Genomic DNA, 115,343 nt, shown 5'->3' on the forward strand with positions numbered 1-115,343 from the left:
GCGTGAGTCAGCGTGATCGCAACATCTCCAGCGCCTGCGCATGCAGTTCCGGGCTGCCGGCGGCGATGATCTCGCCGCCCATTTCCGCCGGCCCGCCCTGCCAGTCGGTGATGACGCCGCCCGCCTGCTCGATCAGCGGAATGAGCCCGCCGACATCATAGGGCTTCAGGCCGCATTCGATGACGAGGTCGACATGGCCGGCCGCCAGCAGCGCGAAAGCGTAGCAATCGCACCCGTAGCGGAAGAGCCGCACCTTCGCCTGCAGCGCCTCGAAGCGCTCCTTGAGTTCGCCCGTGTAGAGATGCGGCGAGGTGGTGAACAGAACAGCGTCCGAGAGCGCACCGCAGGGACGCGTTGACAGCACCTTCTCGCCGCCGGGGCCGCGATAGGTCGCTTTCTGGCCGTCGGCGAAATAGCGCTCGCCGGTGAAGGGCTGGTCCATCAGTCCCATGATCGCCCTGCCGTTGCGGTAGAGCCCGATCAGAGTTCCCCAGACCGGCAGGCCGGAGATGAAGGCACGGGTCCCGTCGATCGGATCGATGACCCAGACATGTTCGCGATCGAGGCCGATATTGCCGTGCTCCTCGCCGAGGATGCCGTGCTCGGGAAACGCGCCTTCGATCAACAGCCGGATCGCCGCTTCCGCCGACTGGTCGGCTTCCGTGACGGGGTCGAAACCGCCCTCGAGCTTGTTGACGACGCTCGTGCCTGTGCGGAAGCGCGGCAGGGTTTCCGCCTTGGCGGCATCGGCGAGGCGGTCGAAGAAGGAACGATCGGGCAGCATGTCACTCTCTTGAGCGGAGGAACGAAGTTCCTTCTGAATAGAGGAAATTTGTCGAAAGGCAACGACGGCACCGGTCGGCGCCGGTTCGGGAACAGCTGCGTCCACGTCCGGATCGCTGCATTGGTTTTGCCGCGACGCAAAAGACTGCCCCCTTGAAACTTGACAATTGTGCAGTGCAATATTAAAGTTTCCAGGCAGTCACGCGTGGCTGCAAATACCCTCCTTGGGTGTTTCCTCCCTAGACTTGACCGCGCCGCTGGCGCGGTTCTTTTTGAGCGCGAGGGGGATCTTACTCCGCAGCAAGCGGCAGATAGGCGCCGTACTCCTCCACATGGCGCGCCAGCGCCGCGACGAAGGTCGCAAGATCGGTCGCCAGGGCGGCAAAGCCCGGCTTTCTGACCAGTGTCGCCTCGTCGATATAGAGGCTGCGGTTGATCTCGATCTGAAGCGCGTGAAGACCGCGCGTCGGCCGACCGTAGTGCTCGGTGATGAAGCCGCCGGCATAGGGCTTGTTGCGGGTCACTGCATAGCCGAGCTGCTCCAGGAGTTCGACCGCAACGCGTGACAGTTCCGCGGCGGCACTCGTTCCATAACGGTCGCCGATGATGAAATCCGGGCGCTGGCCGCTACCTGCCAGGTGAACGTTTCCGGGCATCGAATGGCAGTCGATGAGCACCGCCATCCCGAACTGGACATGGGTGCGGGCAATCAGCTTCCTGAGTGTCGCATGGTAGGGTTTGTATATCGCCTCGATGCGCGCCAGCGCCTCCTCGACCGGGAAACGGCTGCGATAAATCTCCATGTTCTCGGCCACCAGCCGCGGCACCGTCCCCAGCCCGCCGGCAACCCGCATCGAGCTGATATTGGCGTGGGCCGGCAGCGGCCCCTCGAACATGCGCGGATCGAGCTCGTAGGGTTCTCGGTTGACGTCGAGAAAAGCGCGCGGGAAATGGGCCCGCAGCAGCGGCGCTCCGAGAAGTGTCGCGCTTTGGAAGAGCTCGTCGACGAAGTGATCCTCGGACCGGCGGATCGAATGCGAATCAAGCCGCGACTGATCCAGAAAAGACTGGGGATAAGTGCGCCCGCTATGCGGGGAGTTGAACACGAAGGGGATCCGCTGGCTCGCGGGTTCCAGAACCTCGAACACGTCCCACTCGGCCACTTCCCCCATCGGAACCCTTTTACTATATGCGCATCTTGGTGTTTGGATCATGTTGCCAGCTGGCCGCCTCTGTGTCCATAGTGGCCTCCCGCCGGTTCAGGGGGTTGACGCCTTCCGTTCACCGGATATTTACGCTGTTGCGGTTTGCTAGGCTGCCGCATCCCAGAAGCATTGAAAAGAAATAGCCACGGCCGATTCATGACTGCGAAAATCCTCCTTGCCGAAGACGACAACGACATGCGCCGCTTCCTCGTGAAGGCGTTGGAAAAGGCTGGCTACAAGGTCCTGTCCTACGACAATGGCGCCAGCGCCTACGACCGGCTTCGCGAAGAGCCCTTTTCGCTCCTCCTGACCGACATCGTCATGCCAGAGATGGACGGCATCGAGCTTGCCCGCCGGGCAACCGAGCTCGATCCGGACCTGAAGGTGATGTTCATCACCGGGTTTGCCGCCGTCGCGCTGAACCCGGACTCGAAGGCTCCGAAGGACGCCAAGGTGCTCTCCAAGCCCTTCCACCTTCGCGACCTCGTCAACGAGGTCAACAAGATGCTGGCCGCCTGAAACAGCCCCGCCGGCGCCCGGCGCTGTGACAACCGTCGATCGCTCGATCTGAACGAATAAATTGCCCTCGATTCCCGTACGCAAGGGCGCGGGGTCGTTCTGCCGCTGCACGTTCATCCGGCAGCGGCTTTTTGTTATTTCAATCATTTAGTCTGCTCAATGCGCCTGCAGCGAGCAAAAGACGGAACGCGAGCCATAGCAATTCCGCCGCGCCGACGCCTTCGAATTTTCTGTCAAAAAACCTTCGAAAAGCCTATTGACGCCGACGCCGGTTTTATGGTCTATGCGCCGCATCGGATGGGCGTGTAGCTCAGCGGGAGAGCACTACGTTGACATCGTAGGGGTCACAAGTTCGATCCTTGTCACGCCCACCATCCAAGTTTCTGATTTAGAAGGCCTTTCGAGAGATCGAAGGGCCTTTTGCGTAGTTTCCCTCGGGTTCACTGAACCCGGTAGGAAGGGATTCGGCATGAGCCGGGCCGCTTTCCGCCAAAGCCGATCTCGAGCGTATCTCGCGCGCCGCGCGCCGGACCGGTGCGACAGTTCAAGTCGACCTGCGGAGCCTCGTCGCCGCGGTCATGCCGGCCGCTTCTTCCGAAGACGTTGGGACACTGCGATCGACGGTTTGGGAAAGAGAATTGAGACGACGACTAATCGTCACGCAATCGACACGATCGGCGGTTACACAGATCCATCTCGTCATTGACCACGGATGTACTGGCAATGGCTGCAGGAAGGTCGGGTTCACCCCGGCTTTTTTGTTGCCAGCTGCTCGTGAGATGAGAGCCAGGAAGGTCGTGGCAACTGCAAAGGGCGTGATTGAATTTCAGATGAGCATCGAGGCGATCGATCGAGCCATAGACGACGAAAAAAGGCTACACCGGGCTTCAGAAGCGCCACTGGGCGCCCCTCCGGTTTAACGCTTCCCCAGCCTCCGCAGGTGCCTTTTGTAGCTTCCCGGGAACCGCTTTAGCTTCCCTGCACCGGGTCTGTTCGCCTGTTCTACCAGGTGAGAAAATTCCGGATACTCCGCTTTCAGCCGCCTTATCTGGCGACCCTGATGGAGGATGGGCACGAGTTCGACAATCGACCGGTACTTGATGAGGAAAGGCAGAAGATCGCCTCCATCCACCGGTATTTGCCCCACGGCAGAGGCCATCGTCGGCGAAGATTCTTTTCGGGGAACACCGAGCTCTGCCCATGTCTTCACGATGGGCATCCACATCGCGAAGCTTGTGGGGATTTCTTCACTGGGGTAGCTGGCACCCTCCTTAACTTCCCCATGCCTCAGAAGCCATTTTAAAGGTGTGCCGGGCTGCAGAGTGACGGAAAGACGCCACCCCGAGATAAGCCCGGGATTTTGTTTCGCGAGTTCCTGCATACTCGACATGGTCCACCCCCGGCGTAAAAAATGCTTCGCGATGCGGGACCTGTCTAGTTACACATTTGGGTAGGTAAGCCATCGAAAAACAATCCTGAAGCGAGTTTGGGAACCCGCCATCAACCGCACCTCGGCTACGGCCGAGCGGAGCTCTGCTAGGACCTTGGTCCAACAATAAATGGGCCAGAGGTCTTAGCCCAACTTGTTATTATCCCATTGATATTGCTTGTAATCCTTGACTCACACGTGGCCTGTGCGACCCTCGGACTCCTGGTTGTACCCCGGGGAGGCAGGCAATGAGACTCATGAAAGTGAAGAAGAAGTATCTCCGAAAGACCCACGAGCCGGGTGTAACCGAACGCCTTGTTGATGGAAGCATCGGCATTCGGGGTGCAGCCCCTGGTTTCTCGTACCGCGCGGAATGGACTCACAATGGGCGTCCGGGCACTTTCGAGGCGTGGCTGATAAGCAAGGGCGTCATGCCCAAGCAGTAGACTCACAGCGGCCGATCGCTCCTGCTGATCTGCTTCCTGGGCGAGACGCATGTAGCGGTGCGCAGCTTCGCTAAGAGAAATCAGGTTCGCGCTTCAGCCATCCCTGAATTCGCCATGCGGATGAGCGGCCTTTCCTCGAGGGTCGATCCGGGCTTTCCTCGCGAAGGTCAAGGCATGCGCTGACCGGCTTTCATCCGGCCCTGCGGAATTCGTCCGCCATGGCTTGGCGCGACTTCACCCTCTATTTCGTTGATATTTTCGACGTTCTTGGGCCGGTAGAGGTATTTCCCATAGGCCGATCGCAGCTGGCCCAGCCGCTTTTTCGGCTGCGGGTCACGCGATTGTCACGATCGGCGGCTAGGAAAGACCCACTTCGCCTTTGACCACGGATGGACTGGCAAAGGGGAAGATGATGAGGAAGGTCGGATCAGCCCGGCCTTTTTTGTTGGGCGAGGTTTCGCGACTGAAGCTCGAGTGGGAGACCTTGGATTGCGTAGCGCGCCAGGCATGTTCCTGACGGTTGCCTGTGCTTGCCGGCAGTGCCCAATTGATACTCGAGCTTCGCTGCAAGGCCCATTCGGGACGTCTCACCCGCCAGGAACAGCTTGGTCACAAGCAATGCGGCCGTGTTGAAAAGCCGCTGATCCGCGACAAGGAGGCTGGCGTCATAGCCGGCCTCGTCCAAGACGGACCGGATCATGTCCAAATCGGAATTCGAGAAATTGTCTACGGTGGAAGACATGACGTCCTCCTTTCGTTGGGGGCCAGGGTAGTCAGCCCTCAAGCAGTAGCGCCCGTAATATTGCTACTGAAGGTTGGACACTGCGCCTTTGCGATCGCAATGGCAACCGCCCCAAGGTTTTATTTAGATCGCCGCTCGGACATGGCCGACTCTAGAGCCTGACGATATCGCCGACCCAATATTCCACCCGATACCGAACCGAGTTGGCTTGTTCTTTCGCTTCGCGCCAAGTCGCGCGGCTATACCGGCCGTCGCAGGCGATCTGATCGATCGCCATAAGGCCAGCCAATGCAACAATGAAGAGTAGCGAGCCGCGCATATCGACATCTTGTCGATGAATTATTTAGAAAGATCTAACGCGCGACCTCGCCGGTCTTTCGATTTCTGCCGGTCGATACTTGCGACGCTCTCGGAGAGGCCCGCATATTCACCGCCGATGCAATCGATCCGTGCTTCTTCGATTGCTTGTCATCCGGTTGTCATGATCGGCGGCTAGGAAAGACCCATCTCGCCTTTGACCACGGATGGACTGGCAAAGGGGAAGGTGATGAGGAAGGTCGGGTCTACCCCGGCCTTTTTTGTTTGTCCGCAGTGATCGCGAAAATGCGAGCCGGGCACAGTCTGCCGACGCGCCGGAGGAAGGCGCCCCTGGCCGCCAGCTTTCAGTGAGCGACCTGCGACGCTGCCGACATCACTTCGTCCGGAGAAGGCGCACGAAACATGTTGCGGCCGTCCGGCGCAGCTTCGGTAAAGGACCACCGCACAACACCGTCCCGGTCGAGCAGGAACTCACCGACGAGTTGCGCCATCGCCGCGGCCTCCATCCGACGGTCGTCGTCCGTCATCTCGTAGGCGTCGGCCTTCTGGAGATAATTCGACGCGGCGACCGGATCCATCGGTTCCGGCAATACGCCAGGCATGTCGATGCGCATCGACATCACCGTCTGCATGCCCATCTTGCGCGGCCAATCGTCCTCGTCTTCGGTGAATTCGAGATTCGGCAAGCCGAAGGCTCGATGCGAAATCCGGTCGGGATCCGCCGCGGCGAGCAAATTCGGCAAGGGATGGTAGCGGAAATAGAGGCGCGCTCGCTCGATCGGCGTGTTCACGACGGTCAGGGTCTCGACGCCCTTTTCGCTCAGAGCAGCCTTGAGCTGCGCCATCGTGGCGATCTGCCGGCGGCAGAATGGGCATTGCAGCCCCCTGAACAGACCCACCAAAACAGGTTTGTATCCCCGAAAATCATCGAGGGCGATCTTGCCCTCCTGGGTGATCGCGTCGAGCACCACGTTCGGCGCCCGGTCGCCCGGCTGCAATGGCCCGGAGCTGCGATTTTCCGCCATGGCTGTTCTCCTCCCTCGTGCAGCCCCGGGGCCTCGTTTAGGCGTGCGAGGCTGCTTCTCTCCGCGCCTTTGCCTGGTATGAAGGACCGTTCAGTCGAGGAACGGCAGTATCACCAAGGCTTCCGGGTCGAGATCGTGGCTTTCGCAGATGTCGTGAGCCAAACGGAACTGGCGTTCGGCCTCGGCGAGTTCGCCTTCATCGAGGCAAAGTGTCGCCAAGCCATCATAGCACGGAAACAGCACCTGCGCCTCGCCGGTTTCGCCGGCAAGGTCGAGCGCTTCGCCGTAGAGCTGGCGCGCATCAGCTGGCCTGCCGTGGCACTGGTAGATCTGCCCCAGCACGAGCAGCGATACCGGCAAATGGTCGCGCTGATCGAGCGCCCGGTCGATTTCGATCGCCCTTTGCGCCGCCGGCACGCCTTCGGTCGCGCAGCGGTCGGTGAAAGTGCAACAGGCGACCGCGAGATTGGCGAGCAGCCGAGCCTGAAAGCCGAGATCGCCGATGCGGTGGGCCATGTCGAGGCCGCGCCGGCAGATGTCGATCGCAAGCTTCGGGTCGACGATCGTATAGAGCACGCCGAGATTCGTGTAGCCGCGGCAGGCCGCGTGCATCAGGGCAGCTGCTTCGGCGACGGCAACGCTCGTCTCCACAGCCTCGATCGCCTCTCGCGTGCGGCCGCTTCGCGCGAGAGCCACCCCCTTGGTATTCAATGCCTCGGCGGTGACAAGGGCCACCTCCCGCCGGGTCTCGTCGCTCACGTCTGGACCAAGCGCCTTGACCCGCTCCAAAGCTTCCTCCGCCCATTGGGAGGCAGCAAGATAGTCGCCCATGCGGAAGGCGAGATGCCCCCGCTCCTGCAACAGCGACGCGCTTTCGACCGGTGCCTCGGCGCGTTCGAGGAGGCCCGACGCTTCCGTGAATCTCGCCTGCGCTTGATCGCGCTTGCCGGCCTCCCAGAGAAGATGGCCGAGCTTGCGGAGGATTCGTGCAGAAGCAACTGGGTCTGCCGATACGCGATGAGAGCCAAGCAGGGCGCGGTAGTGCTCCTCGGCTTGCGCGCGCTCGCCGAACGGCACCAGGAGATCGGCAATCCGCTCGCGAGCGACGAACCAGTCCGGCCGCTCTTCGCCAAGCGTGGCAAGGGCGGCCATCGCCTGCCGATAGAAGCGGATGGCGTCCTCGTTGGCGTAGAGCTGGCTTGCCCGGTCTCCTGCGGCCATCAGGTAGTGTGCGCCCCTGGCCCGATCGGCGGACTGACTGTAGTGATGCCCGAGGACAGCCAGATCCTCGAAGCGCTCCGGATTCTCCCCATGGCGGCGCTCCAGAGCGTTCGCGATGGCCGCATGAATCTCCGTGCGCCGCTTGACGAGGAGATTGTTGTAGACCACCTCGTGCAGCAGGGACTGCACGAAGCGATAGCCTTGCGGTGCCTGCGTACCGCCCCTGGCACTCTCTTCGATGATCTCGGCGTCGCAAAGCAACTCCAGACCCGATGCGACATCGCTGGGCTGGATGACGGCGAGCAACTCGGCGTCGAAGCGCGGGCCGATGACGGCCGCACCATGGACGAGACGGCGCACCTCCTGCGGCAACCGATCGATCCGCGCCAGCAGCATCGCCTCGATACCCGCGGGAATGTCGACTCGCGCTTCGCCGTCGGCGACGTGCCATTCGGAGCCATCGCGCCGCAGCGTTTCGAGCTCGATGAGGCCCCGGACGATTTCCTCGATGAACAGTGGGTTGCCGCCGGCACGCGCGAGGATTTGCTGGCGCAGGCTTCCAGGGAGGCAAGCCTCTCCGAAGAAACCGGCAAGAAGCCGCTGTCCGTCGGCGGGAGAGAGCGGCCCGAGGCGCAGTGCGGTGACGCCCGTGCGACCGGGGGCCAGACGCTCCGGGCCGGCGTCGGGTCGCTGCGTGGTGATCAGCATCAAAGGACGACGATCCAGCCGGTCGAGCACGAAGCGCAAGGCCTCCAGCGAAGCGGAATCCGCCCAGTGCAGATCTTCAAGGACGATGAGCAACGGCGTCCGTTCGAGCCGCCGCTCGAACAGGGTGCGGATGACGGAGAGGAGTTGGCGCCGGATCTGGTCGGGAGCAACGTGCTGCAGGGCACCTTCGCGATCTCCTATCCCCAGGATATGGAAGAGAAGCGGCATCAACTCGCCGAGCTCGTCGGCGCTAAAGCCGATTTCGGCAAGACCGGACGCCAGCCGCTCCTGCGTTTCCTCCGCCGTCCCGCCGGGCGGTATGCCATATGCACTGCTCAGCACGGTGGCGAGCGTCCCGTAGGACGGCTCGCCGAGCGGAGAACAGGCCGCACGCCTGACGGCCACATGCGCAAAGCGCGGATCCTCGCCGAGGGTCGCCAGAAACTCGCTCACCAGACGCGACTTGCCGATGCCGGCTTCCCCGGTCAGCCGCACGACCTGCGCGGTGCCGGCGCAGGCGAGCACCAGGCAATCGCGCATGCGGGCGACCTCGGCGTCGCGTCCGATGAGCGGCGCACTGAGACCGAGGGCGTCCAGGCCCCTTGCCGGGCGCGGCGCCTCGAGCGCGCCGCCCACGCGATGGACCTGAAGGCTGCCGGTCTTGCCGCGCAGGGCAACGGCGCCGAGCGTTTCATAGGCGAAGGCATGCCGGGTGAGCTTGTAAGTAACCGGCCCCGCAAGGATTTCATCCGGGCCCGCCAGCGCCTGCAGGCGCTGCGCCGTGTTTACAGTGTCGCCGGTGACCGAATAGGACTTCGTGTCGCCCGCCCCGAAGCCGCCGGTGACGACCGGGCCGGTGTTGACGCCGATATGGAGGCTGAGCGGCAGGCCGATGCGCCTGTGCCAGCGGTCACTCACCTGCGCGGCCCGATCGCGCATCTCCAATGCGGCCCGAAGAGCCCTCTCCGGATCGTCCTCATGGGCCACCGGGGCGCCGAAGAGCGCAAGCAGCGCATCGCCGATGAACTTGTCGACGAAGCCGCCGAACGTCTCGACGGCGCTCGTCAATTCCTCGAAGAGCTCGTTCTGCAGCGCCTGGAGAATTTCCGGATCGATCTGCTCGCTAAGGCCGGTGAAGCCGCAAAGATCGGCAAACAGGACCGTAACTGTGCGCCGGTCGGCCCCGATATCCTGTGCCGACGGTGCTGCAGGCGCCTGTGGCACAGGCGCCATCGTGATCGGCTTCGGAGCCGGTCGGGCTTCCGCGGGCGCTCCGAGCCGGGCGCCGCAACTGGGGCAGAAGGCGAAATGCGGCGCGCAGCGGTAGCCGCAAGCTGGGCACGAACTCTGCTGTTTGGCGCCGCATTTCGGGCAAAACGCGAAGCCGCTCTCTATCTCGCTACCGCATTCATGGCAGTTCATCGCGGACGAACCTCAATACGCACCCGGCGGCGAAGAGTCCGCGGCACAGGCGTGAATGCTGCAAAAGAATGGACTTGTTGATCCGGCTTGGCAAGCAAGGCGCCATTCAGGCGGACATCGAGGAATAGGTCGGCACATAGCCCAACCGCTCCGGATCGAATGCCGTGCAAGGCAACTGCGACCGGCCAGACTTCGCTCTCAAGGCCTGCGCGCCTGTCCGCCCCGGCAGGCGGAAATAATCTGACGCGAAAGATGACGCGCGCGCAATTTTGCGCTAGTACCCCTGCACCGGCGCTCAAGGATCGCCATATTCGCGTATCGACATTCGTCCGTGAAGGAAACCGTTCATGCCTGCCTATCGCTCCCGCACCACCACTCACGGCCGCAACATGGCCGGCGCCCGCGGCCTCTGGCGCGCGACGGGCATGAAGGACAGCGACTTCGGCAAGCCGATCATTGCGGTGGTGAACTCCTTCACCCAATTCGTGCCCGGTCACGTGCATCTCAAGGACCTCGGCCAGCTCGTCGCCCGCGAGATCGAGGCGGCGGGCGGCGTCGCCAAGGAATTCAACACCATCGCAGTCGACGACGGCATTGCCATGGGCCATGACGGCATGCTTTATTCGCTGCCGTCGCGCGAAATCATCGCCGACAGCGTCGAATACATGGTCAACGCCCATTGCGCCGACGCCATGGTCTGCATCTCCAACTGCGACAAGATCACCCCCGGCATGCTGATGGCGGCCTTGCGCCTCAACATCCCCGCCGTCTTCGTCTCCGGCGGGCCGATGGAGGCGGGCAAGGTCGTGCTGCACGGCAAGACGCACGCGCTCGACCTCGTCGACGCCATGGTCGCGGCCGCCGACGACAGTGTTTCCGACGAGGACGTCAAGGTCATCGAGCGGTCCGCCTGTCCGACCTGCGGCTCCTGCTCCGGCATGTTCACGGCCAACTCGATGAACTGTCTGACCGAGGCGCTCGGCCTGTCGCTGCCCGGCAACGGCTCGACGCTCGCCACCCATGCGGACCGCAAGCGCCTCTTCGTCGAGGCCGGCCATCTCGTCGTCGACCTGGCGCGGCGCTATTACGAGCAGGACGACGACCGTATCCTGCCGCGCTCGGTCGCGAGCAAGAAGGCCTTCGAGAACGCCATGGCGCTCGACATCGCCATGGGCGGCTCGACCAACACCGTCCTGCACATCCTCGCCGCCGCCTATGAAGGCGAGGTCGACTTCACCATGGACGACATCGACCGGCTGTCGCGCAAGGTTCCCTGCCTGTCGAAGGTAGCACCGGCAAAAGCCGACGTGCACATGGAAGACGTGCATCGCGCCGGCGGCATCATGTCGATCCTCGGTGAACTGGAAAAAGGCGGCCTCATCAACCGCGAGTGCCCGACCGTGCACAGCGAGACGATCGGCGACGCCATCGATCGCTGGGACATCACCCGCACGTCGAGCGAAACGGTCCGCAACTTCTTCCGCGCCGCCCCCGGCGGCATCCCGACCCAGGTCGCCTTCAGCCAGGCGGCGCGCTGGGACGAACTCGACACCGACCGCGAGAAGGGCGTCATCCGCTCGGTCGAACATCCCTTCTCCAAGGACGGCGGCCTCGCCGTCCTGAAGGGCAATATCGCGCTCGACGGCTGCATCGTGAAGACGGCCGGCGTCGACGAGAGCATCTTGAAGTTCTCCGGTCCGGCCCGGGTCTTCGAGAGCCAGGACGCCTCCGTCAAGGCGATCCTCGGCAACGAGATCAAGGCCGGCGACGTGGTCGTCATCCGCTATGAAGGTCCGAAGGGCGGACCCGGCATGCAGGAAATGCTCTATCCGACGAGCTACCTGAAGTCGAAGGGCCTCGGCAAGGCCTGCGCGCTGATCACCGACGGCCGCTTCTCCGGCGGTACCTCCGGTCTCTCGATCGGCCACGTCTCGCCCGAGGCGGCGAATGGCGGCACGATCGGGCTCGTCCGCGAAGGCGACATCATCGATATCGATATCCCCAACCGCACCATCAGCCTGCGCGTCGAGGAAGCCGAGCTTGCCAGCCGCCGCGCGGAGCAGGACGCCAAGGGATGGAAGCCGGCCGAACAGCGCAAGCGTCGGGTGACGACGGCGCTCAAGGCCTATGCCGCCTTCGCGACCTCCGCCGACCGCGGGGCTGTCCGGGACCTGGGCGACCGCTAAGCCATCGGATCGCCGCGGCTGCAAAAGGTTATGTCAGACCGGATGAGCTTCATCTCCTCATCCGGCTCCAGTTTGTCGAGAACGCAAGTCCGATCCAACCACATCGTCGGGCGGGACTGGGAACTTATGGCGAAGAAAGTCTACCTGGCCGGACCCGAGGTCTTCCTGCCCAATGCGCGCGAAATGCTCGATCAAAAGGCGTCGCTGACGCGTGCCGCCGGATTGATCCCCCTGTCGCCGGGCGACCTGAAAATTCCGCCAACCAATTCGAAGCGGGATCGTGCGGCAGCGATCAGCGCCGTGGACGAACAGATGATGCTCGAGGCGGACGCGATCATCGCAAACCTGACGCCCTTTCGCGGCATCGCCGCCGACACCGGGACCACGTTCGAGCTCGGCTTCATGTGCGCGCTCGGCAAGCCGGTCTTTGCCTATACCAATGTGGCGCGCGACCACACCGACCGCGTTGTCGAACACTTCAAGGGCGCCGTCGCGCCTGATGCGGAAGGCCGGTTGCGCGACCCCGACGGGTTGTCGGTCGAGGATTTCGGCCTGATCGACAACCTCATGCTGCATTCCGGCATCGAACGCCGCGGCGGCATCATCATAGTCGGCGATGCAGCGAGGGACGCGGTCTACACCGACCTCGCGGCGTTCGAGAAATGCCTGGCCGCCGCGGCCCGCAAGCTCAGCGAAACGTGATCCCTCACATGTATTTCGTCTCGGCCGGCGCATTCCACCAGTTGTTGTGCAGCCCGTCCATATACTGGATCGGCAGGGCCGCAAGCACCCCCGGATCGATATCGTCGAGGCACGAAATATTGATGGAGACGAAGGCGCCGCCGATCTCTTCGACATAGCCGTGGCCGTAGGGCGCGGCACCGCATGTCATGCAGAACCGGTGATGGCCGCTCATCGTGGCGAACTGATAGTCTCCGATACCGGTCTCTTCGCACAGGAGCCGAAAATTCTCCGGCTTCACGCTCGCGCCCCAATAGCGCAGTTTCGAGCAGTACGAACAATTGCATCGACTGGTCCCGGCGTTAAGGTCGACATCGACCTCGTACCGAATCCGTCCACAATGGCAGCTACCCTTGTAGGTCGTCTTCATCAGCGTTCCTCCCATTCAAAGCTTGTAAAGCCGACACGAATACGACAACATATTGTCAACATCCACTTTTGACAGCATGTTGTCAATATGAGCTTTCCCACGCGCACGCCCGCCGGCGATGCCTTTGCCGAATTGGCAATCTCCGTGCTTCGTCTCGCCGGTCACCTGAACTCGGAAGGAGATAGGCTTGCGGAGCCGTCCGGCCAGAGCAGTGCGCGATGGCAGGTGCTGGCGGCAGCCGGCCATGCGCCCATGTCCGTGGCGGAAACAGCCCGATTGCTGGGATTGGCCCGGCAAGGGGTGCAGCGCATCGCCGATCTTCTCGATGCCGAGGGATTGATCGCCTATCGGAGCAATCCGGTCCATCAGCGCGCCAAGTTGATGGCGCTAACCGAGAAAGGGGAGGCGGCGCTCGCCGACATCGCCGGCCGGCAGGCCATCTGGGCGAATGCGCTCGGAGCTGACTTAGGGGAAGAGAGGCTGCGGCAGGCAACGGCGCTGATCACGGAGATTGTCGCGCTTCTCGGCGAAAGGCGCACTCCATCCTGATCATGCGGCGCCTATGTAAGAGCGAGGAGGTCGGCCCGCAGCCGCTCGGGGCCGGCGTCGCCGAGTTGCGCATCGATCGCCTCATGCGTTCGCTTCCAGATTGGCACGGCTTCAGCCAGCAGCCGCTCGCCCGCTTCCGTCAGTCGCAGGCGCCGCAGTCGTCTGTCCTGCGGATCCACGAAGGTCTCCAGAAGACTGCGACGCTCCAGCGGCTTCAGCGCTGCAGTCAGCGTCGTTCGATCCATGGCCAGGAGCGACGCGACCGCGCTCATGCTCGGCGGCTCCGGCCTATTGAGCGACATCATCAGCGAGAACTGTCCATTGGTGATGTCGAGCGGCCTGAGCGCATCGTCGAAACGGCGGGCCAGCGCCCGGGCGGCGCGCTGGACATGCAGGCACAGGCAGGTATCCCTGACGAAGATCGTGGTCGAGAAAGGGATGAGCGGCGACTTTGACATGTCCGACTAATGTTGATATCAACCTAAATAGTCAAGCACAAATGGCAATGCCTCCACCGTTCGACGTGCTCACCGCAAGTCTCGAGCTGCGTTATAATCGGTGCTCCAACGAGAATTCGATCGAAGCCCTGTACTGGAGGAGGAACGGATATGGGACCGAACCACGCCGTCGTATCTCAGGAGGAATGGCTGCAGGCACGCAGATCGCTGCTGGCGCTGGAGAAGGAACATAGTCGGCTGCGGGACAAGATAAACACCCAACGTCAGGCATTGCCTTGGGTGCGGCTGGAGAAATCCTACACCTTCGATACACCGGAAGGCCCAAGAACGTTGGCGGAGCTCTTCGACGGACGTGGCCAGCTTCTCGTCTACCACTTTATGTTCGGCGAGAGCTGGGACGCCGGTTGCCCAAGCTGCTCCTTCCTTGTCGACCATTTCGATGGCGCCCTGCCGCATCTCAACCATCACGACGTCACGCTGGTTGCCGCATCTACCGCCCCGCTCGAGAAGATCGAGGCCTATCGACAGCGAATGGGCTGGGATTTCCCCTGGGTTTCCGCCTCGGGCGATTTCAACGGCGACTTCCACGTGTCCTTCACGCCCAGCGAAATGGCGAAGGACAAGGTCGTGTACAACTTCACCGAAATCGATCCTAAGGACGCCTTCGAGGAACTCCCTGGCCTCAGCGCCTTCTACAAAGACGAGGATGGGACCGTCTATCACACCTATTCGACCTATGCCCGTGGGCTGGAGGAAATGGCCGGCACCCTGATGCTTCTCGATCGCGCTCCCAGGGGGCGCAATGAACGCACGAATATGGATTTCGTCCGTCGTCATGATGAATACGAGGACACACCGAAGCGGCACGCCTGCTGCGACTGAATGGACTTAGCGGCCACTGGCCCTATGTCTCGCGGCATCGGGGGCACAAACTACGGCTATGCAATCGAAAGAGCCCGAAGTCGGGTAAACGACCATGCGCGAAACAAGGAGGAAAAAGTGAAAGCAGAGCCTCAGGAAGAACACCGTTGGCTGGAACAACTGCTCGGCGAATGGACGTCCGAACATTCGACCGGAAGCGCCGAGGCGAGTGGCCCATGGGTGGAGAATGTCCGCTCGATGCAAGGCCTCTGGGTGGTTTGTGAAGGGCAAGGCACTATGCCGGACGGGAATCCCGGCCAGACCCTGATGACGCTTGGGTTCAATCCGCTGACCGGTCGCTATGTCGGCACATGGGTCGGCTCCATGATGACCCATATGTGGGTCTATGACGGTGAGATCGAAGACGACGGCAAGACGCTTGCACTGAATTGCGAAGGCCCGGACTTTGAAAATCCCGGCAGATCGGCCAGATACCAGGACAGAATAACGCTGATCGATGCGAACCGCAGGACACTGACGGCCCGCGTCCAGGCCGAAGACGGAAGCTGGAAGGAAATGATGCAGGCGGAGTATCGCCGCCGATAGCTGATGCCACGGCGACCGTTGCGTCGCCCCACCCGGAGGATCGACAATGCATGGGAAATTCATCTGGTACGAACTGATGACGACGGACACGAAGGCTGCGGAGGCCTTCTACAAGAGCGTCGTCGGCTGGTCCGCCCGCAATGCGGACATGCCTGGCATGGACTACACGCTATTCTCCATGGGCGACCACCAGGTGGCCGGTCTGATGACCATGCCCGACGGGGCGCTCGAGATGAAGGTGCCGCCGGCCTGGCTCGGCTATGTCGCGGTCGATGACGTCGACGCGGCCGCCGACAAGCTCGCCGCCGCGGGCGGCACCGTCCACCGCGCGCCGGACGACATTCCCGGCGTCGGCCGCTTCGCGATCGTCACCGACCCCCATGGCGCGGCCTTTGCCCTCTTCAAGGGCGATGGCGAGCCGCCGCCCCCCATGGACCAGATGGCCGCCGGCAATGTGGGCTGGCATGAACTGATGGCCGGCGACCTCGACACGGCCTTCGACTTCTATTCGAAACTGTTCGGCTGGACCAAGGACCAGGCGATGGATATGGGCGAGATGGGCGTTTACCAGATCTTCGCCTTCAACGGCCAGCCGATCGGCGGCATGATGACCAAGCCGAAGGAAATCCCCGCGCCCCCCTACTGGCTCTATTACTTCAACGTCGAGGCGCTGGATGCAGCGATCGATCGGGCCAAGTCCGGCGGTGCGAAGATCATTCAGGAGCCAATGGAAGTGCCCGGCGGCGCCTGGATCGTCCAATGCACCGATCCGCAGGGTGCGCTTTTCGCGCTCGTCGCACCGAAGCGCTGACACGAACGTCGACAGAAGAGAGGGCTCGCGGTACCCGCGAGCCTTTGTCCCTATGCCGACGCCTGCGCTGCCTGACGGTTGAAGCCATTGGGCAACACCGGCGTGACGCGGGCATGGCTGGCAAGAAAGTCGAGAACCGCGCGCACGCGGGAAGGGAGAGCCCCGCCCTGCCCCAGAAAGACGGCGTGAATTTCCTCGAGATCGCCCGGATTCAACTCCTCGAGCACCGGCAGCAGCCGGCCGGCGCGAAGGTCCTCGCGCACGGCGAACTCGGCGAGGCGGGCCAGCCCGGCGCCGGCAAGGGCGAGCTGCCGCAGTCCCTCGCCATCGCTGACCTGCACGCCCCCCGAAGCGGCAAGTACGATCGTTTCGCCCGCATCCCTGAGAGGCCAGCCGTCGACCGCGCGGGCATAGCAGAAGCCAAGCCGGTCATGGGTCCGCAGTTCATCTAGGCTCCTGGGGATGCCTCTTCGTTCCACATAGGAAGGCGCCGCAACGATCATCATCCGCGTCGCGCCGAGCTTGCGGGCGATCAGTGTCGAGCTCTTGAGCGGTCCTGCCCGGACCGCCACATCGGCGCGCGCCTCCATCAGGTCGACGACCGCATCGGTCTGGACGATATCGAGCGTGACGGCCGGAAAGCGGACGCGGAATTCAGGGACCAGCGGCATCAGGATATGAGTGCCGAAGGACGCATTGACATTCAGCCGCACGCGGCCGGTCGGGCTTTCACCGGCCGAGGCGCAACGCTCCGCCTCGTCGATGTCGGCGAGGACCCGCGTCGTGCGTTCGTAGAAAGCATGCCCCTCCGGCGTAAGCTGCAGCTTACGCGTTGACCGGTTTACCAGCCGGACGCCGAGCCGCTCTTCGAGACGCAGCACGAGCTTGCTGACCGCCGAAGGCGTCATGCGAAAGTGGCGGGCCGCGGCGGAAAAGCCGCCGAGTTCCACTGCCTTGGCGAAGACTTCCATTTCGCCCGAGCGGTTGACCGAGGGTCGCGACATGTGAATTCAACTCACAGATAATGTTCCCGCCGGCAGTCTATATCCAAATCGCCGTCCGCTCCATCCTTCTCGTCGCAAGAATGGCATGAGCACGAAGGAGTTCAAGATGGAATACCGACGGCTTGGTTCGTCCGGATTGAAGGTGCCGGCGCTCAGCTTCGGCGCGGGCACATTCGGTGGCAAGGGTCCGCTTTTCAGCGCCTGGGGCACCACCGTCGAAGCGGAGGCCCGCCGCCTGATCGACATCTGCCTAGAGGCGGGCGTCAATCTTTTCGACACGGCCGACGTCTACTCCGACGGGGACTCCGAGGTCATCCTCGGAGCGGCGGTCAAGGGACGGCGCGACGAGGTGCTCCTGTCGACGAAGATGTCGCTGCCCGTCGGCAACGGACCGAACGATGCCGGCTCGTCCCGCGCGCGCCTCGTCAAAGGCGTCGACGCCGCCCTGAAGCGGCTCGGCATGGACTATATCGACCTGATGCAATTGCACGCCTTCGATGCCGGAACGCCGGTCGAGGAAGTGCTGACGACCCTCGACATGCTCGTGCGCTCCGGCAAGCTGCGCTATGTCGGCGTTTCCAATTTCTCCGGCTGGCAATTGATGAAATCGCTCGCCGCCGCCGACCGGCACGGCTATCCGCGTTACGTCGCCAATCAGGTCTACTACTCTCTCGTCGGTCGGGACTACGAATGGGAACTGATGCCGCTCGGCCTCGACCAGGGGGTCGGCGCGCTTGTCTGGAGCCCACTCGGCTGGGGTCGGCTGACCGGCAGGATACGCCGTGGCGAGCCGTGGCCGGAGGGAAGCCGACTGCACGACACCGCCGCTTTCGGCCCGCCCGTCGACGACGAAAGGCTCTACGACATCGTCGACGTGCTGGAAGGGATCTCGGAGGAAACCGGCAGGACTGTGCCGCAAATTGCCATCAACTGGCTCCTGCAGCGCCCGACCGTCTCGAGCGTCATTATCGGGGCGCGCAACGAGGAACAATTGCGCCAGAACCTCGGCGCCGTTGGCTGGTCGCTATCGGCCGACCAGGTCGCCCGCCTCGACGCCGCGAGCGCGACGACGGCGCCCTACCCCCACTTCCCCTACTACCGGCAGGAGGGCTTTGCCCGGCTCAATCCACCGCCGGTCTGAGACCAGGATCGCGCCGCTGCCGAAGGCGCAAGGCCCGCCGAAACCATCCCGGTTTCGGCTTGCTTTCTTTGTTCGCATTGCACAAAGTCCTTGCGAATGGCGGGCGAAGGACCCGCCATCGAGGGGAAAAACGCTGTATGTCGATCAAGGCCAGTATCTATCACCTGACCCATTACAAATATGACCGGCCGATAAGGCTCTCGCCGCAGATCATCAGGTTGAAACCGGCCGCTCATTCGAAGACGAAGGTCATCAGCCATTCGCTGAAAGTCTCGCCGGAAAACCATTTCGTCAATCTGCAGCAGGACCCCTACGGAAACTATCTCGCCCGTTACGTCTTTCCCGATCCGGTCACCGAACTGAAGGTCGAAGTCGATCTCGTTGCCGACATGACCGTCTATAATCCCTTCGACTTTTTCGTCGAGGAGGAATCCGAGCACTGGCCGTTCTGCTACCCTGAAGACCTCAGCGAGGATCTGAAGATCTACATGACGCCGGAGCCGATGGGCGAAAGGCTTTCGGCGTTCATGGCAGGCGTGGACCGCTCGCGCCAGCGCACCGTCGACATGGTGGTCGGCCTCAATGCGCGGCTGCAGAAGGAGATCGGCTATGTCATCCGCATGGAGCCGGGCGTGCAGTCGCCGGAGGAGACGCTCGGTGTGGCCAGGGGCTCCTGCCGCGACTCGAGCTGGCTGCTGGTGCAGATCCTGCGCAATCTCGGCTATGCCGCGCGCTTCGTCTCCGGCTATCTCATCCAGCTGACGCCCGACCTGAAGGCGCTCGATGGCCCCTCCGGCACCGAGCACGACTTCACCGACCTTCACGCCTGGGCCGAGGTCTACCTCCCCGGGGCCGGCTGGGTCGGGCTCGATCCGACCTCCGGCCTGCTTACCGGCGAGAGCCACATTCCGCTCGCCGCTACCCCGCACTTCCGGAACGCCGCGCCGATCTCCGGCGGCTTCTTCGGCGATCCGGACACGCAGTCGGATTTCGCCTTCGACATGAAGGTCGCGCGCGTCGCCGAACATCCGCGCATCACCAAGCCTTTTTCCGACGAAAGCTGGGAGGCGCTGAACGCCCTCGGCATCGAGGTCGACCGGGTGCTGGCCGACAACGACGTGCGCCTGACCATGGGCGGCGAGCCGACCTTCGTATCGATCGACGACTTCGAATCCGACGAATGGAACACGGCCGCCGTCGGCCCGACCAAGCGCGAAAAGGCCGACACGCTCATTCGCCGCCTGCGCGAGCGTTTCGCGCCGGGCGGCTTCCTGCACTACGGGCAGGGCAAGTGGTATCCCGGCGAAAGTCTGCCGCGCTGGACCTTCTCGCTCTATTGGCGCCGGGACGGCCTGCCGATCTGGCAGCGACCGGATCTGATTGCCGAGGAACGCGGCAAGCAAGATGTGAGTGAGCGCGACGCCGAGCGCCTGCTGGTCGCCATCGCCGGCGAGCTCGACCTCGCCGCCGACATGGTCGTACCTGCCTATGAGGATCCGGCCGAATGGATCATCAAGGAAGCGAACCTGCCGAACAATGTCGACCCGTCCAACTCGAAGCTGAAGGATCCGGAGGAGCGCAGCCGCCTCGCCCGCGTCTTCGAGCGCGGCCTGACGACGCCAACAGGCTACGCGCTGCCGGTACAGGCCTGGAATTCCCGGGCTACCGGCCGGAAATGGACGAGCGAGAAATGGAAGACCCGGCGCGGCCGTATCTTCCTTGTGCCCGGTGACAGCCCGGTCGGCTACCGCCTGCCGCTCGGTGCCCTGCCCTATATTTCCCCCTCCGCTTATCCCTATATCAATCCTGTCGACCCAACCGTTCCGCGCACGGACCTGCCGAACTTCACCGAAGAGAAGGGTCGCGCCCAACGGTCACGCTTCCAACCGGCCGAGGAGCCGCAAACGCCACTGCCCGCCGCACGCGACGAGATCGACGGCTCCGTGCGCACCGCGATCACCGTCGAACCGCGCGAAGGCCGGCTCAGTGTATTCATGCCGCCGACCACGGAAATCGAGGAGTATCTGGATCTCATCGCCTCGACCGAACGGGCCGCGGCGGCGCTCGGCCTGACCGTCCATATCGAAGGCTATCCGCCGCCGCAGGACGAGCGCATCAACGTCATCCGGGTCGCACCCGACCCGGGCGTGATCGAAGTCAATATCCACCCGGCTTCGACCTGGGGGGAATGCGTCGATATCACCACGGCGATCTACGAGGAGGCGCGCCAGAGCCGGCTCGGTGCCGATAAGTTCATGATCGACGGCCGCCATACGGGAACCGGCGGAGGCAACCACGTGGTGGTCGGCGGCCGCAGCCCCAATGACAGCCCCTTTTTGCGCCGGCCGGATCTTCTGAAGAGCATCGTGCTGCACTGGCAGCGGCATCCCTCTCTCTCCTATCTCTTTTCCGGCCTGTTCATCGGACCAACCAGCCAGGCGCCGCGCATCGACGAGGCACGCCATGACTCCCTTTACGAGCTGGAAATCGCCCTTGCCCAGGTGCCGGTGCCCGGCGCGGGCCGCGTGCCGCCGCTGCCATGGCTTGTCGATCGACTGTTCCGCAATCTGCTCGTCGACGTCACCGGCAATACGCACCGCTCGGAGATCTGCATCGACAAGCTCTTCTCGCCCGACGGTCCGACGGGGCGCCTCGGCCTCATCGAGTTCCGCGGCTTCGAGATGCCGCCGAACGCCCGCATGTCGCTCGCCCAGCAATTGCTGGTCCGCGCCCTCATCGCCCGTTTCTGGAAAAACCCGGTCGAAGGCGGTTTCGTGCGCTGGGGCACGGCGCTTCACGACCGCTTCATGCTGCCACACCATGTCTGGCAGGATTTCCTCGATGTTCTCGCTGACCTGAGGGCGCATGGCTTCGACTTCTGGCCGGAATGGTTCGAGGCGCAGCTCGAATTCCGCTTCCCCTTCTGTGGCGAGGTCGAATACGAGGAAGCGAAGCTCGAAATCCGCCAGGCGCTCGAACCTTGGCACGTGATGGGCGAGCAGGGCGCGATCGGCGGCACGGTGCGCTATGTCGATTCGTCAGTCGAGCGTCTCCAGGTGAAGCTCGCAACCGGCAATCCCGATCGCTACATCGTCACCTGCAACGGCCGGCCGGTGCCGCTGTCGAAAACCGGTACGAACGGCATCGCCGTCGCCGGCGTGCGCTACAAGGCCTGGCAGCCGGCAGCCGGCCTGCACCCCGTCTTGCCGGTGAACACTCCCCTTACATTCGACGTTTATGATACATGGTCGAATCGGGCGATCGGCGGCTGCGTCTATCACGTTGCGCATCCCGGCGGGCGTCACTATGAGACCTTTCCGGTCAACGGCAACGAGGCGGAGGCACGCCGGCTGGCGCGCTTCGAACCCTGGGGCCACACGACCGGCATGTATCGGCTGCGACCCGAGACCCCATCGGCGGAGTTTCCCCTGACGCTCGACTTGAGGCGTCCGGCAGGAGTGTAAATGGCGAAGAAACTGGCGGCAGAGGCAATAGGCAACGGGCGTCTCGATGGCGACCCGGCGTTCGGCTATCGCGCCCTGCCGGGCGTCGCCGACGAGATGCTCGACCCGCAGGGCAACGTCCGGCCGGTCTGGCAGCGGCTGCTTGCCGCGCTCGGCCGAATGGACGAAACGGAGCTCGCCAACCGCTTCGCGCGCGCCGACCGCTATCTGCGCGACGCCGGCGTGTTCTATCGCGCCTACGGCAAGGAAGGCACCGAACGAAGCTGGCCGCTGTCACACATTCCGGTGCTGATCGACGAAGCCGAATGGGCCGCCGTTTCCGAGGGGTTGATCCAGCGCGCCGAGCTCCTGGAGAAGGTGGTTGCGGATATCTATGGCGAGAACCGCCTTGTCCGCGAAGGCCTGCTGCCGCCGGCGCTCGTCGCCTCCAATCCGCAGTTCCTGCGCCCGCTTGTCGGCGTCGAGCCGGCTGGCGGACATTTCCTGCACTTCTGTACCTTCGAGATCGGGCGTGGCCCCGACGGTAACTGGTGGGTTCTTTCCGACCGGACCGAAGCGCCGTCCGGCGCAGGCTTTGCGCTTGAAAACCGCGTGGCGACGACGCGCGCCTTTTCCAACCTGTACGCCGAAACCCACGTCCACCGCCTGGCGAGCTTCTTCGGAGCGTTCCGCGATACCCTCCAAGCTCAAAAGCTGCATCCGGACGACCGCATTGCCGTTCTCTCGCCGGGCATCGCCAACGAAACCTATTTCGAGCACGCCTATATCGCCCGCTACCTCGGCTTTATGCTGCTCGAAGGCGAAGACCTGACCGTCGTCGGCAGTCGCGTGATGGTGCGCACCGTCGCCGGCCTGAAGCCGATCGGCGTCCTGTGGCGCCGCCTCGACGCCTCGTTCGCCGATCCGCTGGAACTCGATCAATCCTCCCATATCGGCACGCCCGGCCTCGTCGAAGCGCTCCGCGCCGGCTCCGTCTCGATCGTCAACGCAATCGGCTCCGGCATTCTCGAGACGCGTGCTTTCCTCGCCTTCATGCCGACGCTGTGTCGCCATCTGCTCGGAGAAGAGCAGAAGCTGCCGTCGATCGCCACCTGGTGGTGCGGGCAGCAGCCGGAACGCCAGCAGGTCGCGGGCAACATCGAGGGCATGGTCATCGGCCCGGCCTATTCGACGCGCCCCTTTTTCGACGACAACGGGCAATCGGTGCTCGGTGCCTCACTCCGCGACACCGCCAAGGCCTCGGTCGCCGAATGGCTGGCGACAGACGGCGGCAAGCTCGTCGGCCAGGAGGTGGTGACGCTGTCGACGACGCCGGCCTGGGTGCGCGGCAAACTGACACCGCGTCCGATGAGCCTAAGGGTCTTTGCTGCGCGCACCCGCGACGGTTGGCAGATCATGCCGGGCGGCTTCGCCCGCATCGGCTCGGGCGATGACGTGGCGGCAATCGCCATGCAGGCGGGCGGCACGGCCGCCGATGTCTGGATCGTCAGCGACAGGCCGGTCGAGCGCACGACGCTGCTCCCGGCCGAGGAGAGTTTTACCCGCAACCTGCCGGGCAGCCTGCCCAGCCGTGCGGCGGACAATCTCTTCTGGCTCGGCCGCTATATCGAGAGGGCCGAGGGGGCGCTGCGAATCCTGCGCGCCTGGCACAGCCGCTTTGCGGAAGCGGCAGATCCGAACATGCCGCTCCTGAAGGATGTCAGCAGCTATCTCGCCGCCCTCGACATCCGCACGCGCCAGCCGGTGCCCGACAGCCTGCTTGCCAATATCGAAAGCGCGCTCTTCAGCGCCGGCAACATCCGCGACCGGTTCTCTCCCGACGGCTGGCTTGCCCTGAACGACCTGTCGAAGACGGCACGCAAATTCCATGCGACCGTGACGGCCGGCGACGACGCGACCCATGCGATGACCATTCTGCTGCGCAAGCTTGCGGGTTTTGCCGGTCTCGTCCACGAAAACATGTACCGCTTTACTGGCTGGCGGTTCCTGTCGATCGGGCGCTATCTCGAACGCGGTCTGCACATGACGAGGCTGCTCGGGCACATGTCCGGACCGGAGGCTCCGGACGGCGCCTATGACATGCTGCTCGAGATCGGCGACAGCGTCATGACCCATCGCCGGCGCTACAACGTCAATACGGCCGCCTTGACCGTCACCGACCTTTTGGCGCTCGACCCGCTCAACCCACGCTCCGTCCTTTTTCAATTGAACGAGATCAAGACGGAGGTCGAACTGCTGCCGAACGCCTTCGCCAACGGCCAGATGTCGCCCTTCTACCGGGAGACGATGCGGCTTCACTCCGGCCTAGCGGTGATGACGCCGGAAGCCATGACCGCGCCGGTCTACAAGCGGCTCGAGCAGGATCTCGAAAGACTTTCGGACCTGCTCGCACAAACCTATCTCGGCTGACGGAGAGCGACTGCTCCGATGCTCTATGACATCAACCTGAAGATCACCTACGGTTACGAAGTTCCGGTGAGCGGCGGGCGCCATCTCGTGCGCGTCTTGCCCGCCTCGATCGCGGGCCGCCAGCGTCTGATCGCGGGCTCCCTCACGTTCCAGCCGACGCCCGGCGAGCGGTCCGAAAGCGTCGATTTCTTCGCCAACGCCACCACCTCCATCCTGTTCCGCTCCGTACACGAGAACCTCGTCATTCGCATGCAGGCGCGCGTGCAGGCCGAAGCGATCGCGCTCACCGCCGATTTCTCGCCGCCACTGGCCGGCCTGCCCTCGCAACTCGCCTCCTGCTGGTCGGCCGACGCCGACTCGCCGCACCATTTCATTGGCCCGAGTCCGCTGCTGCCCGAGACGCCGGACATCGCCGCCTATGCGCGCGAAATTGCCGGGGAGGACATGACTGTGCGTCAGATCGGCGTCGCCGTCTGCGAACGCATCCACCGCGATTTCGCCTACGATGCCGAAGCGACCACCGTGACCACGACGCCCGGCGAGGCCTTCAAGCTGAAGCGCGGCGTCTGTCAGGATTTCACGCATGTGATGATCGTGGCGCTGCGCAGCCTCGGCATTCCGGCCGGCTATGTCAGCGGCTTTCTGAGGACCCTGCCGCCGCCCGGCAAGGAGCGGCTCGAAGGCGCCGACGCGATGCATGCCTGGGTCCGCTTCTGGTGCGGCACAACCGGCGGCTGGATGGAACTCGACCCGACCAACAATATTCCGGCAGGCACCGACCATATCGTCGTCGGCCATGGACGCGACTATGGCGACGTGGCGCCGGTCATCGGCGTGCTGAAAAGCTACGGCAGCCACACAACGGAACAGGCCGTCGACGTCATTCCGGTAGGATGACTGGAACTGGCACAGTTCGCACCATTTTCCGGCAGACCCACCCCCGACGGCGCCCCGCAGAATACATGGGCTTTCTAGCGGTTCGTTAAGATTGCAGCGATTGCATGAACCGCACGGTAACGCATCATCCACTAGTGTCATAGGCGAGAGGGCACAACGTGTGGGGGTGCACACATATGGGAAGACGGTCCACTATAGGCCAATCCTTCATCCGAATGCTGAAGGATCGGAGCGGCAATTTCGGAATGATGACGGCGGTCGCTGCGCCGCTGCTTTTCGCAGCCGGCGGCGTGTCCATCGACATGGCCAACATGCTGATGACGAAGAACCAGCTCCAGGACGCGACCGACGCGGCCGCTCTGGCGGCGGCTTCAGCGCTTGTTTCCGACGACCAGCCGGATATCGCGGCGGCCAAGGAGCTTGCTCGCAAATTCCTGAAGACCCAGGCCGGCGGCACCACAACGCCCGATGCACCGGCCGACGGCGAAGATGGAGCCTCCTCCGGCGCTGCCTCGTCGACACCCACGTGGGACGACGTCAACACGGCTGAGGTGAACATCACCGAGACGCCGAACGGCGCGAAGGGAAAGATCTTCCAGGTCACCGTCGTCAACAAGCGCGTCATCGAGTTCAACGCCATGACGCGACTGCTCGGCACGGATTCGATCGAGCTTGAAGCCAGCTCCACGGCGGAAAGCGCCACCGAGACCAAAAACGCGCTGTCGATGTATCTCGTCCTCGACCGGTCCGGCTCGATGGCATGGAAGACGAACACGATCAACACGACAAAAAAGAGCTGCCCCAACTATACGGAGTCAAACTGGAGCAGGTACCCCAATCTGTGGGCGAGCAGCCCCTGCTACGTCACCAAGATCGACGCCCTGAAGACCGCCGTCCGCGACCTGCTGGCGCAATTGCTGGTCGCGGATCCGGATCAGATCTATGTCCGCACCGCGGCGGTCTCCTACAATGCTTCGCAGGATGCGGCGGGAACGCTCGCCTGGGGAACGAGTAACACGGCGAGCTATGTCAATGCGCTGGTTGCGATCGGTGGCACCGCCTCGGGCAGCGCCTTTAAGACGGCCTACCAGAAGGTCAGTGCGGACACGGAAAACACGGCCCATGCCGCCAAGAACGGCCAGGTGCCGACGAAATACATCGTCTTCATGACCGATGGCGAGAACAACTACGCCAATGACGACACGGTTACCAAGCAATGGTGCGACACGGCCAAGGCCAATAAGGTCGAGATCTACAGCGTCGCGTTCATGGCGCCGCAGCGCGGCCAGGAGCTGCTGAGGTATTGCGCCTCCTCGTCCTCGCATTATTACGAGGCCGAGGAAACCGCCGAGCTAGTCGCGGCCTTCAAGGCCATTGGCGAACGCGCCTCGGCCATGATTTCCCGCCTGACGAAATAACCTGAGTCGAAGGAGAGACGCTTATGGATCCTGGGTCGCTTCGGCCCGAAATCATCGCACTCCGGGTAATTTTGCCATGCCGTTCGGCCTTTGCCGGGCGGCATTTTTCTTGCTCCGAAGGTATTGAAATAGCAGCCTAAGTACGTCCTCGAGTCCCGTTGGCGTTTTCTAATCCATTTAAAACACCTGTTGCAAGCGCTTCGGATCGATGCATAAATGCCCTGTTCCCGGCCGGTTCGGTCTGCGGTTTTCTGAAATGCAACAAGGGTTTGACAGGTCTCATGATGAATCGGCTCTCCACCAACGAACTGCCGCAGCCGGCCCTGAGATCCTCCGAACCCGGCCAGCTTGCCGTCGAGATTCTTGAACGCCTCAAATACCGCATCGGCAAGGACCCGAAGGTCGCAAAACCGCACGACTGGCTGACTGCCGCCATTCTGGTCGCCCGCGACCGGATCACCGACAAGTGGATGGAGTCGACGCGCAAGACCTATGCGACCGGGGCGAAGCGGGTCTACTACCTTTCACTCGAATTCCTCATCGGCCGCATGATGCGCGACGCGATGACGAATATCGGCCTTATGGACGAGATGCGTGACGCGCTTGCCTCGCTCGGCGTCGATATCGACGTGGTCGGGCAGCTGGAGCCCGACGCCGCTCTCGGCAATGGCGGCCTCGGGCGCCTTGCCGCCTGTTTCATGGAGTCGATGGCAACCGTCGACGTTCCCGCCTATGGCTACGGCATCCGCTACATGCACGGCCTGTTCCGCCAGCAGATGGCCGATGGCTGGCAGGTCGAACTGCCGGAAACCTGGCTTGCCCATGGCAATCCGTGGGAATTCGAGCGGCGGGAGAGCTCCTACGAGATCGGTTTCGGCGGCGGTGTCGAAACGGTCAATATCGACGAGGAAGTCCAGCGCTACGTCTGGAAGCCGGCGGAGCGGGTAATCGCCACCGCCTTCGACACGCCGGCCGTCGGCTGGCGGGCAAAGCGGGTCAACACGCTGCGTCTCTGGGCTGCGCAGCCGATCGACCCGATCCTGCTCGACGCCTTCAATGCCGGCGACCATATCGGTGCGCTGCGCGAGAGCAACAAGGCGGAGAGCCTGACACGCGTGCTCTATCCGGCCGACGCCACGCCGGCCGGCCAAGAACTGCGCCTCCGGCAGGAATATTTCTTCTCCTCCGCTTCGCTGCAGGACATTCTGCGCCGGCATCTGCAGCAATATCCGGACTTCACCTCACTGCCGGATGCGGTTGCCATCCAGCTCAACGATACCCATCCGGCCGTGTCCGTCGCGGAGCTGGTGCGGCTGCTGACCGACGTCCACGGGCTCGGTTTCGAGGAAGCCTGGGACATCACCCGGCGGACCTTCGCCTACACCAACCACACGCTGCTGCCGGAAGCGCTCGAGAGCTGGCCGGTACCGCTTTTCGAGCGGTTGTTGCCGCGCCACATGCAGATCGTCTACGCGATCAATGCCAAGGTCCTCATCGAGGCGCGCAGGCAGAAGCATGCGACCGACGAGGAGATCCGCAGCATCTCGCTGATTGACGAGACTGGCGAGCGGCGGGTGCGCATGGGCAACCTCGCCTTTGTCGGCTCCCATTCGATCAACGGCGTCTCGGCGCTGCACACCGACCTGATGAAGGAAACGGTGTTTGCCAACCTGCACCGCCTTTACCCGGACCGCATCAACAACAAAACCAACGGCATCACGCCGCGCCGCTGGCTGATGCAGTGCAATCCCGGCCTTTTCGCGTTGATCCGTGACGCGATCGGCGACGAGTTCATCGACAATACCGAGGCGCTGCAGGCCCTCGACGCCTTTGCCGACAAGCCGGACTTCCAGGAACACTTCGCCGCCGTCAAGCGCGCCAACAAGGTGAGGCTGGCGAAGCTGGTCCAGGCGAGCCTCGGCATCAGGCTTGATCCCTCGGCGATGTTCGACATCCAGATCAAGCGCATCCACGAATACAAGCGGCAATTGCTCAACATCATCGAGGCGGTGGCGCTCTACGATCAGATTCGCTCGCATCCGGAACTCGACTGGGTGCCGCGCGTCAAGCTCTTCGCCGGCAAGGCGGCGCCGAGCTACCACCACGCCAAGCTGATCATCAAGCTTGCCAACGACGTCGCTCGCGTCATCAACAACGACCCGGCGGTGCGTGGTCTTTTGAAGATCATCTTCGTCCCCAACTACAACGTCTCGCTCGCCGAGGTGATGGTGCCTGCCGCCGATCTCTCGGAGCAGATCTCGACCGCCGGCATGGAGGCGTCCGGCACCGGCAACATGAAGTTCGGCCTCAACGGCGCCCTGACCATCGGCACGCTCGACGGCGCCAATGTGGAGATGCGCGACTGGGTCGGCGAGGAAAATATCCAGATCTTCGGCATGACCGCCGAGGAGGTGGCGAAGGCACGGGCCGAGGGGCACAACCCGCGTGCCGTCATCGAGAGCTCGCGCGAGCTGTCGCAGGCGCTCCAGGCAATCGCCTCCGGAGTCTTCTCGCCGGACGATCGCAACCGCTTCGCGGGCCTTGTCGACGGGCTCTACAACCATGACTGGTTCATGGTAGCCGCCGATTTCGAAGCCTACGCCAAGGCACAGCGCGAGGTTGACAAACTCTGGGCCACCCCATCCGACTGGTATTCGAAGACCATCCGGAACACGGCGCGCATGGGCTGGTTCTCCTCAGACCGCACGATCCGGCAATATGCCGGTGAAATCTGGAGAGCTGGATGACGTCACCGCCTGGCAAGGACGAAACGCCCGCTGCGTCAGGCTTTCTGCCGGCGCAGGAGATTGAGGCAATACTTTCCGGCACCCACAGCGACCCCTTTGCCGTTCTCGGCGTGCACGCCTCCGGCAAGACCTACGTCGCGCGCTGCTTCATTCCCGGCGCGGGAACTGTTGTCGCGGAGACCCTATCCGGCAACGACATCGGAGCACTCGAACGGCGCCACGACGCCGGCTTTTTCGAAGGCCCCGTCTTGCTCCGCAAGGGGCAGCCGATCCGCTACCGGGCCCGCAACGAGGGCGGCGAATGGATCGTGCTCGATTCATACAGTTTCGGTCCCGTCCTTGGCCCCATGGACGACTATTACATCCGCGAAGGCTCGCACCTGAGGCTCTTCGACAAGATGGGTGCCCACCCGATCTCGCACGAGGGTGCCGAAGGCTTTCACTTCGCCGTCTGGGCGCCGAACGCGCGGCGCGTTTCGGTCGTCGGCAACTTCAACGATTGGGATGGCCGTCGCCACGTCATGCGGCTGCGCGCCGACACGGGCATCTGGGAGATCTTCATCCCCGGCGTGCCGATCGGCGCCCCTTACAAATACGAGATTCTCGGCAAGGACGGCACGCTGCTGCCGCTGAAGGCCGATCCTTTCGCCCGGCGCTCGGAGCTCCGCCCCGACACCGCATCGGTAACCACGGGCGAAATCGCCCAGGTCTGGGACGACGAGGCGCACCGGCGGCACTGGGAAGAGATCGATCCGCGCCGGCAGCCGATTTCCATCTACGAGGTCCATGCCAGTTCGTGGCAGCGCCGCGACAACGGCGATATGCTGACCTGGGACGAACTGGCCGAGCGGCTGATCCCCTATTGCGTCGACATGGGCTTCACCCATATCGAGTTCCTGCCGATCTCCGAATTCCCCTACGATCCGTCATGGGGCTATCAGACCACCGGTCTTTATTCGCCGACCGCGCGCTTCGGCGAGCCGGAAGGTTTTGCCCGCTTCGTCAATGGCTGCCACAAGGTCGGCATCGGCGTCATTCTCGACTGGGTGCCGGCGCATTTTCCGACCGACGAGCATGGCTTGCGCTGGTTCGACGGTACGGCGCTCTACGAACACGAGGATCCGCGCCAGGGCTTCCATCCCGACTGGAACACGGCGATCTACAATTTCGGCCGCGAGGAGGTCGCCGCCTACCTCGTCAACAACGCCCTCTACTGGGCCGAGAAGTTCCATGTCGACGGCCTCCGCGTCGACGCGGTCGCGTCGATGCTATATCTCGACTATTCGCGCAAGCACGGCGAATGGGTGCCGAACGAGTACGGCGGCAATGAAAATCTCGAGGCGGTTCGTTTCCTGCAGACGATGAATACCCGCCTCTACGGCATTCATCAGGGCGTTCTGACGATCGCCGAGGAATCGACCTCCTGGCCGAAAGTGTCCCATCCGGTCCACACCGGCGGGCTCGGCTTCGGCTTCAAATGGAACATGGGCTTCATGCACGACACGCTGCAATATCTGTCGCGCGAGCCGGTGCACCGGAAGTTCCACCACAACGACATGACCTTCGGACTGCTCTACGCTTTCAGCGAGAATTTCGTCCTGCCGCTGTCGCATGACGAGGTCGTGCACGGCAAGGGATCGCTGATCGCCAAGATGGCCGGCGACGATTGGCAGAAGTTCGCCAATCTCAGGGCCTATTACGGCTTCATGTGGGGCTATCCGGGCAAGAAGCTCCTCTTCATGGGGCAGGAGTTCGCGCAATGGCGCGAATGGGCGGAAGAGCGCCAGCTCGACTGGAACCTGCTCGAATACAATCTCCACGAAGGCATGCGGCGGCTGGTCCGCGACTTGAACGGCACCTATCGCTCCAAACCGTCGCTGCACGCACGCGATTGCGAGGGCGATGGCTTCGAGTGGCTGATTGCCGACGACCGGGACAATTCGGTCTTCGCCTGGCTCAGAAAAGCACCGGGCGAGAAGCTGATCGCGGTCGTCACCAATTTCACTCCGGTCTATCGGGAGGGCTATGACGTACCGCTACCGGTCGCAGGACGCTGGAAGGAAATCCTCAACACCGATGCGGAGATCTATGGAGGCAGCGGCAAGGGCAACGGCGGCGCCGTGCATGCGGAAAGGAAATCGAACGGAATGACGATGGCCACAGTGACGCTGCCGCCGCTCGCGACGCTGATGCTCGAGCAGGAATGAGGAGTGGGCCCGGCCGGCACCGCCGGCGGACGGGCTGGAAGGAATCAGGGGCCCGCGAGGCGTCGCAGAAAGCCGCCGGGCGGTCCTCGAAGAACTGATCTTGGGGAGGACAAATGGTGGAAAAACGTACGCAACCTCTGGCTCGTGATGCCATGGCCTATGTTCTCGCCGGCGGTCGTGGCAGTCGGCTGAAGGAACTGACCGACCGGCGTGCCAAGCCGGCCGTCTATTTCGGCGGCAAGGCTCGCATCATCGATTTCGCGCTTTCCAATGCGTTGAATTCGGGTATCCGTCGCATCGGAGTGGCGACCCAGTACAAGGCCCATTCGCTGATCCGGCACCTGCAGCGCGGCTGGAACTTCTTCCGCCCCGAGCGCAACGAGAGCTTCGATATCCTGCCGGCGAGCCAGCGCGTCTCGGAAACGCAATGGTACGAAGGCACCGCCGACGCAGTCTTCCAGAATATCGACATCATCGAGGATCATGGCGTCGAGTACATGGTGATCCTCGCCGGCGATCACATCTACAAGATGGACTACGAGCTGATGCTGCAACAGCACGTCGATTCCGGCGCCGATGTGACGATCGGCTGCCTGGAAGTGCCGCGCATGGAGGCGACGGGCTTCGGTGTCATGCATGTCGACAACGAGGACCGGATCATCGCCTTCGTCGAAAAGCCGGCCGACCCGCCCGCCATCCCGGGCAACCCTGAGATGGCGCTGGCCTCCATGGGCATCTACGTCTTCCACACCAAGTTCCTGATGGACATGCTGCGCCGGGATGCGGCCGATCCGAAATCCAGTCGCGATTTCGGCAAGGACATCATTCCCTATATCGTCGAGCACGGTAAGGCGGTCGCCCACCGCTTCACCCACTCCTGCGTCCGTTCGGACTTCGAACGCGAGGCCTATTGGCGCGACGTCGGCACGATCGACGCCTATTGGCAGGCGAACATCGACCTCACGCATATCACGCCCGAGCTCGACATCTACGACAGCACTTGGCCGATCTGGACTTTTTCCGAAATCAAGCCGCCCGCCAAGTTCGTCCACGACGACGAGGACCGCCGCGGCTCGGCGACCTCCTCGCTCGTCTCGGGAGATTGCATCATCTCGGGCGCAGCGCTCAACAGGAGCCTCTTGTTTACCGGCGTTCGCGTCAATTCATACTCCCGACTCGAAAATGCCGTAGTTCTCCCCGACGTGACGGTCGGGCGGCACTCGATTCTGCGCAATGTCGTCATCGACAGCCGGGTAGTGATCCCGGAAGGGCTGGTCGTCGGCGATGATCCGGAGCTCGACGCCAAGCGCTTCCGCCGGTCCGAAAACGGCGTTTGCCTGATCACGCAAACGATGATCGACAAATTGGGAATGTAGGTCCGCGCGTATGAACATCCTGTCCGTTGCGTCCGAGGTCTACCCGCTGGTCAAGACCGGGGGGCTCGCCGATGTCGTCGGCGCGCTCCCGGCGGCGCTTCTCCCGCACGGCATCCGAACCCGCACGCTGGTGCCTGGCTATCCGGCCGTGCTCCACAAGCTCAAGAAGAAAAAGACCGTCGGCGGCATCGACAATCTGTTCGGTCACCCCGCGACCCTGCTTGCGGCCGAAATCGACGGACTGGATCTGCTCGTACTCGATCAACCGGCGCTCTACGACCGCGACGGCGGGCCCTATCTCGATCCGACCGGGCGCGACTATCCGGACAATTTCCGCCGTTTCGCCGCCCTGTCGCTCGCCGCCGCCGAGATCGCCGGCGACAATGTCGTTCCCGGTTGGAGGCCGGATATCGTCCATGTTCACGACTGGCAGGCGGCGCTGACGCCTGTCTATATGCGCTTCGGTTCGGCGCGGAACATGCCGACGGTGCTGACGATCCACAACATCGCCTTTCAGGGCCAGTTCGGCCCGTCCGTCTTCCCCGAACTCTCCCTGCCGCCCGAAGCGTTCACGACGCCGTTCCTCGAATATTATGGCGATGTCGGATTTCTCAAAGGCGGCCTGCAGACGGCGACGGCGATCACCACCGTCAGTCCCTCCTATGCGCATGAGATCCTGACGCCGGAATTCGGCATGGGGATGGAGGGACTTCTGGCAAGCCGCGTCTTGGACCTGACAGGGATCGTCAACGGCATCGATGTCGACACCTGGAATCCCGAGACGGATCCGAGCATTGCCCGAAACTACGGTCCGACCGCGATCAAGCAGCGGGCGGCCAACCGCAAGGCTCTGGAAGAGCGTTTTGGCCTGGACCAGAGCCGCGGTCCGATCTTTTGCGTCATCAGCCGGCTCACCTGGCAAAAAGGCATGGACCTCTTGGCCGAAGTGGCCGACGATATCGTCACGCTCGGCGGCAAGCTTATCGTGCTCGGCTCCGGCGACAGCGCGCTCGAGGGGGCGCTCCTGGCAGCCGCCTCGCGCCACCGCGGCCGCATCGGCATGATAACCGGCTATGACGAGCCGCTGTCGCACCTCATGCAGGCGGGTTCCGATGCGATCCTCATCCCGTCGCGCTTCGAGCCCTGCGGCCTGACGCAGCTCTACGGTCTGCGCTATGGCTGCATACCGATCGTTGCCCGCACCGGCGGACTGACCGACACGGTCATCGACGCCAACGAGGCAGCGCTGTCGGCCCGGGTCGCCACCGGCTTCCAGTTCCGCCCGGTCACCGCCGACGGCTTGCGTCTTGCGATCCGCCGCGCAATGCATGCATACAGCGAGCCGAAAGTGTGGGCGCGCCTGCAGAACCAGGGCATGAAGTCCGACGTTTCCTGGGGCAAGAGTGCGGAACGCTACGCTGCGCTCTACTCCGGTCTTCTCGCGAAAGGCTAAGACAGATGATAAAAACCGTCTCCACCAATCCCTATAGCGACCAGAAGCCTGGCACATCGGGCCTCAGGAAGAAGGTTCCGGTCTTCCAGCAGAAGAATTACGCCGAGAACTTCATCCAGTCGATTTTCGATTCGCTCGAAGGCTTTGCGGGAGAGACGCTGGTGATCGGCGGCGACGGCCGTTACTACAACCGCGAGGTCATTCAGAAGACGATTAAGATGGCGGCTGCGAACGGTTTCGGCCGCGTGCTCGTCGGCCGCGGCGGCATCCTGTCGACGCCGGCTGCCTCGAATGTCATCCGCAAATACAAGGCCTTCGGCGGCATCGTGCTGTCGGCAAGCCATAACCCCGGCGGCCCGACCGAGGATTTCGGCATCAAGTACAATGTCGGCAATGGCGGCCCCGCACCGGAAAAGGTCACGGATGCGATCTTCGCCCGCACCCAGGCGATCGACAGCTACCGGATTGTCGTCGTCGCCGACGTCAACCTGGACGTCGAGGGATCGCAGCAGGTCGAGGACATGACGGTAACCGTCATCGACCCGGTTGCCGACTATGCCGAGCTGATGGAAAGCCTGTTCGACTTTTCGGCGATCCGCAAGCTGATCTCCGGTGGCTTCCGCGTCGTCTTCGATGCAATGAGCGCCGTCACCGGACCCTATGCCAAGGAGATCATCGAGAAACGGCTCGGCGCGCCCAAGGGTTCGGTGATGAACTTCATACCCCTGCCGGACTTCGGCGGCCATCATCCGGACCCGAACCTCGTCCACGCCCGCGCCCTCTACGAGACGATGATGGCGCCCGACGCGCCAGATTTCGGCGCCGCCTCCGACGGCGACGGCGACCGCAACCTGATCGTCGGCAAAGGCATTTTCGTCACCCCCTCCGACAGCCTCGCGATACTTGCCGCAAATGCGCATCTGGCGCCCGGCTACGCCAAGGGACTTGCCGGCATAGCCCGCTCCATGCCGACGAGTGGTGCCGCCGACCGCGTCGCCGAAAAGCTCGGCATTGGCCTCTATGAGACGCCGACCGGTTGGAAATTCTTCGGCAACCTGCTCGACGAGGGCATGGCGACGATCTGCGGCGAGGAAAGCGCCGGCACCGGATCCAACCACGTGCGCGAGAAGGACGGGCTCTGGGCGGTATTGCTGTGGCTGAACATCCTGGCGGTCCGCAAGGAAAGCGCCCGTGATATCGTGCGCCAGCACTGGTCCGCCTATGGCCGCAACTATTATTCGCGCCATGACTATGAGGGTGTCGACTCCGACGCCGCGAACGGCCTTATCGCCGCGCTGCGGGACAAGCTCGCCGGCCTGCCAGGCAAGAGCTTCGGCGCGCTGACGGTCGAGACCGCCGATGATTTCTCCTACAACGATCCGGTCGACAAATCGGTGAGCAAGAACCAGGGCATCCGCATCCTCTTTGAGGGCGGGTCCCGCGTCGTCTTCCGTCTCTCGGGCACCGGCACGTCCGGCGCGACGCTGCGTGTTTATATCGAACGCTTCGAACCTGACCCGGCTCGCCACGACCTCGACACGCAGGAAGCACTCGCCGACCTGATCGCCGTTGCCGACGAACTCGCCGAGATCAAGGCACGCACCGGGCGCCAGGAGCCGAGCGTCATCACCTGAGGCGCAAGATCAATGGGGCCGCCGCCATGCGCGGCCTTCCTTCTTCCAAACTGGTGCCCCGGCACCCCCTTCTGGCCTGCCGGCCATCTCCCCCACAAGGGGGGAGAATATGTGCGGCTTCCCCTCGCTTCAACCGAAAGGCTTCCGCAAGCGGAGCGCCCCCGTGAGGCAGAAGAGAGCCGCGAGTCGTCTCCCCCTTGTGGGGGTGATGGCCGGCAGGCCAGAGGGGGTGCCGGCGGCACCGATCTCGGCTGCAAGATCACTACCAAGAAGGAACGCGTCCCTCATGCCGACGACCGGAATTCCACCCCTCGGCGTGACCCGCACGCCAGACGGAACGCGCTTTGCCGTCTGGTCCCACAATGCCGCGCGGATCGATCTTTGCCTGTTCGATAAGCAGGGCGAAAAAGAACTGCGCCGCCTGCCGATGAGGCGCGACGGTGATGTGCACAGCATCACCCTTGGGGACGCCCCCCTCGGCACCCGATACGGCTTGCGTGCCGAGGGCGTCTACTCGCCCGACCACGGACTGTGGTTCGATCCTTCCAAGCTGCTGGTCGACCCCTATGCAGTGGAACTCGACCGCCCGTTTCGCCACGATCCGCGGCTGACGGTCTTCGGACAAGAAACGGCCGATCTCGTGCCGAAGGCGATCGTGACGGACATAAAGGCTGTGGAGCCTAAGCCGCCGCTGTTCCAGCCGGGCGGGCTGATCTATGAGGTCGCCGTAAAGCCGTTCACCATCCTTCATCCGAACATTCCGGAAAAGAAGCGCGGCACTCTGGCCGCGCTCGCCGAGCCGATCGTCATCGAGCACCTGCACCGCCTCGGTGTCTCCGCCGTCGAACTGATGCCGATCGTCGCCTGGATCGACGAGCGGCACCTGCCGCCGCTCGGACTGCACAATGGTTGGGGCTACAACCCGATCGCACCGATGGCGCTCGATCCGCGCCTGGTTCCGGGCGGCGTCAAGGAATTGCGCAAGACGGTGGACGCCCTGCACAAGGCCGGCATCGGCGTCATCCTCGATCTCGTCTTCAACCATTCCGGCGAGAGCGACCGCTACGGCACGACGCTCTCGATGCGCGGTCTCGACAATCTCACCTATTATCGCCATGTGACCGACCAGCCCGGCGAACTCATCAATGACACCGGCTGCGGCAATACCATCGCTTGCGATCACCCGACGGTGCAAAGCCTCATCCTCGACAGCCTGCGGCATTTCGTGTTGGCCGCCGGCGTTGACGGATTTCGCTTCGACCTTGCCTCCATCCTCGGTCGCGACATGAGCGGCTTTCATCGCGACGCCGCGCTTTTTGCGGCAATCGCGGCCGATCCGGTGCTGTCGGACCGGGTGCTCATCGCCGAGCCCTGGGATACCGGCCCGGGCGGCTATCAGCTCGGCAATTTCCCTCGCGCCTTTCTTGAGTGGAACGATCGCGCCCGCGACGATATCCGCCGCTATTGGCGCGGCGATCGGCACGCCATCGGCGCGCTCGCCAGCGCGCTTGCCGGCTCCTCCGACATCTTCTCTCGCTGGGGCGAGACGACGACGCGCAGCGTCAACTTCGTCGCCGCCCATGACGGCTTCACGCTCGTCGATCTCGTCTCCTATGCACGCAAGCACAACGAGGCGAATGGCGAAGGCAATCGGGACGGGCACAACGAGAACTACTCGTGGAACAATGGCGCCGAGGGCCCGACCGAGGATCCGGAGGTGGTGACAGCACGGCGGAACGATGCCATGGCGATCGCCGGCAGCCTGTTCGCCTCGCGCGGAACGATCATGCTGGCGGCAGGGGACGAAGGCGGCCGCAGCCAGCACGGCAATAACAATGCCTATGCGCAGGACAATACGATCACCTGGCTCGACTGGGAGGCGCTCGACCAGCAACTGGTCGACCACACGGCTGCGCTCTCCTCCATGCGCCGTCGCTTTCGCGTCTTCGCCGAGAGGTCCTTTTTCACCGGCCGGGGCGACGTCGCCTGGCTGCGGCTTGACGGTCATCCGATGACGGTCGAAGATTGGGAACATCCGGCGACCGATAACCTGATCATGACGCTTGCGACCGAGGATCGGCAACAGCAGCGATCGACCCGGCTCGCCGTGGTCATCAACCGCAGCCATGCGCCGCATCCCTTCATGCCGCCGCCGAGCCTCGAGGGCGAATGGCGCGACGCCCTCTCGGACGCCACGCTGCCGGCCTTCGCACCCGCCCGCTCAGTCACGTTTCTTGTCGAGGTTTTCTAAAGTTTTACCGCCACTTGCTAGACGTTGCCCGGCCGGCCTATAGATCGGTCGAGAGGCCGCTGCTTCAGGACAAACCCATGCCGCACGATATTTCGCTTTCCGAGGTCAAGGCTCTGATCGGCAAAGAGATCGGCGTATCCGACTGGATCACCGTGTCGCAGAAGACCATCGACAATTTTGCCGAGGCGACAAGCGACTTCCAATTCATTCACACTGATCCCGAGCGCGCGGCGGCGGAAACGCCCTTCGGCGGCACGATTGCGCACGGGTTCCTGTCGCTCTCGCTACTCTCGGCAATGAACTACAATTGCCTGCCGAAGATCCGCGAGCAGACGATGGGCATCAATTACGGCTTCGACAAGGTGCGCTTCATGGCACCCGTCAAGAGCGGCGCCCGGGTACGAGGCCGCTTCACCATGGCCGACGCCCGCTTCCGCGGCGCCGGCATGCTGATGATCACCTATGACGCGACGGTGGAGATCGAGGGCGAACGGAAGCCGGCCCTGACAGCTGTATGGCAGACGATCATTCAGTTCGACCCGAAGGACCGGCCGGCCGATGCCTGACGCCGGGTCGGCCGACGAGACCATCCGTGCTGCATTCCGCGACCAGGCGAAATCCTGCGAAAAGCTCGGTTCGCCGTTCATGGCGCGCCTCTGCAAGCTGGCTGCGGAGCGCCTGAATGAGAAAAACACAGTGGGCCGCCGCGTTCTCCGTTGGCCAGGCGATCCATCCGCCAATGGCGACGCCCTCGCGCTGCGGCTGTTCGGTGCCCTTCACGCCCTTGTTCTCCTGCATCGCGACGACGAATTGGAAGGTTGCTACCCGCCCAACGATGCCGACGACGCCACACTATGGAACGCTTGCGAGGGGGCACTCGCGCGGCACGCGGATTTCATCCTTGAGCGGCTCCGATTTGCGCCGCAAACGAATGAGGTGCGCCGCTCCGGCGCATTGCTTCCCGGCTTCCTGACGATTGCCAATCTTTTCGGCAGGGGGCTCGTTCTCTCGGAGATCGGCGCCAGCGCCGGCTTGAACCTCCACTGGGACCGGTATCGTTACGTTCTCCCGAACGGTGATTGCGGCGATGAAGCTGCCGATGTTGTCATCACGCCCGAATGGCATGGTGACGCACCGAAACTCCGGTCCTTGGAAATTGTCTCACGCGCCGGTTGCGACCTCAACCCGCTGAACCCGGCGGACGAGGACGACCGGCTGCGGCTGCTCTCCTATATCTGGGCAGACCAGTTGGACCGGCTCGATCGGACAAGGAAAGCATTGGACATCGCCGCATCTGCAGGGAGGCTGGTCGAGCGCGCCGACGCGATCGACTGGCTGAAGGCCCGCCTGGCTCGCAGCTTCCCGGGCGCGGTGCACGTCATCTATCACTCGATCGCCTGGCAATACCTGCCGGCAGCCGCCCAGAGGCAAGGTGAGGCCCTGATTTCCGCCGCCGGCGCGGTTGCGACTCACGCGGCGCCGATTGCCCGGCTGCAGATGGAGGGCGACAGCCAAACGCCCGGCGCGGCACTGTCGCTTCAGATATGGCCGGGCGGTGAAAAGCACCTCATCGGCCGCGCCGATTTCCACGGCCGTTGGGTCAGTTGGCGAGGCTGGCCGGCAAGCGGCTGACCGCGACGACACGACAAGCCCCGCTCACAAAGAAAAAGCGGCAGATCGCTCTGCCGCTTCCAGTTCAAAGACGCGCCTCTTCAATGCGCCGCGTCTTCAGCGCCTTCCGAAAGCAGGCCGAAGACGAAGGGCGCGAACGATCGCCAGCACTCGAGGCGGAATGTATCCTCCGCCGTTCGGAGCAGAACAATCTCCGCCTTGCCGAAAATCGTGCGCGAGCAGGCGCCGACCGGAAAGAGTGCGAGCGACAGGTCCTGCGGGCAGCCGCTGTTGATCGCCACCTCCGCGCCCGGTCCACTGACGATAATCGCCGTGTTGCGGTGGGACACATCAACCGCCGAATGCAGGGCGCCACTCGATGCGGCGGCGGCCATCAGGTCAGCACCGTCCTCGTCGATTACCAGCCACTCGTCCGGCCCGAGCCAGAGTGCGTGGCGCTTGCCGCTCGAAGCCGAGGTCTTCGGCCGCAGCGGAAGCGTCACACCGAGCGCCGCCGAAAGAGCCGGAACCTCGTCCTTGCCGGCGCGCAGCGATATCCGCGATGCGGGTGCCGCCGGCGTGAGGATCGCCGCGTGCGAACCGCCCCTGAGGCCGGCGAGCGGAGCTTTGCGAATAGCCATTGCCTGGTCAGCCATGGAGGCGACCTCCTTCCTTGTCAAAGAACACCATGTCGCTCACTTCGACGGCGATCGTCCGGTCCGCCATCGGCACGTAGAGCGTCTCACCGAGGCGGGCCTGACCGCCGGCGACCACGGCCAGCGCGATCGAGCGACCGCAATTTGGCGACCAGTAGGACGAGGTCACATGGCCGAGCATGGTCATCGGTTTCGGCTGATTGGGGTCGGCGACGATCTGCGCGCCTTCCTCCAGCACCACCTTCGGATCCTTGGTGAGCAGGCCGACGAGTTGCTTGCGGCCGTCCTTGACGAGGTCGGGCCGCTTCAGGCCGCGAATGCCGACGAAGTCCCGCTTCTTCTTCGAAACCGCCCAGGAGAGGCCGGCATCGTGGGGCGTGAGGGTGCCGTCGGTATCCTGGCCGACGATGATGTAGCCCTTCTCGGCACGCAGCACGTGCATCGTTTCGGTACCGTAGGCGCAGGCGCCCATCGGCTCGGCCCGTGCCCAGATCGCCTCCCAGACCGCCTGACCGTAGTCCGCCGGCACATTGACCTCGAAGCCGAGCTCGCCGGTGAAGGACATGCGGAAGAGCCGGGTCGGAATGCCGCAGATTCGCCCTTCGGCGACGCTCATGTGCGGCAGGGCCTCGTTCGAGAGATCGATGCCTTCGACGAGCGGTGCGATGATTTCGCGTGCCTTCGGACCCTGGACGGCAATAACCGCCCATTGCTCCGTCGTCGAGGTTAGCCACACCTTGAGGTTTGGGAACTCCGTCTGGAGATAGTCTTCCATATGGTGCAGGACGCGCGGCGCGCCGCCGGTCGTCGTCGTCACATGGAAGCGATCCTCGGCCAGCCGGCCGACGACTCCGTCGTCATAGACGAAACCGTCGTCGCGCAGCATGATTCCGTAGCGGCAGCGGCCGGGCTTCAGATTGTCCCAGGCGTTCGTGTACATGAGATTGAGGAACTTGGCGGCATCGGGGCCGACCACCTCGATCTTGCCGAGCGTCGACGCATCGAAGACGCCGGCCACCTCGCGGACGGTCTTGCACTCGCGGGCGACCGCCTCATGCATGCTCTCGCCCGCCTTTGGATAGAACCAGGCGCGCTTCCAGTTGCCGACATCCTCGAACTCGGCGCCCTGCGCCTCCTCCCAGGCATGCATAGGCGTCTTGCGGGCCGGATCGAACAGGCCGCCGCGCGAGTGGCTGACGATCGCGCCGAAGGTTACCGGCGTATAGGGCTGGCGGAAGGTCGTCAGCCCCACCTCGGGAATCCCCTTGCCGAGCGCTTCCGCTGCGATCGCGAGCCCGTGCATGTTGGAGAGCTTGCCCTGGTCGGAGGCCATGCCGTTGGTGGTGAAGCGCTTGATATGCTCCACCGAGTGCATGCCCTCGCGCACGGCAAGGCGAATGTCCTTGGCGCAGACGTCATGCTGGAAGTCGATGAAGGCCTTGACGGTCGTGTCTGGTCCTGCCCCTTCGGCAGCCCCGGTCATGCCGCCAGTCCATTCAAAGGCGTTCTGACCGTTGAGCGCGACCTGCGCACCACCTTCTGCGCCGGCGGCCCGGGCCGCCAGTTCGCCGGCGGCAAGCGCCTCATCGATCGTCGCCTGGATATCGTCGGTGCCGTTGCAGGCGCCGATCGAGAGGCAGTCCTGCGCATAGGTGCCAGGCAGGAAGCGCTCTGTCGCCGCATCGAACTTCACCTTGCCGCGCGATTGCGAGAAGAGATGCACGGACGGCGTCCAGCCGGCCGAGACGAGCAGCGCATCTACGGTGATCTTTCGCGCTCCGCTGCCGCCGTTGCGGGCGACGGTGATCGAGGCGATCCGAAGCTTGCCCGTGGTGTTGACGACGGAGTGACCCGTCAGCACTTCGATGCCGAGGTGTCTCGCCTCCGCCAGCACTGCTTCGCTCGGCCGTTCGCGGCAATCGACGATCACCGGCACGCCAACGCCCGCCCTCTTGAGGTCGAAGGCGGCCTCGTAGGCGGAATCGTGCGCCGTGTAGATGGCGACCTTCTTGCCGACCGCGACGCCGAAGTGGTTGAGATAGGTGCGCCCCGCCGAAGCCAGCATGATGCCCGGCCGGTCGTTGTTTGCGAAGACCATGTGGCGCTCGATCGCGCCGTTGGCGAGGATGACCTTCTTGGCGCGTATCTGCCAGAGCCGCTCGCGCGGCAGCGCCTTGTCCGGCGCGGCGAGATGGTCGGTCACCCGCTCGACCAGTCCGACGAAGTTGTGGTTGTAATAGCCGAAGCCCGTCGTGCGCGTCAGCACGGTCACGTTGTCCATGCCGGCAAGCGCCTTGCCGGTCTCCTGCGCCCAGGCATAACCCGGCTTGCCGTCGACGACGGCACCGGAATCGTATCGGAGCGCCCCGCCGACTTCCGGCTGTTCGTCGCACAGGATGACCTTCGCGCCGGCCTTTGCCGCCGCGAGTGCGGCCGCGAGACCGGCTACGCCGGCGCCGACCACCAGCACGTCGCAATGGCCGTAGCGGCTGGCATAGTGATCCGGATCCGCTTCCGTCGGAGCAACGCCAAGACCGGCGGCGCGGCGGATGAACGGCTCGTAGAGGCTGTGCCACGCCGCCTTCGGCCACATGAAGGTCTTGTAGTAGAAGCCGGCGGCGAAGAAGGGCGACAGGAGATCGTTGAAGCCACCGATATCGAAGGCGAGCGACGGCCAGCGGTTCTGCGAGGAGACCTTCATGCCGTCGAAGACTTCCTGCACGGTGGCGCGGACGTTCGGCTGCCGCCGCGCTGCGTCACGAGAGACATCGAGAAGCGCGTTCGGCTCTTCCGCACCGGCGGAAAGAATGCCGCGCGGACGGTGATACTTGAACGACCGGCCGACGAGATGGATGTCGTTGGCGATCAGCGCCGAGGCGAGCGTATCGCCCTCGAGCGCCGTCAGCGTGCGGCCGTCGAAGGTGAACCGGGCGGTGCGCGCCGGCGTCAGGCGTCCCGCCCCCGAAATGCGATTGACCCCGCTCATTGGGCTGCTCCTTCCAGGGCCTCGTACGTTTCGACCGTCGCGCTCGTCTTCGGCTGCGCATCGAGGTCAGGCTTCGGCTCGCCCGCCTTGTAGGTCGTGAGGAATCGGTCGGCGACTGTGTCGCGCGCCGCGTTGAAGAAGCGGCCGCAGCCATGGATGTGCCGCCATCTCTCGAAAATCACGCCCTTGGGATTGTCGCGCAGGAAGAAATAGGCCTCGAATTCCTCGTCGCTGATCTCGGCGATATTGGTCGGACGAGCGATATGGGCATCGCCGGCATTGCGGAACTCGAGCTCGGAGCGCTCTTCCTCGCAGTAGGGGCAGTAAATCAGAAGCATCTGGAATGTCCTCGCATCAGAGCGCCGTGCCTTCCACGGAAGGCACAAAGGCCGCTCTATCCTTCAACTCTAGTGCGCAACGGCGGCAGCGGCGGCCTCGTCGATGAGCCGCCCGGTGCGGAAGCGCTCGAGCGTCAGCCCCGCAGCGAGCCTGTGCGGCTCCCCGCGTGCGATGAGATGGGCAAAGAGATTGGCCGAGCCCGGCGTCGCCTTGAAGCCGCCCGTTCCCCAGCCGGCATTGAGGTAAAGGCCCGGGACAGGTGTGACGCCCTGGATCGGCGAACGGTCCTGCGTCACGTCGACGATGCCGCCCCATTGCCGCATCATCTTGACGCGGCGGAACATCGGGAAGAGCTCGCAGATCGCGTCGAGCGTATGGGTGATGATCTGCAGGCCGCCGGTCTGCGAATAGGAATTGTACTGGTCGGTACCGGCGCCGATGACGAACTCGCCCTTGTCGGACTGCGAGATATAGGCGTGCACCGAGTTCGACATCACCACGCAGGGAAAAATCGGCTTCAGCGGCTCGGAAACCAGCGCCTGCAGCGGCTGGCTCTGCAGCGGCACGCGCACGTCCGCCATCTGCATCAGCACGGACGAGTGGCCGGCCGCGGAAATGCCGACCTTCTTCGCGCCGATGAAGCCGCGATTGGTATCGACGCCGGTGACTCGGCCGGTTTCGTCGCGACGGACGCCGGTCACTTCACAGTTCTGGATGATGTGCACGCCCCGGTCAGACGCCGCACGCGCATAGCCCCAGGCGACCGCGTCATGGCGCGCCGTGCCGCCGCGCCGCTGGAGTGCAGCGCCGTTGATCGGGTAGCGGGCGGTCTTGGCGATATCGAGCGGCGGGCAATAGGCCTTTGCCTGCTCCGGCGTCAGCCATTCGTTGTCGATGCCATAAAGCCGGTTGGCATTGATGTGCCGTTTGAAGGACTGCTGGTCATGGATGTTGTGCGACAGCATCATCACGCCGCGCGGCGAATACATCACGTTGTAGTTCAGATCCTGCGACAGGTTTTCCCAGAGCTTCAGCGAATGCTCGTAGATGTCCATGCTCTCTTCATAGAGATAGTTGGACCGGATGATCGTCGTGTTGCGGCCGGTATTGCCGCCGCCGATCCATCCTTTTTCAAGCACGGCGACATTGGTGATGCCGTGCTCCTTGGCCAGATAATAGGCAGCCCCAAGGCCATGCCCGCCGCCGCCGATGATGATCACATCATATTGCGGGCGTGGCTCCGGCGAGGCCCAGTGGGGGCCCCAGCCCTTGTGGCCGCGCAGTGCCTCGCGCGCCACGGCAAAAACAGAATATTTGCGCATCCGCCTGCTACTCCCTGAACCCCAAAAAACGTTCCGTCGGCGTTAGAAATCGCAAATCCGGTGGCGACGCAACGTTTCTTTTGCGACGCGATCCGGCGGACTTCGGCGGACTTGCGACATGGCGACAAACTGCGACGAGGCTTCGTACGCGCCCGACCTTCCTTCCGGCGGGCGCGCAATTTTCCCCTTGAGCGACGATCTCGCCGCTGGACTTTCGGACCGTCATCTGGTATCCGCTCCTCTTAATCGTAGAGCTTTCGGCTCGGCGAACGCAGACTTATTGCCTCCCAAACCTGATGGTGAGGCTTACAACTCGAACAAAGGAACGGGATTCACGTGCAGGTACTTGTCCGCGATAACAATGTCGATCAGGCGCTTCGCGCACTTAAGAAGAAGATGCAGCGCGAAGGCATTTTCCGCGAAATGAAGATGCGTGACTTCTACGAAAAGCCGTCCCAGAAGCGTGCGCGCGAAAAGGCCGAAGCCGTCCGCCGCGTTCGCAAGCTGGCCCGTAAGCGCGCGCAGCGTGAAGGCCTTCTGGCCCGCTGATTGGCCGTTATTTCGACGCTTTCTAATGTAAATCGTGGCGGGGGCGAGGCATCGCCGCCGCCATTTTGATATGGACACCCGGTCCGTCGGCAGTCTAGCGTGACTGCTGTATCAACTGGCGACGGTTAGCCGCCCGGAAACAGGCCGGACGGTTCACCCGAGGCGCTCTTATAGCCCCGGAGCCCCGCGCCTTCGCCGCTCTCCGTAAAGGAAAGCACTGGGACCCTGTCGCTTTTGAGGGATCGACTTTGACACTTGCTGCCATGACTGCGGACGTCTCCGGTTTCACCATCCACGAGGCGCACCGCCGCCACCAGCGCAATCCGAAGCTTGCCGCCATGCTGATACTCGGCTCGGCCCTGCTACTTGCCGGATGCCAGACCGACACCGCCTCCGAATCGATGATCCGCGTTGAACGGGCGCAGGGCTCGGAAGAAAACATCGCCTCGCTGTCGAGCGTCATCGCCTCCAATCCGAGCGACCCGGAAGCCTATAACGTGCGCGGCTCGGCTTACGGCCGCGCCGGCGAATTCCGCCGGGCACTTGCCGATTTCGACCAGGCGATCAAGCTCAACCCGAGTTTTTACCAGGCCTATGCCAACCGCGCGCTCGTCCACCGCAATATGGGCAACCAGCAGGCCGCTCTCTCCGATTACAACGCGGCACTGCAGCTCAACCCGAATTACGACGTTGCCTATATCGGCCGCGGCAATCTCTACCGCCAGGCTAACCAGCTCGACGCCGCTTTCAACGATTTCAACAAGGCGGTCCAACTCGACACCACCGACCCTCGCGCCTATCACAATCGCGGCCTGATCTATCAGGCCCGCAACGATCACGCGCAGGCGATCGAGGACTTTTCGACGGCGATCTCGCTGTCCCCGAGTTCGCCGGAGCCCTATAACGGCCGCGGCATTTCCTATGTAGCGCAGGGCGACGACGACAACGCCTTCTCGGATTTCAACACGGCCATCAACCTCAACGGCAAGCTGGCCGAATCCTGGGCCAACCAGGCGCTGGTCTACGAACGCCGCGGCGAAAAGGCCAGGGCGCAGAAGTCCTATTCGCACGCGCTGCAGCTCGATCCGAAATACGAGCCGGCCCGCGTCGGGCTTGACCGCGTCAAAGCCATGTCCTGACCCTAGGGCCTTTCCTTCCCAAGCGCCCGTGGCATTGCCGCGGGCGTTTTTGTTTGCCGGCAGCGGCGGCGTGCGCGTCCCCGGCATATCGGCGATTGCGGAACCATCACGAGCTCAATCTGTTTGACTGTGACCTCAACATGGAGATCACCCATGATCAAACAGACCTTCCTTGCGGCGGCGGCCCTTGCGGCCCTTTCGGGTGCGGCACCCGCCCAAAACTATGTAGCGCTCGGCCGCCTCACCTGCGGCTCCGAAGGCGGCACTGGGCTCATCATCACCTCCACGAAGAACCTGATGTGTACCTTCAAGCCTGCGGATGGTTCGCCCGGAGCCGTGTATGCCGGCAAGATCACGAAAATCGGCATCGATATCGGATCGACCGGCAAGACCGTGATGATCTGGGATGTGCTGGCGAAGACCGGCACACCATTCACCGAATATGCCCTGGCCGGTGAGTATGTCGGCGTTGGCGCCGATGCGAGCTTTGCAGTGGGGGGCGGAGCAAAGGTCATCGCCGGCGGCACGAACAAGGCCTTCATGCTGCAGCCGGTCAATGTCCAGGTCCAGGAGGGACTGAACGTCGCCCTCGGCATCGATCACCTGGTTCTGGCGCCGGCAGGTTGACCCCGTAGATAGCGGAGAGGCCCCGTGGGGCCTCCTCGCCCCTCCCCTGCCGCAACCCTCTCGTTCCTCGACATGAAAGCCTACTGGATGTTTCCTTAAATCGTGCTCGATTAGGGATAAAAACATGCAGCAATTCAAACTGCTACGGCGACCTTTGTGCGTCTCACAAGACGCACGGTGCTGTAGGCGACTTGCGCGTCGAAGCAAGGCGCGCCACTGTGCTATCAGTCGTTGGTGGAACCGGCGCGACAGCTTCGACGGGAACTGGGATGAAGGATCAGGTAATCCGCGACATCGTTCTGTGGATGTCGGACGAGGGAATTCGCGGCCTCAAGGAACAGGACCTCCTCGCAGGTTTCTGCGATCAGTGCCACGCAGCCGGTATCCACGTCGACCGCGCTCTCGGACTGATCGACACGCTCCACCCCGAATTCGAGGGCCGCGCCTTCCAGTGGAACAGCGAAAGCGATGAAGTGCCGGATGTCCTGCACTACGGCTCGACGAGCGGCGGCGAAGCCCAGGAAAATTGGCAGCGCTCGGTTTTCTTCCAGATGCTCCAGGAGAACGAAACCGAACACCGCGTCCGCCTTGCACAGGAGCCGCATATCCCCTTCACCATGCTCGACAAGCTGAAGGCCGAAGGGCACACCGACTGCGTCGGCTTCATCCATCACTTTACCGACCGTGGCCGCGTCGGACAGATGGATTGTTTCTACTCCTACTGGACGTCGAAAAGACGTGGAGGCTTCAGCGACGAAGACCTCCATGCGCTCCGAACGCTGTTGCCGACGCTCGCGCTCGCCGTCAAGGCGGCCTCCTGCGTCCGCATCATCGGCACGCTGGCAGACGTTTATCTCGGGCAGGACGCCGGCCGGCGCGTCGTCGAGGGCAGCATCGAACGGGGGGCGGCCGAGCGGATCGAGGCGGTCATGTGGTTCTCCGATCTGCGCAACTACACGCGCATCGCCGAGAGCGTCGCGCCGGAGGAGGTCATTCCCTTCCTCAATGACTATTCTGGCACGGTGATCACAGCGATCGAGGAGCATGGCGGCAGTGTGCTGAAGCTGATCGGTGACGGTGTCCTCGCGATCTTCAACGGCCGCAAGCCGGCTGACGCCTGCGGTGCGGCGATCGCCGCCGAGCGGCAACTGCGCATCATGCTCGCCGACTTGAACACGCGGCGGCTCGAGAAGGGAGAACCGACCACCGACGTCTATCTCGGGCTGCATATCGGCGAGGTTTTCTACGGAAACATCGGCAGCCGGAACCGACTCGATTTCACCGTCGTCGGCCCCGCCGTCAACGAGGTGAGCCGCATCGTCTCAATGTGTCGCTCGGTGGAACGGCACGTCATCATGTCTTCGGAATTCATCGAGGCTTCGCCGGCCGCCCATCGCGCCGATGCCGTTTCGCTCGGGCGCTTCGCGCTTCGCGGCGTTGCAAGGGCGAAGGAACTTTTTACCTGGGACCCGGACATCGAAGGCGGCTGAACGCGACGGAATTGGACCTGCACTGTTCGTTCGGCAAGAATGCCCGCCTCAAGAGGCGGGCATTCAGGTCGGCAGTAAGATCTGTCTTTAGTGGTTGATCGCCTTGACGATTTCCTCGGTGACCTTCTTGGCGTCGCCGAGCAGCATCATCGTGCCGTCCTTGTAGAACAGCGTGTTGTCGATGCCGGCATAGCCGGAGCCGAGCGAGCGCTTGACGAACAGGCAGGTCTTGGCCTTGTCGACGTCGAGGATCGGCATGCCGTAGATTGGCGAGGTCTTGTCGTCGCGCGCCGCCGGGTTGGTGACGTCGTTGGCGCCGATCACGTAGGCGACGTCGGCCTGGGCGAATTCCGAGTTGATGTCCTCGAGCTCGAACACCTCGTCGTAAGGGACATTCGCCTCGGCCAATAGCACGTTCATGTGGCCGGGCATGCGGCCGGCGACCGGATGGATGGCGTATTTGACCTCGACGCCGGCCGCCTTGAGCTTGTCGGCCAGTTCCCGCAGCGAGTGCTGGGCCTGAGCCACCGCCATGCCGTAGCCGGGCACGATGATCACCTTCGAGGAGTTCTGCATCAGGAAGGCGGCGTCGTCGGCCGAGCCCTGCTTGACGGTCTTCTGTACGCCGTCGTCGCCGCCGGCGATCGCCGTCTCGCCGCCGAAGCCGCCGAGGATCACCGAGACGAACGAGCGGTTCATGCCCTTGCACATGATGTAGGAGAGGATCGCACCCGACGAGCCGACCAGCGCCCCGGTGATGATCAGCGCCAGGTTGCCGAGCGTGAAGCCGATACCGGCCGCCGCCCAGCCGGAATAGGAGTTGAGCATCGACACCACCACCGGCATGTCGGCGCCACCGATCGGGATGATGATCAGCACGCCGAGCGCCAGCGACAGCAGGACGATCGCCCAGAAGTCGACATGGCTCTCGGTCAGCGCCAGGCCGATGATGAAGAAGACGATCAGCGCCGCCAGCCCGAGATTGATCAGATGCCGGTAGGGCAGCAGGATCGGCTTGCCGGACATCCGGCCGTCGAGCTTCAGGAAGGCGATCACCGAGCCGGTGAAGGTGATCGCGCCGATCGCCACGCCGAGCGCCATCTCGACGAGCGCCTGGGCGTGGATCTCTCCGATCGCGCCGATGCCGTAGGAGGACGGCGCATAGAGCGCCCCGGCCGCCACCAAGACGGCGGCGAGGCCGACCAGCGAGTGGAAGCCGGCGACCAGCTGCGGCATCGCCGTCATCGGGATGCGCTTGGCGATATAGGCGCCGGCGCCGCCGCCGAGCCCGAGGCCGGCGACGATCAGCAGGAAGCCGCCGATCGACGGCAGCGCCAGGAAGAGCGTCGTGACGATGGCGATCCCCATGCCGATCATGCCGTAGGTGTTGCCCCTGCGGCTCGTGGTCGGATGCGACAGGCCCCTGAGCGCCATGATAAACAGGACGCCGGAGACGAGATAGAGGAAGGCTGCGAAGTTAGCGTTCATCGGCCCGCCTCACTTGTCTTTTTCTTGTACATGGCGAGCATGCGCTGGGTGACGAGAAAGCCGCCGAAGATGTTCACCGAGGCGAGCACCAGGGCGACGAAGCCGAAGCCGGTGGCGAGCCCCGAAGCCGAGATGCCGACCGCCAACAGCGCCCCGACGACGATCACCGAGGAGATCGCGTTGGTGACCGCCATCAACGGCGTATGCAGCGCCGGCGTCACCGACCAGACGACGTAGTAGCCGACGAAGATCGCCAGCACGAAGATCGCCAGCCGGAAGACGAACGGATCGATGGCGCCGCCGGTGGCGCCATGCGCCACGGCGCCGGCCGCATCCGGCACGTATTCGGCGGCGGTCCTGACCGCCTCGACCGCCCGTTCGAGATCGGTCAGTGCCTTGTCCAACAGTTCGTTCGCCATCACTTGTCCCCCTTATCCGCACCGCCGAAGGCCGGGTGCACCACGGCGCCGCCGTGGGTCAGCGCCGTCGCCTTGACGAGTTCGTCCTCCATATCGAGCGCCAGAGCCTTCGTCTCTTTCGAGACCATCGTCTCCAGGAAGGTGACGAGGTTCTTGGCGTAGAGCAGCGACGCGGAGGCGGCGATGCGGCCCGGCACGTTGAGATGACCGACGACCTTGACGCCGCCGACTTCGGCGACCTTGCCGGCTTCGGCGCCTTCGACATTGCCGCCGCGCTCGACGGCGAGGTCGACGACCACCGAGCCGGGCTTCATCGCATCGAGCATCGCCCGGGTGACCAATCGCGGCGCCGGCCGGCCGGGGATCAACGCCGTGGTGATGACGATGTCCTGCTTGGCGATGTGCTCGGCGACGAGCGCCGCCTGCTTGACCTGGTAGTCCTTCGACATTTCCTTGGCATAGCCGCCGGCCGTCTCGGCTGCCTTGAACTCCTCGTCCTCGACGGCGATAAACTTGGCGCCGAGCGAGGCGACCTGCTCCTTGGCGGCCGGGCGCACGTCGGTCGCCGACACCATGGCGCCGAGACGCCTGGCGGTGGCGATCGCCTGCAGCCCGGCGACGCCGGCGCCCATCACGAAGATCTTTGCCGCCGGCACCGTGCCGGCCGCCGTCATCATCATCGGCAGGGCCCGGTCGTATTCATGGGCGGCGTCGATCACCGCCTGGTAGCCGGCGAGGTTGGCCTGGCTGGACAGGACGTCCATCGATTGGGCCCGGGTGATGCGCGGCATCAGTTCCATGGCGAAGGCGGTCAACCCGGCGTCGGCCATCGCGGCGATCGCCGCCTCGTTGCCGTAGGGGTCCATGATGGCGATGACGATCGCCCCCGACCGGTAGCCGGCCAACTCGTCGGTTGTCGGCCGCCGCACCTTGAGGATGACGTCGGCGCTCCTGGCATCGGCCGCCGTTCCGATCCGCGCCCCGGCTTTCTCGTATTCCGCGTCTGGAACGCGCGAATGGAAGCCGGCGCCGGCTTCGACGATGACGTCGAAACCGAGCGACTTCAGCTTCTTGACGCTCTCGACAGAGCCCGCCACGCGTGGCTCGCTCGGATCCGACTCCTTGGCGATAAAGACAATCTGGCTCAATACTCCCCCTCTCCGCCCCGCAAACAGGCCCTAGCCGAGGTGCGGGTACATGTTCCACTGCCGAGTCGGCTGCTTGAACGAGCCGCCCCTCATGCTGGCTCCTTAAAATCGGAGTCGATTTAAGGAGAGACGCCATGCACTACCTTCAAATCGCCACAGCGAGCTTGCGCGTGCGAAAAGGCACGGCGCGCTGCAGCGACAGGCACTCTTTCGTCGAAGGCGGTGCCTGCCCGCCGTCGAAAAACGTTCCTCACGCGGTGAGGGTGACTGGATCCCTTCCGGCGGCAAAAGGCAGGGGCGTCCTCCTTCCCCACCTTTGACAGGAAATGACCGGGAGGTGGCTCAGCGCAAGAAAAAGTAACCGGCGACGTTGAGGAGAATGAACAGCACGGAAGCGCTAAAGAAGCCCATGGTCGTGAAGAAGCCGGCGGCCATGGCAATCAGCAGGGCAACGCAAAACAGCGTGCCGTATTTCGTTGCGTTGAGAAAGAACTTGTAGGTCTTCTCATGCTCGGAATAGTCCATCGGGGCGCCCGTCTCGGCCGGTCCCGTATGATGCTCTGCCATCTCCAGTTCTCCAGAATGCTGTGGCACCGCCTTGCGGCGGTTCGCTTTGACCCACGATCGGAACCGCTTTCACGCAAGACGAGAGAGAGGTCCTTTAGCTTCCGCATACACAAAGCGACGGCCCTTCGCAACGAAAACCCGCCCCCGCAGGCTGCGGCATAGTCGAACGCCCATGCCGGCGAATTGTTTCGCCACATGCAAATGCAAGGCTGCAGTATCCCGGCCGCGAGGCCGACCTATTCGCCCATCGGGTCCCGCGAAAAAGAGCGGCCCTGGGCCAATTGGGCGAATCGCGCGGTCGGCAGGATCGTCAGCGGCGCAAACGGCACCTCATTCCGGCCGCCGAACATCAGGCGTCGTTCGAACGTCTCGGAATCGAAAATCGGATAGCGATCGAGAATGGAGGGCCGCTGACCCCGCACCTTCGCGACGAGGAGCGAGCCGTCGGCATTGTAGACGCCGAGGTTCTCCCGCCGCTCCACCACGGTTTTCGATCCGAAGAGCCGCTTGTAGAAGGCGGTGTGGCGTGGACGGCAGGCGGTGAGGCAGCGGTCGGCGGCGAAATATTCGCAGGCCATCGCCACCGGGCGCAGCGTCAGATACGGCAAGGCCTTCAGATCGCCGCCAAGCACCTCCGGGTCGACGGCGAGCCGGCCCGGATCGATCAACACCATGCCGGCATCCAGGAAGGCGTCGATTTCTTCGCCGAAGATCAGCCCCGACGTACTGGCGCGATGGTCCGGCGTCACATGATGGACGCGCACCGTGCTGACTAGCCTCTCGTCGAGATAGATGCCGAAGACATAGGCATGGCTGTCGAAGTCCAATGCGTCGATGAGCGTCGAGCCGGTCAACTCCATGAGATTCACCGCCTTGTAGGCCTTGAATCTCAGGCGGGCGATATCCTCCATGTCCTCACCACCCTCGACCCGCCGGTATTCGACGCGATCAAGCAGCAGCATAAGTTTTTCGGAAAAGCTGCCAGAATCGGCCAGGCCTCCGTTGACGCTCATCACCCACCCCATGGTTAATAGGGCGTTAACCTATTGAGGGCAGAGCTGACGGCAACAACAAAATGGCACAGGTCACAATTAGCTTTTTGTTAACCTTAACAAAAGGTAAAGCGATGTGGTTAACGGCTGAATCACAGCACGAATACTTGCTCGGGGGGACAAAGTCCTAGGCGATGTGCGATCGCGACGCTTTCGTGGTTCGTTTTCGGACACGTGGCTTGCACAGGTCTCGGATCGCCGATGCCCGCATCGGCGCCGAAAAGACAAAACCCTGGATCAGATCGGCACAACGATAGCTGTTGATGAGCTGCAACTCATCGACCGTCTCCACCCCTTCGACGACCGCTTTCAGGCCGAGGGCATGAGCGAGATTGACTGCACTGCGCAGCAGCTTGAAGCGACGCGCATCGTCGAGAATGTTACGGACGAAGGACCGATCGATCTTGATGATCGAGACGGGGAGCGCATCCAGATAGCTGAGGTTCGAGTAGCCGGTTCCGAAGTCGTCGATCGCAATGGTCATGCCGCGCTCGCGAAGCTCATGGAGCAGAGACTGGCCCTTCGCGGGTTCGTCCATCAGGCAGCTTTCCGTCACTTCGAGATGCAGCCGGGCCGGATCGAGCCCCGTCTCGTCCAAGGCCTTGCCGACAATTTCGACGATCTGCCTGTCGCGAAGGTCAAGGACGGACAAGTTGACAGAAACAGCCACGCCCTGTGGCCAGGTCGAGCAGTCGCGGCAGGCCTGCCGGAGAACGAAGCGGGTGATCTCGGTGACGAGCCCCATCTCCTCGGCGAGCCGAATGAAAACAGTGGGCGGCACCGGTCCGCGTTCCGGATGGGTCCAGCGCGCCAGGGCCTCGCAGCACTCGACACGCGATCCATCCGGTGTGAACATCGGCTGGTAGGAGACGCTGAGGGTGCCGGACTTGATCGCGTCGCGCAGATCGCTCTTGAGCTTCTGCCGATCGAGATAGCGTTCATCCATTTCGGCTTCGAAGGCGGTGCAGCCTCCCCTTTCGCGCGATTTCGTCTCCGCCAGCGCCAGATCGGCCTTGATCTGCAGATCCTCGAATCGAAAGGCGCTGCTCTTCGCGATGACGAAGCCGGCGCTCATGGTCATGTAGAACGTGAAGCCGCCGACCTCGTAGGTGCCGCGCAGGCTGGCATGGACGTCTCGGATTCGCTCATCCAGATCCGGACTGTTTTCCCGGTTGGGGAAAAATACGACGAACTCGTCGCCCATCAGCCGCGCCGCGATCGCGCCACTGCCCGCGACCTCCTTGAGGCGTCCGGCAATTGCCTGAAGCAATTTGTCGCCGACCACGTGGCCCCTTGTGTCATTGACGTGCTTGAATTCGGCGACATCGATGAGCAGCAGCCCAACGTCGCAATCAGGCGCAGCCTCGCCGGCGACCGCATTGTGCGCCAATTCGACAAGATAATCGCGGCTCGGCAATGCGGTCAGCGTATCGAAGCGCACCATCTGCAGGATCTGCTTTTCCGCCTGAACCCGCGCCGTCACGTCTTCGAAGATCAGCACGACCTCGCCGTTCTCACGCCGGTTCGCCGAAAATTCGAGAAAGAGATCATCGAAAATAGGGACGAGCGCGCGCGACCGTTTTCCCTTGAGAAGCAGGTCGAGCTGGCGGACCATGTTCGCGCTTTTCTCTCCGTCGAGCGACATCTCGCGGGCGCCGCGCCGAAGCACGTCATCGAGGAGCAGATTCTTCATATCCGCCTTGTCGCCGAGCTTCAGAAGCTCACAGGCGCGTTCGTTGGCGACGACGATGCGGTTGTTGCCGTCCAGCATGAACAGGCCGTGCGTCATGTTGTTCAGCGCCGCGTCGAACTGCTCGGCCATCGATCTGATTTCCCGTGCGGCAAGAACATTGTCGTAAAGAAAGGCGCGCACGTTGTTCGCCATCTTCCACGTCGTGAAGATGAAAGGCAGGATCAGGACCGCCAGCACGAGCATGTAGGGATCGCGCAGCGTCAGGAGGCCAATGACAATTGGCAGGCAGGCCGACGAGGATAGCAACAGCACCGCGCGTTCGGAGCCGTAGTTTCTGCCGACCAGCGAAATCATCGACGCAAGCGTCACCGAGATACAGGCGAGTTCGGAAAACGAATCCTGACTGACGGCAATGGCATAGCCGCAGGCAAGGCCGCAGGTCAGGGTCACGCCGATCCCGCCGACGATATACCGGTTCTCCCATCTCCTGACCGCGGCGCGATCGGCACTGGAGAAATCCTGACGGTCGAAGCGCCTCATGTCGAGGTTGCGAAGGGTCCAAATGATGACAATCGCGAAGGAGCAGCCAAGATAAAGGGGATCGGACGTCTTCAGGAAGACAAGCAGAAAGGTCACGACGTGCGACAGCATGCCGATCACCAATGCGCGGCGATGTTGGTAGAGCGAGCTTACAGACGACAGGTATATGTCTGTCGGAAAAGCGCCCTGTTCATTGCGCGTCATGAACCAAGCTCCGGTTGCCGGATTGTTAGGAATCCAGGGCTTAACGAATGATTTCGTCTAACTGTCGAATATATCTGGCCGATTGCAAACAGCGGCACCTCGGATTTTCCATTCCGGGCAGCGATTCAACCCTCTCTTGCAGCAAGCGCCAGTGAATGGACGGATTTTGCAACTGGGCATAGGTCTCCTTTAAGAAAATGAAAACCGATCCAACTTTTAAAGCGTTCGAAGAAGCACGACCGTTTCGAAAGAAATGGTTAGCCGACCTTGAAGAAGCGGTGCCGAATGCCTGTTCCGAGTCTTGAATAGCGCCGGGAGTCTCGCCCGGGAGGCCTCGCGTAGCGCCCGCCCCCTCTGCGCAGTTGACTTTGACCTCGCTCTGGCGGCAAGGCTTTCTCAAAAACGATGAACGGAGCTGATGATGTCGAAATCTGTCGTTGCCATCCCCTGCGACTTTCGCGAATTCGACGGCAATGTCTGGCACGTGGTCGCCCATCAATACGTGCGTGCGGCCGTCGAGGGAGCCGGCGTCATGCCCCTCCTCGTTCCGGCACTCGAAACCGGCAACGACATCGACGAGATCCTCGACCGGGTCGACGGTGTGCTCGCCAGCGGTGCACGCTCCAACGTCCATCCGGCGCTTTACGGACGAGAGGCGACGGACGCGGACGGGCCCTTCGATCCGGGCCGGGACGCGACCAGCCTCCCCCTGATCCGTCGGGCGCTCGACCGCGGCATCCCGCTGCTCGCCATCTGCCGTGGCATCCAGGAACTGAATGTCGCGCTCGGCGGCACGCTCGCGACCGAGATTCAGGATCAGCCGGGGGTGTCGGATCATCGGAAGCCGGACGTGCCCGATCTCGACGTCGCCTATGGCATTCGCCAGGACGTGGTCGTCAAAGAAGGAAGCTGCCTCGCTCCCGTGCTCGGCGTCGGCCGGGTCCGGGTCAACTCGCTGCATCGCCAGGCGATCGCCGCAACGGCACCGCGGCTGGCGGTCGAGGCCGTCGCCGACGACGGCACGATCGAAGCCGTGTCGGTCATCGGCGCCAAGGCATTCGCCGTCGGCGTCCAATGGCATCCGGAATATTGGGTGCGGACCGACGCTCCCTCCGCCGCCCTCTTCAAGGCTTTCGGCGATGCGGTGCGCGGCTATAGGAAGAGCAAGGCGGTATAACCGCTGCTATCGGACTTTGCGCTCGAACGGCGTCTCCGGGACCGGCGTGAGCGCCCGTCCTGTTGAAAACCAGGCCTCCAGATTGTCGACGACGAGATCGGCCATGGCGTTGCGGGTGACGACCGAAGCGGACGCCACATGCGGCAGCAGCGAGACGTTCGGAAGCGCGATCAGCGCCTCAGGCACATGCGGCTCGTTTTCAAAGACATCGAGCCCCGCACCGGCGATGGTGCCGCTCTGCAACGCCGCGATGAGGGCGGTCTCGTCCAGCGTCGAGCCGCGGCCGACATTGATCACCACCCCTTGCGGTCCGAGCGCGGCGAGCACTGCCGCATTGACGGCCTTCGCGGTGCTTAGTGTCCCCGGCACGATCACTATCAGCGTGTCGACTGCTTCGGCCAGGCCCAAAAGGCTCGGATAATAGGCGAAGGGCAGTTCCTCGCGCGGGGAGCGCGTGTGGTAGGCAACCGGCACGCGGAACGCCTCCAGCCGGCGGGCGATCGCCAGACCGATCCTGCCGAGGCCGAAAAGTCCGACCTTTCGTCCACGGAGCGACAGCGGCGACAGCGGAAAGTTGCCGTCCCGAACCCATCGGCCCTGCCGCAGCCATTGCTCCGCCTGTGGCAGTTGGCGCACCGTGTTGAGGAGCAGCCCGATCGCCGTATCGGCAACCTCCTCCGTCAATACATCCGGCGTGTTGGTGACCACGATGCCGCGCGCCGCCGCACGGGCGGCATCGACGCCGTCGTAGCCGACGCCGAAATTGCCGATGATCTCGAGCCGAGGGAAGGAATCCATCAGTTCGGTCGGCAGGCGCCCCGAGACGGCAATGCCGGCGACATCCGCCATGTCTGCCGTGACCAGCGACGCATCGGCCCGCTCGATGCGTACAGTCGCGAACATCTGCGGCAGTCGCTCGAGGATGCGCGGGTTGATCTTGCCGGGTACAAGGATTCTAGGACGGCTCATCGAGGTTCCCTTTCCGGAGCGTGACGAAAGAAGCGGATGATCGCTCCCCGCATCCTGTTCCGACTCGCGGGGAAGGATCAAGCCGTTACGCGGAGCGGACCGGTCGACTGGCGGATGCGCATTTCCGGCTTGATCAGGTGGATGCCGTCCGGCTCGTGACTGCCGGAAAGCTTGTCGAGCAGGGCACGCGCCGCGCTGCGGCCGACTTCCGCCTGGCCATTCCAGACGGTCGTCAGCGCCGGAGTCGCGATCGAGGCTTCCTCGAGATCGTCGTAACCGGTCACCGAAATGTCGACCCCCGGTACGAGGCCGGCGCGGGCGATGCCGTTCATCATGCCGATCGCCACCAGATCGTTCCAGCAGACCACCGCGGTCGGCTTCTGCGGCAGCGACAGGAGATGCACCGCCGCCTCGAAGCCGCCCTGTTTCGAACGCGGGCCGGGGATGCGCAGATCCGGATCGACCTCGATATTCGCCTTGCGCAAGGCGTTGACATAGCCCTGATAGCGGTCACGCCCGGTCGAGGTCTGGTCGGTGCCGCCGACCATCGCGATGCAGCGGTGGCCGAGTCCGATCAGATGGTTGGTGGCAAGCGCGATGCCGTAGGCGTCGTCGCCGCGGAAAATCGGAACATCGAGGCCATCGATCGAACGGGCGATCAGGATCGCCGGCATGCCGTTGTCCTCGGCCAGCTGGATATCCTCCGGCGGCGTGCCGATCGCCGGCGACATGATGACACCGTCGCCGCCGAGCTGCAGCAGCGTTTCGATGAAGTCGCGCTGCTTCTCGACGGAATCGTAGTGATTGGAAAGAATGAAGGTCTGCTTGTCGCGATCGAGTTCCGCCTCGATCGCCTTGAGGATCTCGCCGTAGAACGGGTTCATGATGTCGTGGACGACGACGCCGATGATGCCGGAGCGCGATGTTCTAAGGCTTGCGGCGCGGCGATTGTAGATATAGCCGAGGGCACGCGCCTGCTCCTTGATCTTCTCGCGGGTGGCGATCGCCACGAGAGGACTGTCTCGCAATGCCAGGGATACGGTCGCCGTCGAAAGGCCGAGTGTTTCCGCAATTGTCGAAAGCTTGACCTTCTGCGCCACCGTGCCCCCCGTTGCCTGTCGATTTTCTTGCGCCGTTTTAAACCCTCTTTAAACTGTTTAAATCGCCGCTGCAATCGGGAAGTGCGCCAAGCCGGCGCGTCAGTCGGCCGCGCGCGCCGCCTGCAGGTTGCTGTCGACTGCGCGCAAGAGTTTCAGGAGCGTGCGCACCTGCTTGTCGGTGAGGCCGCGCGTGGCGAGCTTTTCGGAATGCTGACCGGCCTCGGCGATCGTCTGCAGGCGGTCGCGCCCCGGAGCGGTCAGGAAGACCTTGGTCAACCGCGCATCGCCCTCGTCCGGCCGGCGCTCGAGGAAGCCCTGGGCCTCCATGCGGCCGATCGTGCGCGTCATAGTCGGCGCCTTGACGCCGAGCCTGGCGGCGAGCGCCCCGGCGGTCAGGCCGTCCGTTTCGGCGAGAGCCAGCATGACGCCGTCCTGGCCCGCATAGAGGCCGCTTTCGATAAGGTTGCGGGAGAGCACCGTGCGCATCGAGCGCGCTGCCTGGACGAGGATCGAAGCCAGGTCATGATCGTGCGCCTCGGCGACGATCTCGTCCTTCCTCTTGCCGTTCTTGCCCCTCTTTTCGGCTTTGCTCTTCTTGCCCATTGGACCTCCGGCCGAATCCCGTACACTGCCTTTATAGCAATACAGCTTGAGATTACGAACTGTATGACTCAAATAACGATTTTACGACAAGCGATCCGGAGGACCGAACAGAAATGTCGCTGCCCAAGCCCCGCTGGGACGACAATCCCGTGGATCTTGCTCCAGCCGAACGGCGGGATTGGATCGCCATTCTGCCGCTCGGCGCACATGAACAGCACGGGCCACACCTGCCCTTCGAAACGGACCGGCTGATCGCCGAAGGCATTGTCGACCGCGTCATGGCACAGTTGCCCCATGACCTGCCCGCGACTTTCCTGCCGGTCGAGCCGGTTGGCTACTCGATCGAACACATGGACGTGACGGGGACCCGAACGCTTGGCTATGCCGAAGCGATCGCGCGCTGGCTCGGCATCGCCGAAGACCTTGGCCGGCTGGGCATCCGCAAACTGGTAATGCTGAATGCGCATGGCGGCAATTCCCCCCTGATGACGATCGTGGCGACAGAGGCGCGCGTGCGCTTTAACATGCTGGCGGTCGCGACGAGCTGGACCCGTTTCGGACAGCCGGAGGGCTGGATCGATGATGAGGACAAGGCGATCGACATCCATGGTGGCGACATCGAGACGTCAGTGATGTTGGCCCTCCACCCCGAGAAGGTCGACATGGCGAAGGCCCGCCGTTTCCCCTCCCGTCAGAGCGCGTACGAGCGCCGCTTCAAGCATCTGCGCGCCTACGGCCCGCATGCCTTCGGTTGGAAGATGTCGGACCTCAACCCGGACGGCGTGGCCGGCAATGCGGCCGCCGCCACGGCGGATCGCGGCGAAGCTCTTCTCAGCCATGCGGTCGGCGGCATCATCGAACTGCTCAGGGATGTGCAGGCCTTCGACGTCGGCGACTTTGCCTGACCGCCCGACGCAAGCGAAAAGGCGCGCCCGCACATTTGCGCATCGCTGCATCATCTCCTATATGAAACCCCGACACCGATGCTCGCGGCGCATCGCCAATTCTCGAGGCTCCCATGACCGACACGACCACGCAGAAGCCGATCCCCGTCACCGTGCTCACGGGCTATCTCGGCGCCGGCAAGACGACGCTCCTCAACCGCATCCTCAGCGAAAATCACGGGCGCAAATATGCGGTCATCGTCAACGAATTCGGCGAAATCGGCATCGACAACGACCTGATCGTCGAATCCGACGAGGAAATCTACGAGATGAACAACGGCTGCGTCTGCTGCACGGTGCGCGGCGACCTCATCCGTGTGGTCGAAGGGCTGATGCGCCGGCCGGGCCGTTTCGACGCGATCATCGTCGAGACCACCGGCCTTGCCGATCCGGTGCCGGTTGCCCAGACCTTCTTCATGGATGACGACGTGCGCGCCAAGACCGAGCTCGACGCCGTCGTAGCACTCGTCGACGCCAAGCATCTGCCGCTGCGGCTGAAGGACAGCCGCGAGGCGGAAGACCAGATTGCATTTGCCGATGTGGTGCTGCTCAACAAGACCGATCTCGTGTCGCCCGAAGAACTCGAGCGCATCGAGGCGACGGTCCGCGTGATCAATCCGTCGGCCCGCATCTACCGGACGCAGCGCTCGGAGATCGATCTCGGCAAGGTACTCGACCAGGGCGCCTTCAATCTCGAAAGGGCGCTGGAGAACGATCCGCATTTCCTCGATCAGGGCGAGCACGACGATCACGTCTGCGGCCCCGATTGCGACCACGACCACCATCATCACGATCACGATCACCACCACCACGATCATGATCATGACCACGGTCATCATCACCACGACCATGCTCCCTCGCCCATCCATGACGTGACGGTGCAGTCGATCTCGTTGCGTGGCGGCGAGATGAATCCGGAGCGCTTCTTCCCCTGGATCCAGAAGATCACCCAGACGGACGGACCGAATATCCTGCGCCTCAAGGGCATCATCGCTTTTGCCGGCGATGCGGAGCGTTATGTGGTGCAAGGCGTCCACATGATCATCGAAGGCGACCACCAGCGCGCCTGGAAGGACGGCGAGAAGCGCGAGTCCCGCCTCGTCTTCATCGGCCGCGATCTCGACCGCGAGAAGCTCGAGCGCACTTTCAAGGCCTGTGAAGTCCAGGCATGATCCCGGACAAGCTGAAGCAAGAGGGCCAAGCCAACTGATGCCGACCGTCGCTCCGCTCGATCTCGAAGGCCATGTCGTCGGCGTGGCCTTTCTGAAGGACATTCCCTTTTTCGCCGGCGCCGCCGGCACTATTCACCGCCTCGATCACGGCCACAAGACAACCGAGCTGCACGACGGCCTGCTTTCGGTCGCTTATGACGAAGCGACCGATACGCTCTTGACCGGCGGCGAAGACGGCAAGGTGATGCGCGTTTCGGCTGACGGAACGGCGAGCCTCGTTGCAGAGACGCCGCGCAAATGGATTTCCCAGGTCGCTGCCGGACCGCAAAGGGCAGTTGCCTATGCCTTCGGCAAGACGAGCTATGTCCGCCTTGCCGACGGCAGCACGAAGGAATTCCCCGAGGACCGCACCGTCGAGGGCATTGCCTTCGCTCCCAAGGGCTTGCGCATCGCGGTGGCGCGTTACAATGGCGTGTCGTTGCATTGGGTGACGATGGCCGGCCAGCCGGTCGACCTCGAATGGAAGGGCGCCCATACCGGTGTCACCTTTTCGCCCGACGGCCGCTTCGTCGTCACCTCCATGCAGGAGAATGCGCTGCATGGCTGGAAGCTGGATGCGAAGCCGGGCGCCGAAGCGCGGCACATGCGCATGACCGGCTACCCGGCCAAGGTGAAGTCACTTTCCTGGTCGGCAAAGGGAAAGTGGCTTGCCTCCGCGGGCGCACCGGCGGCGATCGTCTGGCCGTTCCAGGGCAAGGACGGGCCGATGGGCAAGGCGCCGCTGGAGCTCGGCACGCGCGCCAACACGATGGTAACGACGGTCGCCTGCCATCCGGCCGAGGACATCGTCGCGATCGGCTATGAGGATGGCATGATCCTCGCCGCCCGTCTCGCCGACAGCAAGGAAGTGCTGCTGCGACGCCCCGGCAAGGGCGCGATCACCGCCATGGCCTGGAACAGCAACGGCCGCCAAATTGCCTTCGGCTCAGGTGCCGGCGATTGCGGCGTGGTGGATTTGTCGGGATAGTTTATCTCCTGCAGTGTAAGGGAAGCCCCCTCACCCTAACCCTCTCCCACGCAAGCGGGGCGAGGGGACGTGCCCGCGTCCACGTCATCAATGGCGACAGCTCAACAGTCATGGGCTTCTGGCGCATAACACGCAAGGCGGCGCCGCGAATCCCTTCTCCCCGCCTGCGAGGAGAAGGTGCCGGCAGATGGATGAGGGCCAATCCGGCTCGCCAAACCTCACCACTCAAGCTCCAGATGCGGCCGTCCGTTTGAGGTCTTCTCGATGGTCCGCCCGCCTTCGTCGACGATTGCCGTCACCCTCTGCCGGAAGGCCGAGAAGCTTTCGAAGGTGACGACGTCCACCGGCGCGTCGAACTTGAAGGTCAGTCGGTAGTGACCAGGCTTCGCGGTCAAGGCCTGAGCCGAGAGGACTTCGCCCTCGAAGGGCTGGCCGAGATAATTGCCTCTCACCCGCGAGCCGAGTATCCACGGATTGAACGGGGGCCGGTTGCCGACGGCGGCGTGCAGCGTGTTCCAATCTCGATAGCCGTATTGGGCGGCGATCAGCTCGAGAGATTTCGAATGGCCAATCTGCTCGCCTTCGGCGGAAAGCCGGGCGCGCAAGCGTTTGGCAAGGTCCTTCAGCGTGTGCAGGGATGGAAGTGTGCGCGATTCAGGCGTCATGACAGGGTCTCCTGCTGCGGCATGCGCTCGTTCGGATGGGTGCCCGCATTGCCATCGGTTCGCATGCCTGGAGGCGTGACCGAGTCGAAAAGAGGGACTTCACCAAAGCTTGTACGCTCGCGGACGGCAGGGGCCCTCGCCCGCCGCCTCCATAGGCGAAGCGATGATTGCTGTCAAATGCAGTAATGGCGGTATGCAGGCTCGCGCTTCCGACACCACGCAATTCCTCGTTGCAGCACTTTCAAAGTTGTGGAACGACTGTGTGACACGAGAGGAGATTTCCATGAACGAGATGACCATACTTGCATTCGCCGCCGTCGCCTTCATTGGCATTGCAACACCAGGCCCGACCGTGTTGCTGGCACTGACCAACGGGTCGCGCTATGGCGTCCGCCGCGCCGGCTACGGGATGATCGGCGCAGTGCTCTCGGACTTCGTGCTGATCGGCGCCGTGGCCCTCGGTCTCGGCGCGCTGCTCGCCGCATCCGAGTTCTGGTTCTCGGTCGTGAAATGGGCGGGCGCCGCCTACCTTGCCTTGCTTGGCTTCCAGTTGCTGCGCTCGCGCGGCACGGTCGATATCGCAGAAGGGGTGCCATCCGAGGAAGGCACCGGCACGCCGAGCTCGATTTTTGCGAAGAGCTTTCTGGTCGCGGTCACCAATCCCAAGGGATACCTGTTCTTTTCCGCCTTCCTGCCGCAGTTCATCGAACCGGCGCTGCCGCAAGCGCCGCAATACGCCGTTCTGGCTCTCGTCTTCGCATCGATCGATTTCATGGTGATGTTCGGCTATGCCATGCTCGGCTCGCAGGCCATGCGATTTCTGAAGCGATCCGGCGCGATCTGGCTGGACCGCGTGTGCGGCGGGGCGCTGGTGGCCCTGGCGGGATCGCTGGCGCTTTATCGGCGGGCCGCGAACTGACCGAAGACACCGCGCCTCAAGCGAGTTGCCTCGAACTCGCGAGTATGGTCATAAAACACTACAGCGCCCCCGCCATGCGACGGGAGCGCTGTTCAGGGTCCGCCTCCGCAGGGTTGGAGGCGGAAGAATGGTCTCAGGCCGCGCGCTTGACCGGCGGCAGGGCGAGTTTCCGGCCGCTTGCCACCAGCATGCCGGCAGCGCCTTCGAGCCAGCCGTCCTTGAGCTCGAGCGCCAGGAAGCGGTTGCGCTCGAACGGGCCGGGCATGACGAGATGCTGGGTCCGCGCGGCGAAGAAGCCGAAGCGCTCGTAGTAGGCGGCGTCGCCCACAAGAAGGATAGCGCCGTGGCCACGGTTCTTGGCTTCCTGGATCGCCGCCCGCATCAGCGTGCCGCCGATCCCCTTGCCTTCATGCGCCGGGTCGACGGCGAGCGGGCCGAGTAGCAGCGCCGGCACGGCCTGCCCTTCGCAGTTTACGCCGGCCTCGACGTTCCAGAGACGCACGGTGCCAATGACATGGCCATCGACGTCGCGGGCCACGAGGGCGAGCCCCTCGGCCGGCACGCGGCCGCGCCGCAGCTTTTCAGACGACTTCCTGTGGCGGCCGGGACCCATCGCCCGGTCGAGCAGGTTTTCCCGCGCGACGACGTCGCCCGGATTTTCGGCATCGATCACAAAGGTGGACGGCGCGAAGTACGCGCGCAAGGTGTCAACAACAGCGGCCATCGGGGCCTCCCGTCATCAAAACCGCTTCAGGCGGAACTGCAAAAAATTGTGAAGTCGCCGCTCCCGCTTAAAAGCGGGAGCAGGCAGGATCAGATCACATAGGCTTTCAGCGGCTCGAAGCCATTGAAGGCGACGGCCGAGTAGGTCGTCGTGTAGGCGCCGGTGCCCTCGATCAGAACCTCGTCGCCGATCGTCAGCGAGATCGGCAGCGGGTACATGTTCTTCTCGTAGAGCACGTCGGCCGAGTCGCAGGTCGGGCCGGCAATGACGCAGGGCTCCATCTCGTCGCCATCGCGCGCCGTGCGGATCGGGTAGCGGATCGCCTCGTCCATCGTCTCGGCGAGACCGCCGAACTTGCCGATATCGAGGAACACCCAGCGGTGGCTGTCGTTGTCCGATTTCTTCGAGACGAGAACGACTTCCGCCTTGATCACGCCGGCATTGCCGACCATGCCGCGGCCCGGTTCGATGATTGTCTCCGGAATGTTATTGCCGAAGTGCTTCTTCAGCGCACCGAAGATCGCCTGGCCATAGGCTTCGGCCGACGGAACGTCCTTCAGGTACTTCGTCGGGAAGCCGCCGCCCATGTTGACCATCTTGAGCTCGATGCCCTGCTTGGCAAGCTGGCCGAAGACGCGCTTGGCATCGGCGAGCGCCGCATCCCAGGCGTCGAGCTTCGTCATCTGCGAACCGACATGGAACGACACGCCGTAGGAGACGAGGCCGAGCTGATGGGCATAGACGAGCACGTCGACGGCCATCTGCGGCACGCAGCCGAACTTGCGCGACAGCGGCCATTCGGCGCCTTCGCCATCGGTGAGGACGCGGCAGAATACACGGGCGCCCGGAGCGGCGCGCGCCACCTTCTCGACCTCTTCATGGCTGTCGACCGCGAAGAGGTTGATGCCCAGCGCATGGGCGCGGGCAATGTCGCGCTCCTTCTTGATGGTATTGCCATAAGAGATGCGGCTCGGGGTCGCACCGGCATCGAGCGCCATTTCGATTTCGGCGACGGACGCGCAATCGAAATTGGAGCCGAGACCGGCGAGAAGGCGCAGAACTTCCGGCGCCGGGTTGGCCTTCACGGCGTAGTAGATCGCGCTGTCGGGCAGCGCATGACGGAAGGCCTTGAAATTGTCGCGCACGATGTCGAGGTCGACAACGAGGCAGGGGCCTTCGGGTCGTCGGGTGTTGAGGAAGTCGATGATGCGTGCGGTGGTCATGGCTTTATTCCCCGATCCATTAGACTCCACAACTGTGGAGGACAAAGGGCATACGCGCGCTTGCACTGGACCCAGCCGGTGGAGACCCCGGAACCATGCATGCGCTCGGTGCGCGAAACGATGAATCCAAGCCCGCAAAGGCTAAGATTCGGCTTTGTCTGCCATGGATTGGAGGGAATAACCCAACCGCACTTCCGGCAATGAAGGTGTGCCTCTTCAGTAACCCCGGCTGTTGGAGAGCCGGCAGACACCAGAAAGGCCCGCACCGTCGTTGCTTCAAGATGTCCTCGCATTTCCCGGTTGGCCGGAATAGCGACTGGAGGGGTTAGTTCCAGGTACCTTACCGATACCCTCACCTAATCGAGGGTCGGCGGACACCCACAGGCACGTGCGACTTTGGGCAAGGGCGTAGGTAAGAAAAATCACTGTCGTAATCAAGAGTTTTTTCCGCTTCGCCCCTAAATTTTTCTGGACCCGACCATGGCGTGAGTGTTCACTTTCAATGAACATCGCGGCGAGGCCGGTGCGCGCGGCAGAGACGCCCAAAAAAGGACTCCGGAGGGAGATGTTCGGCTCCCGCAGGGTGAAAAGAGAAAGTCGAATCATGGACACTTTAACCCGCATCCGCGCCTTCATCGATGTCGTGGACGCGGAAGGTTTTTCGGCCGCCGCCCGTCGTATCGGCAAATCCAAGGCGCTGTTGTCAAAATATGTCCGCGAACTCGAAGACGAGCTCGGCGCGCTCCTCCTCAACCGCACGACGCGGCAGTTCTCGCTGACCGAGGCCGGCCATACCTATTACCGCACGGCATCCGAAATCCTGAAGGAGATCGACAATCTCGCCGATCTCGTGCGTGCCAACAATTCCGACCTGCGCGGCCGGCTCCGAATCACCGTGCCGCGGACCTTCGTCGATGCGGAGATCGGCCAGTCGCTGATCGATTTCGGCAAGCAGCATCCGGAACTGTCGTTGGAGATAGTCTCGGACGACCGCTTCGTCGACCTCGTCGAGGAAGGCTTCGATGTGGCGATCCGCATCACGCGGCTTGAGGATTCGACGCTGATCGCCCGCAAGCTCGACGACTTCCAGTTGCTGGTCTGCGCCTCGCCGCATTTCCTGGCGAAGGCCGGTCCGTTTGCGCACCCGACCGACCTTGCGCATGTTCCATGCATTCTCGACACCAATGGCCGCTCCTATTCCAACTGGCGTTTCATCGAGCCCGACGGTTCGCCCTTCACCGTGTCGGTGAGCGGGCCGATCGAGGTCAACAGCCCGCTTGCCGCGGCGCGCGCTGCGGTCACCGGCATCGGGATCGCGGTCCTGCCCGACTTCATCGCCCGGCCGAAGATCCTGTCGGGCGAGTTGGTGACGCTCTTTGAGGAGTTTCTCCCCAAGGACCGCGGCATCTACGCGATCTATCCGCACCGGCGCTATCTGCCGACTAAGGTTCGCACCTTCGTCGATTTCCTGCACGGCTGGTTCCGCAAGTCGCAATGAACGCGGCGAGACATGGGAGCGCGCCCGGCATTTTGCCTGCACAAGTCCCAATTTCGTCCCATTTACGGTACATTCGAGGGGCGATTCGCCCGGTCCCTCGACCGAAAAGGATTTCTAATTCCCATGAACACACAACGCCTCGTCCTGGCCGGCCTTGCGACCCTGCTGGCGCCCGGGCTCGCCGCCGCCCATCCGCACATCTTCGCCGAGGCGCGGCTGGAGATCGTCTCCGACGACAAGGGAAATATTGGCGAGCTGCGCAACGTCTGGCGGTTCGACGAGCTGTTTTCGGCAAGCGTCGTGCTCGACTTCGACAAGAACTCCAACGCCACGCTCGACCCGGACGAGCTGAAGGAGGTCGGCCAGACCGTGCTCGAGTCGCTTTCCGAGTACAACTACTACACGACGATTTCCGACAACGGAAAATCGGTAAAAGTGAGCCGGCCCGACAGCATCGCGGTCGACTACAAGGACAACCAGCTGCTGATGATGTTCGCGGTCAAGCCGGCCGAGGCGATGCCGCTCAAGGGCAAGCTCTCCTTCGGCGTCTACGACCCGACCATGTACACGGCGATGGACTTCCCGACCGACGACGATCTCACCGTAATCGGCGAGAAGATCGAGGCCTGCCAGCATCAGGTGGTGCGGCCGGATCCGGACGAGGTGCTGGCCGAGAACAAGGACACGCTCACCGACGCGTTCTGGAGCGACCCGACCGGTACCGACATGTCGAAGCTCTTCGCAACGAGGATCGAGGTCACATGCTGAACCCGCGCAGGATCGCCGGTCCGCTCGTCGCCGGCCTTCTGTTGACAGCCCTTTCGGCGACGCTCGCCATGGCGCAATCGCCGCTCGGCATCGGCTCCGCAGAGCCTTCGATCCAGACCACCGGCGTCCTCGGCGGGTTTTTCGCCTGGGTCAACATGGAGCAACAGAACTTCTATCGGCTGCTGACCGGCGCGCTCAAGGGCATGCGCGAGAACCCCTGGCAGCTCTGGTCGCTGATCGGCCTCTCCTTCGCCTATGGCGTCTTCCATGCGGCCGGGCCGGGCCACGGCAAGGCGGTGATTTCCTCCTACATGATCGCCAATGAGACGGAACTGAAGCGCGGCGTGCTGCTGTCCTTCCTTTCCTCGATCCTGCAGGGCGTCGTGGCGATCCTGCTGATCGGCGCCGTCTATCTCGTGCTGCGCGGCTCCTCCATCAACATGACTCGCGCAACCCACGCGCTCGAGGTCGCAAGCTATGCGCTGATCGCCGCCTTCGGCGGCTGGCTCGTCTTCCGCAAGCTGCGGTCGATGACGCGGCCGGCGATGGCCGTTGCTGACGGGCATGCCCATCACGACCATGGCCACGACGGCCATGATCACCCACATCGCCATCTCCACCATGATCACGGCCACGCGCATGGCCATGGCGAGGTCTGCACGACCTGCGGTCACGCCCATGCACCCGACCCACAAATGCTCAAGGGCGATCGTTTTGCGCTTAGCGAAGCCTGGTCGGCGATCGTCGCGGTGGGCCTGCGCCCCTGCTCCGGTGCCCTGATCGTGCTCTCTTTCGCGCTTTTGAACGGGCTCTATCTGGGCGGCGTTCTTTCGGTCTTCGCTATGTCGATCGGCACCGCGATCACCGTCTCGATCCTGGCGACGCTCGCCGTCACCGCCAAGGGATTTGCGCTGCGCTATGCCTCAAGCCAATCGGCTGCGGCACGCATCTCGAACGGCATCGAAATCGCCGGCGCGCTGCTGGTGCTGGTGCTTGGGCTGGTTCTGTTGGGTGCCGCGCTGCAGGGCTGAGGCGCACTCAGGCTATAGGCCGTGCCGCCGCTGATGGCGGGCGCGCAGCCAGAAGATCAGGAAGAAGCCGAGCACGAAGAGGGCGCCGACGCCGGCGGCGAGCCAGGGCGAGATGTCGCCGAGCCGCACCATGATCGACGGCAGCACGAAGAAGCCGATGCCGACGACCGCCAGGATGATCGCTGCCGCGATCGCCGCCGACCTTTCCTTTTTCTCGGGCGTGCTCACGCTCGCTCCTTTGTCGCGAGTTCCGCGCGGATATCCTCGAGACGCCGCTTCTGGCGCCCTTCGCGATCGAAATTGTCGGGAGAAAGCCAGTCCTCGAATGCGGCCTTGAGGAGAGGCCATTCGCGGTCGATCATCGAGAACCACGCCGTGTCGCGGTTGGCGTGTTTGGAAATCATGTGCTGTCGGAAAATGCCTTCAAAGGTGAAACCGAGTCGCAGGGCCGCGGCGCGGCTCGGCTGGTTTTCGCTGTGGCATTTCCACTCATAGCGACGATAGCCGAGATCCTCGAAGACGTGCCTCGCCATCAGGTAATGCGCTTCCGTCGAGAGCGGCGAACGCGCCATCGCCGGCCCGTGCGCCACACCGCCAACCTCGACGACGCCATTGGCCGGGTCGGCGCGCATGTAGTTCGCCATCCCGACGACACGGCCGGTCGCCTTGTCGCGGAACACTTCGGTGATCCAGCCGGAATTCGCCTGAACGGCCGAGAGCCAGTCGTCGAAAGCCTCGATTCCCGAAAAATCGTCCTGCGTGAAGTATTTGAGCAGCGGGTTGATCGCCGGGCCGCCGAAGGCATCGTGCCAGAGTGGCTCGAGATGCGTCGCCCGGTCGTAGGGCTCCAGCCGGACATATCGACCCTCGATCAATACCGGCTGCGGCGCCGGGCATCCGTTCCAATTGGCAAGATCGCGCATCGACCACTCCCGCGTTCCACTTGCTTTTGGCAATAGGACAGACACCGCCGCGTTTCAAATTCAAACTCGTGATCGAACCATGAGCGGAACGGATGCGCTCCGCTCATTGCGCTGCATCTCAGACAGAAACCTTGGCCGCCGAAACCGTCGCCTCGATGTGGTCGACAAGCGCGTCAGGCAGGCCCAGCCGGCCGGAGAGAAGATCGAGATAGCCGCGCTCCGCCCGGCCATCCGGCTCGATCGCAAGCCGTGATGCTGTATAGATCTCGACCCGTTCTTCTTCCGTCTTGCCGGCAGCGACGATGGCGTCGAGGTCGATCGGATTGGCGAGCTCGGCTTCGAGGAAAGCCGCAGCATCCGCCGAGAGACCCGAAACGGAGAGTTTGTCCATGATCCGGCGACGCTCGGTCTCGTCGATATGGCCATCTGCCCGGGCGGCGGCGATCATGGCGCGAACGAGCACCAGCGCGAAGTCATCGCTGAGCGCCTCCGGTGCTGCGAAGCCAGAATCTGCCGGCGGCGCGGGGAGTTCCATGGGTGCACGCGACGCTGGTTGCGGCGCCTGCCCGGCCTGATAGTTCTTGTATGCCTGGTAGCCGAGGCCAGCGATCGCCGCCAGCCCGCCGAGAACAGCCGCATTGCCGGCCAGATTGCGTCCTGATTTCGTGCCGAGCAGCACGGCCGCGATCGCTCCGGACGCCAGGGGATTGCCCTTGGCGAGTTGTGTCACCTGGTCGGCGCGGCCGCGAACCGTGCCGCCGGCGCCGGGCACCTGGGAACCCAAGAACTGATCCAGCAATTTCTTCGCGTCGAACATCGGTCTCGCTCCTTAAGTTTGACGCGCGGAAGCGGCTGCCTCTCTGCGTCGTCGTTGGCGGAGTGAGACATAGGAACCGCGAGGCGAAAATACAAATACGCACCGGACCCCAAAAAGCCGGACGTGAGCCCAGCTTGCTTGATGGATAACCCTGCGTGTCGCCCGGTCAGCCTTTCAGCGCAAAGGCCTCGGCGGCGAGCTTGGTGATGCCGGCCCAGTCGCCGCCAGCAACCAGTTCCTTCGGCGCCACCCAGGAGCCACCGACGCAGACGACGTTCGGCAGCGAAAGATAGTCGCGCGCATTGGAAAGCGAAATGCCGCCGGTCGGGCAGAACAAGGTGCCGGCGAGCGGCGAGGACAGCGATTTCAGATAGGCGGCGCCGCCGGCCTGCTCGGCCGGGAAAAACTTCATGACGTCGTAGCCTTCCTCGCGAAGCCCCATCACCTCGCTCGCCGTAGCCGCCCCCGGCAGCAGCGGCACCGCGTGGTCATTGGCGACATCAATCAACTCCTGCGTCGTACCGGGGCTAACGATGAACTGCGAGCCCGCCTCCACGGCCTGTTCGAACTGCGCGGCGTTGAGGATGGTGCCCGCACCGGCAACCGCGCCTTCGACTTCGTTGGCCACGGCGCGGATCGCCTCCAGCGCCGCCGGAGTGCGCAGCGTGATCTCGATCGCCTTCAGGCCTCCGGCGACCAAGGCGCGTGCGAGCGGGACTGCAGTTGCTGCGTCGTCGATCACCAGCACCGGCACCACCGGTTGCAGCTTGAGGATGGAAAGAAGCTTGTCGGTCTTCGCGCTCATGCCCGCCGTCCTTTTAAAACGATTGAATCTGCACCCGCATACTCCGCCCGCCTGTCATTGTCGAGACCGAAAGGCCCTGCGCCGTCCGCGCCCTACAAAAGAAGGCGATCAAATATCATCTGCAACAAGAGATGGCTTGAGCCTAACCCGCAATGCGATAGTTTGATGACGGTCGACCTCTCGAATGGCAGGACATTCCATGGCGAAGGAGATAGAGCGCAAGTTCCTGGTTGCTTCCGACGACTGGAGGGGGCGCGCCGACGGTGGCATCAGGCTACGCCAAGCCTATATCGTCACCATGGATGATCGTTCGGTGCGCGTGCGAATCCATGGAAACAAATGGGCCCGCCTTACAGTCAAGATCGGCAAATCGGCCCTCGTGCGGAACGAGTATGAATACGACCTGCCCATGGACGACGCTCGCGAGTTGCTGACCCAGGCCGTCGGCATCGTCATCGAGAAGCGTCGCTATCGCGTGCCGCACAAGGGCTTCACCTGGGAGGTCGATGTTTATGAGGGAGCGCTCGAAGGCCTGGTCGTCGCCGAGGTCGAGATGAAGAAGGAGACGGACCTGCCCGCCCTTCCCGCATGGCTGGGCCGCGAGATCACCGGCGACCGCCGCTATTCCAACCAGGCGCTGGCCACCGAAGGACTGCTGGTCGCGTAACCATGACCTGCGCCTTCAGTCCGGGCCGCCTTCACCGGGGACTTTCGCGCCGTCGACACCGAGCAGCTCGAGCGCGCGGTGGCGGTGCTCAAGGATCAGCCGGCGGGCGTGCACGAAGCCATCCACGATGGGCGCAAGAGCTTCAAGCGCCCGCGCTCGCTCTACCGACTCATCGCCTGCGATGCTCCACTCTTTCAGAAGCAGGAAAACGCCCGCATCCGAGATGTGGCGCGCAATCTCTCGACCGTTCGCAACGCCGCCTGCGAAACGAGCACCGAGGCCAAGCTCTTGCGCGAGTTGCGCAAGCGCGCCCAGGACTACAGGATGAATCTGGGGCTTTTGCGAGAGACATGGCCCTCGGCGATGCAAGCGAAAAGGGCGGAGACCAAGGAACTGGTCGACGTGCTCGGCCATTTGAACGACCTCGCCACGATGACGTCCCTCATCAACGAAGAGCCGGAGCTCGCTGGCGACAGCCACAACCAGGCCCATCTCCTTTCCGCCGCCATCACCCGGCAAGAGGATCTGAGACTGGAAGCCCTGCAGCGGGCAGCGGCGGTCTTCCTCGACGACCCGGGCGAGAGCCGCATGATCGAACTGCTGTGGCTCGAGGCCGGGCGGTAAGGGGTGGGCCTTTCGGGTCCGATTCGCCGCAATTGCGCCTGGCCTGTGAAAGCTGTATTTGCGTGTCCTATGACCGACATGTTCACGACACCGCGCCCGGAGGCGCAGGGCCAGTTCCTGGTGGCCGCGCTCTATCATTTCGTTTCCTTTCCGCGCTTCGCCGACTTCCGCGAACCGCTGCAGGCGATCTGCGACGCCAACGAAGTGAAGGGTACGCTGCTTCTCGCGCATGAAGGGATCAACGGCACGATCGCCGGCACCGACGCGGGCATTGCCGCAGTGCTTGCCTATCTGCGCGCCCAGCCGGAATTCGCCCGCCTCGAGCACAAGGAAAGCCGGGCCACGGCCATGCCCTTCCTGCGCATGAAGGTGCGGCTGAAAAAGGAGATCGTCACCATGGGCGTCGAGACCATCGACCCCAACAAGGTGGTCGGTACCTATGTCGAGCCTAAGGAATGGAACGCGCTGATCGCCGATCCGGAAACGCTGGTCATCGACACGCGCAACGACTACGAGACGGCGATCGGCCTCTTCCGCGGCGCTGTCGATCCGAAGACCAAGACCTTCCGCGAGTTTCCCGACTGGGTCCGCAACCATACCGGCCTGCACAACAAGCCGAAGATCGCCATGTATTGCACCGGCGGTATCCGCTGCGAGAAGGCAACCGCCTTCATGAAGGAACAGGGCTTCGACGAGGTCTACCACCTCAAAGGCGGCATCCTGAAATATCTCGAGGAAGTCCCGGCGGAGGAGAGCCTTTGGGACGGCGCCTGCTTCGTTTTCGACGAGCGTGTCTCCGTCACCCATGGCCTCGCGGAAGGCGAGCACACGCTCTGCCATGCCTGCCGCCAGCCCCTGACGCCAGAGGACCTCCTGTCACCGCTTCACGAGGAAGGCGTCGCCTGCGTTCACTGTCACGAAGTCCGCACCGACGAGGACCGCGAGCGCTACCGGGAGCGGCAGCGGCAGATCGCATTGGCGAAGAAGCGCGGCGCGCGGCATCTCGGCAGCTGAAAGCCACGATCGCAAGAGTCAAATTTCGATCGTCGCTGCTTCGTTTCGGGCGTCGATCGCAAGTGACCCGGCCCCGGTGATCGTCGTCCAATCCGCCTCGCTGGCGAGGACCACCGGGCAGGCCCTTCCATAGAGCTCGGCCGCGACCATCGCCCCGACGGTGACGATCGCGTCGCGCGCCAGCAGCACGATACCCGCCGGACCGGTTCCGCGCCGAAGCGCTTCCGCCAGCACCGAACTCCCGGAGCTCGAGCCGCGCCCTGCCCGCATCACCAGGATACGGCCGCTCATCACTTCGTTCTTCTCCGGATGCCACTGGTCGATGATCCGGCCGGTTGCCGAGTCGAGGCCGCCCCAGAAGCTCAAGGGTTCCGTGAGCACCAGCGTTTCTGCCTCCGCCGAGCCTGCGACCAGCGTCATTGCCTGGAATTTCACTGTCACAGCCGCACCACCTTTCCGGCCCGGGCCGATGCGACACAGTCCGCTAGCGATCCGAAGGCCACCTCGACGCCGATATTGCCCGGCGCGTAATAGGCCCATTTGCCGGAATTGGTCATGACGGCGCCGGACACGTCGCGCATCACCGCGGTCACGTAGGTGCAGGTATCGATGACAAGCGTTACACCGGCTGCCCTCAGGCGCTCCTCCCAGCCGCGTCTTTGCAACTCCTCGAGCACCGCCCGATGGGTGTTGACATAGACGTCGATCACCGGCCGCGCACCGTCGATCAGCCGCATCAGCCGTTCGAACTCGGAGAGCGAGAAATGCGGTGTGCCCAGGCTGACTGCGGTCAGTGGCGTTCCGTCCGGGACCGTCGAGAGGTTATGCGCGGTTTCTCGGAGGTCCGCCGCGGTAAGCCGGATCACCTCTTCCGGCGCTCTGCCCTGGAAAGCCGCGTCGGTGGTCGGCGCCTCCGGCGTCAGCCCGACGGCATGGAAAAGCGCAACCGCACCCGCGGAAGCGGCGACGGCACCGAGCGCCTTCAGATCGTCCTCGTTCGTCGAGGCCGGCAGACCGGTGATCGCCGGCACCCGGTCGCCGCAGCGCCTGCCGATCGTGTGACCGACGGCAACGCAGGAAAGCCCCGCTTCCTCCCACTCCTCGGGCAGGCTCTCGACCTTGACGAGCACCCGGGCGCGGCGGTTCTCGCCTATATGCAGGCCGTAACAGGGCGCGCGGCCCGTCAGGGCGCAGCAGAGATCGATAAAATCGCCATAGCGGTTGGTGCGGGCGCCGAGCACGGAATTGGCAAAGACGATGGCGTTCGATTCGGCCCAGGCGATCTGGGCGCCGAAACGCGGCCGGAAGATCGTCTGATAGGGCGCGCAGGTGAAGGTCGGCACGCAGCCGAGCTCCTCATGCGCCTTCATCAGCCGCGCTCCGGCTCGGCCGACCTCGTCGCTGCCGGCAAAGAGCTCCGGATGGATGAGATCGACGGAGCCGACGTTCAGCGTCGTCGGCACGCGAACACGGCCGCCGAGATGGACCAGATGCTCGATGAAGTCGAGGCTCACCTGGCCAAGATAGAGGCAGCCGTCGATATGAGCTGCTTCGATATCGATAAAACGTTCCGCGCCGACAGCCTCTGCGAAGCGGACGAGCAGCCGCATGGCGAAGGCGGCGGCCTCGCCGTGCTCGCCGGACAGAAGCGATTTATCAGAGAATGAAAGCGCAATGGACATGCGGCCGATTAAAGACTGCTCAAGGTGCAAGTCAATTCGCCGTTTCCCCTTTACCCCGGGAGAGTCTCACATTCGTCGAGCTGAATGGCGCTCCGGTCCCAGTGCGGGCGACTGCGGGTGAAGACCGCATTGGTGGGCTCAAACAGCGACATATCGTCGAGGGTGCCGGCATAGACCGTCCAACGGTCGTGACCGGACGAGAAGATCTGGCTGCCGCAGGTGGGGCAGAAGTAGCGGATCGTGACATTGCCGTTTTCGGCGAGCTTCTCGTAAGCGCGGAGCTCGCCCGTGACATCGACGTCGGCACGCGAGAAGATCATGTAGCAGCAATGACCGGTCCCGGTTGCCCTCTGGCAGTCTCGGCAATGACAGAAACCGGAATAAAGCGGCCTGCCTTTCGTCTCATAGCGCACCGCGCCGCACAGGCATGTACCTTTCATCACGCTCTCCCCCTCCAAAGCCAAGGAACCTAGCGCGGAATTCCTGGCAATCAAACAAAACCGCGCACCAGCTCGTGGTGCGCGGTTTCCTACGGCGGAAATTCACCAGCCGGCGATGACCGAGCCCTTGAACGTGTCGTTGATAAACGCCTTCACCGTGTCGTTGTGATAGGACTCGACCAACGTCTTGACCCAGGGCGCGTCCTTTTCCTTGCCGCTGACAGCGATGATGTTGACGTAAGGCGCCTTCTCGCCTTCGCGGGCGATCGGGTCCTTGGAGGGGTCGAGCCCGGCTTCAAGTGCGTAGTTGGTATTGATGACGGCAGCGTCGACATCGTCTAGCGAGCGCGGCAGCTGCGCGGCATCGAGTTCGGCGAAGGTCAGGTTCTTCGGATTGTCGACGACGTCGGCCGGACCGACCTTGAGGCCAGCGCCTTCCTTGAGCTTGATCAGGCCCTTGTCGACGAGGATCAGCAGCGCGCGGCCGCCATTGGTCGGGTCGTTCGGGATCGCGACCGTCGCGCCGTCGGCGAGCTCGTCAAGGCTCTTCACCTTCTTCGAATAGACACCCATCGGGAAGTTCACGGTATAGGCGACGCTGACGATATCGAAGCCGCGGTCGGCCACCTGGTTGTCGAGATAGGGCTTGTGCTGGAAGGAATTGGCGTTGAGCTCGCCATCGGCGAGCGCCTGGTTCGGCACCACGTAATCGGAGAATTCGAGGATCTCGATATCGAGATTCTTGGTGGCCGCCACTTCCTTGACCTTTTCCATGATCTGGGCGTGCGGCCCTGGCGTCACCCCGACCTTGATGGTTTCTGCGCGGGCCGCTCCGGCCGTAAAGGCAAGGGCGAGCGAGGCTGCGAGGAGGATGGTCTTCATGTGAGGCTCCTTGGGTGTGGGAGGGCAGGAAAGGTCAGGTCTTGCGGCTGCGCTTGTCGAAGCGGCGCGCCAGGCGGTCGCCGGCGCTCTGCACGAGCTGCACGAGGACGATCAGCACGACGACGACGATCAGCATGACGTCCGGCATGAAGCGCTGATAGCCGTAGCGGATGCCGAGGTCGCCGAGCCCGCCACCGCCGACCGCGCCCACCATCGCCGAATAGCCGATCAAGCTGACGATGGTCATGGTGAGCGCCAGCGTCAACGCCGGCCGCGCTTCGGCAAGCAGCACCTTGAAGACGATCTGCACCGGGGTGGCGCCCATGGCGCGGGCCGCCTCGATCAGCCCCTTGTCGACGTCGCGGATCGCCGCCTCGACGAGACGCGCGAAAAACGGAATGGTCGCGATCGTCAGGGGCACGATCGCCGCCTTCGTGCCGATCGAGGTTCCGGTGACCAGCCGCGTGAACGGGATGATTGCCACCACGAGAATGATGAAGGGCGTCGAGCGCGTCGCATTGACGATAAGGCCGACGGCACGGTTGACGTTCGGCGCCGGGAACAGCTCGCCCTTGCCGCTGGTTGCAAGGAAGATGCCGATCGGCAGGCCGATCAGCGCGCCGATGAAGCCGGCGATCGCCACCATCCGCAGCGTGTCGAGCGTGGCCTTGCCGATGAGCAGCAGAAGATCAGGCGACATAGCCGAGCACCTCCGTGACCAGTCCGTTCTCGGCGAAGAAACGATCCGCCTTCCCCAAGTTTTCCGGATCCGCCCCATAGGCGACGACCAGCGAGCCGTAGGGCTTGCCGCCGATCTCGTCGATCGTGCCGGCGATGATGTTGACCTCGGCGCCGATCGACTGGATGAGTTGCGAGATCAGCGGCCGCTCGGCGGCCGCGCCGAAGAAGGTAAGACGCACGACGATACGATCGCCGGGGGCGGCGGCAGGTTTCAATCCTCTGGCGATTGCCTCTGGCAGCTTCGACCCCGGCAGACCGGAAAGAAGGGCCCTAGTCGTCTCGTGCCTCGGATGGGTGAAGACGTCGAAGGTGCGGCCGCGTTCGACGATTTCGCCCTTGTCGATCACCGCCACGTCGGAGGTGACGGCCTTCACCACTTCCATCTCATGGGTGATGAGCAGCACCGTCAGCCCGAGCTCCGCATTGATCCGCTTCAGAAGCTCGAGGATCGACTGGGTCGTTTCCGGATCGAGCGCCGATGTCGCTTCGTCCGAGAGCAGCAGCTTCGGCTCGGTCGCCAGCGCCCGGGCAATGCCGATGCGCTGCTTCTGGCCGCCGGAAAGCTCGGCCGGATAGCGGGTGTGCTTGTCCGCGAGCCCGACAAGGTCGAGAAGCGGCAGCACCCGCGCCTCGATCGCATGCCGATCGATGCCGGCGATTTCCAGCGGCAAAGCGACGTTGCCGAAGACGGTGCGCGACGAAAGCAGGTTGAAGTGCTGGAAGATCATTCCGACAGAACGGCGAAGATCGCGCAGGCCCGCTTCGTCGAGTGGGCCGACGTCGACCCCATCGACGAACACCTTGCCGCCCGAAGGCTTTTCGAGGCCGTTGACCAGCCGGATCAGCGTGGATTTTCCGGCGCCGGAGCGGCCGATGATGCCGGTGATCGAGCCGCGGCCGACCGTCAGGCTGACATTGTCGAGAGCAGTGAAGGCCGCGCTCTCGCCGGATCCGGCGAAGCGCTTGGAGACGGCGTCGAAGACCACGGCGGCGTCGTCCGTCGCAATCGTGGATGTAGGGATGGTCATTGTCCGGTCGCCCCCGAAAGAGGGATCACAGCGATAGAAGGATACATGATGCTCTCGGATGTTCGAAACTCTGGTCCCTGCCACTCTGCCGGGACGGGGTGCGTGTATGGTCAGTCGGACATTCGACAACGCATTCGAAACGGGGAGCAGTTCTCATTCATCAGCAAGCCGGTGCGTTCAACTTGGTTGCCAGGTGGCTACCGTGCGATATAGCCGTTTATGGCGCCAGGGCGAGCCTTTTCACAGATATGGCTTTCCAGAAACCGCCGGCTCGACACAAAAAACATGCTCTTTTGCGGCGGCGGCTTAGGCCGCAGCGCCTGCGACAATCGAGTCGGCGAACGTCCGAAGGCATCGTGACAAAAGCCCGTTGGCGCACGCTGCGCCCAGGATCTCTTCTCGGTCGACTTCGCCCTTGCCGAGCAACGGAACCCGAAGGAAGGCTTCCGTCACGAGATGCAAGGACATGGTGTTCAGCACCTCGGTCAATTGCTCGAGAACGTGGTCGCCGCGATGAGACGCGTGGGCAAGCATGACCGGCTTGAACGGGACCTCATCTCGCGACACCAGCCAGTCCAGCGCGTTCTTCAAGCCGCCCGGGATGCCGTGCGCATACTCGGGGCAGGCGATGATCAGTCCGTCGGCAGCGGCGATTTTCGCAGCAAAGGAGCGGACAGTTGCCGGCGTCGCCTCGCCTTCCCGATCGGGATTGAAGATCGGCAGGTCGCCGATCACGTCGCAGATCTCGATCGCAACGCCTGTTGGCGCCGAGAGGCGCAAAGCCTCAAGCAAAGGCCCGGTTCGATGACGATCGCCTCTGGCTGCCGCAAAGCGCGTAGAAGTGGAGGGGTTTTCTCTCCATGGTCAGACCGGCTTATGGTTGCCCTTCGGAAACTGTTCCGCCACTTCCTTGTACCAGTGACCGCTCTTCTTGATCGTGCGGACCTGCGTCTGATAGTCCACGTGGACGATGCCGAAGCGCATGCGATAGCCTTCCGCCCATTCGAAATTGTCCATCAGGCTCCAGGCGAAATAGCCGCGCATGGGATAGCCCTTGGCGATCAGGTCGGCGGTGACCGACAGGTGGTCGGCGATATAGTCGAGCCGCGGCTGGTCGTCGACGACGCCCTTCTCGATGCCCATGTTGTAGCAGGCGCCGTTTTCGGTGATGTAGCAATCCGGGAGCTTGTAGCGGGCGTTGAGGGTCTCCACCAGCGCCCCGAGCGCCGGCGCATAGACCTCCCAGCCAATGTCGGTCTTCACCTCGCTGACCGGTTTCGCATTGGTCGTCGCCGGATACTCGGCGCCCGCTACCGGATCGTGCGAAACGCGCATCGGCGTATAATAGTTGAGGCCCCACCAGTCGAGCGGCTGGGCGATCGTCGCCATGTCGCCATCCTCGATCAGCGGCATCCGGCCCCCGAGTGCTGCGAGGAAGCCCTCGGGATACTCGCCCCTGAAGATCGGCCCGAAGAAGACGCCGTTATGGAAGTCGAAGGCGCGCTCGGCCGCTGCCTTGTCCTCGGCGCTGTCGCTGCCGGGATAGACCGGATGGGCATTGATGACGATGCCGACCGGCAGGTCCGCCCGTTCTGAGCGGATGGCCGCGACGCCCAGACCATGGGCGAGATTGGTGAAATGGAGTGCCGCGAGCGCCGCGTCCATGTTGCGTTCGCCCGGCGCGTGGATGCCGTAGAGATGGCTAAGCCACACCGAGCACCAGGGCTCGTTGAAGGTCGCCACTGCATCGAGCCGGTCGCCGAGGCGGGCGATCACCGTCTTCGCGTAGCGCTGATAGGCATAGGCGGTCGTCCGCGCCGTCCAGCCGCCGTCGCCCATCAGCGCCAGCGGCAGGTCCCAGTGATAGAGCGTCGCGAAAGCCTTGATACCGCGGGCTTTCAAGCCGTCGACAAGGCGATCGTAGAAGTCGAGCCCCTTCTCGTTGATCGGCCCGGTGCCTTCCGGAATGATGCGCGGCCAGGCGATCGAGAAGCGGTAGGCCTCGACGCCAAGGCTCTGGATGAGATCGAGATCCTGCTCCATTCGATTGTAGTGGTCGCAGGCGACATCGCCGTTGTGGCCCTCGAAGACGCGGCCGGGCATATTGGAGAAGGCGTCCCAGATGGAGGGCTTGCGCCCGTCCGCCTTGCTAGCGCCCTCGATCTGGAAGGAGGCGGTGGCCACGCCGAAGATAAAGTCGCCGGGAAAACGCTTGGCAAGTTTCTTGGCTTCTATCATCGTTCTCTCCCGTCATCATCTGCTGAGTGGCGCGCCTGAAGCCGCCGCCACGTCGTTCATTGTGTGACCGTGGCCTAAAGGTGCGACGGCAAATGTCAACCCGGGAAACGGGCGCGCTTGCATCGCCCTTTTCCCGGGTTGCGCTTCAGACCTTGATCCAGGCGCCGTTGCGCTGCGACGAGCGCACGCAGGCATCGACGAAGATCATGCCCTTCATGCCATCGTCTATCGTCGGATATGTGACAGCCGGAGCCACCGTCTCCCCGATTCTTTTAGCGAAGATCGCCCGCGCCGCTTCCGCATAGATATTGGCGAAGCCTTCGAGATAGCCTTCCGGATGGCCCGATGGAACGCGCGAAACGCGCGCCGCTGCCGGCGAGGCGCCGGCGCCGGCCCGCGTCAGCAGGCGTTTCGGCTCGCCGAAGGGCGTGTGCCAGAGGTAGTTCGGATCCTTCTGGACCCATTCCAGACCGCCCTTGGTGCCGTAGACCCGCACCATAAGCCCGTTTTCGTGCCCCGGCGCCACCTGGCTGCACCAGAGCATGCCCTTCGCCCGCGCGCCGTCCTTCTCCTTGAAGCGCAGCAGCACATGGGCATTGTCGTCGAGCTGGCGGCCGGCGACGAAACTGTCGAGATCGGCCGAGAGTTCGTCGAGCTCGAGCCCGGAAACGAAACAGCCGAGATTGTAGGCATGCGTGCCGATATCGCCGGTCGAGCCACCGGCGCCGGAGCGGGCCGGATCGGTCCGCCAGGCCGCCTGCTTCTGGCCGGACTGCTCGATATTTTCGGTCAACCAGTCCTGCGGATATTCCATCTGCACCAGACGGACGGTGCCGATCTCGCCATTAGCGATCATCTCGCGCGCCTGGCGCACCATCGGATAGCCGGTGTAATTATGCGTCAGCACGAAGAGCGCATCGCTTTCCTCCGCCGCCTTCTGGAGTTTCTTCGCGTCGGCAAGCGTCGAGGTCAGCGGCTTGTCGCAGATCACGTGAATGCCGCGCTTCAGGAACTCCTTCGCCGCCGCGTAATGAACGTGGTTCGGCGTGACGATCGCCACCGCTTCGATGCCGTTCTTCAGCTTCGCCTCTCGGATCGCCATTTCCTTGTAATCCGAATAGACGCGCGACGAGTCGAGCCCGAGCTCGCGTCCCGAGGCCTGCGCCTTCTCTGCTGTCGACGACAGAGCGCCGGCGACCAGCTCGTATTGATCGTCAAGCCTCGCGGCGATCCGGTGCACGGCGCCGATAAAGGCGCCGGAACCGCCGCCCACCATGCCGAGCCGGATCCGCTTCTGCCGAGTTTCCGTACTGCTTCCCTCGATAGCCATGCCGTTCTCTCCTGATCAGATTTGGTGCTGGGGGTTAAACCCCCTCTGCCCTGCCGGGCATCCTCCCCCACGAAGGGGAGAAATTTACGGCGCCGTCGCGGCGACGCCCTCCCCCGTTGGTGGGGAGGGGTTGTGGAGGGTCTTTTTGGGAACGACTGGGAAGTCGCTTTCCGCTCAAAGCCCCAACATCCGCCTGTTCGCAGCCTCGTCGGTGCCGCTGTCGGCGAAATCGTCGAAAGCCTTTTCGGTGACGCGGATGATATGCGCCTGGACGAACTCCGCCCCTTCGCGCGCGCCGTCTTCCGGATGTTTCAGGCAGCACTCCCACTCGACCACCGCCCAGCCGGCGAAATCGTTCGCCGCCATCTTCGAGAAGACCGCGCCGAAATCGACCTGGCCGTCGCCGAGCGAGCGGAAGCGGCCTGCCCGGTTCACCCAGCCCTGGTAGCCGCCATAGACGCCCTGCCGGCCGGTCGGGTTGAACTCCGCATCCTTGACGTGGAACATCCGGATGCGGTCCCTGTAGATGTCGATATTGTCGAGATAGTCGAGGCACTGCAGCACGTAGTGCGACGGATCGTAGAGCATGCAGGCACGGGCATGGTTGCCGGTGCGCTCCAGGAACATCTCGTAGGTGATGCCGTCGTGCAAGTCCTCGCCCGGGTGGATCTCGTAGCAGACATCGACGCCGCAATCCTCCGCATGATCGAGGATCGGTTTCCACCGCCGGGCAAGCTCGTCAAAGGCGGTCTCCACCAGGCCCGCGGGACGCTGCGGCCAGGGATAGACGAAGGGCCAGGCGAGCGCGCCGGAGAAGCTTGCCATCGCATCGAGGCCGAGATTCTTCGACGCCGTCAGCGCCAGCTTCACCTGTTCCACTGCCCATTGCTGGCGCGCCTTCGGATTGCCACGCACCTCCGGTGCGGCAAAGCCGTCGAACGCCTCATCATAGGCGGGATGCACGGCCACCAACTGGCCCTGCAGATGCGTCGAAAGCTCGGTGATCTCGACGCCGTTGTCACGCGCCTTGCCGGCGATCTCGTCGCAATAGGTCCTCGATTCCGCCGCCTTCCTCAGGTCGAACAGCCGGCCGTCCCAGCTCGGGACCTGCACACCCTTGTAGCCGCAATCCGCCGCCCATTTGGTGATGGAGTCCCAGGAGTTAAACGGCGCCGCATCGCCGGCGAATTGCGCAAGAAAGAGCCCCGGTCCTTTGATCGTCTTCATGCAAATTTCCTCCCTGGTGAATCACTGTCTAAGAAACCGGCACGCCGGTCGACTGATGATCTTTAACCGCCTCGCTCCGCAAACTTCGTGATAACTCATATACCTGCAACGTTGCAGGAGCGAGAAGCTAGCAGATTCTCCGCAAGGGGCAATCCGCTTCTGCCCCAATGCGAAGAGGATTTCTTGTATCCGCAGGCGCCGAAACAGGAGCCGCGAAGAAGTTCCGGAAACGGCGAGAGGGCGTCGCGTCATGCGAGGCCGCCCGTCCGTTTCCGACCGATGCCGCCATCAGACGTAGCGGTTTACGATGTTCTCCAGCAGTTCCTGCTTGCCGGATTTCGGCTGCGGATTGAGGTCGGCCTTGCGCACCCAGGCCTCGATCTCGTCAAGCGAGAAGCCGCCCTCGAGCATCTTCTTCGCCTCGGGCACATTCCAGCCGGCATAGCGTTTCTCCAGCGGCGCAGAGAGCCCCTTGTCCTCGATCATCTTCGCCGCCGCCTTGAGGCCGCGTGCGCAGCAATCCATGCCGCCGACATGGCCGATAAGCAGATCTTCCGGATCGATCGACTGGCGACGCAGCTTTGCGTCGAAGTTGGTGCCACCGGTCTTGAAGCCACCGCCTGCGAGCACGTGATAATAGGCGAGCGCCATCTCGGGAACATTGTTCGGGAACTGGTCGGTATCCCAGCCGGACTGGTAGTCGTTGCGGTTCATGTCGATCGAGCCGAAGATGCCGAGCGCATTGGCAAGCGCCAGCTCGTGCTCGAAGGAGTGGCCGGCAAGGATCGCGTGGCCCTGCTCGATATTGACCTTCACCTCGTTCTCGAGGCCGTACGTCTTCAGGAAGCCATAGACGGTCGCAACGTCGAAGTCGTACTGGTGCTTGGTCGGCTCCTGCGGCTTCGGCTCGATGAGGATCGTGCCCTTGAAGCCGATCTTGTGCTTGTATTCGACAACGAGATTGACGAAACGGCCGAGTTGGTCGAGTTCGCGCTTCAGATCGGTGTTGAGCAGCGTCTCATAGCCTTCCCGCCCGCCCCAAAGCACGTAGTTCTGGCCACGAAGCCGCTGTGTCGCATCGATGCAGGTCTTTACAGTTGCCGCGGCAAAGGCGAAGACGTCCGGGTCCGGGTTGGTCGCCGCACCCGACATGTAGCGCCGGTTCGAGAAGAGATTCGCCGTGCCCCACAGCAGCTTGACGCCGGTCTCGGCCTGCTTCTTGGCGAAGTAATCGACGATCTCGTTGAGATTGCTGGTGTTCTCGGCGAAGGTCCGGCCCTCTGGACGAACGTCGGCGTCATGGAAGCAATAGAACGGCGTACCGAGAAGCTGGAAGAACTCGAAGGCGACGTCGGCCTTCAGCTTGGCCGCTTCCATCGAGTCCTTGAACCAGGGACGCTCGAAGGTCTGTCCGCCGAAGGGGTCGCCGCCCGGCCAGACGAAGGTGTGCCAATAGGCAACTGCGAAGCGCAGATGATCTTCCATCCGCTTGCCGAGGACGATCTCGTCCGGATTGTAATGGCGGAAGGCGAGCGGATTGGTGCTCTCCGGGCCTTCATATCTGATCTTGGCGATGTCGCCGAAAAATCCGGTGCTCACGGCTGTCTCCTCTCAAGGACTGTTGCCGGCCCGCCTGCTGCGGAACGCGGCCATTGGTGGAAGTAATCGTTTTCATTGCATCATTCAGCGTGACCCGCGAAGCCGGCCGGGGCCAGAACTGGCTAGATCGTCGCTCCCTTGATGGCGGGGTAAAGCCGGCAATAGCGCTGGTAGGCGTCTTCATAGGCCGGCGCCAGCGAGGCGTCCGGCGCGATTGTCTCCGCCGTCGCCGGCGCATAGCAGGTCGCAACCGGATCGGCGCCGGTGGCGGCGATCAGGCCGAGCCGGGCTGCGCCGAAGGCGGCACCGAAATCGCCGTCGGCCGGCAGATTGACCGGCAGGTTCAGTGCCGTTGCGATCGACTTCAGCCAGTAGCGCGACCGGGAGCCGCCGCCGATCGCCGTGACCCGTGTGAGCCTCGTGCCGGCGGCGCGCAACGCTTCCAGGCTGTCGCGGATCGCGAAGGAGACGCCTTCGAGCACGGCCTGTGTCAGCGCGGCGCGAGAACTTTCATGGCCGAGACCGGCAAAGGCGCCGCGGATCGCCGCGTCGTTGTGCGGAGTACGCTCTCCGGAGAGATAGGGAAGGAATGTCACCGAGCCCGGCGCCTTGAGTATGTCGCCAAGCTCGCCTGTCAGCTCCGCAGCGCTCCTGCCAGTGATGCCCGAATGCCAGTTGAGCGCATCGGTTGCCGAAAGGATCACGCCCATCTGGTGCCAGGTGTTGGGAAGCGCATGGCAGAAGGCATGGACGGCGCTTTGCGGATTGGGAAGATAGCTGGCGTTGGCGGCAAAGAGCACCCCGGACGTTCCGAGCGAGACGAAGGCCTGCCCCTCCCCAACCGCGCCCATGCCGCAAGCAGATGCTGCATTGTCGCCGGCGCCGCCGGCAACAACGACGCCGGACCCCATGCCCCAGCGGCTCGCGAGCTCCGGCCGGAGCGTGCCGGCAACGTCCGTCCCTTCGACCAGATCCGGCATCTGCCGCTCTTCGAGGTGGGTGGCCGCAAGGAGACTCTCCGACCACTGCCGCTTGCCCGTATCGAGCCAGGAGGTGCCAGCGGAATCCGACATTTCCGACATATGCTCGCCGGCCAGCCACAGACGCAGATAGTCCTTGGGCAACAGCACCCAGCGCACCCTGGCAAAAACCTCCGGTTCGTTTTCGCGCACCCAGGCGAGCTTCGGTGCGGTGAAGCCGGGGAAGACAATATTGCCGGTCAGCGCCCGGAACTGCGGATCGCTGTCGAGCGCCGCCGCCTGGCGAAAACTGCGCGTGTCGTTCCAGAGAATAGAGGGTCGAAGCACCGCATCGTTTTCGTCGAGGAGCGTCGCACCGTGCATCTGGCCGGAGAGGCCGATGCCGCGGACCGCGGCGAGCGCGTCAGGATGCGCCGCCTTGAGCCCGGCGATCGCCTCTTCCGCCGCACGTACCCAGTCAGCCGGGTCCTGTTCCGACCAGCCGGTATGCGGCCGCGAGACGTCGAGCGCGGCCGCGGCGGAACCGACGATCTTCTGTTCGCCGTCGATCAGCATCGCCTTGACGCCGGAGGTGCCGAGATCCAGTCCGAGATACATGGGTGTCCTCCTATGCCTGCTCTATCGGCAGGTTATCCTTCAGGAAAATGTCGATGCGGATGCGTTCCTGCGCCTCGATGACGGCCAGCCCGTCGACCTTCGCCTTCAGCACCCGGATCGCGCTCCTGACCTCGTGGCCCGCATCCTGGTTGAGCAGCACATCGATGGTCCCGGAGAGTAGAGCGGCCCGGCTATGGGGCGTCAGTTCGTGGGCGATCGCGCAGACCGCCTCGGCCCTGCCGGCTTTCTCGAGCGCGGCAACGAGGCCGCGATTGCCGGCACCGAGACTGTAGACGCCGGCAAGGTCCGGATGGTGCTCGATGAGCGCGCCGACGAGTTTCTCGACGAGAGCCGCATCGTCCTGACCCTCGACGACCGGCAACAGCAAGCGAGTTTCGAAGCATTTGCGCATGACCGCTTGAAAGCCTTCCAGCCGTTCCCTGTGGTCGCGCACGAGCATCGAGCCCGCCACCACCGCTACCGGCCCGGCACGATCGCCGAGGAACCGGCCCATCAGGTTTCCGGCGGTGCGCCCGGCGGCGATATTGTCGACGCCGGTAAAGTGATCGCGCGTCGATCCCGGCAGGTCGGAAACGAGGGTGACCACGGCAATCCCGTTCTGGCGCAGGTCTTCGACCGCTTGCACGACCTCAGGCGCCTCGATCGCGACTACGGCGACGCCGGCGGGCCGCTGCCGACGTGCTTCTGCCAGGGCATCCGCCAGGGCGCGCGCGTCGAACGCGGGAACACAGAGGATGGTGATTTCGGTCCGCTCCGCCACCAAGTGCGCCTTGGCGGCCCTCACCTCGGCCTCAAGCCCGCGCATGAAGGAATTTTCGCCGGCGGGCAGGATGAAGACGAGGGAATAGCTGCGGCCCTTGGCGAGGTTGGCCGCGGCAACGTCACGCACATAGCCGAGCGTCGCAATCGCCTGCTCGACCTTGTCGCGCGTCACGGAACGGACGCCCGGACGATTGTTCAAAACCCGGTCGACAGTGGCCAGGCTGACGCCGGCCTCCGCGGCGATATCGTGAACGGTCGGTCGCATTCGTTCCTCCTCGCAGACCCCTTAGAGGAAGTTTTGATGTACGTAAATCAAAAATATTGTGAGAGCGAAACGGCTTTGAATATCGGGCGCCAAACCCTCAGTCGAAACGCCTGCTGAAGGCATGCGTGAAAGCGGCATGGCCCGCCACGCCAGTGGCCTCTCCGAAGACGACATCCAGGAACTTATCAGTGATCCGGACAAGCGCGAAGCCGCCGAGAAAGGCCGCCTTGGGCTTGAAGATGTCGATTTCGCCGACGCGATAGGCCATCACCCGGTCATGTTCGTGACCGTGAAAGAGTCCGACGACGTTGTAGCCCCTAAGCGTCTCGAGCAAGGCCTCGCGCTCGGCCGGGCTCCACCAATGCGGCTGGCCGCCGCCCTGATCGTCGAAAGTCTTTGCCGCAGGGTCCCAGACCTCGGTCGAGAACGCATCCCAGCCATAATGCTGGAACAAGACGACCGGGCGTCCGTCCGCGGCATAGGTAGCGAGATCGCGCTTCAGCCACGGCAGGCCGCTAACCGCCCCCTTGTTCTCGTCACCGCCGAAGCGCTGCAATTGAACGAGGTGGAGTCCGCCCCAGTCCCAGGAATAATTGTCCGATAGCGGATCGTAGTTGGTGACCGGCACCGGGGGTCTGTAGAAAACCGACTGGCGATGGGTGAGTTCCACATAGTCGCGCAGCTCGCGACGGTACCAGTCGCCGTTCGGCGGCGCGCCGTCCTGATCGAGATCATGATTTCCAAGCCCGACATAGACGGGGTAATGGATGTGATGCGGCCCGACGCCATGCTCGTATCGGCTCTGGAACTGCTGCAACTGCCGCCCTTCGCGAGGCTCGCGAACCTGGCCGCCGCCGTCGTCGGTGATATCGCCGCCGAGCACCAGGCCGACCGGCCGTAAAATCTTCGCGCCGGCGCCGGCGAGCCCGCTCGGCTTGCCGTCGATCGTTTGCGGCCAGTGCTGTCCCGGAAGTCCGTTGAGTGCCGCAATGTGTCGCAACAGATTGGTGTCCGTCTTGCCCTCCTGTTCGCAATTCGGCGCAAGGCCTTCCGTCGAGACGAGGCAGGCGTGGATGTCATTGGAAAAAAAAAATGTGGCATCGACTGGTGGCCGCGCTGCCCGCCCGCCGCCTGCGATCAGCGAAAGGCCGAGGCCAGCCGTACCAGCAAGAAATCTCCGCCTGGACGGCTTGAGGAATGGATTGTCGATCATCGCCTGCCCTGCGCCTTGATCAATTCGACCGACTCAAGGGTAACGAGGATAGTGCCGCAACGTTTGCAGCGGGTAAAGCATGCCGTTCGTGCTGAATTTGCTTCACCCAGGCCACCTCACCGCTTGCGGGGCGAGAGGACTGGGAAGGCGCGGCATATCCCTTCTCCCCGCACGCGGGGAGAAGGTCGCGGCGGGATGAGGGGCAATCTGGAAGAAAGCAGGCTCTCGCTTTTCCCACCTCAGTGCCCGCCGCCTCCCGCGCCGGCGCCCTCCGGCTTCTTGATCATCAGCACGCCGAGGATCATCGTCAGGAACAGGGCGGTCAGGATCAGGAACACGTCGATGAATGACAGGATCACCGCCTGCTGCTGAACCATCGCAGCCAGCTGCTTGACGGCGGCGGTCGCACCGTCGAGGCCGTAGGCGTTGAAGTTCGACGCCATATTATTCAACCGCTCGACCGCCTCCGGATTGCCCCACTGGATATGTTCGGCCAGGCGCGCATAGTGGAGATCCTGGCGCTGCGTCAGGATCGTGTTGATGATCGCGAGGCCGACGGCTCCGCTGATTGCGGGTCAGGTTGAAGAGGCCGGAGGCATTGCGGATGCGGGCCGGCGGCAGCGTGCCAAGCGCGATATTGTTGATCGGCACCATGCAGAGCATCAGCGAGCAGCCACGCAGGATCTGCGGCACGAGCAGTTCCCAGAAGTCCCAGTCGGCCGTTAACTGACTCATCGTCCATGTTCCCGCCGCAAAGCCGGCAAAGCCGATGGTCATCATCACGCGCGGGTCGAGACGACCCGCCAGAAAGCCTGCGACCGGGGCCGTCAGAAACATGGCGAGACCCGAGACGAACATGGTCTCGCCGATCATCAGCGAATCGTAGCCGCGGATGCGCCCGAGATAGAGCGGATAGAGATAGGTCAGGCCATAGAGGCCGATGCCCATCACGAAGGAAAACAACGAGCCGAACGTAAAATTGCGGTTGGCGAAAGCCCTTAGATCGACGACCGGAAACTCCACCTTGAAGGCCCGGTAGAAGAATATTGCGGCGGCAACAACTGTGGCGACCGCGCCGATGACGATGTGGTCGTCGTTGAACCAATCGTTGGCGTTGCCCTCCTCCAGCACATATTCGAGCGAGCCGAGGAAAATCGCCATCGAGAAGAGGCCCCACCAGTCAAATTTCTTGATCAGCGCCAGTTCCGGCTCGTCGAAGTCGATGAAAATCCAGGTCAGCGTCGCGACGATGACGCCGGGAATGACGTTGACGAGGAACAGCCAGTGCCAGGAGAAGGCATGGCTCAAATAACCGCCGACCGTCGGACCGATGGTCGGAGCGAGCGTTGCGATCAGGCCGATGATCGGCGAAACGATATTGCGCTTCGACGGCGGGAAGATGGTGAAGGCGGCGGCGAAGACCGAGGGGATCATGCCGCCGCCGATGAAGCCCTGGATCACCCGGTAGACGATCATCTGGTCAATATTGGTGGCGGTTGCGGCAAGCGCACTGGAGGCGGTGAAGCCGGCGGCGGCGACGGAAAAGAGCACGCGCGTCGAAACGATGCGGGCGAGCGTCCCCGACAGCGGGATCATGATGACTTCGGCGATCAGGTAGGAGGTCTGAACCCAGCCGATCTCGTCCGATCCGGCGGAAAGACCCGCCTGGATTTCGGCAAGCGAAGCCGAAACGATCTGGATGTCGAGGATCGCCATGAACATGCCGACGACCATCGCGAAAAAGGCGATGAGCCGCCGCGGATCCATGCGCTCCTCGGCTCCGGCGCCGCTCGTCGCCGCCGTGCTCGCTGTTGCCGTCGCAGCCATACCTGCTACTCCTTCGCGCGCTTACTTCGCTTCGGCGACGTTGGCGGCGTCCGGCGCCGTGCGGGTATCGACATCGACCACGACGCTTAGGCCCGCCCGCAGGTTGCCCTTGGCGAGTGCGTCGGCCGGAAGCGTGATGCGAACCGGCACGCGCTGGATGATCTTGGTAAAGTTGCCGGTGGCGTTCTCCGCCGGCAGCAGCGAGAAGACCGAACCGGAGGCCGGCGAAATCGATGCAACCGTGCCCTCGATCGGATGCTCGTCATAGGCATCGACATGGACCTGGACTTTCGATCCGGGAACTAGGTGGGCGATCTGCGTTTCCTTGAAATTCGCATCCACATAGAGCTGGTCCACCGGCACGAGACCGGCAAGCCGCTGGCCGGCCGAGACGAGGTCGCCGACCTGGACCGAGACGTTGCCGATGACGCCGTCATAGGGCGCCTTGAGCACGGTGAAGCCGAGGTCGCGGTTCGCCTTGTCGCGCGCAAGTTCGAGCGAACGGATCGTACTTTCCGATTCCGCCCGCTGCGCCTCGAGCACGGTGATATTCGCCTTGGCCGCGGTGATGTTGGCTTCGGCACCAACGAGATTTGCCCGCGCCTGATCGAGTGCGACCTGGGCGCTGTCGCGCGACGCATCCGTTCCAAAGGCCCTGGACTGCAGGTCGCTGGCGCGCTTTTGCGTGAGTTCGGCGCCCCTGACGGTCGCCTCGAAGGCTTCCTTCTGAGCCTCTGCCTGGCTGAGACTTGCCTTGGCACCAGCGATCTGCGCATCGAAACGGCTCAGCGCCAGCTTCTGCGTCGCGATCTGCGCTTCGGCCTGTTCCAAAGCGATGCGATAGTCTCCATCCTCGAGGGTGACGAGCGGATCGCCCGCCTTGACATGCTGGTTGGCGACCACGTCGACCTTGGCGACATAGCCGGAGACTTTCGGAGAGATCGTCGCGATGTCGCCCTCGATATAGGCGTCGTCGGTGGAAACCATGAAGCGACCGGTGATCCACCAGTCGTAGCCGTACCAGGCCCCCGCGGCGAGCAGCGCCAGTCCGATCGCCGGAAGGATCAGCTTGCGGCGCTTCTTGGGGGGAGCGGCAAGTTCAGCGGCCGGGCGCTCCGTCACCGGTGGGGCTTCGCCGGTCGGGGCCCTGGCCTCTGTGCTCGGAACATCGACGACTTCGAAATCGTCGCCGACAGGACGGACTCGCGCAACGCTGGAGGTGCTGGAAGCGGACATGGGACACCATTTGAATAAATTAGCTAAATTGAACTGAACCGTTCGGTTCGATCGCCCTTGACATAATGCCTTTCGCGCCGCATATCAAGAGCAAATCGAACCGAGTGGTTCGAAATGATGAGCAAGGTAAAAAATCTGCCCGGTCTTTCTCCGCGCCCCTTGCTTTTTATCGCAATCGATCACGTTTATGATTTCGGAGTTAGTTCCAGGATCATCGTGATCTACAGGAGTGGAAACGTCCGGCGATCATGACGTCAGCGAAAAGCGCACAGCAGGAAAAGTCCCTGCAGCACCAGGAACAGCACCCTTCGAGCGGCGGCCGACGCGCGGCCGGCGAGGACCCGGTCAAACGCGAGCAGATTCTCGAAGGTGCCAAGCGCGTTTTCATGCGCAGCAATTTCGACGCCGCCAGCATGAACGACATCACCCGCGAGGCGGGCGTTTCGAAGGGCACGCTTTACGTCTATTTCGAGAACAAGGAAGATCTTTTCGAGGCGCTCATCGCCCGGGAGCGCAACCGTATCGTCAGCAGCATCAAGCAGTCGCTGAACGACATCGAGCCGATCGAGGAAGCCCTTCACGATTTCGCCGTGACGCTGGTGACCAGCATAACCTCCGACTACACGATTCGCGCAATGAGGACCGTGCTCGGCGTGATCGACCGCATGCCGCGGCTCGCGCAACGCTTCTTCACCGCCACGCCGGAAAACGGCTACACGGTGCTGAAGGCCTATCTCGAGCAGCAGGTGACGGCAGGCACCCTGTTGATCGACGATACGGAACTGGCCGCCAAGCAGTTCATCGAGCTTTCCATGGCCGGCCTTTTCAAGGGCCGCCTGTTCGGAATGTGCGACGCTCTGTCCGCCGGCCAGATTGAGAGGAACGTCGCATCCGCCATCCGCGTCTTCATGGCTGCCTACGGTCCGCGAGACGCGCGATGACCGCGACACTGTGTCTCGCTCCCGACTAAGCAGGACTGCACATCTGCAGGCGGTTGCCGAACGGATCGTAGAAGCTCGCAAAGGTGACGAAACCGGGAAACACCTGTGCATCCTCGCACTGAACGCCGCGGCGACGCAGTTCCTCTACCGCCGCATGGCAATCTTCGACATTCAAGACAAGGGTTGTCCCGGTGGAGGGTGTCCAGCCGCTCTCGGCCGATATCACCGAAACGTTGCCATCCGCTCCGCCGGCGGAGAATTCGATCCAGCCGGCTTCCGGCAGGTCGTAGAGCGGCGATCCCAAGCCGAGCACCTCGCCATAGAACTCGCGGGCACGATCAAGGTCGGTCACCGAGATCGAGACCACATTGATGCCACGAAAGAGAGGGTCGGTCGCTGCCATGGTCTTGAATGTAGGACGCAAAACCCGTTCGTCGAGCCGCGCTGCGGTTCTGTCGGGAAGCGCCGAGAGCAGCGGGTGGAATTTGCCGTCGACAGGCTGCGCCAATGCACTCCAGCAACAGCGATCAAACGCGCCCTCCGACAATTCCATAAGAATTGGATCGCCACCACGGGAGTGAACATGAGTGCCATCGGAAGGGCGATCTGGTTCATCGAGAGCCATTTCGCAAAGACTATATCGCTGGAGCAGATTGCCGGTGCCGCCGGCCTGTCGCGCTATCATCTGTCGCGCGTCTTCGGGCTCGCGACCGGCCGCTCGATCAGCGCCTATATCCGCGGGCGACGCCTGAGCTCAGCCGCACTTCTCCTTGCAAACGGACATTCGACCATTCTCGAGGTGGCCCTCGATGCGGGCTACGGTTCGCACGAGGCTTTCACCCGTGCCTTTCGCGAGCAGTTCGGCGTGACACCCGAATCGATCCGCAAACAGAGGCATGTCCGCAATATCGAATTGATGGAGCCCATCAGGATGGACGACACGCGCAATCTGAAAATCGAACCGCCGCGTTTCGAGGCGGGCCCTGCCCTGCTCCTCGCCGGCCTTGAAGAGACCTACACCTACAATCGCACCGAGGGCATCCCTTCGCTCTGGCAACGATTCAACAACCACTTCGGTCATATTCCGGGCCAGCGCGGCAACGTCGCCTATGGCGTCTGCACCCATGCGGACGCCGAAGCCGGCACCTTCCGCTACATGGCTGCCGTCGAGGTCGAGGATGCGGACGCGCTGCCGAACGGGTTTTCCACCTTGAAGCTGCCGAAGCAGCGCTATGCGGTGTTCCTGCATCGCGGTCACATCTCGGCGATCTCGACCACGGCGCACGAGATATTCGGATCGTGGTTTCCGCAATCCGGTCTCGAGCATGGCGAAACACCCGATCTCATCGAGCGCTACGACGAGCGGTTCGACCCGGATTCCGGCATGGGCGTCGTTGAGATGTGGGTTCCGATAAAACAGTAAACGGTAAAACGCTGCCGCAAAGCCGCGGCAGCGCTTGCTACTTCGGCGCTACTCCTTAAATACTGCGGCGAGCCTGGCGCAACGACGCGCCCTGGAGGGGAAAGTCTGCGCGGTTTTCCGCCCGCATTCCCTTCCGGTTGTTGGAACCGATCAGGTACACGGATGCTGGGAGTCGCTTTGACACCGCATCGGTGATCGTCAAAGAGAAGGAAAAGTTCGCCGATGCAGGAAATCCTCACGCTCGCTCAAAGCCCGGAGGCGTGGATCGCTCTCATTACGCTCATTGTGATGGAAGTCGTCCTCGGCATCGACAACCTCATCTTCATTTCGATCCTGACCAATAAATTGCCGGCCGAGAACCGGGTCAGCGCCCGGCGCATCGGCATCGGGCTCGCGCTGGTCATGCGACTGGGGCTGCTCGGCACGATCGCCTGGATCGTGCAGCTGACCCAGCCGGTGTTCGAGGCCTTTGGCCATGGCTTCTCCTGGAAGGACATGATCCTGATCGCCGGCGGCCTTTTCCTCGTCTGGAAGGCGACGAAGGAGATCCACCACAATGTCGACCCGAGCGACCATGACGAGGATTTCATCGCGAGCTCGGCGATCAACAGCTTCACGGCGGCGATCGGACAGATCCTGCTGCTCGACCTCGTCTTCTCCGTCGACAGCATCATCACCGCCGTCGGCATGACCCCACATCTGCCGATCATGGTTATCGCCGTCGTGGTCGCCGTTACGGTGATGCTGGTTGCCGCCAACCCGCTTGCTAATTTCATCGAGAGGAACCCGACGATCGTCATGCTGGCGCTCGCCTTCCTCCTGATGATCGGCACGACGCTGATTGCCGAGGGCATGGGTTTCCACGTACCGAAAGGCTACATCTATGCCGCCATGGCGTTTTCGGCGCTGGTGGAAGGGCTCAACATGGTCGCCCGCAATGCGCGCCTGAGAAAGCAGCAGGCCACCAAGCTGCATTAGCAACGGCAACCCATTGCGAAGGGGCCCGCATTCACGCGAATGCGGGCCCCTTGCTGCGGGAGGTAGGCGAGGATGCGGGCTGGACGGGCAAGGAGCTCGGCTGCCGTTTCGTTGGCCACGGGAAGAAACCGGAAAAATCCCCGTGTTCTCCACTTCCGTCGCGTCCGGTTGGCACAGGCCGCGTCCTCGACCGCTATAACGCGGTAGCGCGGCGAGCGTTCCAAGCCCATGTCCGGCTGCATCGAGAAGGCGCCTCTCCTCCTCTTTCCGTTGACATGCGAGGCTTTCTATGGTCTCACCCCTGCCGACTGGAATTGCCCGCCGATACCGCTTGGCGGCACCCTTGCGGGCCTTCCTTCCCATAAAATACGCGCCCGTCAGCCGGTAGGCATCCGGCAAGGGCTCAAGAGCACGTCAAGACGGGCAAAGACCATGGCAGATTCTGCAGTCCGGGTACGCATCGCACCCTCTCCCACCGGCGAACCGCATGTCGGCACCGCCTATATCGCTCTGTTCAACTATCTTTTCGCGAAGAAGCACGGTGGCGAATTCATCCTCCGCATTGAGGACACCGACGCGACGCGCTCGACGCCCGAGTTCGAGAAAAAGGTGCTCGATGCACTGAAATGGTGCGGGCTGGAATGGTCGGAGGGCCCGGATATCGGCGGCCCCCATGGCCCCTATCGCCAGAGCGACCGCAAGGACATGTACAGGCCCTATGTCGAGAAGATCGTCGAGAACGGCCACGGATTCCGTTGCTTCTGCACGCCCGAACGGCTGGAGCAGATGCGCGAAGCGCAACGCGCCGCCGGCAAGCCACCGAAATATGACGGCCTGTGCCTGAGCCTCTCCGCGGAGGAAGTGACCTCACGCATCGCCGCCGGCGAGCCGCATGTCGTGCGCATGAAGATCCCGGCGGAAGGCTCCTGCAAGTTCCACGACGGCGTCTATGGCGATGTCGAGATCCCGTGGGAGGCCGTCGACATGCAGGTGCTCCTGAAGGCCGACGGCATGCCGACCTATCACATGGCGAACGTCGTCGACGACCACCTGATGAAGATCACCCATGTCGCGCGCGGCGAGGAGTGGCTCGCGTCGGTGCCGAAGCACATCCTGATCTATCAGTACCTCGGCCTCGAACCGCCGAAATTCATGCACCTGTCGCTGATGCGCAATGCCGACAAGTCGAAGCTGTCGAAGCGCAAGAATCCGACCTCGATCTCCTACTACACGGCGCTCGGCTACCTGCCGGAAGCACTGATGAACTTCCTCGGCCTGTTCTTCATCCAGATCGCCGAGGGCGAAGAACTGCTGACGATCGATGAGCTGGCGGACAAGTTCGACCCGGAAAACCTGTCGAAGGCCGGCGCGATCTTCGATATCCAGAAGCTCGACTGGCTGAACGCCCGCTGGATCCGCGAGAAGCTATCCGAGGACGAGTTCGCCGCCCGGGTCTTCGCCTGGGCGTCGGAGAACGATCGCCTCAAGGAAGGCCTGAAGCTGTCGCAATCGCGCATTTCGAAGCTCGGCGAACTGCCGGACCTCGCCGCCTTCCTCTTCAAATCGGATCTCGGCCTTCAGCCTAGCGCCTTCGCCGGCGTGAAAGCCTCGCCCGAGGAGATGCTTGAAGTCCTGAACACCGTCCAGCCGGATCTCGAAAAGATCCTCGAATGGAACAAGGAGTCGATCGAGGCGGAACTGCGCGCCAGTGCCGAGCGGATGGGCAAGAAGCTGAAAGCCGTCGTGGCTCCCCTCTTCGTCGCCGTATCCGGTTCGCAACGTTCGCTGCCGCTCTTCGATTCGATGGAGCTGCTCGGCCGCGCCGTGGTGCGCCAGCGTCTCAAGGTGGCGGCGCAGGTGGTCGCCTCCATGGTGGGCAGCGGAAAGTAAGGACGATACCCATGAACGAAAAGACAGTAACCGCCGGCCTTTCCTCCGACGCAACCGAAGTGCGCGCCCAGAAGCTTGACCTGCTGCGCGAGCAGATCGGCGAAGTCTACCCGGCGCATTTCCACCGCACGCTGACCAATGCGGAACTCGCCGAAAAATATGCCGGGCTGGAGCCCGATACGGAGAGCGGCGACACGGTGACGGTCGCAGGCCGGGTTTTCTCCTCGCGCAATTCCGGCATGTTCATGGATATCCATGACGCCTCCGGCAAGATCCAGATCTTTTCGCACAAGGACACGGCTCCGGAAGAGGCGCGTGTGCTTCTGCCGATGATCGACCTTGGCGACATCATCGGCGTCACCGGCGAGGTGCGCCGTACGAAGCGTGGCGAGCTGACGGTGAATGCCAAGGAAATCACCATGCTCTGCAAGTCGCTCCTGCCGATGCCGGAGAAGTATCACGGGCTTGCCGACATCGAGACGCGCTACCGCAAGCGCTATCTCGACATCATGGTCAACGAGGACTCAAAGCTCCGCTTCCAGCAGCGCAGCCGCATCGTTTCGAGTCTGCGCCGCGTCCTCGAGGACGAGGGCTTCATGGAAGTCGAAACGCCGATGCTACAGCCGATCTATGGCGGCGCGACGGCCGAGCCGTTCAAGACGCATCACAACACGCTGAAGCTCGACATGTATCTGCGCATTGCGCCCGAGCTTTATCTGAAGCGCGTGCTGGTTTCCGGCCTCACCGATAAGGTCTTCGAGATCAACCGCAACTTCCGCAACGAAGGCGTCTCCACCCGGCACAATCCGGAATTCACGATGATGGAGTGCTACTGGGCCTATGCGGACTACGAGGACATGATGGGCCTCGTCGAACGCATGTTCGAGACCCTGGCGCTGGCGGTCCACGGCAAGACCGAGTTCGAATTCGGCGACAAGCAGCTCTCCTTTAAGGGACCGTTCCCACGCGTGTCGATGCCGGCCGCCGTCAAGGATGCAATCGGCGTCGACTTCCTCGCAATCAACACCGACGAGGAGGCCCGCGAGGCGGCAAGGAACGCTGGCCTCGAGGTCGAGAAGGACGCCACCTGGGGCGAGGTCCTCGCTTTCATCTTCGAGGAGAAGGTCGAAGCGACGCTGATCCAGCCGGCCCATGTCATCCATTTCCCGAAGGACATTTCCCCCTTCGCCAAGGAGGTGCCGGGCGAGCCGCGGCTCGTAGAGCGCTTCGAGACCTATTGCAACGGCTGGGAGATCGGCAACGCCTTCTCCGAGCTCAACGACCCGGTCGAGCAGCGCGCCCGCATGGTCGAGCAGATGGAACAGGCCCATGCCCGCGGCGAAAAGGAAAAGACCCTCGACGAGGACTTCCTCGACGCCATGGACCAGGGCATGCCGCCGGCCGGCGGCCTCGGCATCGGCGTCGACCGGCTGATCATGCTGCTCACCAATTCGCCGTCGATCCGCGACATCATTCTCTTCCCGGCCCGTCGTCACAAGGGCGACTGAGCCGGAGGAATCGGTCTCGACAGGACAAGCCCATTGCGCAGCGCACCCTGAGTTGGTCCCGTCGCGGCTGCGTTAAGGAAAAATTTACCACGACTGGCAGCGGCGAAATTACCCCTGGTTCCTGCCCCGTTTTCCGCACATTCACGTCACCATGATGCGGGGATGGATAAGGCAGGCCTCGCATTTCTGGCGCTTATATTCGCTCTCATCACTATCGTGTTGAGCATCCTGGCGGTCGACCGGCCGGCGATAGAGGCGCCCCCGAATAGGGCGGCGCTGGTTCGCACCAACTACCCGTGAGATCGTTTGCGCTGGAACAACAAGGTATTCGGGCGAGTTGCTAAGCGTGGCAACGAACCTGAAAAACCTTCATGCGTCTTGTCTTGTTGATTATATTCGACTCAATTTTCAGCATACTCGTCTTGAAATATGCCGATAATTCCTTGGGCAATGCGCCTATCGCGGCCACAGCCGATAAACTTTCCGATAACTGAGAAGGGAAAAGACCTGGGCGCATTTCTCCGATGCGCCGAGTATGAACTGGTAGCGGTCCAGCAAATTTTCCCTTACTCAAACTAGTATTGATTACATTTATATTGGGTCGATCACGCCCAATATCATAGTGATCTAGTGGCCGTTATGTGCTTTCTCACTCTCGGCCGGATGCCCGCTGGCTTCCGGATCCGTGCCTTCTGCGTCGGCCGCAGCCGGATCGATGCAGAGCGAGCGGTCGTCCATCTTGGCCATGATGGCGCGAACCTCGTCGAGATCGAGGCTCACCACCTTGCCGTGGAACATGCCGTCCGGATTGGCCGTGCCGTCGTTGTAGGAAGCGCGGAAGGCTTCGTCCATGCCCTTGACGCTCCGCGGACCGGGCGCGAAAAGCACTTCGGCGCCGATCGCGGCACCGCGCACCGCAGCGCGATCGTCAGGTCCCGCCTCGTCGAGGACGACGACCTGATAGAGGTCAGCTTTCTCCTTGTTGGCCAGTGCGCCGACGACGCGCAACGCGGTGCGGACCCGGTCCGGCCCGCCGGCCCGGTCCGTCTTCACATGCATGCGGATCCATCGCTGTCCGCGATGGTCGAGCTTGAGCGTCCTCAGCGTCGTGCATTCAAGACCAGAGGCGGAGGGCTCCGAGAGCCTCGCAGCGAGCCTGTCGCGCCCCACATAGACGGCGGCGCCGCCCGACGCGGCCGAGACGGCAAAGGCCGCGGCGAGGATCACAACGAGCCGCTTTGAAGGACGCAGTTTTCTGAAGATAGCCTTCACAGGCGGCTCCGCTGTGGACGCAAAATACAAAAAGCCAGAACGGTAATTAAGATAGGCGAAACACCCTTTCGGAAAGTTTAAACATTGACCCGAGCCCGGGGGAAAGGCGAGACGTATTGGGCGTTGCCGGGAGCGGGTTCCGCAAGGCGTCGGCCGCCCCGACAAAGCCCTTGCTCTCCTGCCCGTCATCACTAAAAACGAAGCGGCAATTCTCAATTCAAGTGACCGGCGGGGGAGCATGGCGCGTATCGGAATAGTCGGAGCGGGAATCATTGGCTGCGCCTCGGCGGCCCATCTGATCGCCGAAGGCCACGCGGTTACCGTTTTCGAGAAGGACGTCGACGGCCTGCCCGCTTCCGTCGGCAATGCCGGCATCCTTGCGGTTCCGGAGATCGACCCCATCGCCCGCCCCGAGATGCTCTTAGCGGCGCCGAAGTGGCTCGTTGATCCGCTTGGGCCGCTGACGCTTCGTTGGCAGGACCTGCCTGCTCTCACCCCATGGCTCTTCCATTTTCTTCGCGCGGCTCGGCCGGCCCAGGTGGAGCGCTCCCGAAAGGCCCTGCTCGGCCTGATGCGCGAGGCTCTCGCCGCGCATCAGGCGATGGCGAGGCTCTGCGGCATTTCAGGCCATACGAGACCGACCGGGGCGCTGACGATCTTCGACAGCGAGGCCGCCCTCGACGCCGCGTTCCGGCACGAGCAGGCAACCGCCGGGCTTCTCGGCTTCGCCGTCGAACGGCTAGACCCCCGCGCCGCTCGCAGCCACGTTCCCGCCCTCGAGGGCGCCTTCGCCGGCGGCGTCTTCAGCAGCGGATACCAGACATTTCTCGATCCGCTGAAGCTGCTGCGCGACCTGCAGACCCATGTCCGCCAATACGGCATGCTCGTGGAAGCCGGCGTCGAGGCCGTGCAGCCGGGCGCCGAGGCGATCACGGTAATCGCCGACACTGGCGAACGGCACGTCTTCGACAAGGTGGTGATCGCCGCGGGCGTCTGGTCGCGCACGCTCGTCCGCCAGCTTGGCTTGAAGGTACTGCTGGAAACGGAGCGCGGTTACAACACCACCTTCGCCAACCCGATCGTCAAGCTGGAAATGCCGATCTTCTTCGCCGAGCACGGATTTGTGGCGACGCCGCTTGCCAATGCGCTGCGGATCGGCGGTGCGGTGGAACTGGCGCGGCCGGAGGCGCCGCCAAACTACGCGCGAGCCGCGGCGATGCGTCAGAAGATGCGCCGCTACGTGCCGAGCCTTCCAGAGACCGGCGGCAAGGAATGGATGGGCAGGCGCCCCTCGACGCCGGATTCGCTGCCGGTCATCAGCCTGCATCCGTCGGATTCGCGTATCGCCCTGGCCTTCGGCCACGGCCATCTCGGGCTGACGCTCTCCGCGATCACCGGTGCGAAGGTTGCCGCCCTCCTCTCGAACCGGGCTGGCGCCGACCTGGAACCCTTTAATATCGGGCGTTTCCAATAGCCCCAACGATACCCGACCGATTGACTTTCGCCCGCGCCTTGTCCATTGCCGCCCGCGCACAGGATCAGGTTCGGGAAAATGGGCGCAGATGCCCCAGAAAAGGAAGACGACATGCACAAGGTTATTTTCGATACGGATCCCGGCGTCGACGACGCCATGGCGCTTCTCTTCCTGCACCGGCACCCGGAGATCGACCTCATCGGCATCACCTCGGTGTTCGGCAACGCCTCCATCGAGACGACGACGCGCAACGCGCTCTTTCTGAAGCAAGCCTGGGGTATCGCCGCGCCGGTCGCCAAAGGCCTCGGCGAGATGTTCAATCCAGACCGGCCGCATGTCGACTGGCCGACCGGCATCCACGGCCATGACGGGCTCGGCAATATCGACGTGCCGGAGGTGATCGACCTGCCGCTCGATCATAGGCCTGCCCATCGGTTCATCATCGAAACGGTGCGCGCCAATCCAGGAGAAGTGACGCTCGTCGCCGTCGGCCGCATGACCAATCTGGCGCGCGCATTGCGCGAAGACCCGGAAATCGCCGGCCTAGTAAAGGCCGTGGTGATCATGGGTGGCGCCTTCGATGTGCCCGGCAACATCACGCCGGCGGCCGAGGCCAATATCCACGGCGACCCGGAGGCAGCGGACGCGGTGATGACTGCCCCATGGCCGGTGACGGTGATCGGCCTCGACGTCACCTCGAAAACGGTGATGACGCGCGCCATGCTCGCCGACATCGCCGAACGCGGCGGCAAGGCGGCGCGGCTGCTGGCCGACATTTCGCAATTCTACATCGTCTTCTACGAGCAGCATGTCGATGACGGCATGGTTGTTCACGACAGCTGCGCCTGCGCCTATGTCGTCGCGCCGGAATTGTTCCGGACCCGCAGCGGCGCGATCCGCGTGCTATGCGGCGGCATCGCCGACGGACAGACCATCCAGAAGCCGGACGGCCGGCTTTTCCCGCCGAATGCCTGGGACAATCAGCCGAGCCAACAGGCCTGCGTCGGCATTGATGCCGACGCGGTGTTAAAGCTCATCGGCGAAACGCTCGCGAACGGTCATTAGGACTGCTCCCAAAAAGACCCTCCCCCACCCCTCCCCACCGGGTGGGAGGGCACCCGGGCCGCACCGCCTCCGTCTTTATCAACACCTCTGCGTCAAGTGCGAGGTTGAGAATGGCAGGCGGTCACCGCGAGCGCCGAAGCCCCTCCTACCTATGGGGAGGGGTCTTGCCGCTGGCGAAAAACTTGCCCGGATAGCTGGCAGGCGCGCGCCCGCCGGCTATCTTAATGCGCATGAAGCCGGAAACCTTGCTCTATCCCGCGCCGAAGGGCCTCTATTGCGAGAAGGGAGACTTCTATATCGACCCGGTTCAGCCGGTCGAAAGAGCACTCATCACGCATGGCCATTCCGACCATGCCCGTGCCGGACATGGCCGCGTGCTGGCGACACGCGAAACGCTGGACATCATGCGCATCCGCTATGGCGACGGCTTTTGCGGCGAAAGCGAGGTGGCGCACCTCGGCGAAACGATAGCAATCAATGGCGTGCGGGCCTGCTTCCATCCGGCCGGTCACGTGCTCGGCTCCGCGCAAATCTCGGTTGAGGCGGGCGGAAAGCGGATCGTCGTTTCCGGCGACTACAAGCGGCGCTCCGATCCCACCTGCCGCCCGTTCGAACCGGTGCCCTGCGATGTCTTCATTACCGAAGCGACATTCGGCCTTCCGGTCTTTCACCATCCCGACGACCGGTCGGAGACCGCCCGGCTTCTCGCATCGCTGAAGCAGTTTCCCGAACGCGCCCATGTCGTCGGCGCCTACGCGCTCGGCAAGGCGCAGCGGGTCATCGCGCTGCTTCGCCAGCAGGGCTACGACGAGCCGATCCATATCCATGGCGCGCTCGCGAAACTCTGCGAGTATTATCAGGGCCAGGGCATCGATCTCGGCGATATCCGCCCGGCCACCGTTGCCGGCGAAAAGAGGCCGGATTTCGCCGGCGGCATCGTGATCGGTCCGCCTTCGGCCTTCGCCGACCGCTGGGCGCGGCGCTTCGCCGAGCCTGTCGCCGCCTTCGCGTCCGGGTGGATGCTCATTCGCCAGCGCGCCAAGCAGCGCGGCGTCGAACTGCCGCTGGTCATCTCCGACCATTGCGACTGGACAGAACTGACCGGCACCATACGCGAAATCGCTCCGGCCGAAGTCTGGGTGACGCATGGCCGCGAGGAGGCCCTGGTGCGCTGGTGCGAATTGGAGGGCATCCCGGCGCGCCCGCTCCATCTCGTCGGTTACGACGACGAGGGGGAATGACGGATGAAAGCCTTTGCCGAACTGCTCGGCCGCCTCGTTCTGACACCCCAGCGGAACGCCAAGATCCGGCTGCTGGCCGACTATTTCCGCAGCACCCCCGATCCGAGCCGCGGCTATGCGCTGGCGGCGATCGCCGGGACGCTTTCGCTCAACACCGTCAAACCGGCATTGATCCGGGACCTGCTGCTCGAGCGCATGGACGAGGTGCTGTTCCACTATTCCTACGATTATGTCGGCGATCTCGCCGAGACGGTTTCGCTGGCCTGGGAGCCGCCGGTGGGTGTCGCTCCGGCTGACATTTCGCTCGGGGAGGTTGTCGAGCGGCTGCAGAGGGCGGGGCGTTCCGAAGTGCGCTCACTCGTCCGCGACATGCTCGACCGGCTCGACACCGCCGGCCGGTTCGCCTTTCTGAAGCTCGTCACCGGCGGCTTGCGGATCGGCGTCTCGGCGCGGCTCGCCAAGCAGGCCCTCGCCGACATGGGCGGCAAGGACATCGGCGAGATCGAAACGCTTTGGCATGGGCTTTCGCCGCCCTATCTGCCGCTCTTTCTGTGGCTCTCCGGCGAAGCGGAGATGCCCGTTCTCACCACGCCGGCCGTTTTTCATTCGGTGATGCTGGCGACCCCGATCGGCGATGGCGATCTTGAAGGACTGGATCCGGCCGATTTCGCCGCCGAATGGAAATGGGACGGCATCCGCGTCCAGCTCGCCAATATTGGCGGCGTGCGGCGCCTCTATTCCCGCAGCGGCGACGAGATTTCCGGCGCCTTTCCGGAAATCATCGAGGCTGCCGATGTCGCCGGCGTCATTGACGGCGAGTTGCTAGTCGGCGGAACGATGCGCACCAACCGCGCGACAGCGACATTTGGAGACCTGCAGCAGCGGCTCAATCGAAAGACCGTCAACCGCAAGCTGCTGGAGGACTATCCGGCCTTCATTCGCGGCTACGACATCCTCTTTTCCGGCGAGCGGGACATGCGGCCCGAACCTTTCCACGCCCGCCGCGACGCCTTGGCCGCCCTCATCGACGCCGCGTCGCCACAGCATTTCGACCTGTCGCCGCTCGTTCCGTTCTCGACCTGGGAGGAACTGGACCGCCTGCGCTCGGAGCCACCGGATCCGGTCATCGAAGGCATCATGCTGAAGCGGCTCGATTCGCCCTATCTGGCCGGGCGGATGAAAGGTCCGTGGTTCAAGTGGAAGCGCGCGCCGTTCAACATCGACGCGGTGCTGATGTATGCGCAGCGCGGTCATGGCAAGCGCTCGAGCTACTATTCGGATTTCACCTTCGGCGTCTGGACGGAGGCAGAAGGCGGCACGGCCCTGGTTCCCGTCGGCAAGGCCTATTTCGGCTTTACCGACGCCGAGCTCGAGGTGCTCGACCGGTTCGTGCGCGACAACACGGTCGAGCGCTTCGGGCCTGTGCGTGCGGTCCGCGCCGAACCGGACGCCGGCTTCGTCGTCGAGGTGGCTTTCGAAGGCCTGAACCGCTCGACCCGCCACAAATCCGGCGTCGCCATGCGCTTTCCGCGTATCGCCCGGCTGAGACCGGACAAGCTCCCGCGGGACGCCGACAGGCTGGAGACCCTGCAGGCGATGATGGGGATGAAAGGTTAGAGCCACCTGGCCTATTTCAGCGACTGCGAATGAAGAATTGTTAAGGAGAGTTTGGAATATTCGGACTATCTCTCTCGCCGTCCGCATCCGCAGGGTCGTCTTGTGCCAAATTTGAACGCTCGAAATTTTCGACGGCTCTCGGGGTTTCTGAAGCCCAACTATCTGCCGGCGGTGATCGCGACCTTCGTTGTTCTGACTGCCGGCGTTCTCGCCGACAATCAGAATCGGGTCGTCTCCGAAGCGCGCCTGCGCTCCGAGGTCGCGGATGAACTCAATCCGATACGATCCCGCCTGGAGAGCAGCGTTAACGGCAACATCCAACTCGTCCGCGGCCTGATCGGTACGATCGCAACCGAGCCGGATATGCGCCAGCAGCGCTTCAGCGAACTGGCGCAGAGCATCTTCAGCGAACGCTCACAACTGCGCAACATCGCCGCGGCGCCCAAGCTGGTGGTCTCGATGGTCTACCCGATGGCGGGCAACGAGAAGGCTATCGGCCTCGACTACCGTGCCAACGACAAACAACGCGGATCCGTCATGCGGGTGGTGGCAAGCGGAAAAATGGTGCTCGCCGGTCCCGTCGATCTCGTCCAGGGCGGCCGCGGACTGATCGGCCGCTTTCCGGTGACAACCAATGCCGGTGGCAGCAGGCGTTTCTGGGGTCTGGTATCAGCGGTCATGGATCTCGACCAGCTCTATCGCGACAGCGGCCTCATCTCATCGGCGCTCGACATCGAAATCGCCATTGCCGGCCGTGACGGCCAGGGACGCGATGGCGCGATTTTCTTCGGCGATCCGGCAATTTTCGAAAAGGCGCCGGTGGAGGTGGACGTGACGCTGCCGGGCGGCTCCTGGCGAATAGCGGCGATACCGAAGGGCGGGTGGCCTCCGACGCCGGAGAATGCCTGGCAGGTTCGCCTCCTCATCATGCTTGGCGGCCTGATGATCGTCGTTCCGATGATCGTCACCGGGCACCTGACGACCGAGCGCCAGCAAAACATCCGCGCCCTGCGGCAGAGCAAGGATCAGTTGCTCGAACTTTCGCATCGCCTCAAGATCGCACTCGACACGTCCAAGATCGGTATCTGGGAACTCGATATCGATACCGGCAAGCTGCTGTGGGACAACCGTATGAAGGAGCTTTACGGCGTCGGACCATCTGTTCGTGAAAACTATGACGACTGGAAAGAGGCGCTGCATCCCGACGATCTCGCCCGCGCCGAGGCGGAATACGCCGAGACCGTCGCAAGCGGCGGCGCCTATAACTCCGAATTCCGCATTCGGCTGCCCGACGGCGAGATCCGATACATCCGCGCCATCGGTTCGCTTCACAGCGGCGCGGGGGGCAGCAGGAAGATCGTCGGCGTCAACTGGGACGTGACGGCCGACGTCGAAACGCGGGCAATACTTTCCGAAGCCAAGCGTCTCGCCGAAGCGCACAGCGCCGAACTGGAGGCGGCGCGGCACCGGATGGAATTCAACGCGCTGCATGACCCCCTGACAGGGCTCCCGAACCGCCGCTTCCTTGACCACATCCTCGCGGATCGCGCCCGGCAATTCGACGCCCAGGACAGGCTCAGTGTCTTCCATATCGACCTCGACCGTTTCAAGCAGATCAACGACACGATGGGTCATGCCGCGGGCGACGAGATACTCAGGCACGCCGCCGGACTGCTGCGCTCGAGCGCGGGCGAAAGCGACTTCGTCGCGCGGATCGGCGGCGACGAGTTCGTCATCATCCGTGCGGGCGGCAACATCGAGGAGGATGCGGCGCTCGCTTCGAGCATCATCGAGGCGATGAGCACGCCGGTCCGCTACAAGGACCAGGAATGCCGCATCGGCGTCAGCATCGGCATTGCCGCCCAGGCCGCAGCGACCGACGAGTTCTCTCAGGTCCTCGTCAACGCGGATATCGCCCTTTACGAGGCGAAAAGGCGCGGCCGCAACAGGCATGAGACCTTTACCGGCGCGCTCAAGACGGCCGTGTTCCAGACGAAGCAGACGGCCGACGAGATCCTTCGCGGTCTTGAGCAGAACGAGTTTGTCGCCCATTTCCAGCCGCAGTTCTGCCCGACCTCATTGGAGGTCATCGGCGTCGAAGCGCTGGCGCGATGGGATCATCCCACCAAGGGGCTGATCGGGCCGCATGCCTTCCTGAAGACCGCCGAAGACATCAACGTCGTCGCCGCCATCGACCAGACGATCCTGGAACAGGCGCTCTTCCAGATCTGCCGCTGGGAGGCAAACGGCATCCGCATACCCAAGGTTTCGGTCAACCTCTCCTATTCGCGCTTGCGCGACGAGGGGCTGATCGAGCAGCTGGAGCAGATGGGGATCCCCGAGGGGCGGCTCTCCTTCGAATTGCTCGAATCGATCTCCTTCGACGAGAACGACACGACGCTGCTGTCGAACATCAGGCGCATCAAGAAACTTGGCATCGACATCGAGATCGACGATTTCGGCACCGGTTATGCCTCCATCCTGAGTCTGCTTAAGCTGACGCCGCGCCGCCTGAAAGTCGACCGGCAGCTGATATTCCCGATCCTCGCATCGCCCCAGCAACGCCGACTCGTGGAATCGATCATCGACATCGGGACCTCGCTCGGTATCGAGGTGATCGCCGAGGGCGTGGAGACGCTCGAACACGCCGCCATTCTCAAGCAGCTCGGCTGCCATGGGCTGCAGGGATATGCCTTCGCCCGGCCGATGAGCGCCAATGATCTCGCGACCTTCGTCTTCGAGCGGAAGTGGCGCGCCGCCTAAGATCTCGGGACTCTCGTTCGCAAAGGCGGCGCTCTGGCCGAGTAGACTGCGACCCGACGGATCGGCGCGTTTTTCTCTCCCTGCAGGCTTGGCAGTCGAGCGGAAAAAAGTCATAAAAACATATGCCTCTGCCGCTTCGCGGGTGATCTGGCATTGTCGGCGACAACTGCTTCTGCGGCTGTCCCTGCGGAACCAGCGGTTCCATCTCCGATACACTCTGACCGAGAGGGCCGAACGATCGAATACGCGGAAAAATTGCTGTCCGTCTTCATTCTCGCCCCGTTCGGGGGAAGCCTCATCGCAATCTTCTTTCCGTCCGATCAACGCGGCGCCACGGCCTGGTTCGCAGGCGCGATCGCCCTCATCTGTTTCCTGGTAACCGCCGGCCTCTATCCTTACGTCGCGACCGGCGGCGTGCTGCGCTTTGAGCTCAACTGGATTCCCGAACTGGGGCTGAACTTCACATTGCGCATGGACGGTTTCGCCTGGCTGTTTTCGGCGCTGATCACGGCTATCGGATTTCTCGTCGTCCTCTACGCCCGCTACTACATGGCCGAGGAAGACCCCGTACCGCGCTTCTTCGCGCTCTTCCTTGCCTTCATGGGTTCGATGCTCGGCGTGGTGCTTTCCGGCAACCTCATTCTGCTCGCGGTATTCTGGGAGCTGACGAGCATCGTTTCGTTCCTGTTGATCGGCTACTGGCATCACAACGCGCATGCGCGCGACGGCGCGCGCATCGCTCTGACGATGACCGGCATGGGCGGCCTTGCGATGCTCGTCGGCTTGCTGCTGATCGGCCGAGCTGTCGGCAGCTACGATCTCGACGCCGTGCTCGCCTCAGGCGATGCGATCCGCAACGATCCCCTCTATAATGTGATCCTGGTTCTCGTCCTGCTCGGCGCCCTGACAAAGAGCGCCCAATTCCCTTTTCACTTCTGGCTGCCGCACGCAATGGCCGCACCGACACCGGTTTCGGCCTATCTGCATTCGGCGACGATGGTGAAGGCCGGCGTCTTTTTGCTGGTGCGGCTTTGGCCGGTCATGGCCGGCACGGAAGCCTGGTTCTGGATTGTCGGCCTGGCAGGCCTGACGACGCTGCTGCTCGGCGCCTATTTCGCGATCTTTCAGCAGGACCTGAAGGGGCTGCTCGCCTACTCGACAATCAGCCATCTCGGGCTGATCACCGTTCTCTTGAGCCTCGGCAGCCCGCTGGCCGCCGTCGCCGCGGTCTTCCATATCGTCAACCACGCGACCTTCAAGGCCTCGCTGTTCATGGCCGCCGGCATCATCGACCATGAAACCGGCACGCGCGACATGCGCCGGCTGAGCGGACTTTTCCACTACATGCCGATCACCGCGACGCTCGCCATGGTCGCGAGTGCCGCGATGGCCGGTGTGCCGCTGCTCAACGGCTTCCTGTCGAAGGAAATGTTCTTCGCCGAAGCGATCGAAACGCATCTCGTCAATACGCTCGACACGGCGACCCCCTATGTGGCGACGATCGCAAGCATGTTTTCGGTGACCTATTCGCTGCGCTTCATCCATAGTGTCTTCTACGGGCCGCTGCCGTCCGACCTGCCGAAGAAACCGCACGAGCCGCCACGCTGGATGCGGGCGCCCGTCGACTTTCTGGTGCTCGCCTGCCTGGTGGTCGGGATCATTCCCGCACAGACGATCGGGCCGTTCCTGCACACCGCCGTCGTCTCGATCCTGCGTGAGGAAACGCCGGTCTACAGCCTCTCCGTCTGGCATGGCTGGAACATCCCGCTGATCATGAGCTTCGTGGCGCTCTCGGGCGGCGTCGGGCTCTACTTCCTGATGCGCTCCTATCTCAAGACGGGAGTGGAGGGGCCGCCGGTCTTCCGCCTGCTCGAGGGACAGCGCATCTTCGAGCGGGTGCTGGTAACGCTATCGTGGAAATGGGCCCGCTCGCTCGAGCAAAGCCTCGGCACGCGCCATCTGCAGCCGCAGATGCGGCTCCTGGTGTTCCTGGCGCTCGCTGCCGGCGCCCTGCCTCTCGCGATTGGCGGCTTTCGGCTGCCGCCGCTGCTCATCCGCGGCATCGATCCCGCCTTCGCCCTGCTCTGGGGAATAGGCATCGCCTGCGCTGTCGGCTCGGCCTTCCTGGCAAAATTCCACCGCCTGGCATCGCTCGTGCTCCTCGGCGGTGCCGGGCTCGTCACCTGCATTACCTTCGTCTGGCTGTCCGCTCCCGACCTTGCCGTCACCCAACTCCTCGTCGAGATCGTCACCACGGTGCTCATCCTGCTTGGGCTACGCTGGTTGCCGAAGCGCATCGAGGAGCCTGAGACGCCGGATATACCGCTGAAGGTCCGCTTCAGGCGCCTGCGCGACTTCCTGCTCGCGACCATGGCGGGTAGCGGGGTCGCACTCGTCGCTTACACGGTGATGACACGGCCTTCGACCCCCGGCACCATCGCCAGCTATTTCCTCGGACAGGCCTACCACGAGGGCGGCGGCACGAACGTGGTCAACGTCATCCTGGTCGATTTCCGCGGCTTCGACACGCTCGGCGAAATCGCCGTGCTCTCAATCGTGGCACTCACGGTCTTTGCGCTCCTGCTGCGCTTCCGCCCGCACCTGGACAGCCTGGAATCGCCCGAACAGCAAAGAGTGCAGAACGCCTATGACGACCACCATCCCGAGAGGGCGGAGGGCGACAGCGTCGCCGAATATCTTCACATCCCCTCGGTAATCATGCGCTGGATGTTCCCGGTCACCGGCATGCTCGCCGCCTATCTGTTCCTGCGCGGCCACGACCTGCCGGGCGGCGGATTTGCCGCCGGCATCGCCATGTCGATCGGCTTTATCCTGCAATACATGTCCGGCGGCACCCGCTGGGTGGAGGAGCGGCTGCGCATTCACCCGCTTCGCTGGATGAGCATCGGTCTCCTCGTGGCCTTGGCCACCGGCGTCGGATCCTGGCTCTTCGGCTATCCGTTCCTCACATCCCGCTCCGAATATGCCAGCCTGCCGATCATCGGCAAGATTCCGCTCGCAAGCGCCATTCTTTTCGACCTTGGCGTCTTCTCGCTCGTGCTCGGCGCCACCGTGTTGATGCTCATCGCGCTGGCGCACCAGTCGGTCCGCCGCGCGGCGCGCGCGCATATGCGCGCCGCGCGACCCGAAAGGGAGGCGGCACAGTAATGGAGCTCATTCTCTCCGCCGGCATCGGCGCGCTGGCCGCATCGGGCGTCTATCTTCTCCTGAGACCGCGAACCTATCAGGTGATCATCGGGCTTTCGCTGCTCTCCTATGCGGTCAATCTCTTCATCTTCAGCATGGGGCGACTGCGGGTGAACGCCCCGCCGGTGCTCGAGCCCGGCGGCTCGGGCGACCTGTTGCGCTACACCGACCCCGTTCCGCAGGCCCTCGTCCTGACCGCGATCGTCATCGGTTTCGCCATGACCGCGCTCTTTCTGGTCGTGCTGCTCGCTTCACGCGGCTTCACGGGCACCGACCATGTCGACGGAAGGGAGCCCCCGCGCGGTGACTGATTGGCTGCACCACCTCCTGATCCTGCCGATCCTGCTGCCGCTAGCCGTCGCCGCGGTGCTGATCCCGATCGATGAACGCGACCGCACCCTGAAGGGGGCCATCGGCTTCGCATCGACGCTCGTCGTCTTCGTCGTCACCATGATCCTGATGCGGCTCGCCGCCCTAGGTGAAGGCAGCCTGCCGAGCGCCGGCGTCTACCAGCTCGGCAACTGGCCGGCGCCGTTCGGCATTGTCCTCGTCCTCGACCGCCTGTCGGCGCTGATGCTCTGCCTCGCAAGCGGCCTGGCGCTCGCCGCCCAGGTCTATTCCATGGCCCGCTGGCACACGGCCGGACACCATTTCCACTCGCTGTTCCAGCTGCTTGTCGCGGGTCTCAACGGCGCATTCCTGACGGGCGACCTGTTCAATCTCTTCGTGTTCTTCGAGATGATGCTTGCCGCGTCCTACGGCCTGCTGCTGCACGGTTCCGGACCGTTGCGCGTCAAAGCCGGGCTGCATTACGTCGCCATCAATCTCGCCGCCTCGTCGCTGTTCCTGATCGGCGTCGCCCTGATCTACGGCGCCACCGGCACGCTCAACATGGCCGATCTCGCGACGAAGCTCGCCACGCTTGCACCGGAAAGCCGGCGGTTCGTCGAAACCGGCGCCGCAGTGCTGGGCGTCGCCTTTCTCGTCAAGGCGGGCATGTGGCCGTTGAGCTTCTGGCTGCCGACCGCCTATGCGGCGGCGACGCCGCCGGTCGCCGCCGTCTTCGCCATCCTCACGAAGGTCGGCATCTATGTCATTCTCCGCCTGCATATGCTCGTCTTCGGAACCGCGGCGGGCGCATCGGCCGGTTTCGGCCAGGACTGGCTTCTGACCGGCGGCATGTTGACGATCGCCTTCGGGACCATCGGCGTGCTTGCTTCGCAGGCCATGGGGCGGCTTGCCGCCTATTCGGTGCTCGTCTCTTCCGGGACACTGCTTGCGGCGATCGGCCTCGGACGACCGGAAATGCTCGCCGGCGCCCTCCTCTATCTCGTCAGCTCGACGCTGACGATTGCTGCTTTCTTCCTGCTCATCGAGCTTGTTGAACGCGGCCGCGACGCCGGCGCCGACGTTCTGGCGGTGACGATGGAAGCCTATGGCGACTTCGACGAGGATGAAGAAGAGGAGGAAGTGGGCGTCGCGATTCCGGGCACGATGGCCATTCTCGGCCTCTGCTTTTGCCTCTGCGCCATTCTCCTCTCCGGTCTGCCGCCACTTTCCGGCTTCATCGCAAAATTCGCGCTGCTGCGCGGACTCTTCGACTTGCCGGAGGCAAATCCAGCGAGCGTCATTTCCGCCGCCGACTGGACCTATGTGGCGCTCCTCATCGTTTCGGGTCTCGCCGCCATGATCGCCATGAACCGGGTCGGCATCCGGACCTTCTGGTCTTCGATCGAGGGAACCATACCGCGCGTCGTCGTCATCGAGATCACGCCCGTTGCCGTTCTGCTCGCCGCCTGCGTTTTCCTAAGCTTCCAGGCCGGCCCCGCAATGCGATACATGCAGGCGACCGCGAACGATCTGCTCGCCCCCCTCGCCCACAGCGAGCGGGTCCTTTCCGCACCCAGGGCGGGAGGCCAATAGAGATGCGCGTCTGGTATCCTTACCCGCTATTCTCGATTGCCCTCTTCCTCATGTGGTTGCTGCTCAACCAGTCGGTGGCACCCGGCTCGATCATCGTCGGCGTCGTCCTGAGCACCCTTCTCGGCTGGGTCATGGTGAAGCTGCGGCCGGCCCAATCGCGCCTCCGCCGTCTGGGGCTTATGGCAGCGTTCGGGCTTGCCGTCGTCGCCGACATCATTCGCTCGAATGTCGCGGTCGCCGGGATCATCCTGCGGGCCCGACGCAGACCGGCAAATACCGGTTTCATGGCCGTCGATGTCGACCTGGAGAACGAGAATGCGCTCGCCCTGCTCGCCTGCATCCTGACTGCGACCCCAGGCACCGCCTGGCTCGAATACGACCGGCGTCAGAAGAGCCTGCTCCTGCATGTGCTGGATATCGAGAACGAGGATCTCTGGCGGCGAACGGTCAAGCGTTACGAAGCGGGACTGAAGGAGATACTTGAATGATCGCGCTTGCAATCGTCTGGTCGGTCCTGCTTGCACAGGTCATGCTCGCCTTGGCGATGGCCTTCGCCCTCTACCGGATCATCAAGGGGCCGCGCGCCCAGGATCGCATCCTCGGCCTCGACACGCTCTATATCAACGCCATGCTGATGCTGCTTGCCTTCGGCATTCGCACGGCCAATTCGATCTATTTCGAGACGGCGCTGATCATCGCCCTGATCGGTTTCGCCTCCTCGATCGCTTTCGCGAAATTCCTCATGCGCGGCGAGGTGATCGAATGAGCCATCTGACCGACCTGCCGTCCTGGGCGGCGATCGTCGTTTGCGGATTGCTGCTTCTCGGAGCGGCGATGACGCTCATCGGCTCGCTCGGACTGTTGCGGCTTCCGAGCTTCTACGACCGCCTGCACGCCCCGACGATCGCCACGAGCGGCGGCACGATCCTCATCTGCCTGGCCTCGATGCTCTGCTTTGTAGTGCTGCAGAGCCGCTGGATCTTCCACGAACTGCTGATCGTCTTCTTCGTCACAGTGACGACGCCGGTGACGTTGATGCTGCTCGGTCAGGCGGCCCTCTACCGCGATCGCG

General features: G+C 63.3%; 99 protein-coding genes, 1 tRNA gene and 2 pseudogenes (2 of these 102 running past the window's edge). 55 read left to right on the top strand and 47 right to left on the bottom strand.

Annotated elements, in window-relative coordinates; translation table 11 throughout:
- Window positions 1-6: the end of an alpha/beta fold hydrolase gene (locus tag USDA257_RS25770; protein ID WP_014765923.1), read on the top strand. Its footprint begins 978 nt before the window's first position; only the last 6 of its 984 coding nucleotides appear in the window; the start codon falls outside the window, past its left edge; the stop codon is at window positions 4-6.
- Window position 7: 1 nt separating this feature from the next.
- On the opposite strand, the gene hisN is transcribed toward USDA257_RS25770, so the two are convergent.
- Together hisN and USDA257_RS25780 are read right to left on the bottom strand one after the other, a co-directional pair.
- Window positions 8-784 (bottom strand): histidinol-phosphatase, encoded by a 777-nt coding sequence (gene hisN / locus USDA257_RS25775; RefSeq protein ID WP_014765924.1) that lies wholly within the window; start codon window positions 782-784, stop codon window positions 8-10.
- A 289-nt stretch (window positions 785-1,073) separates the two neighbouring features.
- Complete coding sequence (locus USDA257_RS25780) at window positions 1,074-1,955, bottom strand: N-formylglutamate amidohydrolase (RefSeq protein ID WP_014765925.1); 882 nt, start codon at window positions 1,953-1,955, stop codon at window positions 1,074-1,076.
- Window positions 1,956-2,144: 189 nt separating this feature from the next.
- Here USDA257_RS25780 and cpdR1 point away from each other — a divergent pair, with 189 nt between their 5' ends.
- Window positions 2,145-2,507, top strand: coding sequence for a response regulator CpdR1 (gene cpdR1, locus USDA257_RS25785; RefSeq protein WP_003531148.1), 363 nt, complete (start codon window positions 2,145-2,147; stop codon window positions 2,505-2,507).
- Window positions 2,508-2,806: 299 nt separating this feature from the next.
- Window positions 2,807-2,881: transfer RNA gene (locus USDA257_RS25790), tRNA-Val, on the top strand.
- A gap of 542 nt (window positions 2,882-3,423) precedes the next feature.
- Here USDA257_RS25790 and USDA257_RS25795 read toward each other — a convergent pair.
- Window positions 3,424-3,897, bottom strand: a complete 474-nt coding sequence (locus USDA257_RS25795) for a hypothetical protein (protein ID WP_041414670.1) — start codon at window positions 3,895-3,897, stop codon at window positions 3,424-3,426.
- Window positions 3,898-4,184: 287 nt separating this feature from the next.
- Between USDA257_RS25795 and USDA257_RS25800 the strand changes: the two genes are divergently transcribed.
- Window positions 4,185-4,382, top strand: a complete 198-nt coding sequence (locus USDA257_RS25800; RefSeq protein WP_041414671.1) for a hypothetical protein — start codon at window positions 4,185-4,187, stop codon at window positions 4,380-4,382.
- A 427-nt stretch (window positions 4,383-4,809) separates the two neighbouring features.
- On the opposite strand, the gene USDA257_RS25805 is transcribed toward USDA257_RS25800, so the two are convergent.
- The 3 genes from USDA257_RS25805 to USDA257_RS25815 all read right to left on the bottom strand — a co-directional run bounded on the left by USDA257_RS25805 (window position 4,810) and on the right by USDA257_RS25815 (window position 9,818).
- Window positions 4,810-5,124, bottom strand: a complete 315-nt coding sequence (locus tag USDA257_RS25805; RefSeq protein ID WP_014765928.1) for a hypothetical protein — start codon at window positions 5,122-5,124, stop codon at window positions 4,810-4,812.
- 662 nt (window positions 5,125-5,786) lie between these two features.
- On the bottom strand, window positions 5,787-6,467 hold the full coding sequence (locus tag USDA257_RS25810; protein ID WP_014765931.1) for a peroxiredoxin-like family protein: 681 nt from the start codon (window positions 6,465-6,467) through the stop codon (window positions 5,787-5,789).
- A gap of 90 nt (window positions 6,468-6,557) precedes the next feature.
- Window positions 6,558-9,818, bottom strand: coding sequence for an adenylate/guanylate cyclase domain-containing protein (locus tag USDA257_RS25815; protein WP_014765932.1), 3,261 nt, complete (start codon window positions 9,816-9,818; stop codon window positions 6,558-6,560).
- A 347-nt stretch (window positions 9,819-10,165) separates the two neighbouring features.
- Between USDA257_RS25815 and ilvD the strand changes: the two genes are divergently transcribed.
- Both ilvD and USDA257_RS25825 read left to right on the top strand, forming a co-directional pair.
- On the top strand, window positions 10,166-12,004 hold the full coding sequence (gene ilvD / locus USDA257_RS25820; RefSeq protein WP_014765933.1) for a dihydroxy-acid dehydratase: 1,839 nt from the start codon (window positions 10,166-10,168) through the stop codon (window positions 12,002-12,004).
- Between the two features lie 126 nt (window positions 12,005-12,130).
- Window positions 12,131-12,706 carry a nucleoside 2-deoxyribosyltransferase gene (locus USDA257_RS25825; protein ID WP_041414672.1) on the top strand — a complete coding sequence of 192 codons (576 nt, stop codon included), beginning with the start codon at window positions 12,131-12,133 and terminating at the stop codon, window positions 12,704-12,706.
- A 4-nt stretch (window positions 12,707-12,710) separates the two neighbouring features.
- Here USDA257_RS25825 and USDA257_RS25830 read toward each other — a convergent pair whose 3' ends face one another.
- Complete coding sequence (locus USDA257_RS25830; protein WP_014765935.1) at window positions 12,711-13,115, bottom strand: GFA family protein; 405 nt, start codon at window positions 13,113-13,115, stop codon at window positions 12,711-12,713.
- Between the two features lie 87 nt (window positions 13,116-13,202).
- Between USDA257_RS25830 and USDA257_RS25835 the strand changes: the two genes are divergently transcribed.
- A complete protein-coding gene (locus USDA257_RS25835) occupies window positions 13,203-13,664 on the top strand; it encodes a MarR family winged helix-turn-helix transcriptional regulator (RefSeq protein ID WP_014765936.1) in 462 nt (153 codons plus the stop codon).
- A gap of 11 nt (window positions 13,665-13,675) precedes the next feature.
- Here the strand turns inward: USDA257_RS25835 and USDA257_RS25840 are convergent, their stop codons facing one another.
- The gene (locus USDA257_RS25840; RefSeq protein ID WP_014765937.1) at window positions 13,676-14,122 is read right to left on the bottom strand and encodes a MarR family winged helix-turn-helix transcriptional regulator; all 447 of its coding nucleotides are present in this window, start codon (window positions 14,120-14,122) and stop codon (window positions 13,676-13,678) included.
- A gap of 150 nt (window positions 14,123-14,272) precedes the next feature.
- On the opposite strand from USDA257_RS25840, the gene USDA257_RS25845 reads away from it, so the two are divergent.
- The 3 genes from USDA257_RS25845 (at window position 14,273) to USDA257_RS25855 (ending at window position 16,400) form a co-directional block, all read left to right on the top strand.
- Entirely contained in the window at window positions 14,273-15,004 is a 732-nt protein-coding gene (locus tag USDA257_RS25845) for a DUF899 domain-containing protein (protein ID WP_014765938.1), read from the top strand.
- A gap of 117 nt (window positions 15,005-15,121) precedes the next feature.
- Window positions 15,122-15,589, top strand: coding sequence for a DUF1579 domain-containing protein (locus USDA257_RS25850; protein WP_041415623.1), 468 nt, complete (start codon window positions 15,122-15,124; stop codon window positions 15,587-15,589).
- A 46-nt stretch (window positions 15,590-15,635) separates the two neighbouring features.
- Window positions 15,636-16,400: a VOC family protein gene (locus tag USDA257_RS25855; protein WP_014765940.1), complete on the top strand. Its 765-nt coding sequence runs from the start codon at window positions 15,636-15,638 to the stop codon at window positions 16,398-16,400.
- 50 nt (window positions 16,401-16,450) lie between these two features.
- On the opposite strand, the gene USDA257_RS25860 is transcribed toward USDA257_RS25855, so the two are convergent.
- Window positions 16,451-17,404, bottom strand: coding sequence for a LysR family transcriptional regulator (locus USDA257_RS25860; RefSeq protein ID WP_014765941.1), 954 nt, complete (start codon window positions 17,402-17,404; stop codon window positions 16,451-16,453).
- Window positions 17,405-17,510: 106 nt separating this feature from the next.
- Here USDA257_RS25860 and USDA257_RS25865 point away from each other — a divergent pair, with 106 nt between their 5' ends.
- The 13 genes from USDA257_RS25865 (at window position 17,511) to USDA257_RS25925 (ending at window position 40,033) form a co-directional block, all read left to right on the top strand.
- A complete protein-coding gene (locus tag USDA257_RS25865) occupies window positions 17,511-18,545 on the top strand; it encodes an aldo/keto reductase (protein ID WP_014765942.1) in 1,035 nt (344 codons plus the stop codon).
- 137 nt (window positions 18,546-18,682) lie between these two features.
- On the top strand, window positions 18,683-22,009 hold the full coding sequence (locus USDA257_RS25870) for a transglutaminase family protein (protein ID WP_041414674.1): 3,327 nt from the start codon (window positions 18,683-18,685) through the stop codon (window positions 22,007-22,009).
- Entirely contained in the window at window positions 22,010-24,418 is a 2,409-nt protein-coding gene (locus tag USDA257_RS25875; protein ID WP_014765944.1) for a circularly permuted type 2 ATP-grasp protein, read from the top strand.
- An 18-nt stretch (window positions 24,419-24,436) separates the two neighbouring features.
- Window positions 24,437-25,315 carry a transglutaminase family protein gene (locus tag USDA257_RS25880; RefSeq protein WP_014765945.1) on the top strand — a complete coding sequence of 293 codons (879 nt, stop codon included), beginning with the start codon at window positions 24,437-24,439 and terminating at the stop codon, window positions 25,313-25,315.
- Window positions 25,316-25,491: 176 nt separating this feature from the next.
- A complete protein-coding gene (locus USDA257_RS25885) occupies window positions 25,492-26,733 on the top strand; it encodes a vWA domain-containing protein (RefSeq protein WP_014765946.1) in 1,242 nt (413 codons plus the stop codon).
- Window positions 26,734-27,014: 281 nt separating this feature from the next.
- Window positions 27,015-29,480 (top strand): glycogen/starch/alpha-glucan phosphorylase, encoded by a 2,466-nt coding sequence (locus USDA257_RS25890; protein ID WP_014765947.1) that lies wholly within the window; start codon window positions 27,015-27,017, stop codon window positions 29,478-29,480.
- Window positions 29,477-31,687, top strand: a complete 2,211-nt coding sequence (gene glgB, locus USDA257_RS25895; protein ID WP_014765948.1) for a 1,4-alpha-glucan branching protein GlgB — start codon at window positions 29,477-29,479, stop codon at window positions 31,685-31,687. Before USDA257_RS25890 ends, glgB begins: the two co-directional genes overlap by 4 nt.
- A gap of 113 nt (window positions 31,688-31,800) precedes the next feature.
- The gene (glgC, locus tag USDA257_RS25900; RefSeq protein WP_014765949.1) at window positions 31,801-33,063 is read left to right on the top strand and encodes a glucose-1-phosphate adenylyltransferase; all 1,263 of its coding nucleotides are present in this window, start codon (window positions 31,801-31,803) and stop codon (window positions 33,061-33,063) included.
- A gap of 10 nt (window positions 33,064-33,073) precedes the next feature.
- A complete protein-coding gene (gene glgA, locus USDA257_RS25905) occupies window positions 33,074-34,516 on the top strand; it encodes a glycogen synthase GlgA (RefSeq protein ID WP_014765950.1) in 1,443 nt (480 codons plus the stop codon).
- A gap of 5 nt (window positions 34,517-34,521) precedes the next feature.
- A complete protein-coding gene (locus tag USDA257_RS25910) occupies window positions 34,522-36,150 on the top strand; it encodes an alpha-D-glucose phosphate-specific phosphoglucomutase (RefSeq protein WP_014765951.1) in 1,629 nt (542 codons plus the stop codon).
- Window positions 36,151-36,436: 286 nt separating this feature from the next.
- Entirely contained in the window at window positions 36,437-38,401 is a 1,965-nt protein-coding gene (gene glgX, locus USDA257_RS25915; RefSeq protein ID WP_041414675.1) for a glycogen debranching protein GlgX, read from the top strand.
- A 77-nt stretch (window positions 38,402-38,478) separates the two neighbouring features.
- Window positions 38,479-38,967, top strand: coding sequence for a MaoC family dehydratase (locus USDA257_RS25920; protein WP_014765953.1), 489 nt, complete (start codon window positions 38,479-38,481; stop codon window positions 38,965-38,967).
- The gene (locus USDA257_RS25925; RefSeq protein WP_014765954.1) at window positions 38,960-40,033 is read left to right on the top strand and encodes a DUF2332 domain-containing protein; all 1,074 of its coding nucleotides are present in this window, start codon (window positions 38,960-38,962) and stop codon (window positions 40,031-40,033) included. Before USDA257_RS25920 ends, USDA257_RS25925 begins: the two co-directional genes overlap by 8 nt.
- Window positions 40,034-40,113: 80 nt before the next feature.
- On the opposite strand, the gene soxG is transcribed toward USDA257_RS25925, so the two are convergent.
- The 4 genes from soxG to USDA257_RS25945 form a co-directional block, all read right to left on the bottom strand.
- Window positions 40,114-40,668 (bottom strand): sarcosine oxidase subunit gamma family protein, encoded by a 555-nt coding sequence (gene soxG, locus USDA257_RS25930; protein ID WP_014765955.1) that lies wholly within the window; start codon window positions 40,666-40,668, stop codon window positions 40,114-40,116.
- Window positions 40,661-43,654: a sarcosine oxidase subunit alpha gene (locus USDA257_RS25935; RefSeq protein ID WP_014765956.1), complete on the bottom strand. Its 2,994-nt coding sequence runs from the start codon at window positions 43,652-43,654 to the stop codon at window positions 40,661-40,663. The genes soxG and USDA257_RS25935 overlap by 8 nt, the downstream gene beginning before the upstream one ends.
- Window positions 43,651-43,992: a sarcosine oxidase subunit delta gene (locus USDA257_RS25940; protein ID WP_014765957.1), complete on the bottom strand. Its 342-nt coding sequence runs from the start codon at window positions 43,990-43,992 to the stop codon at window positions 43,651-43,653. Before USDA257_RS25940 ends, USDA257_RS25935 begins: the two co-directional genes overlap by 4 nt.
- A gap of 69 nt (window positions 43,993-44,061) precedes the next feature.
- Window positions 44,062-45,315 carry a sarcosine oxidase subunit beta family protein gene (locus tag USDA257_RS25945; protein WP_014765958.1) on the bottom strand — a complete coding sequence of 418 codons (1,254 nt, stop codon included), beginning with the start codon at window positions 45,313-45,315 and terminating at the stop codon, window positions 44,062-44,064.
- A gap of 336 nt (window positions 45,316-45,651) precedes the next feature.
- On the opposite strand from USDA257_RS25945, the gene rpsU reads away from it, so the two are divergent.
- From rpsU to USDA257_RS25965, 4 genes are all read left to right on the top strand, one after another.
- Complete coding sequence (gene rpsU / locus USDA257_RS25950) at window positions 45,652-45,864, top strand: 30S ribosomal protein S21 (protein WP_012709405.1); 213 nt, start codon at window positions 45,652-45,654, stop codon at window positions 45,862-45,864.
- Window positions 45,865-46,112: 248 nt separating this feature from the next.
- Window positions 46,113-47,003 (top strand): tetratricopeptide repeat protein, encoded by an 891-nt coding sequence (locus USDA257_RS25955; protein WP_014765959.1) that lies wholly within the window; start codon window positions 46,113-46,115, stop codon window positions 47,001-47,003.
- 153 nt (window positions 47,004-47,156) lie between these two features.
- On the top strand, window positions 47,157-47,630 hold the full coding sequence (locus USDA257_RS25960) for a DUF992 domain-containing protein (RefSeq protein ID WP_014765960.1): 474 nt from the start codon (window positions 47,157-47,159) through the stop codon (window positions 47,628-47,630).
- A gap of 269 nt (window positions 47,631-47,899) precedes the next feature.
- Window positions 47,900-49,120: an adenylate/guanylate cyclase domain-containing protein gene (locus tag USDA257_RS25965; RefSeq protein WP_014765961.1), complete on the top strand. Its 1,221-nt coding sequence runs from the start codon at window positions 47,900-47,902 to the stop codon at window positions 49,118-49,120.
- A gap of 87 nt (window positions 49,121-49,207) precedes the next feature.
- Here USDA257_RS25965 and USDA257_RS25970 read toward each other — a convergent pair whose 3' ends face one another.
- The 6 genes from USDA257_RS25970 to USDA257_RS25995 all read right to left on the bottom strand — a co-directional run bounded on the left by USDA257_RS25970 (window position 49,208) and on the right by USDA257_RS25995 (window position 56,231).
- Window positions 49,208-50,608, bottom strand: coding sequence for an NAD(P)(+) transhydrogenase (Re/Si-specific) subunit beta (locus USDA257_RS25970; protein WP_014765962.1), 1,401 nt, complete (start codon window positions 50,606-50,608; stop codon window positions 49,208-49,210).
- Window positions 50,605-51,027, bottom strand: coding sequence for an NAD(P) transhydrogenase subunit alpha (locus tag USDA257_RS25975; RefSeq protein ID WP_014765963.1), 423 nt, complete (start codon window positions 51,025-51,027; stop codon window positions 50,605-50,607). The genes USDA257_RS25970 and USDA257_RS25975 overlap by 4 nt, the downstream gene beginning before the upstream one ends.
- A complete protein-coding gene (locus USDA257_RS25980) occupies window positions 51,027-52,175 on the bottom strand; it encodes a Re/Si-specific NAD(P)(+) transhydrogenase subunit alpha (protein WP_014765964.1) in 1,149 nt (382 codons plus the stop codon). Before USDA257_RS25980 ends, USDA257_RS25975 begins: the two co-directional genes overlap by 1 nt.
- Window positions 52,176-52,517: 342 nt before the next feature.
- Window positions 52,518-52,742, bottom strand: a complete 225-nt coding sequence (locus USDA257_RS25985) for an aa3-type cytochrome c oxidase subunit IV (RefSeq protein WP_014765965.1) — start codon at window positions 52,740-52,742, stop codon at window positions 52,518-52,520.
- 236 nt (window positions 52,743-52,978) lie between these two features.
- On the bottom strand, window positions 52,979-53,755 hold the full coding sequence (locus USDA257_RS25990; protein ID WP_014765966.1) for an N-acyl amino acid synthase FeeM domain-containing protein: 777 nt from the start codon (window positions 53,753-53,755) through the stop codon (window positions 52,979-52,981).
- A gap of 166 nt (window positions 53,756-53,921) precedes the next feature.
- On the bottom strand, window positions 53,922-56,231 hold the full coding sequence (locus tag USDA257_RS25995; protein ID WP_014765967.1) for a putative bifunctional diguanylate cyclase/phosphodiesterase: 2,310 nt from the start codon (window positions 56,229-56,231) through the stop codon (window positions 53,922-53,924).
- 421 nt (window positions 56,232-56,652) lie between these two features.
- Here USDA257_RS25995 and USDA257_RS26000 point away from each other — a divergent pair, with 421 nt between their 5' ends.
- Window positions 56,653-57,408, top strand: coding sequence for a gamma-glutamyl-gamma-aminobutyrate hydrolase family protein (locus USDA257_RS26000; protein ID WP_014765968.1), 756 nt, complete (start codon window positions 56,653-56,655; stop codon window positions 57,406-57,408).
- Window positions 57,409-57,414: 6 nt separating this feature from the next.
- Here the strand turns inward: USDA257_RS26000 and USDA257_RS26005 are convergent, their stop codons facing one another.
- The 3 genes from USDA257_RS26005 to USDA257_RS26015 all read right to left on the bottom strand — a co-directional run bounded on the left by USDA257_RS26005 (window position 57,415) and on the right by USDA257_RS26015 (window position 60,080).
- The gene (locus USDA257_RS26005) at window positions 57,415-58,377 is read right to left on the bottom strand and encodes a 2-hydroxyacid dehydrogenase (protein ID WP_014765969.1); all 963 of its coding nucleotides are present in this window, start codon (window positions 58,375-58,377) and stop codon (window positions 57,415-57,417) included.
- A gap of 77 nt (window positions 58,378-58,454) precedes the next feature.
- Window positions 58,455-59,477: a LacI family DNA-binding transcriptional regulator gene (locus USDA257_RS26010; RefSeq protein ID WP_014765970.1), complete on the bottom strand. Its 1,023-nt coding sequence runs from the start codon at window positions 59,475-59,477 to the stop codon at window positions 58,455-58,457.
- Between the two features lie 99 nt (window positions 59,478-59,576).
- On the bottom strand, window positions 59,577-60,080 hold the full coding sequence (locus tag USDA257_RS26015; protein ID WP_014765971.1) for a MarR family winged helix-turn-helix transcriptional regulator: 504 nt from the start codon (window positions 60,078-60,080) through the stop codon (window positions 59,577-59,579).
- A 113-nt stretch (window positions 60,081-60,193) separates the two neighbouring features.
- Here USDA257_RS26015 and USDA257_RS26020 point away from each other — a divergent pair, with 113 nt between their 5' ends.
- The 3 genes from USDA257_RS26020 to USDA257_RS26030 all read left to right on the top strand — a co-directional run bounded on the left by USDA257_RS26020 (window position 60,194) and on the right by USDA257_RS26030 (window position 63,223).
- On the top strand, window positions 60,194-60,985 hold the full coding sequence (locus tag USDA257_RS26020; protein ID WP_014765972.1) for a creatininase family protein: 792 nt from the start codon (window positions 60,194-60,196) through the stop codon (window positions 60,983-60,985).
- A 113-nt stretch (window positions 60,986-61,098) separates the two neighbouring features.
- On the top strand, window positions 61,099-62,196 hold the full coding sequence (locus USDA257_RS26025; RefSeq protein ID WP_014765973.1) for a CobW family GTP-binding protein: 1,098 nt from the start codon (window positions 61,099-61,101) through the stop codon (window positions 62,194-62,196).
- Window positions 62,197-62,233: 37 nt separating this feature from the next.
- Entirely contained in the window at window positions 62,234-63,223 is a 990-nt protein-coding gene (locus USDA257_RS26030) for a WD40 repeat domain-containing protein (protein ID WP_014765974.1), read from the top strand.
- A 218-nt stretch (window positions 63,224-63,441) separates the two neighbouring features.
- Here the strand turns inward: USDA257_RS26030 and USDA257_RS26035 are convergent, their stop codons facing one another.
- Window positions 63,442-63,888 (bottom strand): glyoxalase superfamily protein, encoded by a 447-nt coding sequence (locus USDA257_RS26035; RefSeq protein ID WP_014765975.1) that lies wholly within the window; start codon window positions 63,886-63,888, stop codon window positions 63,442-63,444.
- A gap of 283 nt (window positions 63,889-64,171) precedes the next feature.
- Between USDA257_RS26035 and USDA257_RS26040 the strand changes: the two genes are divergently transcribed.
- Window positions 64,172-64,807, top strand: coding sequence for a LysE family translocator (locus USDA257_RS26040; protein ID WP_014765976.1), 636 nt, complete (start codon window positions 64,172-64,174; stop codon window positions 64,805-64,807).
- Window positions 64,808-64,940: 133 nt separating this feature from the next.
- Here USDA257_RS26040 and USDA257_RS26045 read toward each other — a convergent pair whose 3' ends face one another.
- Window positions 64,941-65,531: a GNAT family N-acetyltransferase gene (locus USDA257_RS26045; RefSeq protein WP_014765977.1), complete on the bottom strand. Its 591-nt coding sequence runs from the start codon at window positions 65,529-65,531 to the stop codon at window positions 64,941-64,943.
- 89 nt (window positions 65,532-65,620) lie between these two features.
- Window positions 65,621-66,754 (bottom strand): ornithine/lysine decarboxylase, encoded by a 1,134-nt coding sequence (gene odc2 / locus USDA257_RS26050; protein ID WP_014765978.1) that lies wholly within the window; start codon window positions 66,752-66,754, stop codon window positions 65,621-65,623.
- A 604-nt stretch (window positions 66,755-67,358) separates the two neighbouring features.
- Between odc2 and USDA257_RS26055 the strand changes: the two genes are divergently transcribed.
- From USDA257_RS26055 to USDA257_RS26065, 3 genes are all read left to right on the top strand, one after another.
- On the top strand, window positions 67,359-68,252 hold the full coding sequence (locus tag USDA257_RS26055) for a LysR family transcriptional regulator (protein ID WP_041414677.1): 894 nt from the start codon (window positions 67,359-67,361) through the stop codon (window positions 68,250-68,252).
- Between the two features lie 123 nt (window positions 68,253-68,375).
- The gene (locus USDA257_RS26060) at window positions 68,376-69,020 is read left to right on the top strand and encodes a DUF1007 family protein (protein ID WP_014765980.1); all 645 of its coding nucleotides are present in this window, start codon (window positions 68,376-68,378) and stop codon (window positions 69,018-69,020) included.
- Window positions 69,014-70,051, top strand: coding sequence for a nickel/cobalt transporter (locus tag USDA257_RS26065; protein ID WP_014765981.1), 1,038 nt, complete (start codon window positions 69,014-69,016; stop codon window positions 70,049-70,051). The genes USDA257_RS26060 and USDA257_RS26065 overlap by 7 nt, the downstream gene beginning before the upstream one ends.
- Window positions 70,052-70,063: 12 nt before the next feature.
- Here USDA257_RS26065 and USDA257_RS26070 read toward each other — a convergent pair whose 3' ends face one another.
- From USDA257_RS26070 to USDA257_RS26085, 4 genes are all read right to left on the bottom strand, one after another.
- Entirely contained in the window at window positions 70,064-70,279 is a 216-nt protein-coding gene (locus tag USDA257_RS26070; RefSeq protein ID WP_014765982.1) for a hypothetical protein, read from the bottom strand.
- Entirely contained in the window at window positions 70,276-70,974 is a 699-nt protein-coding gene (locus USDA257_RS26075; RefSeq protein WP_014765983.1) for a GNAT family N-acetyltransferase, read from the bottom strand. The genes USDA257_RS26070 and USDA257_RS26075 overlap by 4 nt, the downstream gene beginning before the upstream one ends.
- Before the next feature lie 118 nt (window positions 70,975-71,092).
- A complete protein-coding gene (locus USDA257_RS26080; protein ID WP_014765984.1) occupies window positions 71,093-71,791 on the bottom strand; it encodes a tellurite resistance TerB family protein in 699 nt (232 codons plus the stop codon).
- A 166-nt stretch (window positions 71,792-71,957) separates the two neighbouring features.
- Window positions 71,958-72,596: a 2-dehydro-3-deoxy-phosphogluconate aldolase gene (locus USDA257_RS26085; protein ID WP_014765985.1), complete on the bottom strand. Its 639-nt coding sequence runs from the start codon at window positions 72,594-72,596 to the stop codon at window positions 71,958-71,960.
- A gap of 199 nt (window positions 72,597-72,795) precedes the next feature.
- Between USDA257_RS26085 and USDA257_RS26090 the strand changes: the two genes are divergently transcribed.
- From USDA257_RS26090 to trhO, 3 genes and pseudogenes are all read left to right on the top strand, one after another.
- Window positions 72,796-73,263: a CYTH domain-containing protein gene (locus USDA257_RS26090; protein WP_014765986.1), complete on the top strand. Its 468-nt coding sequence runs from the start codon at window positions 72,796-72,798 to the stop codon at window positions 73,261-73,263.
- A gap of 2 nt (window positions 73,264-73,265) precedes the next feature.
- A pseudogene (locus tag USDA257_RS26095) lies at window positions 73,266-73,887 on the top strand (CHAD domain-containing protein).
- A gap of 69 nt (window positions 73,888-73,956) precedes the next feature.
- On the top strand, window positions 73,957-74,901 hold the full coding sequence (gene trhO, locus USDA257_RS26100) for an oxygen-dependent tRNA uridine(34) hydroxylase TrhO (protein ID WP_014765988.1): 945 nt from the start codon (window positions 73,957-73,959) through the stop codon (window positions 74,899-74,901).
- 18 nt (window positions 74,902-74,919) lie between these two features.
- Here the strand turns inward: trhO and USDA257_RS26105 are convergent, their stop codons facing one another.
- The 16 genes and pseudogenes from USDA257_RS26105 to USDA257_RS26180 all read right to left on the bottom strand — a co-directional run bounded on the left by USDA257_RS26105 (window position 74,920) and on the right by USDA257_RS26180 (window position 92,969).
- A complete protein-coding gene (locus USDA257_RS26105) occupies window positions 74,920-75,342 on the bottom strand; it encodes an aconitase X swivel domain-containing protein (RefSeq protein WP_041414678.1) in 423 nt (140 codons plus the stop codon).
- Window positions 75,339-76,583, bottom strand: a complete 1,245-nt coding sequence (locus USDA257_RS26110; RefSeq protein WP_014765990.1) for an aconitase X — start codon at window positions 76,581-76,583, stop codon at window positions 75,339-75,341. Before USDA257_RS26110 ends, USDA257_RS26105 begins: the two co-directional genes overlap by 4 nt.
- Before the next feature lie 50 nt (window positions 76,584-76,633).
- A complete protein-coding gene (locus USDA257_RS26115; protein ID WP_014765991.1) occupies window positions 76,634-77,023 on the bottom strand; it encodes a GFA family protein in 390 nt (129 codons plus the stop codon).
- A 102-nt stretch (window positions 77,024-77,125) separates the two neighbouring features.
- The gene (locus USDA257_RS26120) at window positions 77,126-77,905 is read right to left on the bottom strand and encodes a MetQ/NlpA family ABC transporter substrate-binding protein (protein WP_014765992.1); all 780 of its coding nucleotides are present in this window, start codon (window positions 77,903-77,905) and stop codon (window positions 77,126-77,128) included.
- Window positions 77,906-77,939: 34 nt separating this feature from the next.
- Entirely contained in the window at window positions 77,940-78,605 is a 666-nt protein-coding gene (locus USDA257_RS26125; protein WP_014765993.1) for a methionine ABC transporter permease, read from the bottom strand.
- A complete protein-coding gene (locus tag USDA257_RS26130; protein ID WP_014765994.1) occupies window positions 78,595-79,674 on the bottom strand; it encodes a methionine ABC transporter ATP-binding protein in 1,080 nt (359 codons plus the stop codon). Before USDA257_RS26130 ends, USDA257_RS26125 begins: the two co-directional genes overlap by 11 nt.
- A gap of 306 nt (window positions 79,675-79,980) precedes the next feature.
- On the bottom strand, window positions 79,981-80,466 hold the full coding sequence (locus USDA257_RS26135; RefSeq protein WP_014765996.1) for an NADPH-dependent FMN reductase: 486 nt from the start codon (window positions 80,464-80,466) through the stop codon (window positions 79,981-79,983).
- Window positions 80,467-80,538: 72 nt separating this feature from the next.
- A complete protein-coding gene (locus tag USDA257_RS26140) occupies window positions 80,539-81,912 on the bottom strand; it encodes a GH1 family beta-glucosidase (protein ID WP_014765997.1) in 1,374 nt (457 codons plus the stop codon).
- 145 nt (window positions 81,913-82,057) lie between these two features.
- Window positions 82,058-83,242, bottom strand: coding sequence for a Gfo/Idh/MocA family protein (locus tag USDA257_RS26145; protein WP_014765998.1), 1,185 nt, complete (start codon window positions 83,240-83,242; stop codon window positions 82,058-82,060).
- Between the two features lie 174 nt (window positions 83,243-83,416).
- On the bottom strand, window positions 83,417-84,469 hold the full coding sequence (locus tag USDA257_RS26150; RefSeq protein WP_014765999.1) for a sugar phosphate isomerase/epimerase family protein: 1,053 nt from the start codon (window positions 84,467-84,469) through the stop codon (window positions 83,417-83,419).
- 288 nt (window positions 84,470-84,757) lie between these two features.
- On the bottom strand, window positions 84,758-86,068 hold the full coding sequence (gene xylA / locus USDA257_RS26155; protein WP_014766000.1) for a xylose isomerase: 1,311 nt from the start codon (window positions 86,066-86,068) through the stop codon (window positions 84,758-84,760).
- 122 nt (window positions 86,069-86,190) lie between these two features.
- Complete coding sequence (gene xylB, locus USDA257_RS26160) at window positions 86,191-87,645, bottom strand: xylulokinase (protein WP_014766001.1); 1,455 nt, start codon at window positions 87,643-87,645, stop codon at window positions 86,191-86,193.
- Window positions 87,646-87,655: 10 nt separating this feature from the next.
- Entirely contained in the window at window positions 87,656-88,693 is a 1,038-nt protein-coding gene (locus USDA257_RS26165) for a LacI family DNA-binding transcriptional regulator (RefSeq protein ID WP_014766002.1), read from the bottom strand.
- 97 nt (window positions 88,694-88,790) lie between these two features.
- A complete protein-coding gene (locus tag USDA257_RS26170) occupies window positions 88,791-89,906 on the bottom strand; it encodes a metallophosphoesterase (RefSeq protein ID WP_014766003.1) in 1,116 nt (371 codons plus the stop codon).
- Window positions 89,907-90,145: 239 nt separating this feature from the next.
- Window positions 90,146-91,733, bottom strand: a pseudogene (locus USDA257_RS26175) (DHA2 family efflux MFS transporter permease subunit).
- 21 nt (window positions 91,734-91,754) lie between these two features.
- Complete coding sequence (locus USDA257_RS26180) at window positions 91,755-92,969, bottom strand: HlyD family secretion protein (protein ID WP_014766004.1); 1,215 nt, start codon at window positions 92,967-92,969, stop codon at window positions 91,755-91,757.
- A gap of 248 nt (window positions 92,970-93,217) precedes the next feature.
- On the opposite strand from USDA257_RS26180, the gene USDA257_RS26185 reads away from it, so the two are divergent.
- On the top strand, window positions 93,218-93,910 hold the full coding sequence (locus USDA257_RS26185) for a TetR/AcrR family transcriptional regulator (protein ID WP_014766005.1): 693 nt from the start codon (window positions 93,218-93,220) through the stop codon (window positions 93,908-93,910).
- Window positions 93,911-93,935: 25 nt separating this feature from the next.
- On the opposite strand, the gene USDA257_RS26190 is transcribed toward USDA257_RS26185, so the two are convergent.
- Complete coding sequence (locus USDA257_RS26190; protein ID WP_014766006.1) at window positions 93,936-94,418, bottom strand: VOC family protein; 483 nt, start codon at window positions 94,416-94,418, stop codon at window positions 93,936-93,938.
- Window positions 94,419-94,493: 75 nt separating this feature from the next.
- On the opposite strand from USDA257_RS26190, the gene USDA257_RS26195 reads away from it, so the two are divergent.
- From USDA257_RS26195 to USDA257_RS37255, 5 genes are all read left to right on the top strand, one after another.
- Window positions 94,494-95,333 carry an AraC family transcriptional regulator gene (locus tag USDA257_RS26195; protein ID WP_014766007.1) on the top strand — a complete coding sequence of 280 codons (840 nt, stop codon included), beginning with the start codon at window positions 94,494-94,496 and terminating at the stop codon, window positions 95,331-95,333.
- A 222-nt stretch (window positions 95,334-95,555) separates the two neighbouring features.
- Window positions 95,556-96,311 (top strand): TerC family protein, encoded by a 756-nt coding sequence (locus tag USDA257_RS26200; RefSeq protein ID WP_014766008.1) that lies wholly within the window; start codon window positions 95,556-95,558, stop codon window positions 96,309-96,311.
- A gap of 432 nt (window positions 96,312-96,743) precedes the next feature.
- Window positions 96,744-98,201, top strand: coding sequence for a glutamate--tRNA ligase (gene gltX, locus USDA257_RS26210; RefSeq protein ID WP_041414680.1), 1,458 nt, complete (start codon window positions 96,744-96,746; stop codon window positions 98,199-98,201).
- An 11-nt stretch (window positions 98,202-98,212) separates the two neighbouring features.
- Window positions 98,213-99,709, top strand: a complete 1,497-nt coding sequence (lysS, locus tag USDA257_RS26215) for a lysine--tRNA ligase (protein ID WP_014766010.1) — start codon at window positions 98,213-98,215, stop codon at window positions 99,707-99,709.
- Window positions 99,710-99,871: 162 nt separating this feature from the next.
- Window positions 99,872-100,009: a hypothetical protein gene (locus tag USDA257_RS37255; RefSeq protein WP_014766011.1), complete on the top strand. Its 138-nt coding sequence runs from the start codon at window positions 99,872-99,874 to the stop codon at window positions 100,007-100,009.
- A 327-nt stretch (window positions 100,010-100,336) separates the two neighbouring features.
- Here USDA257_RS37255 and USDA257_RS26220 read toward each other — a convergent pair whose 3' ends face one another.
- Window positions 100,337-100,981 (bottom strand): hypothetical protein, encoded by a 645-nt coding sequence (locus USDA257_RS26220; protein WP_041414681.1) that lies wholly within the window; start codon window positions 100,979-100,981, stop codon window positions 100,337-100,339.
- A 238-nt stretch (window positions 100,982-101,219) separates the two neighbouring features.
- Here USDA257_RS26220 and USDA257_RS26225 point away from each other — a divergent pair, with 238 nt between their 5' ends.
- From USDA257_RS26225 to mnhG, 11 genes are all read left to right on the top strand, one after another.
- Window positions 101,220-102,455 (top strand): NAD(P)/FAD-dependent oxidoreductase, encoded by a 1,236-nt coding sequence (locus tag USDA257_RS26225; protein WP_014766014.1) that lies wholly within the window; start codon window positions 101,220-101,222, stop codon window positions 102,453-102,455.
- 111 nt (window positions 102,456-102,566) lie between these two features.
- Window positions 102,567-103,520, top strand: a complete 954-nt coding sequence (locus USDA257_RS26230; RefSeq protein ID WP_041414683.1) for a nucleoside hydrolase — start codon at window positions 102,567-102,569, stop codon at window positions 103,518-103,520.
- A 230-nt stretch (window positions 103,521-103,750) separates the two neighbouring features.
- Entirely contained in the window at window positions 103,751-104,761 is a 1,011-nt protein-coding gene (locus USDA257_RS26235) for a ligase-associated DNA damage response exonuclease (RefSeq protein ID WP_041415630.1), read from the top strand.
- Window positions 104,762-104,764: 3 nt separating this feature from the next.
- Window positions 104,765-106,378, top strand: coding sequence for a cisplatin damage response ATP-dependent DNA ligase (locus USDA257_RS26240; RefSeq protein ID WP_014766017.1), 1,614 nt, complete (start codon window positions 104,765-104,767; stop codon window positions 106,376-106,378).
- Between the two features lie 102 nt (window positions 106,379-106,480).
- Window positions 106,481-109,141 (top strand): bifunctional diguanylate cyclase/phosphodiesterase, encoded by a 2,661-nt coding sequence (locus USDA257_RS26245; protein WP_014766018.1) that lies wholly within the window; start codon window positions 106,481-106,483, stop codon window positions 109,139-109,141.
- A 255-nt stretch (window positions 109,142-109,396) separates the two neighbouring features.
- Window positions 109,397-112,309: a monovalent cation/H+ antiporter subunit A gene (locus USDA257_RS26250; RefSeq protein WP_041414684.1), complete on the top strand. Its 2,913-nt coding sequence runs from the start codon at window positions 109,397-109,399 to the stop codon at window positions 112,307-112,309.
- A complete protein-coding gene (locus USDA257_RS26255) occupies window positions 112,309-112,659 on the top strand; it encodes a Na+/H+ antiporter subunit C (RefSeq protein WP_014766020.1) in 351 nt (116 codons plus the stop codon). Before USDA257_RS26250 ends, USDA257_RS26255 begins: the two co-directional genes overlap by 1 nt.
- A complete protein-coding gene (locus tag USDA257_RS26260) occupies window positions 112,625-114,271 on the top strand; it encodes a monovalent cation/H+ antiporter subunit D (RefSeq protein ID WP_041414686.1) in 1,647 nt (548 codons plus the stop codon). The genes USDA257_RS26255 and USDA257_RS26260 overlap by 35 nt, the downstream gene beginning before the upstream one ends.
- A gap of 2 nt (window positions 114,272-114,273) precedes the next feature.
- Window positions 114,274-114,759 (top strand): Na+/H+ antiporter subunit E, encoded by a 486-nt coding sequence (locus tag USDA257_RS26265; RefSeq protein ID WP_014766022.1) that lies wholly within the window; start codon window positions 114,274-114,276, stop codon window positions 114,757-114,759.
- Window positions 114,756-115,037 (top strand): K+/H+ antiporter subunit F, encoded by a 282-nt coding sequence (locus tag USDA257_RS26270; RefSeq protein WP_014766023.1) that lies wholly within the window; start codon window positions 114,756-114,758, stop codon window positions 115,035-115,037. The genes USDA257_RS26265 and USDA257_RS26270 overlap by 4 nt, the downstream gene beginning before the upstream one ends.
- On the top strand, window positions 115,034-115,343 hold the 5' portion of the coding sequence (gene mnhG / locus USDA257_RS26275; protein WP_014766024.1) for a monovalent cation/H(+) antiporter subunit G. Its footprint extends 62 nt past the window's final position; 310 of the gene's 372 nt are visible here — the first part of the coding sequence; it begins with the start codon at window positions 115,034-115,036; its stop codon lies beyond the right edge, outside the window. The genes USDA257_RS26270 and mnhG overlap by 4 nt, the downstream gene beginning before the upstream one ends.

Origin of the sequence: Sinorhizobium fredii USDA 257 (assembly GCF_000265205.3) — a bacterium.
GTDB classification, from domain to species: domain Bacteria; phylum Pseudomonadota; class Alphaproteobacteria; order Rhizobiales; family Rhizobiaceae; genus Sinorhizobium; species Sinorhizobium fredii_B.

What these genes read in the sequence shown, in the direction of transcription:
- hisN (WP_014765924.1), bottom strand. Translation starts at nt 784, where the DNA reads ATGCTGCCCGATCGTTCCTTCTTCGACCGCCTCGCCGATGCCGCCAAG.
- USDA257_RS25780 (WP_014765925.1), bottom strand. Translation starts at nt 1,955, where the DNA reads ATGGGGGAAGTGGCCGAGTGGGACGTGTTCGAGGTTCTGGAACCCGCG.
- cpdR1 (WP_003531148.1), top strand. Translation starts at nt 2,145, where the DNA reads ATGACTGCGAAAATCCTCCTTGCCGAAGACGACAACGACATGCGCCGC.
- USDA257_RS25795 (WP_041414670.1), bottom strand. Translation starts at nt 3,897, where the DNA reads ATGTCGAGTATGCAGGAACTCGCGAAACAAAATCCCGGGCTTATCTCG.
- USDA257_RS25800 (WP_041414671.1), top strand. Translation starts at nt 4,185, where the DNA reads ATGAGACTCATGAAAGTGAAGAAGAAGTATCTCCGAAAGACCCACGAG.
- USDA257_RS25805 (WP_014765928.1), bottom strand. Translation starts at nt 5,124, where the DNA reads ATGTCTTCCACCGTAGACAATTTCTCGAATTCCGATTTGGACATGATC.
- USDA257_RS25810 (WP_014765931.1), bottom strand. Translation starts at nt 6,467, where the DNA reads ATGGCGGAAAATCGCAGCTCCGGGCCATTGCAGCCGGGCGACCGGGCG.
- USDA257_RS25815 (WP_014765932.1), bottom strand. Translation starts at nt 9,818, where the DNA reads ATGAACTGCCATGAATGCGGTAGCGAGATAGAGAGCGGCTTCGCGTTT.
- ilvD (WP_014765933.1), top strand. Translation starts at nt 10,166, where the DNA reads ATGCCTGCCTATCGCTCCCGCACCACCACTCACGGCCGCAACATGGCC.
- USDA257_RS25825 (WP_041414672.1), top strand. Translation starts at nt 12,131, where the DNA reads ATGGCGAAGAAAGTCTACCTGGCCGGACCCGAGGTCTTCCTGCCCAAT.
- USDA257_RS25830 (WP_014765935.1), bottom strand. Translation starts at nt 13,115, where the DNA reads ATGAAGACGACCTACAAGGGTAGCTGCCATTGTGGACGGATTCGGTAC.
- USDA257_RS25835 (WP_014765936.1), top strand. Translation starts at nt 13,203, where the DNA reads ATGAGCTTTCCCACGCGCACGCCCGCCGGCGATGCCTTTGCCGAATTG.
- USDA257_RS25840 (WP_014765937.1), bottom strand. Translation starts at nt 14,122, where the DNA reads ATGTCAAAGTCGCCGCTCATCCCTTTCTCGACCACGATCTTCGTCAGG.
- USDA257_RS25845 (WP_014765938.1), top strand. Translation starts at nt 14,273, where the DNA reads ATGGGACCGAACCACGCCGTCGTATCTCAGGAGGAATGGCTGCAGGCA.
- USDA257_RS25855 (WP_014765940.1), top strand. Translation starts at nt 15,636, where the DNA reads ATGCATGGGAAATTCATCTGGTACGAACTGATGACGACGGACACGAAG.
- USDA257_RS25860 (WP_014765941.1), bottom strand. Translation starts at nt 17,404, where the DNA reads ATGTCGCGACCCTCGGTCAACCGCTCGGGCGAAATGGAAGTCTTCGCC.
- USDA257_RS25865 (WP_014765942.1), top strand. Translation starts at nt 17,511, where the DNA reads ATGGAATACCGACGGCTTGGTTCGTCCGGATTGAAGGTGCCGGCGCTC.
- USDA257_RS25870 (WP_041414674.1), top strand. Translation starts at nt 18,683, where the DNA reads ATGTCGATCAAGGCCAGTATCTATCACCTGACCCATTACAAATATGAC.
- USDA257_RS25875 (WP_014765944.1), top strand. Translation starts at nt 22,010, where the DNA reads ATGGCGAAGAAACTGGCGGCAGAGGCAATAGGCAACGGGCGTCTCGAT.
- USDA257_RS25880 (WP_014765945.1), top strand. Translation starts at nt 24,437, where the DNA reads ATGCTCTATGACATCAACCTGAAGATCACCTACGGTTACGAAGTTCCG.
- USDA257_RS25885 (WP_014765946.1), top strand. Translation starts at nt 25,492, where the DNA reads ATGGGAAGACGGTCCACTATAGGCCAATCCTTCATCCGAATGCTGAAG.
- USDA257_RS25890 (WP_014765947.1), top strand. Translation starts at nt 27,015, where the DNA reads ATGATGAATCGGCTCTCCACCAACGAACTGCCGCAGCCGGCCCTGAGA.
- glgB (WP_014765948.1), top strand. Translation starts at nt 29,477, where the DNA reads ATGACGTCACCGCCTGGCAAGGACGAAACGCCCGCTGCGTCAGGCTTT.
- glgC (WP_014765949.1), top strand. Translation starts at nt 31,801, where the DNA reads ATGGTGGAAAAACGTACGCAACCTCTGGCTCGTGATGCCATGGCCTAT.
- glgA (WP_014765950.1), top strand. Translation starts at nt 33,074, where the DNA reads ATGAACATCCTGTCCGTTGCGTCCGAGGTCTACCCGCTGGTCAAGACC.
- USDA257_RS25910 (WP_014765951.1), top strand. Translation starts at nt 34,522, where the DNA reads ATGATAAAAACCGTCTCCACCAATCCCTATAGCGACCAGAAGCCTGGC.
- glgX (WP_041414675.1), top strand. Translation starts at nt 36,437, where the DNA reads ATGCCGACGACCGGAATTCCACCCCTCGGCGTGACCCGCACGCCAGAC.
- USDA257_RS25920 (WP_014765953.1), top strand. Translation starts at nt 38,479, where the DNA reads ATGCCGCACGATATTTCGCTTTCCGAGGTCAAGGCTCTGATCGGCAAA.
- USDA257_RS25925 (WP_014765954.1), top strand. Translation starts at nt 38,960, where the DNA reads ATGCCTGACGCCGGGTCGGCCGACGAGACCATCCGTGCTGCATTCCGC.
- soxG (WP_014765955.1), bottom strand. Translation starts at nt 40,668, where the DNA reads ATGGCTGACCAGGCAATGGCTATTCGCAAAGCTCCGCTCGCCGGCCTC.
- USDA257_RS25935 (WP_014765956.1), bottom strand. Translation starts at nt 43,654, where the DNA reads ATGAGCGGGGTCAATCGCATTTCGGGGGCGGGACGCCTGACGCCGGCG.
- USDA257_RS25940 (WP_014765957.1), bottom strand. Translation starts at nt 43,992, where the DNA reads ATGCTTCTGATTTACTGCCCCTACTGCGAGGAAGAGCGCTCCGAGCTC.
- USDA257_RS25945 (WP_014765958.1), bottom strand. Translation starts at nt 45,315, where the DNA reads ATGCGCAAATATTCTGTTTTTGCCGTGGCGCGCGAGGCACTGCGCGGC.
- USDA257_RS25960 (WP_014765960.1), top strand. Translation starts at nt 47,157, where the DNA reads ATGATCAAACAGACCTTCCTTGCGGCGGCGGCCCTTGCGGCCCTTTCG.
- USDA257_RS25965 (WP_014765961.1), top strand. Translation starts at nt 47,900, where the DNA reads ATGAAGGATCAGGTAATCCGCGACATCGTTCTGTGGATGTCGGACGAG.
- USDA257_RS25970 (WP_014765962.1), bottom strand. Translation starts at nt 50,608, where the DNA reads ATGAACGCTAACTTCGCAGCCTTCCTCTATCTCGTCTCCGGCGTCCTG.
- USDA257_RS25975 (WP_014765963.1), bottom strand. Translation starts at nt 51,027, where the DNA reads ATGGCGAACGAACTGTTGGACAAGGCACTGACCGATCTCGAACGGGCG.
- USDA257_RS25985 (WP_014765965.1), bottom strand. Translation starts at nt 52,742, where the DNA reads ATGGCAGAGCATCATACGGGACCGGCCGAGACGGGCGCCCCGATGGAC.
- USDA257_RS25990 (WP_014765966.1), bottom strand. Translation starts at nt 53,755, where the DNA reads ATGAGCGTCAACGGAGGCCTGGCCGATTCTGGCAGCTTTTCCGAAAAA.
- USDA257_RS25995 (WP_014765967.1), bottom strand. Translation starts at nt 56,231, where the DNA reads ATGACGCGCAATGAACAGGGCGCTTTTCCGACAGACATATACCTGTCG.
- USDA257_RS26000 (WP_014765968.1), top strand. Translation starts at nt 56,653, where the DNA reads ATGTCGAAATCTGTCGTTGCCATCCCCTGCGACTTTCGCGAATTCGAC.
- USDA257_RS26005 (WP_014765969.1), bottom strand. Translation starts at nt 58,377, where the DNA reads ATGAGCCGTCCTAGAATCCTTGTACCCGGCAAGATCAACCCGCGCATC.
- USDA257_RS26015 (WP_014765971.1), bottom strand. Translation starts at nt 60,080, where the DNA reads ATGGGCAAGAAGAGCAAAGCCGAAAAGAGGGGCAAGAACGGCAAGAGG.
- USDA257_RS26020 (WP_014765972.1), top strand. Translation starts at nt 60,194, where the DNA reads ATGTCGCTGCCCAAGCCCCGCTGGGACGACAATCCCGTGGATCTTGCT.
- USDA257_RS26025 (WP_014765973.1), top strand. Translation starts at nt 61,099, where the DNA reads ATGACCGACACGACCACGCAGAAGCCGATCCCCGTCACCGTGCTCACG.
- USDA257_RS26030 (WP_014765974.1), top strand. Translation starts at nt 62,234, where the DNA reads ATGCCGACCGTCGCTCCGCTCGATCTCGAAGGCCATGTCGTCGGCGTG.
- USDA257_RS26035 (WP_014765975.1), bottom strand. Translation starts at nt 63,888, where the DNA reads ATGACGCCTGAATCGCGCACACTTCCATCCCTGCACACGCTGAAGGAC.
- USDA257_RS26040 (WP_014765976.1), top strand. Translation starts at nt 64,172, where the DNA reads ATGAACGAGATGACCATACTTGCATTCGCCGCCGTCGCCTTCATTGGC.
- USDA257_RS26045 (WP_014765977.1), bottom strand. Translation starts at nt 65,531, where the DNA reads ATGGCCGCTGTTGTTGACACCTTGCGCGCGTACTTCGCGCCGTCCACC.
- odc2 (WP_014765978.1), bottom strand. Translation starts at nt 66,754, where the DNA reads ATGACCACCGCACGCATCATCGACTTCCTCAACACCCGACGACCCGAA.
- USDA257_RS26055 (WP_041414677.1), top strand. Translation starts at nt 67,359, where the DNA reads ATGGACACTTTAACCCGCATCCGCGCCTTCATCGATGTCGTGGACGCG.
- USDA257_RS26060 (WP_014765980.1), top strand. Translation starts at nt 68,376, where the DNA reads ATGAACACACAACGCCTCGTCCTGGCCGGCCTTGCGACCCTGCTGGCG.
- USDA257_RS26065 (WP_014765981.1), top strand. Translation starts at nt 69,014, where the DNA reads ATGCTGAACCCGCGCAGGATCGCCGGTCCGCTCGTCGCCGGCCTTCTG.
- USDA257_RS26075 (WP_014765983.1), bottom strand. Translation starts at nt 70,974, where the DNA reads ATGCGCGATCTTGCCAATTGGAACGGATGCCCGGCGCCGCAGCCGGTA.
- USDA257_RS26080 (WP_014765984.1), bottom strand. Translation starts at nt 71,791, where the DNA reads ATGTTCGACGCGAAGAAATTGCTGGATCAGTTCTTGGGTTCCCAGGTG.
- USDA257_RS26085 (WP_014765985.1), bottom strand. Translation starts at nt 72,596, where the DNA reads ATGAGCGCGAAGACCGACAAGCTTCTTTCCATCCTCAAGCTGCAACCG.
- USDA257_RS26090 (WP_014765986.1), top strand. Translation starts at nt 72,796, where the DNA reads ATGGCGAAGGAGATAGAGCGCAAGTTCCTGGTTGCTTCCGACGACTGG.
- trhO (WP_014765988.1), top strand. Translation starts at nt 73,957, where the DNA reads ATGACCGACATGTTCACGACACCGCGCCCGGAGGCGCAGGGCCAGTTC.
- USDA257_RS26110 (WP_014765990.1), bottom strand. Translation starts at nt 76,583, where the DNA reads ATGTCCATTGCGCTTTCATTCTCTGATAAATCGCTTCTGTCCGGCGAG.
- USDA257_RS26115 (WP_014765991.1), bottom strand. Translation starts at nt 77,023, where the DNA reads ATGAAAGGTACATGCCTGTGCGGCGCGGTGCGCTATGAGACGAAAGGC.
- USDA257_RS26120 (WP_014765992.1), bottom strand. Translation starts at nt 77,905, where the DNA reads ATGAAGACCATCCTCCTCGCAGCCTCGCTCGCCCTTGCCTTTACGGCC.
- USDA257_RS26125 (WP_014765993.1), bottom strand. Translation starts at nt 78,605, where the DNA reads ATGTCGCCTGATCTTCTGCTGCTCATCGGCAAGGCCACGCTCGACACG.
- USDA257_RS26130 (WP_014765994.1), bottom strand. Translation starts at nt 79,674, where the DNA reads ATGACCATCCCTACATCCACGATTGCGACGGACGACGCCGCCGTGGTC.
- USDA257_RS26140 (WP_014765997.1), bottom strand. Translation starts at nt 81,912, where the DNA reads ATGATAGAAGCCAAGAAACTTGCCAAGCGTTTTCCCGGCGACTTTATC.
- USDA257_RS26145 (WP_014765998.1), bottom strand. Translation starts at nt 83,242, where the DNA reads ATGGCTATCGAGGGAAGCAGTACGGAAACTCGGCAGAAGCGGATCCGG.
- USDA257_RS26150 (WP_014765999.1), bottom strand. Translation starts at nt 84,469, where the DNA reads ATGAAGACGATCAAAGGACCGGGGCTCTTTCTTGCGCAATTCGCCGGC.
- xylB (WP_014766001.1), bottom strand. Translation starts at nt 87,645, where the DNA reads ATGTATCTCGGACTGGATCTCGGCACCTCCGGCGTCAAGGCGATGCTG.
- USDA257_RS26165 (WP_014766002.1), bottom strand. Translation starts at nt 88,693, where the DNA reads ATGCGACCGACCGTTCACGATATCGCCGCGGAGGCCGGCGTCAGCCTG.
- USDA257_RS26170 (WP_014766003.1), bottom strand. Translation starts at nt 89,906, where the DNA reads ATGATCGACAATCCATTCCTCAAGCCGTCCAGGCGGAGATTTCTTGCT.
- USDA257_RS26180 (WP_014766004.1), bottom strand. Translation starts at nt 92,969, where the DNA reads ATGTCCGCTTCCAGCACCTCCAGCGTTGCGCGAGTCCGTCCTGTCGGC.
- USDA257_RS26185 (WP_014766005.1), top strand. Translation starts at nt 93,218, where the DNA reads ATGACGTCAGCGAAAAGCGCACAGCAGGAAAAGTCCCTGCAGCACCAG.
- USDA257_RS26195 (WP_014766007.1), top strand. Translation starts at nt 94,494, where the DNA reads ATGAGTGCCATCGGAAGGGCGATCTGGTTCATCGAGAGCCATTTCGCA.
- USDA257_RS26200 (WP_014766008.1), top strand. Translation starts at nt 95,556, where the DNA reads ATGCAGGAAATCCTCACGCTCGCTCAAAGCCCGGAGGCGTGGATCGCT.
- gltX (WP_041414680.1), top strand. Translation starts at nt 96,744, where the DNA reads ATGGCAGATTCTGCAGTCCGGGTACGCATCGCACCCTCTCCCACCGGC.
- lysS (WP_014766010.1), top strand. Translation starts at nt 98,213, where the DNA reads ATGAACGAAAAGACAGTAACCGCCGGCCTTTCCTCCGACGCAACCGAA.
- USDA257_RS37255 (WP_014766011.1), top strand. Translation starts at nt 99,872, where the DNA reads ATGGATAAGGCAGGCCTCGCATTTCTGGCGCTTATATTCGCTCTCATC.
- USDA257_RS26225 (WP_014766014.1), top strand. Translation starts at nt 101,220, where the DNA reads ATGGCGCGTATCGGAATAGTCGGAGCGGGAATCATTGGCTGCGCCTCG.
- USDA257_RS26230 (WP_041414683.1), top strand. Translation starts at nt 102,567, where the DNA reads ATGCACAAGGTTATTTTCGATACGGATCCCGGCGTCGACGACGCCATG.
- USDA257_RS26235 (WP_041415630.1), top strand. Translation starts at nt 103,751, where the DNA reads ATGAAGCCGGAAACCTTGCTCTATCCCGCGCCGAAGGGCCTCTATTGC.
- USDA257_RS26240 (WP_014766017.1), top strand. Translation starts at nt 104,765, where the DNA reads ATGAAAGCCTTTGCCGAACTGCTCGGCCGCCTCGTTCTGACACCCCAG.
- USDA257_RS26255 (WP_014766020.1), top strand. Translation starts at nt 112,309, where the DNA reads ATGGAGCTCATTCTCTCCGCCGGCATCGGCGCGCTGGCCGCATCGGGC.
- USDA257_RS26260 (WP_041414686.1), top strand. Translation starts at nt 112,625, where the DNA reads ATGTCGACGGAAGGGAGCCCCCGCGCGGTGACTGATTGGCTGCACCAC.
- USDA257_RS26265 (WP_014766022.1), top strand. Translation starts at nt 114,274, where the DNA reads ATGCGCGTCTGGTATCCTTACCCGCTATTCTCGATTGCCCTCTTCCTC.
- USDA257_RS26270 (WP_014766023.1), top strand. Translation starts at nt 114,756, where the DNA reads ATGATCGCGCTTGCAATCGTCTGGTCGGTCCTGCTTGCACAGGTCATG.